At 56.9% G+C, this 114,058-nt stretch carries 106 protein-coding genes and 1 other annotated feature (2 of these 107 only partly in view); of the genes, 56 read left to right on the top strand and 50 right to left on the bottom strand.

What is annotated here, in order from left to right; translation table 11 throughout:
• From ACJ8HN_RS10010 to rfbD, 15 genes are all read left to right on the top strand, one after another.
• Positions 1-357, top strand: the 3' portion of a protein-coding gene (locus ACJ8HN_RS10010; RefSeq protein ID WP_442523357.1) for a glycosyltransferase. 762 nt of this gene lie to the left of the window's left edge; 357 of the gene's 1,119 nt are visible here — the last part of the coding sequence; its start codon lies off the left edge, out of view; it ends in the stop codon at positions 355-357.
• 55 nt (positions 358-412) lie between these two features.
• A complete protein-coding gene (locus ACJ8HN_RS10005; RefSeq protein ID WP_342181056.1) occupies positions 413-1,465 on the top strand; it encodes a glycosyltransferase family 4 protein in 1,053 nt (350 codons plus the stop codon).
• A 19-nt stretch (positions 1,466-1,484) separates the two neighbouring features.
• Positions 1,485-2,579 (top strand): glycosyltransferase, encoded by a 1,095-nt coding sequence (locus tag ACJ8HN_RS10000; RefSeq protein ID WP_442523356.1) that lies wholly within the window; start codon positions 1,485-1,487, stop codon positions 2,577-2,579.
• 156 nt (positions 2,580-2,735) lie between these two features.
• The gene (gene wcaJ / locus ACJ8HN_RS09995) at positions 2,736-4,130 is read left to right on the top strand and encodes an undecaprenyl-phosphate glucose phosphotransferase (protein ID WP_442523561.1); all 1,395 of its coding nucleotides are present in this window, start codon (positions 2,736-2,738) and stop codon (positions 4,128-4,130) included.
• A gap of 56 nt (positions 4,131-4,186) precedes the next feature.
• Complete coding sequence (locus ACJ8HN_RS09990) at positions 4,187-5,353, top strand: hypothetical protein (RefSeq protein WP_051917650.1); 1,167 nt, start codon at positions 4,187-4,189, stop codon at positions 5,351-5,353.
• Positions 5,354-5,420: 67 nt separating this feature from the next.
• Positions 5,421-7,250 carry a hypothetical protein gene (locus ACJ8HN_RS09985; protein WP_442523354.1) on the top strand — a complete coding sequence of 610 codons (1,830 nt, stop codon included), beginning with the start codon at positions 5,421-5,423 and terminating at the stop codon, positions 7,248-7,250.
• Positions 7,251-8,630: 1,380 nt separating this feature from the next.
• On the top strand, positions 8,631-11,636 hold the full coding sequence (locus ACJ8HN_RS09980; protein ID WP_442523352.1) for a beta strand repeat-containing protein: 3,006 nt from the start codon (positions 8,631-8,633) through the stop codon (positions 11,634-11,636).
• Between the two features lie 389 nt (positions 11,637-12,025).
• Positions 12,026-13,798, top strand: a complete 1,773-nt coding sequence (locus ACJ8HN_RS09975; protein ID WP_442523351.1) for a type I secretion system permease/ATPase — start codon at positions 12,026-12,028, stop codon at positions 13,796-13,798.
• Positions 13,799-13,850: 52 nt separating this feature from the next.
• Entirely contained in the window at positions 13,851-15,182 is a 1,332-nt protein-coding gene (locus tag ACJ8HN_RS09970) for an HlyD family type I secretion periplasmic adaptor subunit (RefSeq protein WP_060418365.1), read from the top strand.
• A gap of 2 nt (positions 15,183-15,184) precedes the next feature.
• A complete protein-coding gene (locus tag ACJ8HN_RS09965; protein WP_016928415.1) occupies positions 15,185-16,561 on the top strand; it encodes a TolC family outer membrane protein in 1,377 nt (458 codons plus the stop codon).
• A 274-nt stretch (positions 16,562-16,835) separates the two neighbouring features.
• Complete coding sequence (locus ACJ8HN_RS09960) at positions 16,836-18,260, top strand: mannose-1-phosphate guanylyltransferase/mannose-6-phosphate isomerase (protein WP_442523349.1); 1,425 nt, start codon at positions 16,836-16,838, stop codon at positions 18,258-18,260.
• 12 nt (positions 18,261-18,272) lie between these two features.
• The gene (gene cpsG, locus ACJ8HN_RS09955) at positions 18,273-19,646 is read left to right on the top strand and encodes a phosphomannomutase CpsG (protein ID WP_442523348.1); all 1,374 of its coding nucleotides are present in this window, start codon (positions 18,273-18,275) and stop codon (positions 19,644-19,646) included.
• A gap of 176 nt (positions 19,647-19,822) precedes the next feature.
• The gene (gene galE / locus ACJ8HN_RS09950) at positions 19,823-20,836 is read left to right on the top strand and encodes a UDP-glucose 4-epimerase GalE (RefSeq protein WP_033654601.1); all 1,014 of its coding nucleotides are present in this window, start codon (positions 19,823-19,825) and stop codon (positions 20,834-20,836) included.
• Between the two features lie 681 nt (positions 20,837-21,517).
• Positions 21,518-22,051, top strand: a complete 534-nt coding sequence (rfbC, locus tag ACJ8HN_RS09945; RefSeq protein WP_033642476.1) for a dTDP-4-dehydrorhamnose 3,5-epimerase — start codon at positions 21,518-21,520, stop codon at positions 22,049-22,051.
• A complete protein-coding gene (gene rfbD / locus ACJ8HN_RS09940) occupies positions 22,051-22,929 on the top strand; it encodes a dTDP-4-dehydrorhamnose reductase (protein ID WP_442523346.1) in 879 nt (292 codons plus the stop codon). Before rfbC ends, rfbD begins: the two co-directional genes overlap by 1 nt.
• Positions 22,930-23,017: 88 nt before the next feature.
• Here the strand turns inward: rfbD and ACJ8HN_RS09935 are convergent, their stop codons facing one another.
• The 7 genes from ACJ8HN_RS09935 to ACJ8HN_RS09905 form a co-directional block, all read right to left on the bottom strand.
• The gene (locus tag ACJ8HN_RS09935) at positions 23,018-23,842 is read right to left on the bottom strand and encodes a hypothetical protein (protein WP_442523344.1); all 825 of its coding nucleotides are present in this window, start codon (positions 23,840-23,842) and stop codon (positions 23,018-23,020) included.
• A complete protein-coding gene (locus tag ACJ8HN_RS09930; RefSeq protein ID WP_342176099.1) occupies positions 23,823-24,908 on the bottom strand; it encodes a glycosyltransferase in 1,086 nt (361 codons plus the stop codon). The genes ACJ8HN_RS09935 and ACJ8HN_RS09930 overlap by 20 nt, the downstream gene beginning before the upstream one ends.
• The gene (wecB, locus tag ACJ8HN_RS09925) at positions 24,905-26,017 is read right to left on the bottom strand and encodes a non-hydrolyzing UDP-N-acetylglucosamine 2-epimerase (protein WP_161764245.1); all 1,113 of its coding nucleotides are present in this window, start codon (positions 26,015-26,017) and stop codon (positions 24,905-24,907) included. Before wecB ends, ACJ8HN_RS09930 begins: the two co-directional genes overlap by 4 nt.
• A gap of 61 nt (positions 26,018-26,078) precedes the next feature.
• The gene (locus ACJ8HN_RS09920) at positions 26,079-27,128 is read right to left on the bottom strand and encodes a glycosyltransferase family 4 protein (protein ID WP_072265229.1); all 1,050 of its coding nucleotides are present in this window, start codon (positions 27,126-27,128) and stop codon (positions 26,079-26,081) included.
• Positions 27,118-29,886, bottom strand: a complete 2,769-nt coding sequence (locus ACJ8HN_RS09915; RefSeq protein WP_442523343.1) for a glycosyltransferase — start codon at positions 29,884-29,886, stop codon at positions 27,118-27,120. The genes ACJ8HN_RS09920 and ACJ8HN_RS09915 overlap by 11 nt, the downstream gene beginning before the upstream one ends.
• The gene (locus ACJ8HN_RS09910) at positions 29,879-31,201 is read right to left on the bottom strand and encodes an ABC transporter ATP-binding protein (protein ID WP_060421577.1); all 1,323 of its coding nucleotides are present in this window, start codon (positions 31,199-31,201) and stop codon (positions 29,879-29,881) included. The genes ACJ8HN_RS09915 and ACJ8HN_RS09910 overlap by 8 nt, the downstream gene beginning before the upstream one ends.
• Positions 31,191-32,018 carry an ABC transporter permease gene (locus ACJ8HN_RS09905; RefSeq protein ID WP_033654608.1) on the bottom strand — a complete coding sequence of 276 codons (828 nt, stop codon included), beginning with the start codon at positions 32,016-32,018 and terminating at the stop codon, positions 31,191-31,193. Before ACJ8HN_RS09905 ends, ACJ8HN_RS09910 begins: the two co-directional genes overlap by 11 nt.
• 1,027 nt (positions 32,019-33,045) lie before the next feature.
• Here ACJ8HN_RS09905 and gndA point away from each other — a divergent pair.
• Entirely contained in the window at positions 33,046-34,452 is a 1,407-nt protein-coding gene (gene gndA, locus ACJ8HN_RS09900; protein ID WP_004938815.1) for an NADP-dependent phosphogluconate dehydrogenase, read from the top strand.
• Positions 34,453-34,526: 74 nt separating this feature from the next.
• Here gndA and hisIE read toward each other — a convergent pair whose 3' ends face one another.
• The 9 genes from hisIE to hisL form a co-directional block, all read right to left on the bottom strand.
• On the bottom strand, positions 34,527-35,147 hold the full coding sequence (gene hisIE, locus ACJ8HN_RS09895; protein WP_103772473.1) for a bifunctional phosphoribosyl-AMP cyclohydrolase/phosphoribosyl-ATP diphosphatase HisIE: 621 nt from the start codon (positions 35,145-35,147) through the stop codon (positions 34,527-34,529).
• The gene (gene hisF, locus ACJ8HN_RS09890) at positions 35,141-35,917 is read right to left on the bottom strand and encodes an imidazole glycerol phosphate synthase subunit HisF (RefSeq protein WP_442523341.1); all 777 of its coding nucleotides are present in this window, start codon (positions 35,915-35,917) and stop codon (positions 35,141-35,143) included. The genes hisIE and hisF overlap by 7 nt, the downstream gene beginning before the upstream one ends.
• On the bottom strand, positions 35,899-36,636 hold the full coding sequence (gene hisA / locus ACJ8HN_RS09885) for a 1-(5-phosphoribosyl)-5-[(5-phosphoribosylamino)methylideneamino]imidazole-4-carboxamide isomerase (RefSeq protein ID WP_442523340.1): 738 nt from the start codon (positions 36,634-36,636) through the stop codon (positions 35,899-35,901). The genes hisF and hisA overlap by 19 nt, the downstream gene beginning before the upstream one ends.
• 5 nt (positions 36,637-36,641) lie before the next feature.
• Positions 36,642-37,232 (bottom strand): imidazole glycerol phosphate synthase subunit HisH, encoded by a 591-nt coding sequence (gene hisH, locus ACJ8HN_RS09880; protein ID WP_033637766.1) that lies wholly within the window; start codon positions 37,230-37,232, stop codon positions 36,642-36,644.
• Positions 37,232-38,299 carry a bifunctional histidinol-phosphatase/imidazoleglycerol-phosphate dehydratase HisB gene (gene hisB / locus ACJ8HN_RS09875; RefSeq protein ID WP_033637767.1) on the bottom strand — a complete coding sequence of 356 codons (1,068 nt, stop codon included), beginning with the start codon at positions 38,297-38,299 and terminating at the stop codon, positions 37,232-37,234. The genes hisH and hisB overlap by 1 nt, the downstream gene beginning before the upstream one ends.
• Positions 38,296-39,384 (bottom strand): histidinol-phosphate transaminase, encoded by a 1,089-nt coding sequence (hisC, locus tag ACJ8HN_RS09870; RefSeq protein WP_103772471.1) that lies wholly within the window; start codon positions 39,382-39,384, stop codon positions 38,296-38,298. The genes hisB and hisC overlap by 4 nt, the downstream gene beginning before the upstream one ends.
• Entirely contained in the window at positions 39,381-40,688 is a 1,308-nt protein-coding gene (hisD, locus tag ACJ8HN_RS09865; protein WP_039566788.1) for a histidinol dehydrogenase, read from the bottom strand. The genes hisC and hisD overlap by 4 nt, the downstream gene beginning before the upstream one ends.
• A 4-nt stretch (positions 40,689-40,692) precedes the next feature.
• Positions 40,693-41,592, bottom strand: a complete 900-nt coding sequence (hisG, locus tag ACJ8HN_RS09860) for an ATP phosphoribosyltransferase (RefSeq protein WP_049234311.1) — start codon at positions 41,590-41,592, stop codon at positions 40,693-40,695.
• Positions 41,593-41,661: 69 nt separating this feature from the next.
• Positions 41,662-41,788 (bottom strand) — a sequence feature (His leader region).
• On the bottom strand, positions 41,764-41,811 hold the full coding sequence (hisL, locus tag ACJ8HN_RS09855) for a his operon leader peptide (RefSeq protein ID WP_100396937.1): 48 nt from the start codon (positions 41,809-41,811) through the stop codon (positions 41,764-41,766). Its footprint overlaps the feature before it by 25 nt.
• A 229-nt stretch (positions 41,812-42,040) precedes the next feature.
• On the opposite strand from hisL, the gene ACJ8HN_RS09850 reads away from it, so the two are divergent.
• Positions 42,041-42,865 carry an SDR family oxidoreductase gene (locus ACJ8HN_RS09850; protein ID WP_442523339.1) on the top strand — a complete coding sequence of 275 codons (825 nt, stop codon included), beginning with the start codon at positions 42,041-42,043 and terminating at the stop codon, positions 42,863-42,865.
• A 15-nt stretch (positions 42,866-42,880) separates the two neighbouring features.
• Here the strand turns inward: ACJ8HN_RS09850 and ACJ8HN_RS09845 are convergent, their stop codons facing one another.
• On the bottom strand, positions 42,881-43,765 hold the full coding sequence (locus tag ACJ8HN_RS09845) for a LysR family transcriptional regulator (protein ID WP_442523337.1): 885 nt from the start codon (positions 43,763-43,765) through the stop codon (positions 42,881-42,883).
• Positions 43,766-43,902: 137 nt separating this feature from the next.
• Between ACJ8HN_RS09845 and ACJ8HN_RS09840 the strand changes: the two genes are divergently transcribed.
• Positions 43,903-45,093 (top strand): MFS transporter, encoded by a 1,191-nt coding sequence (locus ACJ8HN_RS09840; RefSeq protein ID WP_442523336.1) that lies wholly within the window; start codon positions 43,903-43,905, stop codon positions 45,091-45,093.
• Here the strand turns inward: ACJ8HN_RS09840 and ACJ8HN_RS09835 are convergent.
• A complete protein-coding gene (locus ACJ8HN_RS09835) occupies positions 45,084-45,989 on the bottom strand; it encodes a LysR family transcriptional regulator (protein ID WP_442523335.1) in 906 nt (301 codons plus the stop codon). The two genes, ACJ8HN_RS09840 and ACJ8HN_RS09835, sit on opposite strands and share 10 nt — an antisense overlap.
• Before the next feature lie 248 nt (positions 45,990-46,237).
• Here ACJ8HN_RS09835 and speB point away from each other — a divergent pair, with 248 nt between their 5' ends.
• The 4 genes from speB (at position 46,238) to ACJ8HN_RS09815 (ending at position 50,903) form a co-directional block, all read left to right on the top strand.
• Positions 46,238-47,170: an agmatinase gene (gene speB / locus ACJ8HN_RS09830; protein WP_442523333.1), complete on the top strand. Its 933-nt coding sequence runs from the start codon at positions 46,238-46,240 to the stop codon at positions 47,168-47,170.
• Positions 47,171-47,246: 76 nt separating this feature from the next.
• On the top strand, positions 47,247-48,632 hold the full coding sequence (locus ACJ8HN_RS09825; protein WP_197771994.1) for a sodium:solute symporter: 1,386 nt from the start codon (positions 47,247-47,249) through the stop codon (positions 48,630-48,632).
• Positions 48,633-48,666: 34 nt separating this feature from the next.
• On the top strand, positions 48,667-50,094 hold the full coding sequence (locus ACJ8HN_RS09820) for a purine-cytosine permease family protein (protein WP_442523331.1): 1,428 nt from the start codon (positions 48,667-48,669) through the stop codon (positions 50,092-50,094).
• On the top strand, positions 50,091-50,903 hold the full coding sequence (locus ACJ8HN_RS09815) for a nitrilase-related carbon-nitrogen hydrolase (protein WP_442523330.1): 813 nt from the start codon (positions 50,091-50,093) through the stop codon (positions 50,901-50,903). The genes ACJ8HN_RS09820 and ACJ8HN_RS09815 overlap by 4 nt, the downstream gene beginning before the upstream one ends.
• Positions 50,904-50,965: 62 nt before the next feature.
• On the opposite strand, the gene corA is transcribed toward ACJ8HN_RS09815, so the two are convergent.
• Complete coding sequence (gene corA / locus ACJ8HN_RS09810) at positions 50,966-51,949, bottom strand: magnesium/cobalt transporter CorA (protein ID WP_033637778.1); 984 nt, start codon at positions 51,947-51,949, stop codon at positions 50,966-50,968.
• A gap of 11 nt (positions 51,950-51,960) precedes the next feature.
• Positions 51,961-52,380, bottom strand: coding sequence for a GNAT family N-acetyltransferase (locus ACJ8HN_RS09805; RefSeq protein WP_060419837.1), 420 nt, complete (start codon positions 52,378-52,380; stop codon positions 51,961-51,963).
• Positions 52,381-52,511: 131 nt separating this feature from the next.
• Between ACJ8HN_RS09805 and ACJ8HN_RS09800 the strand changes: the two genes are divergently transcribed.
• Entirely contained in the window at positions 52,512-53,612 is a 1,101-nt protein-coding gene (locus ACJ8HN_RS09800; RefSeq protein WP_033654622.1) for a PQQ-dependent sugar dehydrogenase, read from the top strand.
• 13 nt (positions 53,613-53,625) lie between these two features.
• Here ACJ8HN_RS09800 and ACJ8HN_RS09795 read toward each other — a convergent pair whose 3' ends face one another.
• Both ACJ8HN_RS09795 and ACJ8HN_RS09790 read right to left on the bottom strand, forming a co-directional pair.
• Positions 53,626-54,246, bottom strand: a complete 621-nt coding sequence (locus ACJ8HN_RS09795; RefSeq protein WP_047568438.1) for a glutathione S-transferase family protein — start codon at positions 54,244-54,246, stop codon at positions 53,626-53,628.
• An 89-nt stretch (positions 54,247-54,335) separates the two neighbouring features.
• The gene (locus ACJ8HN_RS09790; protein ID WP_033654623.1) at positions 54,336-54,992 is read right to left on the bottom strand and encodes an HAD family hydrolase; all 657 of its coding nucleotides are present in this window, start codon (positions 54,990-54,992) and stop codon (positions 54,336-54,338) included.
• A 288-nt stretch (positions 54,993-55,280) separates the two neighbouring features.
• On the opposite strand from ACJ8HN_RS09790, the gene ACJ8HN_RS09785 reads away from it, so the two are divergent.
• Positions 55,281-56,303, top strand: coding sequence for an isopenicillin N synthase family dioxygenase (locus ACJ8HN_RS09785; protein WP_442523329.1), 1,023 nt, complete (start codon positions 55,281-55,283; stop codon positions 56,301-56,303).
• 59 nt (positions 56,304-56,362) lie between these two features.
• Here the strand turns inward: ACJ8HN_RS09785 and ACJ8HN_RS09780 are convergent, their stop codons facing one another.
• Positions 56,363-57,508 (bottom strand): trans-sulfuration enzyme family protein, encoded by a 1,146-nt coding sequence (locus tag ACJ8HN_RS09780; RefSeq protein ID WP_442523328.1) that lies wholly within the window; start codon positions 57,506-57,508, stop codon positions 56,363-56,365.
• A 12-nt stretch (positions 57,509-57,520) separates the two neighbouring features.
• Positions 57,521-58,888, bottom strand: coding sequence for a pyridoxal-phosphate dependent enzyme (locus ACJ8HN_RS09775; RefSeq protein ID WP_049194585.1), 1,368 nt, complete (start codon positions 58,886-58,888; stop codon positions 57,521-57,523).
• A gap of 466 nt (positions 58,889-59,354) precedes the next feature.
• Here ACJ8HN_RS09775 and ACJ8HN_RS09770 point away from each other — a divergent pair, with 466 nt between their 5' ends.
• Positions 59,355-60,560 carry a serine hydrolase gene (locus ACJ8HN_RS09770; protein ID WP_033637786.1) on the top strand — a complete coding sequence of 402 codons (1,206 nt, stop codon included), beginning with the start codon at positions 59,355-59,357 and terminating at the stop codon, positions 60,558-60,560.
• A 98-nt stretch (positions 60,561-60,658) separates the two neighbouring features.
• Here ACJ8HN_RS09770 and ACJ8HN_RS09765 read toward each other — a convergent pair whose 3' ends face one another.
• From ACJ8HN_RS09765 to ACJ8HN_RS09755, 3 genes are all read right to left on the bottom strand, one after another.
• Positions 60,659-61,150 carry a fimbrial protein gene (locus ACJ8HN_RS09765; RefSeq protein WP_346418639.1) on the bottom strand — a complete coding sequence of 164 codons (492 nt, stop codon included), beginning with the start codon at positions 61,148-61,150 and terminating at the stop codon, positions 60,659-60,661.
• Positions 61,151-61,169: 19 nt separating this feature from the next.
• Positions 61,170-62,087: a fimbrial protein gene (locus ACJ8HN_RS09760; RefSeq protein ID WP_072022384.1), complete on the bottom strand. Its 918-nt coding sequence runs from the start codon at positions 62,085-62,087 to the stop codon at positions 61,170-61,172.
• A 133-nt stretch (positions 62,088-62,220) separates the two neighbouring features.
• A complete protein-coding gene (locus ACJ8HN_RS09755) occupies positions 62,221-62,550 on the bottom strand; it encodes a hypothetical protein (protein WP_033646709.1) in 330 nt (109 codons plus the stop codon).
• Between the two features lie 665 nt (positions 62,551-63,215).
• Between ACJ8HN_RS09755 and ACJ8HN_RS09750 the strand changes: the two genes are divergently transcribed.
• From ACJ8HN_RS09750 to ACJ8HN_RS09710, 9 genes are all read left to right on the top strand, one after another.
• Positions 63,216-63,737 (top strand): fimbrial protein, encoded by a 522-nt coding sequence (locus tag ACJ8HN_RS09750; protein WP_025302212.1) that lies wholly within the window; start codon positions 63,216-63,218, stop codon positions 63,735-63,737.
• A gap of 78 nt (positions 63,738-63,815) precedes the next feature.
• Positions 63,816-64,352 (top strand): fimbrial protein, encoded by a 537-nt coding sequence (locus ACJ8HN_RS09745; RefSeq protein WP_033654626.1) that lies wholly within the window; start codon positions 63,816-63,818, stop codon positions 64,350-64,352.
• Between the two features lie 46 nt (positions 64,353-64,398).
• Positions 64,399-66,933 carry an outer membrane usher protein gene (locus tag ACJ8HN_RS09740; protein ID WP_442523327.1) on the top strand — a complete coding sequence of 845 codons (2,535 nt, stop codon included), beginning with the start codon at positions 64,399-64,401 and terminating at the stop codon, positions 66,931-66,933.
• A gap of 81 nt (positions 66,934-67,014) precedes the next feature.
• Positions 67,015-67,779, top strand: coding sequence for a fimbria/pilus periplasmic chaperone (locus ACJ8HN_RS09735; RefSeq protein ID WP_048321394.1), 765 nt, complete (start codon positions 67,015-67,017; stop codon positions 67,777-67,779).
• Between the two features lie 71 nt (positions 67,780-67,850).
• On the top strand, positions 67,851-68,489 hold the full coding sequence (locus tag ACJ8HN_RS09730) for a fimbrial protein (RefSeq protein WP_442523560.1): 639 nt from the start codon (positions 67,851-67,853) through the stop codon (positions 68,487-68,489).
• A 50-nt stretch (positions 68,490-68,539) separates the two neighbouring features.
• Positions 68,540-69,094: a fimbrial protein gene (locus ACJ8HN_RS09725; RefSeq protein ID WP_060443369.1), complete on the top strand. Its 555-nt coding sequence runs from the start codon at positions 68,540-68,542 to the stop codon at positions 69,092-69,094.
• 24 nt (positions 69,095-69,118) lie between these two features.
• Positions 69,119-69,541 carry a hypothetical protein gene (locus ACJ8HN_RS09720; RefSeq protein ID WP_033637793.1) on the top strand — a complete coding sequence of 141 codons (423 nt, stop codon included), beginning with the start codon at positions 69,119-69,121 and terminating at the stop codon, positions 69,539-69,541.
• Positions 69,538-70,926 (top strand): FKBP-type peptidyl-prolyl cis-trans isomerase N-terminal domain-containing protein, encoded by a 1,389-nt coding sequence (locus ACJ8HN_RS09715; protein WP_442523325.1) that lies wholly within the window; start codon positions 69,538-69,540, stop codon positions 70,924-70,926. Before ACJ8HN_RS09720 ends, ACJ8HN_RS09715 begins: the two co-directional genes overlap by 4 nt.
• On the top strand, positions 70,923-71,588 hold the full coding sequence (locus tag ACJ8HN_RS09710; protein WP_033654632.1) for a response regulator transcription factor: 666 nt from the start codon (positions 70,923-70,925) through the stop codon (positions 71,586-71,588). Before ACJ8HN_RS09715 ends, ACJ8HN_RS09710 begins: the two co-directional genes overlap by 4 nt.
• A gap of 54 nt (positions 71,589-71,642) precedes the next feature.
• Here ACJ8HN_RS09710 and ACJ8HN_RS09705 read toward each other — a convergent pair whose 3' ends face one another.
• From ACJ8HN_RS09705 to deoC, 4 genes are all read right to left on the bottom strand, one after another.
• On the bottom strand, positions 71,643-73,010 hold the full coding sequence (locus ACJ8HN_RS09705; protein WP_442523324.1) for an L-serine ammonia-lyase: 1,368 nt from the start codon (positions 73,008-73,010) through the stop codon (positions 71,643-71,645).
• 92 nt (positions 73,011-73,102) lie between these two features.
• On the bottom strand, positions 73,103-74,401 hold the full coding sequence (locus ACJ8HN_RS09700) for an HAAAP family serine/threonine permease (protein ID WP_004938697.1): 1,299 nt from the start codon (positions 74,399-74,401) through the stop codon (positions 73,103-73,105).
• 978 nt (positions 74,402-75,379) lie between these two features.
• Entirely contained in the window at positions 75,380-76,144 is a 765-nt protein-coding gene (gene deoR / locus ACJ8HN_RS09695) for a DNA-binding transcriptional repressor DeoR (protein ID WP_033637797.1), read from the bottom strand.
• Positions 76,145-76,296: 152 nt separating this feature from the next.
• Positions 76,297-76,977 carry a deoxyribose-phosphate aldolase gene (gene deoC, locus ACJ8HN_RS09690; protein WP_442523323.1) on the bottom strand — a complete coding sequence of 227 codons (681 nt, stop codon included), beginning with the start codon at positions 76,975-76,977 and terminating at the stop codon, positions 76,297-76,299.
• Between the two features lie 212 nt (positions 76,978-77,189).
• Here deoC and ACJ8HN_RS09685 point away from each other — a divergent pair, with 212 nt between their 5' ends.
• Positions 77,190-78,026 carry a hypothetical protein gene (locus ACJ8HN_RS09685; protein ID WP_442523322.1) on the top strand — a complete coding sequence of 279 codons (837 nt, stop codon included), beginning with the start codon at positions 77,190-77,192 and terminating at the stop codon, positions 78,024-78,026.
• 37 nt (positions 78,027-78,063) lie between these two features.
• On the opposite strand, the gene ybjG is transcribed toward ACJ8HN_RS09685, so the two are convergent.
• Both ybjG and ACJ8HN_RS09675 read right to left on the bottom strand, forming a co-directional pair.
• Positions 78,064-78,669 (bottom strand): undecaprenyl-diphosphate phosphatase, encoded by a 606-nt coding sequence (gene ybjG, locus ACJ8HN_RS09680; RefSeq protein WP_033637800.1) that lies wholly within the window; start codon positions 78,667-78,669, stop codon positions 78,064-78,066.
• Between the two features lie 5 nt (positions 78,670-78,674).
• Entirely contained in the window at positions 78,675-79,409 is a 735-nt protein-coding gene (locus ACJ8HN_RS09675) for a phosphatase PAP2 family protein (protein WP_442523320.1), read from the bottom strand.
• Between the two features lie 147 nt (positions 79,410-79,556).
• Here ACJ8HN_RS09675 and ACJ8HN_RS09670 point away from each other — a divergent pair, with 147 nt between their 5' ends.
• Both ACJ8HN_RS09670 and eco read left to right on the top strand, forming a co-directional pair.
• Positions 79,557-80,402: a 5'-methylthioadenosine/S-adenosylhomocysteine nucleosidase gene (locus tag ACJ8HN_RS09670; protein WP_442523559.1), complete on the top strand. Its 846-nt coding sequence runs from the start codon at positions 79,557-79,559 to the stop codon at positions 80,400-80,402.
• A gap of 142 nt (positions 80,403-80,544) precedes the next feature.
• Positions 80,545-81,057: a serine protease inhibitor ecotin gene (gene eco / locus ACJ8HN_RS09665; protein ID WP_033637803.1), complete on the top strand. Its 513-nt coding sequence runs from the start codon at positions 80,545-80,547 to the stop codon at positions 81,055-81,057.
• 55 nt (positions 81,058-81,112) lie between these two features.
• Here the strand turns inward: eco and ACJ8HN_RS09660 are convergent, their stop codons facing one another.
• Complete coding sequence (locus tag ACJ8HN_RS09660; protein ID WP_442523319.1) at positions 81,113-82,018, bottom strand: LysR family transcriptional regulator; 906 nt, start codon at positions 82,016-82,018, stop codon at positions 81,113-81,115.
• A 58-nt stretch (positions 82,019-82,076) separates the two neighbouring features.
• Here ACJ8HN_RS09660 and ACJ8HN_RS09655 point away from each other — a divergent pair, with 58 nt between their 5' ends.
• From ACJ8HN_RS09655 to ACJ8HN_RS09640, 4 genes are all read left to right on the top strand, one after another.
• A complete protein-coding gene (locus ACJ8HN_RS09655; protein WP_442523317.1) occupies positions 82,077-83,246 on the top strand; it encodes a four-carbon acid sugar kinase family protein in 1,170 nt (389 codons plus the stop codon).
• Positions 83,243-84,244, top strand: coding sequence for a 4-hydroxythreonine-4-phosphate dehydrogenase PdxA (gene pdxA, locus ACJ8HN_RS09650; RefSeq protein WP_442523315.1), 1,002 nt, complete (start codon positions 83,243-83,245; stop codon positions 84,242-84,244). Before ACJ8HN_RS09655 ends, pdxA begins: the two co-directional genes overlap by 4 nt.
• A 32-nt stretch (positions 84,245-84,276) precedes the next feature.
• Positions 84,277-84,969 carry a hypothetical protein gene (locus ACJ8HN_RS09645; RefSeq protein ID WP_442523314.1) on the top strand — a complete coding sequence of 231 codons (693 nt, stop codon included), beginning with the start codon at positions 84,277-84,279 and terminating at the stop codon, positions 84,967-84,969.
• Positions 84,970-85,153: 184 nt separating this feature from the next.
• The gene (locus ACJ8HN_RS09640) at positions 85,154-85,504 is read left to right on the top strand and encodes a hypothetical protein (protein ID WP_146224395.1); all 351 of its coding nucleotides are present in this window, start codon (positions 85,154-85,156) and stop codon (positions 85,502-85,504) included.
• A 508-nt stretch (positions 85,505-86,012) separates the two neighbouring features.
• Here the strand turns inward: ACJ8HN_RS09640 and ACJ8HN_RS09635 are convergent.
• Positions 86,013-87,701 carry an aspartate:alanine antiporter gene (locus ACJ8HN_RS09635; RefSeq protein WP_004938680.1) on the bottom strand — a complete coding sequence of 563 codons (1,689 nt, stop codon included), beginning with the start codon at positions 87,699-87,701 and terminating at the stop codon, positions 86,013-86,015.
• A gap of 294 nt (positions 87,702-87,995) precedes the next feature.
• Here ACJ8HN_RS09635 and ACJ8HN_RS09630 point away from each other — a divergent pair, with 294 nt between their 5' ends.
• On the top strand, positions 87,996-88,385 hold the full coding sequence (locus ACJ8HN_RS09630; protein ID WP_033637808.1) for an inner membrane protein YbjM: 390 nt from the start codon (positions 87,996-87,998) through the stop codon (positions 88,383-88,385).
• 45 nt (positions 88,386-88,430) lie between these two features.
• On the opposite strand, the gene ACJ8HN_RS09625 is transcribed toward ACJ8HN_RS09630, so the two are convergent.
• A complete protein-coding gene (locus ACJ8HN_RS09625) occupies positions 88,431-88,694 on the bottom strand; it encodes a GrxA family glutaredoxin (RefSeq protein WP_004938676.1) in 264 nt (87 codons plus the stop codon).
• Between the two features lie 230 nt (positions 88,695-88,924).
• Between ACJ8HN_RS09625 and ACJ8HN_RS09620 the strand changes: the two genes are divergently transcribed.
• From ACJ8HN_RS09620 to rlmC, 9 genes are all read left to right on the top strand, one after another.
• Positions 88,925-89,227, top strand: a complete 303-nt coding sequence (locus ACJ8HN_RS09620) for a YbjC family protein (RefSeq protein ID WP_033646672.1) — start codon at positions 88,925-88,927, stop codon at positions 89,225-89,227.
• A 54-nt stretch (positions 89,228-89,281) separates the two neighbouring features.
• Positions 89,282-90,184, top strand: coding sequence for a 30S ribosomal protein S6--L-glutamate ligase (gene rimK / locus ACJ8HN_RS09615; protein WP_033637810.1), 903 nt, complete (start codon positions 89,282-89,284; stop codon positions 90,182-90,184).
• Between the two features lie 135 nt (positions 90,185-90,319).
• Positions 90,320-90,799, top strand: coding sequence for a YbjN domain-containing protein (locus ACJ8HN_RS09610; protein WP_004938666.1), 480 nt, complete (start codon positions 90,320-90,322; stop codon positions 90,797-90,799).
• 406 nt (positions 90,800-91,205) lie between these two features.
• Complete coding sequence (gene potF / locus ACJ8HN_RS09605; protein ID WP_033637811.1) at positions 91,206-92,315, top strand: spermidine/putrescine ABC transporter substrate-binding protein PotF; 1,110 nt, start codon at positions 91,206-91,208, stop codon at positions 92,313-92,315.
• A 123-nt stretch (positions 92,316-92,438) separates the two neighbouring features.
• A complete protein-coding gene (gene potG / locus ACJ8HN_RS09600) occupies positions 92,439-93,575 on the top strand; it encodes a putrescine ABC transporter ATP-binding subunit PotG (RefSeq protein ID WP_442523313.1) in 1,137 nt (378 codons plus the stop codon).
• Between the two features lie 24 nt (positions 93,576-93,599).
• Positions 93,600-94,562 (top strand): putrescine ABC transporter permease PotH, encoded by a 963-nt coding sequence (gene potH, locus ACJ8HN_RS09595; protein WP_033646669.1) that lies wholly within the window; start codon positions 93,600-93,602, stop codon positions 94,560-94,562.
• Positions 94,559-95,404, top strand: coding sequence for a putrescine ABC transporter permease PotI (gene potI, locus ACJ8HN_RS09590; RefSeq protein WP_016928360.1), 846 nt, complete (start codon positions 94,559-94,561; stop codon positions 95,402-95,404). Before potH ends, potI begins: the two co-directional genes overlap by 4 nt.
• Before the next feature lie 104 nt (positions 95,405-95,508).
• Positions 95,509-95,988, top strand: a complete 480-nt coding sequence (locus tag ACJ8HN_RS09585; protein ID WP_048321404.1) for a YbjO family protein — start codon at positions 95,509-95,511, stop codon at positions 95,986-95,988.
• Positions 95,989-96,057: 69 nt separating this feature from the next.
• Positions 96,058-97,185, top strand: coding sequence for a 23S rRNA (uracil(747)-C(5))-methyltransferase RlmC (gene rlmC / locus ACJ8HN_RS09580; protein WP_060419788.1), 1,128 nt, complete (start codon positions 96,058-96,060; stop codon positions 97,183-97,185).
• Here the strand turns inward: rlmC and ACJ8HN_RS09575 are convergent.
• The 8 genes from ACJ8HN_RS09575 to ACJ8HN_RS09540 form a co-directional block, all read right to left on the bottom strand.
• Positions 97,182-97,466, bottom strand: a complete 285-nt coding sequence (locus ACJ8HN_RS09575; protein WP_442523312.1) for a type II toxin-antitoxin system RelE family toxin — start codon at positions 97,464-97,466, stop codon at positions 97,182-97,184. The two genes, rlmC and ACJ8HN_RS09575, sit on opposite strands and share 4 nt — an antisense overlap.
• Positions 97,456-97,707: a type II toxin-antitoxin system Phd/YefM family antitoxin gene (locus ACJ8HN_RS09570; protein WP_004928423.1), complete on the bottom strand. Its 252-nt coding sequence runs from the start codon at positions 97,705-97,707 to the stop codon at positions 97,456-97,458. The genes ACJ8HN_RS09575 and ACJ8HN_RS09570 overlap by 11 nt, the downstream gene beginning before the upstream one ends.
• Before the next feature lie 101 nt (positions 97,708-97,808).
• Positions 97,809-98,543, bottom strand: a complete 735-nt coding sequence (artJ, locus tag ACJ8HN_RS09565) for an arginine ABC transporter substrate-binding protein (protein ID WP_197806593.1) — start codon at positions 98,541-98,543, stop codon at positions 97,809-97,811.
• 199 nt (positions 98,544-98,742) lie between these two features.
• Positions 98,743-99,411 carry an arginine ABC transporter permease ArtM gene (artM, locus tag ACJ8HN_RS09560; RefSeq protein ID WP_033637817.1) on the bottom strand — a complete coding sequence of 223 codons (669 nt, stop codon included), beginning with the start codon at positions 99,409-99,411 and terminating at the stop codon, positions 98,743-98,745.
• The gene (gene artQ, locus ACJ8HN_RS09555) at positions 99,411-100,127 is read right to left on the bottom strand and encodes an arginine ABC transporter permease ArtQ (RefSeq protein WP_442523311.1); all 717 of its coding nucleotides are present in this window, start codon (positions 100,125-100,127) and stop codon (positions 99,411-99,413) included. Before artQ ends, artM begins: the two co-directional genes overlap by 1 nt.
• 9 nt (positions 100,128-100,136) lie before the next feature.
• Positions 100,137-100,868 (bottom strand): arginine ABC transporter substrate-binding protein, encoded by a 732-nt coding sequence (gene artJ, locus ACJ8HN_RS09550; RefSeq protein ID WP_039566746.1) that lies wholly within the window; start codon positions 100,866-100,868, stop codon positions 100,137-100,139.
• Between the two features lie 32 nt (positions 100,869-100,900).
• Complete coding sequence (gene artP / locus ACJ8HN_RS09545; protein ID WP_038884338.1) at positions 100,901-101,629, bottom strand: arginine ABC transporter ATP-binding protein ArtP; 729 nt, start codon at positions 101,627-101,629, stop codon at positions 100,901-100,903.
• 263 nt (positions 101,630-101,892) lie between these two features.
• Positions 101,893-102,435 carry a lipoprotein gene (locus tag ACJ8HN_RS09540; RefSeq protein ID WP_043147096.1) on the bottom strand — a complete coding sequence of 181 codons (543 nt, stop codon included), beginning with the start codon at positions 102,433-102,435 and terminating at the stop codon, positions 101,893-101,895.
• A 159-nt stretch (positions 102,436-102,594) separates the two neighbouring features.
• Here ACJ8HN_RS09540 and ACJ8HN_RS09535 point away from each other — a divergent pair, with 159 nt between their 5' ends.
• Entirely contained in the window at positions 102,595-102,918 is a 324-nt protein-coding gene (locus ACJ8HN_RS09535; RefSeq protein WP_033637822.1) for a heavy metal-binding domain-containing protein, read from the top strand.
• 119 nt (positions 102,919-103,037) lie between these two features.
• Positions 103,038-103,874, top strand: coding sequence for an N-acetylmuramoyl-L-alanine amidase (locus ACJ8HN_RS09530; RefSeq protein WP_033646661.1), 837 nt, complete (start codon positions 103,038-103,040; stop codon positions 103,872-103,874).
• Here the strand turns inward: ACJ8HN_RS09530 and ACJ8HN_RS09525 are convergent, their stop codons facing one another.
• Both ACJ8HN_RS09525 and ACJ8HN_RS09520 read right to left on the bottom strand, forming a co-directional pair.
• Positions 103,875-104,885, bottom strand: a complete 1,011-nt coding sequence (locus ACJ8HN_RS09525; protein ID WP_033646660.1) for an NAD-dependent epimerase/dehydratase family protein — start codon at positions 104,883-104,885, stop codon at positions 103,875-103,877.
• Positions 104,886-105,043: 158 nt separating this feature from the next.
• Positions 105,044-106,483, bottom strand: a complete 1,440-nt coding sequence (locus ACJ8HN_RS09520) for a DUF2867 domain-containing protein (RefSeq protein ID WP_442523310.1) — start codon at positions 106,481-106,483, stop codon at positions 105,044-105,046.
• Between the two features lie 153 nt (positions 106,484-106,636).
• Between ACJ8HN_RS09520 and ACJ8HN_RS09515 the strand changes: the two genes are divergently transcribed.
• Positions 106,637-106,984, top strand: coding sequence for a DUF1294 domain-containing protein (locus tag ACJ8HN_RS09515; protein ID WP_033654657.1), 348 nt, complete (start codon positions 106,637-106,639; stop codon positions 106,982-106,984).
• On the opposite strand, the gene ACJ8HN_RS09510 is transcribed toward ACJ8HN_RS09515, so the two are convergent.
• A complete protein-coding gene (locus ACJ8HN_RS09510; protein WP_049234280.1) occupies positions 106,985-107,812 on the bottom strand; it encodes a MurR/RpiR family transcriptional regulator in 828 nt (275 codons plus the stop codon).
• A gap of 167 nt (positions 107,813-107,979) precedes the next feature.
• Between ACJ8HN_RS09510 and ACJ8HN_RS09505 the strand changes: the two genes are divergently transcribed.
• Both ACJ8HN_RS09505 and ACJ8HN_RS09500 read left to right on the top strand, forming a co-directional pair.
• Positions 107,980-109,536: a PTS transporter subunit EIIC gene (locus ACJ8HN_RS09505; RefSeq protein ID WP_033646655.1), complete on the top strand. Its 1,557-nt coding sequence runs from the start codon at positions 107,980-107,982 to the stop codon at positions 109,534-109,536.
• Positions 109,533-110,228, top strand: coding sequence for an N-acetylmannosamine-6-phosphate 2-epimerase (locus ACJ8HN_RS09500; protein ID WP_033646654.1), 696 nt, complete (start codon positions 109,533-109,535; stop codon positions 110,226-110,228). Before ACJ8HN_RS09505 ends, ACJ8HN_RS09500 begins: the two co-directional genes overlap by 4 nt.
• A gap of 30 nt (positions 110,229-110,258) precedes the next feature.
• On the opposite strand, the gene ltaE is transcribed toward ACJ8HN_RS09500, so the two are convergent.
• The 3 genes from ltaE to hcr form a co-directional block, all read right to left on the bottom strand.
• Positions 110,259-111,275: a low-specificity L-threonine aldolase gene (gene ltaE, locus ACJ8HN_RS09495; protein WP_049232911.1), complete on the bottom strand. Its 1,017-nt coding sequence runs from the start codon at positions 111,273-111,275 to the stop codon at positions 110,259-110,261.
• A gap of 76 nt (positions 111,276-111,351) precedes the next feature.
• Positions 111,352-113,073 (bottom strand): ubiquinone-dependent pyruvate dehydrogenase, encoded by a 1,722-nt coding sequence (poxB, locus tag ACJ8HN_RS09490; RefSeq protein WP_033646648.1) that lies wholly within the window; start codon positions 113,071-113,073, stop codon positions 111,352-111,354.
• A 198-nt stretch (positions 113,074-113,271) separates the two neighbouring features.
• Positions 113,272-114,058 carry the 3' portion of an NADH oxidoreductase gene (gene hcr / locus ACJ8HN_RS09485; protein ID WP_048321405.1) on the bottom strand. The gene runs 215 nt beyond the window's last position, so the window shows 787 of its 1,002 coding nt (coding positions 216-1,002); its start codon lies beyond the right edge, outside the window; its stop codon occupies positions 113,272-113,274.

The raw sequence follows: 114,058 nt of genomic DNA, 5'->3' as shown, positions 1-114,058 counted from the left end.
CGCTTCGGTAATGATATGGAAGGTAACGAATTGGAGATGTTAGCATCTGCCAGCAATATAAAGACGATGGGTTTTATTAAGGTAGAAGATTTTATGGCATCGGTCGATGTTGTTGTTCTGCCTAACAAATGGAATGAGCCATTTGGGCGGGCAGTTGCTGAGTCTGCCAATGCAGGGAAAATTGTTTATACTAATTTTACTGCTGGGGTTGCGGAAATAGCTAAATTTTATCATAATATATACCCCATTCAAGACTTTAATATTGACTATCTTATGACGCATCCTACATTTGATATAAATCCGGTGCGGGACTTTGATATAAAACATATTGCAGAAAAATATACCGAGCTATATTGATGTTAGCTTTTATATTAAAATGTCTCCCTATAATGATTAATAATTGGTGCCGTTAATGATTTATATTAATGCAAGATTTCTTACGCAAGATATGACGGGCGTGCAACGTTTTGCAGAACAGATATCTCGAAGTTTGAATGGAATCAGAAACGATATTGTTTTCCTCGTTCCTGACGAGAAATTTAAGATTGAGATTGATCCGTCTTTTGAAATCAAGGTGATTGGAAAAAAACATGGTCATTTGTGGGAACAAATCGATCTCCCTAAATATCTCAAAAGTATTGGCTCTCCGCCGTTACTTAACCTGTGCAGTACTGCTCCCTTATTCTATAGGAATCAAATAGTCACACATCACGATATCACCTACAAAAGATATCCTGAGAGCTTTTCTAGACAGTTCCGTTATATTTACAACTTGATTATTCCAATCATGCTAAAAAATAGCAGAAAAATTATTACGGTCAGTGAGTTTTCTAAAGGTGAGATAGCCAAAGCTTTCAATGTTGAAAAAGAAAAAATATCAGTGGTTTATAATGCGTCATCTGCAAATTTTAAATCGATTGACTCAGGTAAACAAGAAAAATACCTTCTTGCCGTATCCTCCCCTAATTACCATAAAAATTTTCATGGCATGTTAAAAGCCTTTGCCATGTTAGACGATAAAATTGAAATTAAATTAAAGATTATTGGTCGTTCTGCTGATAACTTCAATAAGCAGATGTATGCGAATGCCGAGAATACTAATTCAAATATAGAATTTTTGGGGCGCGTCGATGATCTGGAACTTGTTAAATTATACCAGAATGCAACAGCATTTGTTTTCCCATCTTTCTATGAAGGGTTTGGGATCCCTCCTCTTGAGGCTCAATCTTGCGGGTGTCCAGTTATAGCGTCTTCCTCCGCGTCGATTCCTGAGGTTTTGGGGACGAGTGCTTTGTATTTTGATCCTTACAAAATTGATGAAATCGCTAAAGCAATGGAAACTATCATTGGCAATGATACAGTCCGCGAGGAGCTCATAAGACTGGGTTTTGAAAACACACGTCGCTTCTCATGGGAGAAATCGGCACAAGCAGTTAATAAAATAATATCACAATATTTAGAATAAATATTATTGGGGGGGGGTGATGAGAGTTCTTCATGCGGCAGAAACAATCAAAGGGGGAGTGGCTACGGTCCTTCGTCAGTTAGCCAAAAGTCAGATTGCTGATATAGGGCAGGACAAAATCTGTTGCTTAGTTCCTGCCGATCAGGTTTCAGAATTATATGGTGTCGACTCGAGGTCGATAAAACCTTTTCCTCGATTAGGGCGTGGGATTCGAGGTTTTCTACAGTTTTTCTTTATATTTACGGGGGTTGTATTAAAGCATCGACCAGAGGTGGTTCATTTACATAGTAGTTTTGCTGGTGCTTTAGGGCGATTGTCATTAATTTTATTATGGCCAATTTATCGGCCAAAAGTAATATATTGCCCGCATGCTTTCGCATTTATGATGACTGTATCTCGTTTTAAATCACGTATATATACCGTCATCGAAAAAGCATTGCTTCCTATAACTGATGTTGTTATTTGTGTCAGCCATTGTGAAAAAAAAATGGCTGTTGATGCAGGGCTTAATGAAAATAAATTGGTCGTCGTTCATAATGGCGTTCCGAGTAATAAAAATTACGTCAAAAAAGTCAATTCCCCTGAGGGTAATGAGCTTATTCAGCTGCTTTTTGTTGGCCGCTTCGACTACCAAAAAGGTTTTGATATTTTATCCAAAGCTATGCACCAATTAGAAGGTAAAGCATTCCATTTGACAGTTGTCGGCGACTTTGTGCTTGAAAATGAGAATGATAATATTCAAGATCTACCGCAGACGACGTATGCCGGCTGGTTATCCGCTGAACAATTGGCACCACATTTCTGTCGTGCTGATGTATTGCTAATACCAAGTCGATGGGAAGGTTTTGCAATGGTTCCGTTAGAAGCAATGAGCTATGGATTACCTATTTTAGCGAGTAACTGTAGTTCTTTCCCGGAGGTTGTTGAAGATCACATAAATGGCCGGCTATTTTCTCCTGAGCAAACGGAGGAGCTATGTCATATACTCGAAAGTACATCAAGAGAGGAGTGGCAGAGAATGGGGAATGCCGCAATAGAGACGTTCAGTAAGAAATTTACCGCGGACAAGATGATTGAGGCAACTAAAAAAGTATACCTTGATCTTGGTGCATGATATTTAAAGTGCAACAAAGATATTTTTCCTGGAATAGGAAAGTTGAACGCGATTCTCCTGATATATAATGTATTCTTCTGTTTTATAAAAATTATATTTTTAATCTGGCAGGTACTGGGCAGGAGTTATACTATGTTGGTTAATAGGCAAACAGCTATGAATGGTTTTCGTCGTGGTGCTCTACAGTCTAATGCTTCGCTAACTTCAATGATACAGCGGTTTTCAGACATTGCTATTATAAGTTTCTGTCTTTATTGGGCATGCAAGCTGTCAGGCAATGTATTTACCATGGAGTACTGGGTTGTAGTATTGATATCAATCGTCATATTTCAAATGGTAGGTGGGATAACCGAGTTTTACCGCTCGTGGCGTGGAGTCCGTGTTACCTTAGAGATCCAACTCATCATAAAAAACTGGTCTTTAAGTGTTTTATTAACTGTTGGTCTTATATCTTTTATCGATGGTTTTTATAGTGATTTAACGCTATATGCTGAGTGGTACCTCTTGGCATGTTGTGGTTTGATAGTTTCTCGCTCGATTATTCGTTTATTGCTTGGTTATATGCGAAATCTCGGGTTTAACACCCGCAATGTTGCGATCATGGGATCGCTCCCTGTTGGTATCAAGTTAGCCGAAACTTTAAATGATGCTCATTGGATGGGCTTCAAAGTCCTTGGAATATATGATGACGCATGTAACTCTATCGACACGAAAGTCGGAAAATGTGGTGATTTAGAGCAACTTATCAGAGACGCAAAAGATGGACGGATTGATAGAATTTATATTGCGATGCCAATGGAGCAAGAACGTTTAATCAAGGATACTGTAGCTGAATTATCTGATACAACTTGCTCGGTAATGCTTATACCAGATGTTTTTACTTTTAATATTCTACAGTCGCGTAGCGAAGAAATAAATGGTGTTTCTGTAGTTTCTCTTTTTGATACACCAATCAGCGGTGTCAATAAAATAATAAAGCGTGTAGAGGATATTATACTTTCGCTTGCAATATTAATATTTATTTCCCCTGTTCTTTTATTGATTGCGATGTCTGTTAAGTTCACGTCTCCAGGCCCGATTATTTTCAAGCAGAGACGTTATGGCATGGATGGGAAATCTATAATGGTTTGGAAGTTTAGATCCATGAGCGTTATGGAAAATGGAGATAAAGTTGTTCAGGCAAAAAAAGGTGATGCTCGGGTTACTGCCGTTGGTGCTTTCTTACGTCGGACATCGCTTGATGAACTTCCGCAATTTATAAATGTGTTGATGGGGGACATGTCGATTGTTGGACCTCGCCCACATGCTGTCGCGCATAATGAGCAATACAGAAAGCTAATTAAAGGCTATATGCTTCGTCATAAAGTTAAACCAGGAATCACTGGCTGGGCCCAGATAAATGGATGGCGAGGTGAAACGGACACTCTAGACAAGATGCAAAGTCGAGTTGAATATGATCTCGATTATATTAGGAATTGGAGCGTTTGGTTCGATATCCGAATTATATTTCTTACGGTCTTTAAAGGGTTTATAAATAAATCGGCTTATTGATTGTGATTAATGGTTAGTATATTATAAGAAAATTTTCTTCATGAGAGCAAAAATCAATGAGTATTACAACACACACTATCGTTGATAGTAGCGAAAAGGAAAGACTCTTCCTAAATATTCTGAGATGGGGGATTGCATTTTTTTTCATCGCTACACCTTTCAATCCTTACGTCGGTGATGTGACTTTATATCTTTGGATTCCTCTGGTTTTCATGGATTATGAATTTATAAGAAAGTTGTCTACAGTATCTTTAAAAATATTACTGTGTTTTTGTGTGTGGACTGTCTTGTGCCTAGCATTTTGGCGGTATGATTTAGTCGTTAAGACATTTGCTCTAGTATTGGGTGTTGCATATATTCACAAAATAGGAAAGCCAGTTTTTAGTAAAATATATGTCTGTATGCTTATTTCTGTTATTTGGTGTATTTTACAGTTTTCATTATATGAGTTCGCTGGTACAAACTATTCTGCTGCAATAGGGCCAAAGGCAATATCGATTGCAATATGGGGCGACTATGCAACCAAAACTTTTACTAACCAATATGAAGTTTTTCTGTTGCCAAGAATGTCTGGGTTATCTCGAGAGGCTGGTTTTTTTGTTTCCCTATTAATCATCTCGTTTATGATAAGACTAAGAGATTTTAAGCTAAAGGCTTGGGAGATTGTATTATTTGCATTAGGTTATATTTTCAGTTTGTCTAAGGCCTCAGTTATACTGTTCCTTATAGCAGCTGTTTATCCTTTTCGGCGTATATTAGCTAAAATCCCTGTTGTGCTCACTTTTTCACTCTTTATTGTCGTTTTCGTTTCGATCGCAAACTATCTTAATGTCGGGATTCCTGCCTTTTTCTACGAAAATCAATCTATAGCACATCGCTTTTCTGCATCATATTTAGTTTTAAATATGAACGTACCGAGTTTCTTAATTGGGTGTGGAAAAGAATACGAATGTTTTACCAATTATCAGCCTATTGTTGATTATTTAGGTGGATTTGGTTTCAAGCCAAATGTGGGGCTTCTAGGTGTTACTATGGAGATGGGGGTTATTGGTCTCATCGCAATAGTATTTTTCTGTATGTATTTGAAATTAGATAGTTATGATGTTGTTATTTTGGTGCTTTTTACTGCCACTGTAACATTTTTCACTGTTGATAGTTTTATAATACTTACTTATTATTACATATACTCAAATCACACTAAGAATAAGAGTGATCTCATTTAAAGCTGCTTGTTAATATGGTGGTTTCTCTCTGGGAACAAGATCAATAAATTTATTCTGGAGGCAGAAAATGAAGAAAATTAGTCCTGATTTTTCTAAGCGAGAATCACTAAAGAACGGTATCGTTATGGCATTGGCTTCCATTGCTGCTATCGCAAGGACAGAAAATGCCTTTGCTGATAATTCGATAAAAAATGCAAGTACCGAATCCTTAGCTAGTAATTGTCCTGATATTGGTAGCTTAAAGAAACTTTCTCCAATCAGTCCTGGTCAACGGGTAAATGTACTCAGCTATTATCCATCACAAGGTACTACTGCAGTTAATTCCGTGATGAGAAGCGTAGTTGCTAACCATAAGCCGTCCGTGCAATCTCAACATTCTGGAGGTGGGGAGTTCTATTATGATGCTGATGACAATACTTCTCCTGATGATGGGGGAATGGTAATTGTTACAGATGATGGTAAGCGTTGGAAAAGAGTGTTTTCAAACGATGAACCTATTTTAGGCAGTTATTTTGGGATCAGCGACACACAAGATGATAATGGACCGGCGATTACTCGTGCTATTAATTTTTCCAGCAATCGTAAAATCGTTTTGCCGAGAGGAAAGCTAGTAGTTAAAACACCTATTATCTTTCCTTTAGACTCTGGGGCTAAAATAGATGGCTTTGGCAAGAAAGGGGGGACCGTCATTGATGTTCGCATGAATGAAGGCTACGAAAATTTCGGTGTCTTTCATTTTCCTGGGAAATCTAATAAATCTGCTAAAAGTCCTGGCTTCCGTGCTGTATCCATTAGCAATATTCAACTCATTGGAAACTTGAGCAAGTGTCATGGTTTTTTTCTGCAATATCAATATGCAATGCGTCTAGAACAGGTTACTCTGGAGGGGTTTGATGGTGCGGGGCTGTTTATCGACAAATGCCAAGACTCTGTTTTTGAACAAGTTGATGTTTTCAATTGCGGAAGAACATCTGGCGATCGAGCCAATTTAAAAGATGGCTTTGATGAGTCTAAAACGCTGGTTAGCCCAATAGTTATAATGTCATCTCTAAGAGATGATTGCAATTATCTTCGTTTTAATGATTGCCAATGGGAAGATAACCCTGTTTCGCCAATTTGTGATTTTGCCGGTGGCATAGAAAACTATTTCGTCAATTTGCATGCTGAATATAATGCGCATTGGGATGTCTCTGGAACTGAAGGCTGTACTCTTTTTATGCAGAGAAAAGGGACGATCAAAGTCAGTGGCGGAGGAAGCGATGAAATTAAATATCTTTTGAAGCATGTTTATGGTGAGTTTTATATTGATTCGCACCGGTGCAGCCCCGCGAAAAATATAAAGATAAAAACAGGCACGAACAGCAAGTTCACTTTCAAAGATGTAACTATTGATACAGTTGATGCAATATCCACCTCAGGGTTTAAAATTTTTAAAGACTGCATCTTTAATTCAATTGACTGGTCGAACCTTGATGGTGACGTTATTTTTGAAAACTGCCGAATCAAAAAGTCATTTTTTGCCAGGTCTGGTTCAAAGAAATTGAGGATAAGAGTTATTTCTTCTATTATCGACGGAGATGTTTTTATTGACCCAAAAGTACCGAATGTGCTAATTGATGATTGCATGGTTGCAGGTGATGTCCAATTTGGTTCAAAAAATGGGATGTGGCTAAATAATAATGTCGTCGGTAGATTTACCGTTCTTGGCGTAGAGTCACGCGTAATTATCCCTTCGATAAGACGCTTATTACTGCCAGGACCTCCAACGAACGGCCGCTTTTCTGTTGGTGATGTTATCGATAACTCCTTACCACAGAGTGGTAGTTTCATGGGGTGGGTATGTGTTGAAGCTGGCAGCCCGGGGATTTGGAAGGGTTTTGGTAAAATAGACGAGTAAATATTTTCATTTTTAGTGATATTAAATGTTCAGCTAATTTCTCTATATATCTGTGTATCTTTATGATCTTTTTATTTGTTGAGCAGCGTGTAATGCAATTTATTACGAAGGAGTGCGTTGACGATTGATTTCTGCTTGTTTAAGTGTATGCTGAATTAATGGACTTATTACCTTTTATTATCGCTAAAGAGTGTCCGATGTTAATTTGACGAGAGAATGTTCCTGCTAACGCATTGTTCTCTCGTGTACCCCTATATCGAAATTGATAGGCGCTATTCCTCCCCCTCCCTCCCTCCCTCGTAAGAAATAACATCTTTCCTGTTACTTATCTATCCCCAATGATAACGTTTTTCCCTTGATGCTGATGATGTATTTCCTCTCTGCGGTGTTCTTTTTTTGAGCTGCTCGTAAATTTCTCAATGTTTATTTTGTATGCGAAGCGAATCGTCGGTTACCGTTTGCGACTTATTTCTTTTACTCCCTCCATTGTGCATCTTAATAAAGATCTTATTCCCCGTCCATTCTTTGCTGTTTCCCCATTTCTATTTAAAATCTGCTCATGATTTAATACCATATATCGCGTGCTTTTAGAGAGAAGCGACAATTCATCGTAATTAAGCTGATGACAAAATTCATTCATAAATTATTTATATAACTCTTTAGGTTTGCTCTCCTCTATCAGGGAAAGGGGGGCTCTTTGGTAACAGGCGGAGACCGGAATTTTTTATTTTTAAATAGTTGCGAGAGTGATTATGTCATCGAGAAAATATATTCTCGGCACAGTTTGACCCCTTGTAACGACATGGGGGAGGTCAAATTTATTTTTCATTGAGTTCTGTGTTTACACCTCGAGATTATAATATTGTATTTTTTGGTTATAGCTAATTATTTCCCTGCTACCTATTTTCAGTTGAAGTTATGACTTATCTCTATTCTATATCCAGAATATAACTTGTGTGAAAGTCTTTTAGAGGTAATGCATTGTGCTGACTTCAGGATGTTGATGCTCAGTTTTTTTGGTGTATTTGTAGTGTTGCTACAGTTTTAATTGCTTATTAAAAGCATTATAATTTATTTTATTTATAACTATTTTGTTTTTTTATGTGATCTCAGTGTTTTTATAGATTTTTCTTGTTTAGGAATTTTGTGAGAAAAACATTATCCATGTTAACTATATGGTTTTTGTTTGCTAAAACCTTTCGCCGTCTGCCTTGACATAACCTGAATCTTATCCTTTCTTTTAATTCAGACAGCTTTGCTGTCTTTGTTTGGGTATAACCAGTCGGAATGCATTTTTAGCTGCATTATTAATGAGTTATATCTCTTTTATGCTTCCGATTTTTTTATGGCTTCTCAAGTTAGTCCTCTAAGGGGGGAATCATGGCTTCATTAGCGTATCAGAAAGAAGCAGCAGCTATTTTATACGCTGTTTTAGGGAAAAGCGCGTCACACGCTACGTTCGACTCAATAGGTGCGCAATTGCAGCGAGGTGAACTATCTGCCTCAGCATATGTTACTACTTTATTGACTTCTGCGGATGGTGTAGCCCTCTTTAACGGTTTATCAGATTTAAATGCTTTACAAATTGTTTATACAAAAATTTTTGGCTCTGCTGCACCCACCTCAACTTTGCAAGATTACCTGACGGGTAGTACTCTTGCCGAGGCAATGGCTAAAGTTGTAAATCAGGTTCTTGATTATTCGGGATTTGACTCTACTCTATCCGCTGCGCAGGCTAGTCTTGATCAGCAAGTAAATGCTGTTCTGTTCCCGTCGGTAAGCGCCGCTGCCCTTGGGCAAGGCGCCTCAGACGTGCAGGCTATCTATTATGTTACTGGGGCGGCTCAATCTGCACTTGGCATAAACAACTATGGAGCGGCCATTAATGCCGGTACGAAAACCTTCGTCCAGGTAGCGCAAGAAATAATTTTCTCTGCAAATCTGACTTCTCTTAGCAATACCGATTATGTGATTCGTTTATTTAAATGGGGTTACGAAAGGTCTCCCTCTGCGACCGAATTATCTAACTATGTCACTGAACTGACTGGAGGGACTTCTCGTGCAGAAGTTCTGATTCAAGTGATTGATTCTCTTCGTGGTACTGTTGCTTCAGGCGATACTACCGCGCAGCAACATTTCAATAGCGCGACTATCAGCTATCAGCCAGGGCAACTGCCTTCATTAAGTTATCAAGAGCAGGTTTCTGCAGTTTATCTTGCAGTTCCGCAGCGTGATATTGATGCTCGTGGATTAGATGATTGGAGTAAGTATTTATCGAAAGGAGCGATGACTTATAAAGGATTTATTGGGACCATATTGAAATCAAGCGAGTTTCAGAAGAAAGGTGCCCAACTAACGGGTGATGACTTTATACAACATGTTTACACTGGGGTACATGGTGTAGCTGCTACAGCCGCGCAGCTTTTGGTGTATAGCTCGTTAGGATCTGATAAGGCACTTATTACTCAGGCTATTATCAACGATCTGCGTAACTCGACGGCTACAGATAATATTACTGTAACCCAGCAACATGGTTTCGAGTTCGACATCGGTACCAGCCTGCTGTACAAAACCGCGGCGTCTCTGACGGCAACGGCCGCCGGCGGCAACGCGACGGGCACCGTCAACACAGGCGCATCTCACCAAATTAGCAATGCCGAAACGGCAGTGTTGACGGATGTGCAACTGAACGCCAATGCCGCCAGCATCGTGAACCTGAAGTTCGCCGACCACCTGGCGAATCTGACCATCAACGGCACCAGTGCAGCAACGGTCAACCTGTCTGACAACGGGGTTAACCCTGGTGTCGATATTACCGTTAACAATGGCAACGTGATTCTGAACGCCAGTTCCGGGAATGATGATGTCATCGTAACGTCGACGGCCAATATCGCCACGGGCACCGGCGACTTTAACCTTGGCAACGGCAACGACTCGCTGAAATGGGCGGGGAATGCGGCAACCGGCGCAGCCAACACCGTCGGCGCCGGCATCTCCGCTAATGGCGGCGCGGGTACGGACTCCATCTCCGCCAACTTCATCACCAAAACCGTGGTGACCAACCAAAACGCCTTGGGCGTTCGTACCAGCACCGTGACCAGCAACGCCAACAACTTCTCGAACTTCGAGCAGATCGACCTGACCGGCTATATCGGCAAGTCTGTCGGCACGCTGATTACGACGCCGCTGATCGGTTCACCGACTACCACCAGCGTGACCACGCCAAACAACACCTTTGACTTTGGCCTGACCAACGGCACGTCCACGGTCGAAGGCACCACCGGCGGCACGGTTACGCAGAACGCAGCGGCCACCAATCTGGGCACACAGGGGTTTGTGGTCTCCGGTCTGGCTAACGTCAACGTCATCAACGCCGCCGGCGGCAACGCCGCGCAGTTGGCAGTGAAAGGGGACGCGACCGCTGCCAGTACGCTGAACTTCACCTTTGTCCAGAACGCCACCGATCACTTCAATATCAACTTCGATGCGGTGAGTTCTGCCAACGTGAATGCCGGCGCCATCACTCTCAACAGCAGCAGCAGCGCCTTGTTGGGCACCGCTCTGACCACGGTTAACGTGGCCTCGGGCGGTACCGGCAGCTTTGACAATATTCTGTCATTGGCCGGCACCAATGCGCAGGTTCAGACCATCAACGTGACCGGTGATCACGCGCTGGATCTGACGGTGGGCAGCGGTTTCAGCAACGTGCGTGATATCAATGCGTCCACCAATACCGCGGGGCTGAATCTCGACTCCAGCCATGGCGGTACCGGTGACGGTATCATCATTCAGTTGCTGAACATTCTGCCGCTGAGCGTTGTCACCACCAACCTGTTGGCACCGGTGTTGACGGCGTTGGGCCTGAACGGTTACCAAATGACCGTAGAAGGTACCAGTGCTGCCGATACTCTGGGCGTGATTGGCAACACCACGCTGACCGGCGGCGCAGGTGCCAACACCTACGACATCAAGGCCAGTAACACGCAGGCGGGTGTGACCATCAAGGACTTTAATAGCCTCAAGGACTCGATTGTCGACGTGAACCATGGCGGCCTGACTATCTCCGATGACGCCAGCGGCACCGCGGTAGCGAACTACGGTACACGTTCTGCCGACACGTTGGATGCATTGTTGGGGACACTGGTGGGCGGTTTGACCAATGGCGTTATCGGCCTGCTGGGCGGTATTCTTGGCCTGGATAGCAGCAACTCGCTGACGTCGAAAGTGGGTGTGGCATCCGTTGTATTCAGCGGTGGCGGTAACACTGCCAGCTCTTACGTGATTATCGACAACAACGATAACCACTCGCTGGACCTCAACGATACCGTGGTATACCTGACTGGGCAAAACCACCAGCAATTGGTGGATACGCTGCACTACGCGTAAGTATGAATTCCAGTGGGTTATAATTCCCATTGAAACTGTTAGTCAATAAATAATACGGGGTGTATAAACACCCCGTATTCTTTGAAATTTGTGAACTACGTCATTATCTCTAATTTATTCCCTTTCGTACTAAACCCGCTTTGCCCCGCCTATTATTTACCCCACTGTTTTCATTTGTTTTTTTCTGTGGTTTGTGATGCGATTTTTTTTGCTTACGGCCTTGCTGGTATCCGCTTTCTCTACCTATAGTTAGGAAAAGTATCTGCAGTCTCGAGCATGTCTGGGGTGGGGTTCTTTAGGATTTATTTTATTTTTCCCTTTTTAGGATTTTCCTTATAAGAGTCCAATGCGGATTTTGACTGACAGTGCACATGATGTAAGGGCAGAAAGTGAATCAATTTATACCGCGCAATGAAATTGCGGATGTTATACGGACTCGCAGCAAGGTTTTCTGGACCGTTGGCATATTTACCGCATTTATTAATTTATTAATGCTAGTTCCTTCTATCTATATGCTCCAGGTTTATGACCGGGTGCTTCCTTCTCGCAATGAAATCACGCTGTTGATGCTGACGCTGATCATGCTGGGCATGTTCGGCATGATGTCGCTGTTGGAATACGTGCGCAGCATGGTGGTGATCCGCATCGGCAGCCAGCTGGATATGCGGCTCAACACGCGAGTCTATACCGCGGCCTACGAGGCGAATCTGAAAAACGGCTCGTCTGATGCCGGCCAGATGCTGAGCGATTTGACCAATCTGCGCCAATTCCTCACCGGCAGCGCGCTGTTCGCCTTCTTTGATGCGCCGTGGTTTCCAATCTATCTGTTGGTGATATTCCTCTTTAACCCTTGGTTGGGGCTTTTCGCTCTGGTCGGTGCGCTGTTGCTGATCGCATTGGCGGTGATCAACGAAATGGTGTCGAAAAAGCCGCTGGCGGAAGCCAGCAAGCTGTCGATTATGTCCGGGACGCTGGCCAGCACCAATCTGCGCAATGCCGAAGTGATCGAAGCTTTGGGGATGTTGCCCAACCTGAAACGCCGGTGGTTCGGTCTGCACCAGCGGTTCTTGAACAGTCAGCGCATCGCCAGCGAACGCGCATCGCGGGTCACGTCGATCACCAAGTTTGTGCGCATGTCGCTGCAATCATTGGTGCTGGGGCTGGGGGGCTGGCTGGCGATCGATGGGCACATCACGCCCGGTATGATGATCGCCGGTTCCATTCTGATGGGGCGAACCCTGGCGCCGATTGAGCAGGTTATTAACGTCTGGAAGAGCTACAGCGCGGCGAAGCTTTCTTATGGCCGGTTGGTCAAGCTGCTGGAAACGCATCCGCAACGGGGTACCGGCATGTCCTTGCCGCGCCCGGAAGGGGTGCTGGCCGTAGAAGGCGTCACCGCCACGCCGCCGGGATCCCAAGGCGATGCGGTATTGCATAACGTGAGTTTTTCCATCCAGCCCGGTGACGTGCTGGGGATCATTGGCCCGAGCGCGTCGGGGAAATCGACGCTGGCGCGTTTGCTGGTCGGCATTTGGCCGGTCAGTGAAGGGATTGTTCGGTTGGATAATGCCGACATCTATCAGTGGAACAAGGATGAGTTGGGGCCGTATATCGGCTATCTGCCACAGGACATTGAGCTGTTTGCCGGGACTATCGCCGAGAATATCGCCCGCTTTAACGATATTGACTCAGAGAAAGTCATTGAAGCCGCCAAGCTGGCCGGCGTGCACGAACTGATCCTGCGTTTCCCTAACGGCTACGATTCGGTGCTCGGCAACGGTGGCGCTGGGCTGTCCGGCGGACAGAAACAGCGTATCGGCCTGGCGCGCGCATTGTATGGCGACCCTTCGCTGGTGGTTTTGGATGAGCCTAACTCCAACCTGGATGATGCGGGCGAGAAAGCGTTGAACCAGGCCATTATGTTCCTCAAGCAACGTAATAAAACGGTGGTTCTGATTACCCATCGCACCAATTTGCTGTCGATGACCAGCAAGCTGTTGCTCCTGGTAAATGGCAACGTCAACGCATTCGGCCCGACTCAACAAGTGCTTCAGGCGTTAGCCAATGCGCAAAAAGCGCAGGCGCAACCGCCTCAGCAAGCGGTGAGGGCGGTAAATTCCGAGCCGGATGAAGGCAATATCCCGAAAACGCAAATTAATTAAGCCGTGAATTGCCTGGCGGCTTTATTGCCGTCCGCAGTTTAAAGGAGTTGGTATGTCGACGCACATTGGCGAGCCGCAAGACTCGTATATTGAAGAGATCCCGCAGGATGAACGGCGGTTTACCCGGATGGGCTGGTTGGTGGTGGGAATTGGTCTGTTCGGATTTTTGGCCTGGGCAGCGTTCGCGCCTCTGGATAAAGGGGTGGCATCGCCGGGATCGGTAACCGTTTCCGGCAACCGCAAAACGGTGCAGGCCCCGGCCAGCGGCATCATCAAGAATATCGCGGTGAAAGACGGCGACAAGGTGAAAGCCGGAGAAGTCCTGGTGCAGTTGAGCCAGGTGCAGGCACAGGCGCAGGTCGATTCCCTGCGCGACCAGTACTACACCACGCTGGCCACCGAAGGGCGTTTACTCGCCGAGCGCGACGGTCTGAGCAACGTCACTTTTTCCCCTATTTTTGCCCAGATCAAAACTCAGCCGCGCGTGGCTGAAATCATCGCGTTGCAAACGCAGCTGTTCGCCTCCCGCCGCCAGGGGCTGCAAAGTGAAATTGACGGTTATAAGCAGTCGATGGACGGGGTTCGTTTCCAATTGAAAGGCCTGCAGGATTCGCGCGCCAACAAGCAGATTCAACTTTCCAGCCTGCGTGAGCAGATGAACAGCATGAAGCAACTGGCGGCGGACGGTTACCTGCCGCGCAACCGCTACCTGGAAGTGCAGCGTCAGTTTGCCGAGGTGAACAGCAGCATCGATGAAACCGTCGGGCGGATTGGCCAGCTGCAAAAGCAGCTGCAGGAATCTCAGCAGCGTATCGATCAGCGTTTCGCCGACTATCAGCGCGAGGTCAGAACGCAACTGGCGCAAACCCAAATGGACGCCAGCGAGTTTCGCAATAAGCTGCAAATGGCCGATTTCGATCTGGGCAACACTGCCATCACCTCACCGGTGGACGGCACCGTGGTCGGATTGAATATCTTCACTCAGGGGGGCGTCGTGGGAGCGGGTGACCACCTGATGGACGTTGTACCCAGCCAGGCGACATTGGTGGTGGATTCTCGCCTCAAAGTCGACCTGATCGACAAGGTGTACAACGGGTTGCCGGTGGATCTGATGTTTACCGCCTTCAACCAAAACAAAACCCCGAAAATTCCGGGAACGGTCACGTTGGTTTCCGCCGATCGCCTGGTCGACAAAGCCAACGGTGAGCCTTACTACCAGATGCAGGTCACGGTCTCGCCGGAGGGCATGAAGATGCTCAGTGGCGAGGACATCAAGCCGGGGATGCCGGTGGAGGTGTTCGTGAAAACGGGGTCGCGCTCGCTGCTGAGCTATCTGTTTAAACCTATTTTGGATCGCGCTCATACTTCATTAACCGAGGAATAATTTTGATTCAATCAAAACGACAGGCTGCCGGTCTGGTTATCGGCACCCTTTTGTTTGCGATATCTGCGCCGGTTTATTCGATAGGGATTTTAGACGCATATTCGCTGGCATTAGAAAAGGACCCGACTTTCCGGGCGGCTATAAAAGAGAAAGAAGCGGGAGATGAGAACGAAAACATCGGCAGGGCGGGGCTGCTGCCGAAAGTGTCGCTGAACTATCAGAATTCGCCGCGCAACTGGCAGACGCAAAAATATCCGCAGAGCGACTTTTTCGGCAATGTTTCGGAGGTCACCCGGCGGCAGCAATATCGCAGTTATTCCAGTTCGATCACGCTGACGCAGCCGCTGTTCGATTATGAAGCGTACGCGCGCTACAAAGCCGGCGTCGCGCAGACGATGATGTCGGACGAGCGCTATCGCGGTAAGTTGCTGGATCTTGCGGTTAGGGTGATTAACGCCTATGTCGAAGTGGCCTATTCCAAGGATCAAATCGCGTTGGCCGAAGCGCAAAAGGCGGCTTACAAGGAACAGCTGACCTTGAACGATCGCCTGATGAGCGCCGGTGAAGGCACCATTACCGACGTATCGGAAACCCAGGCGCGCTACAGCCTGGCCGAAGCGCAGGTCATCGAAGCGCGCGATGCGCTGGATGCCGCGCAGCGCGAATTGGAAGTGATTATCGGCATGCCGCTGAACCAGCTGGATGAATTGCAGGTGTTGCGGCCGGGCAAGTTCAAGGTGGCGCCGCTGATCCCGTCCAAGTTCGAAGAGTGGCAAAAGATCGCGCTGGAGAATAACCCGGTGCTGGCCGCCTCGCGTCATGGCGTGGATGCCGCCAAGTATGACGTTGAAAGGAATCGGGCGGGCTTTATGCCGCAGGTTCAGCTGTATGCTTCGCATTCGGAAAACGACTCCAGCAGCGATAACACGGTTAACCAGAAATACCGCACCGACAGCATCGGCGTGCAGGTCAGCATGCCTATTTATTCCGGCGGCGGCGTTTCGGCGTCGACCCGGCAGGCGGCGGCGCGCTATGGCCAGGCGATGTATGAGATGGATGCGCAGACGGGCACCACGCTCAACGATCTGCGCAAGCAGTACAATCTGTGCATCAGCAGCCGCGCCAAGGTGGCGGCCTATGAGCTGGCGGTACAATCGGCCACCACACAGGTGACGGCGACCCGGCAAAGCGTGCTGGCCGGGCAACGTGTCAACGTTGACGTGCTCAACGCCGAACAGCAGCTCTATAGCGCCCAGCGCGATCTGGCCTCCGCCAAGTACGCCTACATCAAGTCGTGGATTACCTTGCTGAGCGACTCCGGTACGTTGGATGAAAAAGATGTTATGCGGGTAGCGCAGTATTTTGCCCGCAGTCGCTAGCAGCATATTCACTATGAGCATTAATCTGAAAGAGCAGCACTATGCTGCTCTTTTTTGCGTTAATACGTTATGTTATTGGCTGGTAGTTCCTTCTGTATTTATACTTGCCTGGTTTATTTTTATACATAATTTTCTGTTAAGGAACGGTAGGTTAGAAGGATGCATGCTTTTCGCAAAGTGTAACAATTGGTTAATTTCCGTACGAATTTTAGAGTGATGCTGCTGACGTGCGGCGGCGTCCTTGTAAGAACGATGGCTGAGTAAAGGGTAGATAATGTCCAAACTAATTCCTGTGGTTATGGCCGGTGGTACTGGGAGTCGTCTGTGGCCGATGTCGCGAGAATCGTTTCCTAAACAGTTTTTATCTATTGATGACAGCGGGGTGAGCCTGCTGCAACAAACGTTACAGCGTTTGTCGGGTCTGACCGGTATCGAAGTTGCTGCTCCTCTGGTCATCTGCAATGAGGAACACCGTTTTTTAGTTGCCGAACAATTACGTGAAATTGGACAATTAGCGACCAATATTATTTTAGAGCCCGTAGGGCGTAATACTGCCCCAGCAGTGGCGTTAGCCGCTCATCTTGCTGCTGAGGAAGACGAAGAGAGTATGCTTTTGGTGCTGGCAGCGGACCATCTGATCACCAAAGTGGATAATTTTCACGCGGCTATTCAGACGGCTATTTCGTTTGCAGAAAACAACCAATTGGTCACGTTTGGCATTATCCCTGAGCACCCTGAAACGGGCTATGGCTATATTAAGCGTGGCGAGCACCTTTCCAATGCATGTTTCAAAGTTGATTCGTTCGTTGAGAAGCCGCGTTTGGAGAAAGCGGTCGAATACCTCGCCAGCGGTGATTACAGCTGGAATAGCGGTATGTTTATGTTCAAGACGGCCAAATTCCTGCAGGAACTGCGGCAGTTCAGTCCTGAAATTTTCAGCACAACCCAGCAGTCTGTGAGCAACAGTCAACGCGACATGAATTTTATCCGGGTTGAGCAAGACATCTTCAAGCACTGCCCTAGTGACTCCATCGACTATGCGGTGATGGAAAAGACACATGACGCGGTGGTGATTCCTATTGATGCGGGCTGGAGTGACGTCGGTTCCTGGTCCTCATTGTGGGAAGTGTCAAAGAAGGATCATTTGGGTAATGTCAACGTGGGTGAAATTATCTCAATCGATTCCAATGATAACTACATTTCCTCTGAGTCCGCGTTGGTGGCGACCATCGGGTTGGAAAACCTGGTTGTGGTCAACACCAGTGATGCCTTGCTGATCGCTCACAAGGACAAGGTGCAGGATGTGAAGAAAGTGGTTGATGAGCTTAAAAAACGCAATCTTCATCATTTTCGCCAGCATTCCACCGCCTATCGTCCCTGGGGCAAGATTTGCGATATCGACAGCGGCACGCACTTCCAGGTGAAGAAAATCATTGTGCGGCCAGGGGAGGGGCTGTCGGTACAACGCCATCTCCACCGTGCCGAACATTGGGTCGTCGTGAGTGGGGCAGCAAGAGTTAACGTTGATGATCAAGAGTTCTTCTTGTCGGAAAATCAGTCTACCTTCATTCCTCCGGGCAGTGTCCATACGTTAGAAAACCCGGGAAAAATCGATTTGGAAATGATCGAGGTCAGGTCGGGGCACTATCTGGAAGAAGATGATATTGAGCGTTTGCAAGATCGCTATGGCAGAGTTTAATAGGGTTTGGTAATGCAAAAATTGACGTGTTTTAAAGCTTATGACATTCGGGGAAAGCTGGGCGAAGAGCTGAATGAGGACATCGCGTATCGTATTGGACGCGCCTACGGCGAGTTTTTGAAGCCCAAAAATATCGTGTTGGGCAGCGATGTTCGGTTAACCAGTGAAAGCCTGAAACTGGCGCTGGCGAAGGGTTTGCAGGATGCGGGCACTGATGTGATAGACATCGGCTTAACCGGTACCGAAGAAATCTATTTCGCCACAACCTATTTAAAAACGGATGGTGGCGTGGAAGTCACCGCCAGCCACAACCCGATCGATTACAACGGCATGAAGTTGGTGCGTGAGGGCTCTCGGCCGATTAGCGGCGATACCGGGTTACGGGCGATCCAAGAACTGGCGGAGAAAAACCAATTTCAGGCCCCGCCTGCAATGCGCGGTAGCTATGTTCGCCAGGACGTATTAGGGGCTTATGTAGAACACATTCTGTCCTACGTCGACGTGAAAAATTTCAAACCATTGAAGCTGGTGATCAACTCGGGCAACGGTGCGGCGGGGCATGTGATCGATGCTATTGAAGCGCAACTGAAGGCGCGGGGCGTGCCGCTGGAGTTTATCAAGGTGCATCACCAGCCGGACGGCACTTTCCCTAACGGTATTCCCAACCCATTGCTGCCTGAGTGTCGCGCGGATACCGCCGATGCGGTGCGTGAGCATAGCGCTGATATGGGCATCGCGTTCGACGGCGATTTCGACCGCTGCTTTCTGTTCGATGAAAAAGGCGATTTTATTGAGGGTTATTATATCGTCGGCTTGCTGGCGGAGGCCTTCTTGCAGAAACAGCCGGGCGCGAAGATCATCCACGATCCACGTCTGAGTTGGAACACCGTCGATGTAGTCACCGATGCCGGGGGCGTACCCGTGATGTCGAAAACCGGCCATGCTTTCATTAAGGAACGCATGCGTGCGGAAGATGCCATTTATGGCGGAGAGATGAGCGCTCACCACTATTTCCGTGATTTTGCTTATTGCGACAGCGGCATGATCCCGTGGCTTCTGGTCGCTGAACTGGTCAGTGTGAAGGGACAAACTCTGGGGCAACTGGTACAGGATCGCATTGCCGCCTATCCGTCTTCCGGTGAGATCAATATCAAACTGGCTCAGCCAGCCATATCCATTGAAAGCGTTAAACAACACTATTTACCGCATGCCGATGAGGTAGACTACACAGATGGCATCAGCATGGCGTTCGCAGGCTGGCGTTTCAATCTGCGTTCCTCCAATACGGAACCTGTGGTACGTCTTAATGTCGAATCACGTGCCGATGTTGCGCTGATGCAAGAGAAAACAGACGAGATTTTGGCGCTGTTGGCCGCAGGGTCGTAATGTTTGTTTGAGGTTTTGCGATAAGTCAGTGATGAGGGCGGTTTTTACCGCTCTCGCTTAGAGGTTGTTGTGATACCTTTGAGTTGCGATCCAGGCCTGTTTAGGCGACTTGGCAGGTAGCTTTCTTAAAATACGAAGAGATATCTTTCGGTACAACCGAGGTATAAGAGGTTGAAATGACAATATTAGTTACCGGTGGTGCCGGTTACATTGGATCTCACACCGTTTTATCTCTGCTGGAACGTGGCGACGACGTGGTGGTGTTGGACAACCTGTCGAACTCGTCAGCGGAATCTTTACACCGCGTAGAGAAACTGACGGGAAAAGCCGCCGTGTTTTACCAAGGCGATGTTCAGGATGCTGAATGCCTGCATCGCATCTTTGAAGCGCACACGATTACCGCTGTGATCCACTTCGCCGGCCTTAAGGCCGTTGGGGAATCTACGCGTAAACCGCTGGAATACTACCAGAATAATGTTACCGGAACGCTGGTGTTACTGGACGCCATGCGCCGTGCCGGCGTGCATGATTTCATCTTCAGTTCCTCCGCCACTGTCTATGGCGCCAATTCGCCGGTGCCCTATGTGGAGACGACACCGATCGGCGGGACAACCAGCCCTTATGGCACGTCCAAGTTGATGGTGGAGCAGATCCTGCAAGATTTCGCTAAGGCTGAACCGCAATTTTCGATTATTGCCTTGCGTTACTTCAATCCGGTGGGGGCTCACGAGTCCGGACTCATTGGCGAAGATCCTAACGGTATCCCCAACAACTTGCTGCCTTACATCTCACAGGTGGCTATCGGCAAGTTGGAAAAGCTGGGCATTTTCGGCGGAGATTATCCGACGAAGGACGGCACGGGAGAGCGCGATTACATCCATGTCATGGATTTGGCTGAAGGCCACCTGAAAGCCATGGATCATTTGCCGAAGATCAACGGATTCAAGGCTTATAACCTGGGGGCTGGCGTAGGGCACTCGGTGCTGGCGATGGTTCAGGCGTTTGAAAAAGCGTCCGGCGTAACGATCCCTTACCAAATATTACCTCGCCGCGACGGCGATTTGCCTGCTTTCTGGGCGAACGCCGATCTGGCTTATCAGGAGTTGGGTTGGAAAGTCAGTCGGGGTATCGATGACATGATGCGCGATACCTGGAACTGGCAGAAGAAAAATCCGCAAGGATACCGTTAAACAGCGCTGATTAAAAATATCGATTGTTGGTAGTCTGGGCGGTGCTCCGACAGCCACAAGGCTATCGGAATCTAATAAACAAGAAGAGCACCGATCAGCGAGGGTTTATCACCCTCGCTTTTTTATGGGCTTTATCTGATAATAATCAGCACTTCCTTATGAAAAATCCGCGCTATCAGATTATACTGGTGCCATTGAAGATACTTTGTTGGGACGATATGTCGTTATGGCATAAAACCGCAGGGTATTGCTGGTCACGGTATCTGGTGTGTGAATATGAGATGTTCCCTCCTGGAAATGCCTTGTTGAAGATCTGTTGAGAGAGACAAGAGCAGCGAGTATGTTAGCCTATCAGGCTTGTGAAGCTTTAAACTCCACCATTTCACTTACTTTGCATCAGTAAGGTACACTGAAGTTTTGCGCTAATGGTAGTGAGTATCAAGGCGTTGAGAGGAAGACGCTGTGGTTGGTCACGGATTTTATCAATCGTTTACCTCAAAATGATGCTTCCTGGCTCCCTTGTTTGCCTCTGTTCTCATGTTGTTAACAGGTAGCGGTAAGGAGGATTAGGCTTTGTTTACGTTTTTTGCCATCACGCCAATAAAGCTAAGATGTTGTAATTGACTGTATTTTGCGAGAATTTTTTGAGCACAAATTCTCGCGTCTTATGAGGTACGCAGAATGCAGGTTATCGATACTAAAATCGATGGAGTCAAAGTCATTCAACCAACGGTATTCAGTGATACTCGCGGTTTTTTTATGGAAACGTTCGAGAAGCGTCGCTTTCAAGACATGCTGGATATCGATTTGGACTTCGTCCAAGACAATTATTCACGCTCTTCTCGGGGGGTTTTGCGCGGATTGCACTATCAAGATATCAAGCCGCAAGGCAAGTTGGTTCGTGTGGTGCGGGGCGAAGTTTATGATGTTGCAGTAGATATTCGCCCAGACTCACCCACATTTGGCAAGTGGGAAGGCATTGTGCTATCGGAAGAGAACAAAACTCAGCTTTGGATCCCGCCAGGTTTGGCCCACGGTTTTGTCGTGCTTTCTGAGATCGCGGATTTTGAATATAAGTGCACGGATTACTATTCGCCAGAACATGAAAGGTGCCTGATGTGGAATGATCCCGATGTCGGCGTGGCCTGGCCTGTTCGGCACCCTGTTTTGTCGGAAAAGGACAAGAACGGCAAATTTCTCAGAGAACTGATTTAATGAGAGTTCTTTTAACCGGGGCTAAAGGACAGGTCGGGCGCTGTTTTATCGATCGAGTACCCGCCGATTGGGTTATTTTAGCGGCCGACCGCAATACGATGGACATTTCCAAACTGGAGCAGGTTAAGGCTGTCGTCCAGGAGTTTAAACCGACGGCGATCATCAATGCTGCAGCCTATACCGCCGTTGATAAAGCGGAACAAGATTGCGAGGCTGCGTTGTTAGCCAACGTTGTCGGCCCAGCCAATTTGGCCATGGTTGCAAACGCAATGGAGTGCCGACTGCTTCATATTTCTACAGATTATGTTTTCGATGGCCTGGGCAGGCTTCCATACAATGAGTTGGCTGGAACTCGCCCACTGTGCATTTACGGGAAAACCAAGCGTGATGGCGAATTGGCGATCGTCTCAGAAATGCAAGATGCGATAATTCTTCGCACTTCCTGGGTTTTCAGTGAATATGGCGAAAATTTCGTTAAAACCATGCTGAGGTTGGCAAAGCAACGTGAATCTCTTGATATCGTAGCCGATCAACGCGGTTGCCCGACATATGCAGGGGACATCGCAGACGCGATGATAAAAATGTTGCTTTGTGAGGCTCAGGGAGGGATCTATCACTTCTGCGGGGATGAAGAGGTCTGCTGGAGTGAGTTTGCGGAGCACATATTTAAAGTTGCCGCGGAGGTGGGGGCGATTTCTCGCATGCCAAAGGTCAGTAAAATAACATCAGAACAATATGTGACTTTGGCCAAACGTCCTAAATATTCAACCTTGAGTTGCAATAAAATCAATGGGATAGGTATTCCTGCTTCTAACTGGCAGTCAGCCCTGGAATACGTGATTTCTCGATTGAGAAAAATAGGTTACTTACAAGAGTAATGTCGGCACTGCGAGGGTGAGCATGATGTATTTTGTTCTTTTCATGCTCACCCGGCAGTAATTGGCGCATAGCTTATTCGCTATGGAGCTACCAAATTTTCCAGCCGTGAATATTAAAGAAAGTAATCATTGAACGTGAAAATAGCTTAATATGTACCCAGCCTTTGCGTGCGGCATGGCCACCGTAATGTACTACTTTGACATCAGGGACATAGGCGATTCTGGTAATTTTTCCCGTACGGATGCTGAGATCGAAATCCTCGAAGTAGAGAAAAAATTTGGGATTGAATCCGGATACTTCTTTCAGGACGGAGTAGCGGAAAAACATAAAGCAACCGCTCACAATCGGTGGGTCGAAATAAACATCGTGCGGTGTCAGCGTATCAGCCATTTCATAGCTACGGAGATAATTTTTGAAAAAGCGCTTTCCTTTAACCGAGGCAAAGAAACGTAATAGATATACAAACACAGAAGGATATCGTTTACATAAATACTGTGTTTCGCCGTTCCCCCAAGTTGCATAAGGCGTAATTAAACCACATTCAGGATGCTTATCCATAAAGGAAAATGCATTCTCTAATGCATTCTTATCCATCTCTAAATCAGGGTTTAATATAAGGGTGTATTTTGACTTAATAGCTAAGCTTAAATTATGTGACACTCCAAAGCCAGGATTGTCTGGTCGCGATATGTAATTTCCGGGAATGACGTCAAGGAACTCTTTAATTAGCGAAGTGACTGCAGGCTCAGTAGTTGGTGAGTTATCAACAACCAATAAATAACAGTCGTGTGCTTTAAAAACGTTTGTCTCAACAAGTGTGGCAAGGGTTTTTCTTAAATCTACAAGATTCGGTTTGAAAATTACTAATGAGATTGTAAGAAATTTTTCATCTTCAATAGCCGGTAAAGACATGAGAGAATCGTCCACTCCATCTTGGGATGTCGTTTGGTTTTTTAGGTGAAGGAAAAACTAGCGTGTTGTCAGGTATAGTAATGCTTAGCGTTGCGTCAGAATTGTAGGCTTCTTCTTTGTGATGCCATAGCATCTCGCCAAATGGAGTCGATAGTATGGCTTTCCCTGCCAACCTGTATTCGTAGAATTTAACAGGGTCGACATATTTAGTAATGTCGTTCTGCAAAAAAGGAATAATCACATAATCAAATGTGGATATCTTATTCATTACCTGGGGGTGTGGAATGGGCGGCTCCAGGATGATATTTTGAGGTAAGCTTTCCGGAATTCCTGTTTTTCTTGGCCCTACCAGGTTTATGATTGCTTCCGGATTTTTAGTGGCTAACTCGAACACCCACTTCCAGTCAAACCAGCTTGCGATTGTGCCGATATAGCCAAATGTGATTTTTTCATGCGATGCTTTCGGGATATGAATTTTCTGCAAGTCATCTGAACACGCATTCAACACCAACTCAGTTTTGCTGGGGGCGATAGACGAAAATTTCTCAATTAAGGCATGGCTTGAACAGAATATGCGGTCAACTTGTCGGGCGATTTCTTTTTCAAGATTAGCCGTATTTTTCTTTGATAGGCCAGAATAAAACGAAGGGAAATCATCCATGGCGTCATACCACACTTGCCGCCATTTAAATTGCTTGATAAGCATGTTGGCCAGCAGACAGGGTTTGCCGATAACCAGGGTGGTATCTTCAGATATAAAATTCTTTATATCGTCAATGATTTTCTTTATTTTCCCTTGGTTGAACAGCTTAAACAACGCAGGTAGCGGCTCCACGGGGGCTACAAAACCCAACCGAGCCAGTTGCAGACCCTCTATCAAATCCAATCCTGCAGGTTCAGGGGCATGACGGCCGGGGGTCAGATCGGCGAGGGTAGGAAAACGACTAGGATAAGGCTCAATCCACAAAAGTTCCTGGGTGGCATGGGTCAGCGCGTATTTGGCGAAAAAATGAGGGCGCTGACTTATGCTCAACCAGGGAACCGCTGAAAGATAGACGATTTTCATTGGCATTGTTTAGTAAAGAAATTGCGGACGATACGGACGATACGCTGGCTGGACTCACCATCACCGTAAGGAGAGCTTCCTTTTGCCATTTCTTGATAGGCCTGAGGGCTATCAAGCAGCAAAGACGCTTCTCTTACGATGTCCGCTTGTTCCGTTCCGATTAATTTCACCACTCCTTCCGAGACGGCTTCTGGGCGCTCAGTATCGCGACGTAAGACCAAGACGGGTTTGCCCAAGGCCGGAGCTTCTTCTTGCACGCCGCCAGAGTCGGAAAGAATCAGGTAGGCATTCTTCATGGCGGCAACGAAAGGGCCATAGTCAAATGGGCTGACCAGCTTAATTCTTTCGTGGTCTTTTAACAGACGGTCCGTGACTTCGCGCACGTTTGGGTTGGGATGAACGGGGAAAAGAATATAGATATCACTATATTTTTCAATAAGTTCAAGAGCCGCGTTGCAGATATTGACAATGGGTTGGCCGAAGTTCTCTCTGCGATGAGAAGTGATAAGAAGCATCCGGGCGTCTTGGGGGATATCGATGCCGATATCAAACGTCTTTTGTGCGGTCGTCAGCAAGGCATCAATCACGGTGTTTCCTGTAACGTGAATATGCTCTGCAGGAATGCCTTCGTGCAAGAGGTTGCTTTTAGATACTTCGGTCGGAGCAAAATGCAAGCGTGCTAAATGTCCGGCAAGAATACGGTTTGCTTCTTCAGGAAAAGGTGAATAGAGGTCGTGTGTGCGCAGCCCCGCCTCGAGATGAGCGAAAGGCACTTTCTTGTAGAAACAGGCCAGGGATGTCACGAAGACGGTCGTCGTATCGCCTTGTGCGATAACCAAATCCGGTGCTGCCTCTTCGAGAGTTCGGTCGATGCTGGTCATCAGGCGCGCGGTCAACTCTGGCAATGTTTGCCCTGGCGTCATGACATTAAGATCATAATCGGCTTCAATTTCGAAAAGTTGGAAAGCCTGATCCAACAGGTCTCGGTGTTGGGCCGTCGCCAATACGCTAACGTCGAATTCGCCGGAGATCTGAAGAGCCTTGATCACCGGCGCCATTTTTATCGCTTCCGGCCGAGTGCCCACAACGCACATAATTTTCTTTAGCATAACTTCCTCAAAAAATTAACATCCCCATTCTGAAAGCAAAGTCAGCATAGGATGGTCGAAATTAGTGTCTACGTAGCAATTCATCCCAATCGCTCATAAAGGCATGAGCTGAAAACTTATCTTTAAGTTCGGACAGTGATACTTTGGAATTTGCATAGTTTTCAGAAATAAACTCTATTTTTTCTGACAATTGACGTGCACCATGCAGAGGATAGGTGAACTCTTTCTCACGGGGGGCCACTAAATACCGGTGTGCTTCGATATCGGATAAAACGACAGGTATATCGGAACAAATGGCTTCTGAAGCTGATAGCCCAAAGGACTCCCCTGTTGATGGCGAAATAAATATGCCATTTGCTTTGGAGACTGCGATGAGAAGCTTATCAACTTTTAAAAATGGCACTGGCGGCAAGACAACGGCATCGCCAATCAGGCCTCGGCTTGCTAACTCGGTATTGATGTCGATCTCAGAGGATTGTGGGCCGCACAGAAGAAGCATATATTTTTCAGGATGGCGCGCTTTCAGTGAAACAAATGCATCTAATAGTTCGAGTGGATTTTTTAACTTATCCATACGTCCCAAAAATAGGATAGGCCTTCTCGACCAACGCGGTAACGTTGGAATACTATCTGCATCATGAGATACATGATCCCAAGGAACAAAATTGCGCAGCAGTGATAGTTGACAGGGCACTTTCTTCAACTCAGGCTCAAGTTGTTCCATGAACAGGTTTGAAGGACAAAGTATTGCCGAACAACTTTCCGGGATATTGCTCAGATAGGCTCTGTTATCCTTATAAGGCGTATGGCATTCTGCAAAGTATTTGAGTTTTTTAGTATGGCAAAATTCAAGTGCGGCAGGAAAATCGATACAGAATATATAGTGGTAATTCTGCTCCTGCAGATAATTCAGGCTGACTATTTTTACATTGACGTTTTTACAATCAGACAGAGCGGAATTAATCGCTTTAGCTGCACCAGAGTCGTGAGTAAAGAGAACGTCAATCTGATAAATCCCCGTGTCATTTAGCAGTTTTGCACGAGTAAGCATGACCTTTTCAACACCCCCGTGGGTTGCCCAAGGGTAGATAAATGCTATTTTACGAAGCATAAAGTTCTCCGATTCCATTTTGACTCAAAATGTCTGACTCCATTTTTTTGAACCTGGCTGCCCAGGTTGTTTCTTTCAGGAATGTTTCAAGTTCGGATGAATTTCGCTCGCAATTTAATGTTTTATTAAACAACTCAAGGATATCACTTCCGTCGGAAAAATAAGTCATCGGATAGCGTTTAATATGTTCGATACCTGTTACCAACGTTGGCAAACCAAAATAAAGGTACTCATATATTTTAATAGGATCTACCGCTTGGGCAAGCTCACCACTTTTGAAGGGGATTAACCCGATCGACCATTCTTTAACATATCGATGGAGATCTTTCGGCATCACTTTACCAACTAGCATGATATTGGTAAAGTGCTTCACTTTTTCGACAACCCATTCGGGCTCGCCATAACCAATAATTTCAAAATGATACTGAGGGTTATGTTCGGCTAGTTTAAAAATGATATCCCAGTCAAACCAGGAATCCGTAAGGTGGCCGAAGTAACCCACTTTATTTGAGGTGCTCTGCGCGATATTTCGTGTATCGCCCAATACGTTCTCTGAGTAACCGTTGCCAATAACCTCAATATCACTTCGGAGCGAGGAGAATTTATCGCGCAGTGATGGAGCAACGCCACATACATAATCACTTTGTAATATGATAGTTTCTTCCGCTTCTCGCAGATACCAAGGTGCTTGACCCACTTGATTGAAGCACTCCCACTCATCCATGATATCGTAAGCAATGTGACAGCCTTGCGCTCTGAAATCGTAGATGGCTGGTATAAATACCTGTGCTGGCAGAGTAATGATGAATAGCGCCGTTTTACCATTCAATTTGCATTGTTTGGTAAAGTTGACGAATTCATACAAAGGCACTTGGTAAACGTTTTGCCACACCTGAGAGCAACCTTTCGACAGGGGCTCCTGCGGTGTCCATTGCCAGGCGATGAAAATAACCTTATACCCTTTTTCAGCAAAATATTTTGCCGCATTAATCGGACGTTGGTTGACCAGTTCGTCAAATTCAAAGCTACAAGGAATAAAGATGATTTTTTCCGCGTTGTTCACCTCTAAGAGCCATGTCGGCAAGTTTTCCGACGCTGTAATTTCAGTTGCAGCGGCATTGCAGCGATACTGGAAATATTTTTGCACGTAGCGATGACGTTGTGAGTGTAGCTTCACTCTTAGAGGCTCGGGAAGCTTCCAGTAAAGGGTTTTAGCTAATTCATAACGTTTGTCTGGTCTGGTGACAGACTGGCTGGTGAGCTGGAACCAATATCTGAGCTTTTGCAGTGAGGTTGCCCCCAAGGCTTGTGCTTGAGTTTGCATATGCTGGTTTTGCTGTTCCGCCATAGAGGTCAATAGTTGAACCAGAGATTTAACGTCTTGTTGCAACGATTGATTTTGCTGCTCTAGTTCACTTAATTTTGCCATCACAGACTGCTCGGCACTCGGAGGGATGATCGTACTACTTTGAAAATCCCCCATTTCCTTATCGAGTTTATTTTTCATTCCGACGTTCTCGGTTAAACATTCATCGTGCATGGTTATTATAGCGCGGCTTTCTAATAAACGATTTGCTACCGTTTTGAAAATAGCGGTAATAAATTCGTTAGCGTATAAATAATTTTCGTCGTGCTGCAACTCAGGGGGTTCTGCTAAATTTTGGTAAAGGCTTAAAGAATCGCTGTTGTCATATCTTTCTTTATCAGGAGCCGTGAAACCTTCGAAAATTTGGCTCCATCGACCTTCACTTTGATATTGGTTGAGCAGTGATGGAGAAAGAGGACGAGCGCTGGAAAATGCAGCTATGAGTTGTTCTTCATCGACATTGCTCAAGTTCCTGCCTGAAAAATTACAATAGGCGGCTTGCTTAAAGAGTTCGTCATCAAGTATTCCTTTGATGCCGTCATATCCTACCAGGCAGATAGGAAGCTGACTAAAACCCGCCTCAAGTACGCCACGTCCCATGCCTGCGAACCCAGCATAGTTTTTCATCACTGCGGGAATATCGCTCACGATACCTTTAAAATGAACCCACTCATTGTAACCGTTATCACTTACATAAGTTCTAATTAGGTGTGCATTATCACCGTCCCCATAAATATCTAAGCCGCTTATGGATTCGCAGCGGCTTGCGAAATCGATGAAGCTTATAATACCATCGGATTTGTCACTATCTAATCTGCTGGCGATCAGCCAGCTTTTATTCTCAGGGCACTCTATCTCTGTGTTGTGAATTTGGTTATTATCGATCAGATTAGGGACGATCATGACCGACGGATGGTCGATAATTTCCGCCAGTTGGTCTGCTATTTCTTGAGACACGCAGAATATTGTTTGCAGTGTCTTTAGAAAGTAGATGGCCAGCGTTTGATTATAAATGTTCTTGGTGAAATGTTGCAGCGACAGTGGTCCATGCAGCGTCAATAGCGAGGGGATTTTCTCACAATCTGCAGCAATCACTGCGGGGAAAATGCAATCAAAGGGGTGAACATGAACGAGATCAATATCCTTTTCTTTGATTACTTGACGTATCGTGTCGATCGCCTGAATGAGCTGGCTGATTGAGCCTATATTCAAATCGGAATTTTCATGATATGAGCTCAGTTCTTCGGGCAATAATGTCGAGTCTGCTACAGCGGCAGACATAAGATGTACCTGATAACCGTGGGCAACCAGATCCTTTACCTGGGTGTCTATATAGGTCTCTAACCCGCCGATAGAGTAATACTGAGTTATGATAAGTATTGATTTATTCATGTTCTCCTGACCACTTTTCGAGTGATAACGAAACAGGCAAGGCAGCAATACCTGACATAGTTGTACGGGGCTCTATGACCTTAAGAACGATCACGTCAGTTTTCTTATCAAGGTAGGACATATCAGCGTGGCTGATGGCGTTGGCGATAGCTAATGAAACAAAATAGCTGCCTTCGCACAGAGCCAGGTCAAGTTCAAACGTTGCCCTAAGAATATCGCCGCCCTTAGCATCATGTATATTCTTTTTATGGTATAAAGTGCTGGTGCCAAATACCGTGATGCCTTCAACGGTCTTGATGACTAAACCGGCTTGCAGTTCTGCTATTGGTCCAAACACGCTAATATCAAAGCTGATAACAGCCTTTTCGCCTACGCGGAAAAGATCGCATGGCTGATTGTGGATATCTTTGATGATCCAACTTTCAATCAGTGCTCCGCTTGTCAGGTCGCTTTCGGCTTGTTCCGCGATTGAGCCCTCATGGGCAGCGACGGCGTCCTGGCTTTCTTTTACCGGCGCGTCGGCTGATTTATTGGTGTTTTTAGCGATGTTATTCAGATAACGAAGGTAGGTCTTTTCGTCCGAATAAAGCAGGGCATGGTATTGATCGATGATTTCCTTAGCGCTACCGATGGCTTCAACCCGACCTTTACGCAATAAAATAGCGCGCTGGCAAAACTTCTCTACGGTCGATGTTGAATGTGTCACTAGGATGATCGAACATCCCTGCGCGCGCAGGGATTCGATATAGTCGAAGCATTTGCGTTGGAATTTCTCATCACCGACCGACAGTGCTTCGTCAACGATGAGTACTTCAGGTTTTATGCAAGCCTGAACGGCAAAAGCCAAACGTACATACATTCCGCTGGAGTAGGTTTTGACCGGTTGGTCGATATGTTCGCCGATGTCGGCAAAGGCTTCGATCTCAGGGAACTTCTGATCCATTTCACTGCGCGTCATGCCAAGAATTATGCCGCTCAGATAAACGTTTTCACGGCCGGTAAACTCAGGGTTGAAACCGGCGCCGAGTTCCAGGAGCGCAGCCAGTTTGCCATTGACTTCGACGCTCCCTGAGGTTGCTGTCAGCGTACCGGCGATAATCTGCAACAAGGTGCTTTTCCCTTCGCCGTTACGCCCCAAAATACCGAGTGTTTCACCGCGCTTAACGTCAAAGGTAACGCCGTTTAATGCCCAGAACTCTTTGAAAAACGTACGGTGACCAAACGAGAGCATCTGATATAAGCGATGCTTCGGGTTTGCGTACATTTCAAATCGTTTCGAAATATTTTTGACTGAAATTGCGAATTCAGATGACATCGGCAAACCCTTTACGCGTGAACATAAACCAACCATAACCTAGCAGCATGATGACGAAAGAGGTGAGGGTATAAACGCCCCAACTGCCCCAGGCGATATTTTTACCCAGCATCATGCAATCTCTTGCCTGCTCAATCACGTAAGTCAACGGGCTGAGTTGCATGAAGATATGATAGGCGTCAGGCAGCATGGATATCGGATAGAATATCGGCGAGAGGTACATCAAAATCATGGTGAGCACGCCAACGACTTGGGCGATGTCCTTTAAGTAAACACCTAGAGATGAAAGGAACCAGGATACGCCCAGGACCATCATGAGGAATGGCGCAATGATCACTGGTAACCACAGGATGTGCCAGGTAGGAAGTCCTACAATTGCCACATAAAATAACGACCAGACGATCAAATTTATCACCATTTGAAACAGCGCGGTCAGCAAAGACACGAGCGGCAGCGTTTCAACTGGGAAAACAACTTTCTTAACATAGTTAACGTTATTAACAATTAATGAGGGAGCGCGGTTAATGCATTCAGAAAAAAGCCCGAAAAAAATCAAACCAATAAATAGTGCTAACGCAAATTCTCCTTTGGAGTCTACCCCTGCGCTCCAGCGAATTTTAAATACGACGCTGAAAACGAAGGTATAAATCACCATCATCAATACTGGATTAATAAACGACCAAAGAAGCCCGATGAATGACCCTTTGTATTTACTGCCGATATCCCGTTTTGAAAGTGAAATAACAAGATTCTTATTGGTGGTAAGTGTATGAAGACACCGATAAAAAGTCTTAACAAGAATAGAGAAAATATTCATTTAACACCTAGGCTATTGATTAACTTTTTTGACTTTATGGTTTAACTTTCTGCGTAACATAATCATGTGTAACGGATGCGTTATTGATATGGCGGAGGATGAGAAAATAGCTATAGGGCTAAACACACTGTTCCGCGAGCATTCCATGGAAAATACGTCAAAATTTTCTCTCGGAGATTTTCATATCGTGAACATAATCTGTTTTGTCCGTGCGCACCCGCATCGCATTACCACTGGCTATTGTCAAACGCGTTTCGGTCCTACGGTAATGTCGCGGAACACATCAATGATACATGAGATTTTCTTTTATTTTTCGATGCCTTCACTTCAGCAAAAAACATCACATTTCTTGATGAAGCGGAAGTGAACACTGAGTTTTTCGCGTACAGATTGCCTGATTTTTAGGCAGGGCGTTGCTCTGCGCAAGCGTGTTTAGTCTAAAAAAGCACGCTACCGCCCTTGGTAAGCGAGAACCAATAGAGGGGGGCGCGTGTTAGTTTTCATTCATATGCTGAAACTATTTTCAGCATAAATAGGCTAGAAAACCTTTAATATCCTACCACTAAATCACTTGTAATGCCTCTGGATTTTCAGGGTTTCAGTCTGTTCCTAGTAACCAGTGATGACATATTCAAATGAGATATGTGCAATTGCTAGGAATTGTAGGATTACAGACCAGAATGCAAGCGTGGTGCGTAATGGGATGACTTCTTTCGAAGGTGTGGAGCAGGTTTGCCAATGCGATATCCTCATCTTGAACCACATGTTCTGGTTGATTTTTGGCCGTTGACACGAGTGCGGCAAACCGCACATCCGAACCTTTTCTTTTCCGCAATGTTACCGGTAATGTAACAATGCGCTCAGGGCGTATATAAAACCGCCAACTGTGCGTGATTTTGTAAAGATTGTTATGGCTGCGATAGGTACATGCTTAGGAATAATCATGTACAATAAAGCAATGCAACCCTACTATGTTGTATAACCATTTGATTACAATGTAGTAATTATCTCAGACAGGAGTTCCTAAATGTCCAAGCAACAAATCGGCGTTGTCGGCATGGCGGTAATGGGCCGCAACCTCGCGCTGAACATCGAGAGCCGTGGTTACACCGTTTCCATTTTCAACCGTTCTGGCGACAAAACTGACGAAGTGATCGCTGAGAACCCGGGCAAGAATCTGGCGCCGTATTATACCGTTGAAGAGTTTGTCGAATCGCTGGAAAAACCGCGCCGCATCCTGCTGATGGTGAAAGCGGGCGAAGCAACGGATAAAACCATTGCCTCGCTGACTCCGCACCTGGACAAGGGCGATATCCTGATCGACGGCGGCAACACCTACTATCAGGACACCATCCGTCGTAACCGCGAACTGTCCGACCAGGGCTTCAACTTCATCGGTACCGGCGTTTCCGGCGGTGAAGAGGGCGCGCTGAAAGGGCCTTCCATCATGCCTGGCGGCCAGAAAGAAGCTTACGAGCTGGTGGCGCCGATCCTGGAGAAAATCGCTGCGGTTGCGGAAGGCGAGCCTTGCGTGACCTACATCGGCGCAGACGGTGCCGGCCACTATGTGAAGATGGTGCACAACGGCATCGAATACGGCGACATGCAGCTGATTGCCGAAGCCTATTCTCTGCTGAAGCAGGCGCTGAACCTGAGCAACGAGCAACTGGCCGAAACCTTCGCCGAGTGGAACAAGGGCGAACTGAACAGCTACCTGATCGACATCACCAAAGACATCTTCACCAAGAAAGACGAAGAGGGTAAATACCTGGTCGATGTGATCCTGGACGAAGCCGCCAACAAAGGCACCGGCAAGTGGACCAGCCAGAGCTCGCTGGATCTGGGCGAACCGCTGTCGCTGATCACCGAGTCGGTGTTTGCGCGCTACCTGTCCTCGCTGAAAGACCAGCGCGTTGCCGCGTCTAAAGTGCTGACCGGCCCGAAAGTGGCGCCGTTCACCGGCGACAAAGCCGAGTTCATCGAGAAAGTGCGTCGCGCGCTGTATCTGGGCAAGATCGTATCCTACGCGCAGGGCTTCTCTCAGCTGAAAGCCGCGTCTAAAGAAAACAACTGGGATCTGCACTACGGCGAAATCGCCAAGATCTTCCGCGCCGGCTGCATCATCCGCGCCCAGTTCCTGCAGAAGATCACCGACGCTTACGCGGCGGATGCCGATATCGCCAACCTGCTGCTGGCGCCATACTTCAAGCAAATCGCCGACGAGTACCAGCAGGCGCTGCGTGACGTGGTGGCCTATGCCGTGCAGAACGGTATTCCTACGCCGACCTTCTCCGCTGCGATCGCCTACTACGACAGCTACCGCTCCGCGGTGCTGCCGGCGAACCTGATCCAGGCGCAGCGCGACTACTTCGGTGCGCACACCTATAAACGCATCGACAAGGAAGGCGTGTTCCATACCGAATGGATGGAATAAGCCCGCCCGTTGAGCGATAAAAAAAGCCGCCGAGGTTAACGCCCGGCGGCTTTTTTATTGGGCGCGAGTTAGCGTCACGCTTTTTTCTGATGCCGTTCGCGCAGCCGGCCGATCACCGCGCTCAGGTCCAGATCCTGGTCCTGCAGCAGCACCAGCAGGTGATAGATCAGATCCGAGGCCTCGTTGGTCAGCTCTTCGCGATCGTTGACCGTGGCGGCCAGCGCGGTTTCCACGCCTTCCTCCCCGACCTTCTGCGCAATGCGCTTGGTGCCGCTGGCATACAGGCTGGCGGTGTACGAGCTGTTCGGGCTGGCGTGCTTGCGCTCCGCCAACAGCTGCTCCAGCTGATAGAGGAACGTCCAGTCGCTGGCGGCCGGGTGGAAGCAACTGCTGTTGCCGAGGTGGCAGGTCGGGCCGATCGGGTTGGCCAATACCAGCAGCGTGTCGTTATCGCAGTCCGGCGTGATGCTGACCACCTTGAGGAAGTGGCCGGAGCTTTCACCCTTGGTCCACAGGCGCTGCTTGGTGCGCGAGAAGAAGGTGACGTTGCCGCTCTGCTCGGTGGCTGTCAGCGCTTCCGGCGTCATGTAACCCAGCATCAGCACTTCGCCGGAAACGGCGTGCTGCACGATGGCCGGCATCAGGCCGTCGGTTTTTTCCCAGTCCAACTGGTTGTTCTGTTGTTCTGTCAGCACACGCGAATCTCCACGCCTTGTTCAACCAGGAACCTTTTCAGCTCGCCGATATTGATGATTTGTTTGTGGAACACCGACGCCGCCAGCGCGCCGTCGACGTCCGCATCGCGGAACGCTTCCAGGAAGTGCTCCATGGTGCCCGCGCCGCCCGAGGCGATCAGTGGCACCTTGCAGGCCTCGCGCACCCGGCGCAGCTGCTGCAGATCGTAACCGTTGCGCACGCCGTCCTGGTTCATCATGTTCAGCACGATCTCACCGGCGCCGCGGCGCTGCACTTCCTGTACCCAGTCGAGGGTTTCCCACTGGGTGATGCGGGTGCGGCTCTCGTCGCCGGTATATTGGTTGACGTGATACTTGCCGGTTTCACTGTCGAACCAGGTGTCGATGCCCACGACGATGCACTGCACGCCGAAGCGTTCCGCCAGGCAGCTAATCAGCTCGGGATCGGCCAGCGCCGGCGAGTTGATCGAAATCTTGTCGGCGCCGAAAGACAGGATCTGGCTGGCGTCCTCGGCGCTTTTAATGCCGCCGGCGACGCAGAACGGAATATCAATCACCTCCGCCACGCGCGATACCCAGCTTTTGTCCACCACCCGGCCATCGCTCGAGGCGGTGATATCGTAAAACACCAGCTCGTCCGCGCCTTCCTGCGCATAGCGCTGCGCCAGCGGCACGATGTCGCCGATGATTTCGTGGTTGCGGAACTGCACGCCTTTCACCACTTGCCCGTCTTTAACATCCAGGCACGGGATTATCCGTTTTGCCAGCATGCGATCGCCTCCTCAACGCTAAATTTACCTTCCAGCAGGGCGCGCCCCACGATCACGCCGGCAACGCCGCTGCCGCGCAGCTGGGCGATGTCGTCCAGATTACCGATGCCGCCTGAGGCTTGGAAGGCCACCTGCGGATAACGGCGGCTGATCGCCTGATACAGCGCCACGTTGGAACCGGCCAGCGTACCATCGCGCGAAATGTCGGTGCACAGCACGTGCTTGAGCCCGTAGGGCAGGAACTGCTCCACCACCTGTTCCAGCGTGGCGTCGGAATCCTCCTGCCAGCCGCTGATGGCCACGCGTTTCACGCCCTGCGCGTCGATGCGCACGTCCAGCGCCAGCACCAGCGCGTCGGCGCCGTAGCGCTCGAACCAGCTCTGCACCAACTGCGGCTGTTTCACCGCGGTGGAGCCGATCACCACGCGCGTGGCGCCGGCCTCCAGCAGGGCGCTGACGTCCTGCTCGTTGCGGATGCCGCCGCCGACCTGCACCGGCACGTCAACCCCCGCCAGCAGCTTGCGCAGCAGCGGGATCTGGCGCGCCGCCGGATCCTTGGCGCCGGTCAGATCGACCAGGTGCAGCACCTGCGCGCCCTGTTGTTGATAGTACTGCAGGCGTAACAGCGGATCGTTGCCGTAGTCGCGCTGTTGGCCGTAATCGCCCTGATGCAAACGCACCACCTTGCCGTCGATCAAATCCAAAGCCGGAATAATCATGCTGCCTACATCTCCAGAAAGTTTTTCAACAGTTGTGCGCCGGCCGCTCCAGAACGTTCTGGATGAAACTGCACGCCGAAGAAGTTGTCTTTTTGCACGGCGGCGGTGAAGGGCTCGCCGTAGTTCGCCTGGGCGATGGTGCTGGGGCATATCGGCATCGCATAGCTGTGAACGAAATAGAAGTAGGCGCCGTCATCGATGCCGCGGAACAGATGGTGGCCCGCCTGTGCGGACACCTGGTTCCAGCCCATGTGCGGCAGCGGCAGGCCGAAGTCGGTCATCTGCTTCACCGGCGTATCGATGAGGCCGAGTGTCGTCACGCCGCCGTTCTCTTCGCTGCTGGCCGCCAGCAGCTGCATGCCGAGGCAGATGCCCAGCACTGGCTGCGTACAGGCCTTGATCAGCTCGATCAGATCCCGTTCGCGCAGTTGATCCATCGCCGCCTGCGCGGTGCCGACGCCCGGCAGGAACAGCTTGTCGGCGCGCAGCACGATCTCCGGATCGCGGCTCACCTCCGGCTGGTAACCCAGGCGCCGCACCGCGTAGGTGACGGAGGCCAGGTTGGCGCAGCCGGTATCCAAAATCACCACGTTCATCACAGCACTCCTTTCGAGCTCGGCAGGGTATTGCCCTCAACGCGGATCGCCTGGCGCAGCGTGCGGCCAAACACTTTGAACAGGCTCTCGACCCGGTGGTGGTCGTTTTTGCCCTTGGTCTTCAGGTGCAGCGTGCAGCCCATGGTGTAAGAGAGCGAACGGAAGAAGTGCTCGACCATTTCGGTGCTGAGATCGCCGACGCGCTGATAGTTGAACTCGGCCTTGTACTCCAGGTGCGGGCGGCCGGAAATATCCAGCGCGCAGCGCGCCAGGCACTCGTCCATCGGCAGCACGAAGCCGAAGCGGGCGATGCCGCGCTTGTCGCCAAGCGCCTTGTTCAGCGCTTCACCCAGCGCCAGACCGGTGTCTTCCACCGTGTGGTGATCGTCGATATACAGATCGCCTTTGACGTCGATCTCCATGCGGAAGCCGCCGTGGGTGGCGATCTGATCCAGCATGTGATCGAAGAAGCCGACGCCGGTTTTGATCTTGCTGCCGCCTTCGCGATCCAGCCAGACGTTGACGTCGATCTGCGTCTCTTTGGTCACGCGGTTAACCCGCGCGTGGCGGTCGCGCAGGGTCAGCTGGCGCACGATCTCTTTCCAGCCCAGCACGCCGCGCTGGTAGCGCAGCCCCTGGATGCCCATGTTTTCCGCCAGCTGCACGTCGGTCGGCCGATCGCCGATCACGTAGCTGTGGGCGGCATTCAGCACGCCGGGTTCGAGGTAGCCCTTCACCAGCGCGGTTTTCGGTTTGCGGCAGTCGCAGTTGTCCGCCGGCAGGTGCGGGCAGATCAGCACATCGGCGAACTGAATGCCCTGCGAGCTGAGGATCTGCATCATCAGGTTGTGCGGCGGATCGAAGGTTTCCTGCGGGAAACTGGCGGTGCCGAGCCCATCCTGATTGGTGATCATCACCAGCTGATACCCCGCCTGTTGCAGTGCCAGCAGGGAAGGGATCACGTCCGGCTCGAGCGCCAGCTTGTCCAGGCGGTCAACCTGGAAATCTTCCGGTGGCTCGGCGATCAGCGTGCCGTCACGATCGATAAAGAGGATTTTTTGGCTCACATTGGCTCCTGGCGAGTCTGGTTGGCGCCGGGCAGGGCGGACAAGGCGTCCACCACGCGTTGACATTCGTCGCGGGTGCCTATGGTGATGCGCAGGCAGCCGGACAACCCGGGCTGTTTGTTTTGGTCTCGTAAGATAATGCCCTGATCCCACAAGCTTTTAAACACATTACTTGAGGCGGTGAAGCGGGCCAGCAGGTAATTGCTGTCGCTGGCGAAAACCTGCTCGACGCAGGCGCATTTTTCCAGCTGTTGCTGCAGCCAGCTGCGGGTGGCGGCTATGTCGGTGACGCGCTGACGCATGGTGCGGATACCTTCTTCGCTCAGCGCCTGCGCGGCGATATCCGCCACCGGCGTCGAGAGCGGGTAAGGCGCGATCACCTTCAGTAGCAGGGCGATCAGATCTTCGTTGGCGAGCGTAAAGCCGCAGCGCAGGCCGGCCAGCGCAAAGGCCTTCGACAGCGTGCGCAGGATAGCCAGGTGCGGATAGTCGCTCAGCCACCCGGCCACCGAGGCCTGCGGGCAAAACTCGATATAGGCTTCGTCCACCGCGACGATCGCCTTGCCTTTGGCCAGCTCCAGCAGGCTGCGCAGCGAGTCCGGATCGATCAGGTTGCCGGTCGGGTTGTTCGGGCTGCAGACGTAGATCAGCTTCACGTTGTCCATGCTGTCTGCGATGGCCGGCAGATCCAGCTGCCAGTCCTCTTTGGCGGCCACGGTGCGGCGCTCCACGCCGAAAGTTTCGGCGCTGACGGCGTACATGCCGTAGGTCGGCGGGCAGAACAGAATGGCGTCTTTGCCCGGCTCGCAGAAGGCGCGGATCAGCAGTTCGATGCCTTCATCGGCGCCGCGGCTGACCAGCACCTGCTCTTTCTTCACCCCGGCGTAGGCGGCGTAGCGTTCGATTACCTGCGCCGGCTGGCACTCCGGATAGCGGTTGAAGGTTTGCGCGGTCAGCTGGAACTCGGGCGCGATCGGGTATTCGTTGGCGTTCAGCCACACGTCGCCCTTACCGCCGAGGCGGCGCGCCGATTGATAAGGGGTCAGCTCGCGAACGTTGGCGCGCGCCAGTTTTTCGATGCTCATGCTTGCTCCTTCAGGGCGGCGACGCGCAGGGTCACGGCGTTCTTGTGGGCGATCAGCTGCTCGGCGGCGGCCAGCGTCTCGATGGTGGCGGCCAGGTTGCTGAAGCCCTGCGGCGTCAGCTCCTGCACCGTCATGCGTTTTTGAAAATCGGCCAGCCCCAGGCTGGAGCAGGTGGCGGTGTAGCCGTAGGTCGGCAGCACGTGGTTGGTGCCGGAGGCGTAATCGCCGGCGGACTCCGGCGACCAGTCGCCGAGGAACACTGAGCCGGCGCTGGTGATGCCGTCCACCAGCTCGCGCGCATTGCGGGTCTGAATGATCAGGTGCTCCGGGCCGTAGCGGTTGCTGATGGCCACGCACTCTGGCAGATCGCGCGCCACGATCAGGCGGCTGCTCGCCAGCGCCTGGCGGGCGGTCTCGGCGCGCGGCAGCTCGGCCAGCTGGCTTTCCACCGCTTCGGCCACCGCCTGCGCCATCGCCGCGTCCGGCGTCAGCAGGATCACCTGCGAATCCGGGCCGTGTTCGGCCTGCGACAGCAGATCGGAAGCGACGAATGCCGGGGTGGCGCCGGCATCGGCGATCACCAGCACCTCCGAAGGCCCGGCCGGCATGTCAATGGCCGCGCCGTCGAGGCGCTGGCTGACCTGCCGCTTGGCTTCGGTCACGAAGGCGTTGCCCGGCCCGAAGATTTTCGCCACGCGCGGCACGCTTTCGGTGCCGAACGCCAGGGCGGCGATCGCCTGTGCGCCCCCGACCTGAAACACTTCCTGCACGCCGCACAGCTGCGCCGCATACAGGATCTCATCGGCGATCGGCGGCGGCGAGCACAGCACCACCCGGCGGCAGCCGGCGATGCGCGCCGGCGTCGCCAGCATCAGCACGGTGGAGAACAGCGGCGCCGACCCGCCGGGAATATACAGGCCCACCGAGTCGATTGGGCGGGTCACCTGCTGGCAGCGCACGCCCGGCTGCGTTTCGACGTCCACCGGCGGCAGTCGCTGCGCGTTGTGGAAGGTGTCCACGTTGGCGACGGCCACCGCCATCGCCTGTTTGATGTCATCGCCCAGTCGCGCGCAGGCGGCGGCGATCTGCTCGGCGCTGACGCGCAGCGCGGCGACTTCCGCCTTGTCGAAGCGGGCGCTATAGTCGCGCAGCGCCCGATCGCCGTTGGCCTTCACGTTGTCGAGGATCTCGCTCACCGTGCGGGTGATGCTGTCGGAAGCGGCGATTGCCGGGCGCATCAGCAGCTCGGCCTGGCGTTCGGCGCTGCACGTTGCCCAGTCGATCGGCGTGTTGAAGGTCGACATGGCGTTACTCCATCATCTTTTCAATCGGCAGCACCAGAATCGAGCTGGCGCCGAGCGCTTTCAGTTTTTCCATGGTTTCCCAGAACAGGGTTTCGCTGCTCACCATGTGCATCGCCACGCGGTTCTGCGCGCCGGCCAGCGGCAGAATGGTCGGGCGTTCGGCGCCCGGCAGCAGCGCGACGATCTCGTCCAGCTTCTCGCTCGGCGCGTGCAGCATGATGTATTTGGATTCGCGCGCCTGGATCACGCCCTGAATGCGGGTCATCAGGCGGTCGATCAGCTGCTGTTTGGCTTCCGGCATTTCGCCGTCGCGCTGGATCAGGCAGGCCTTGGAGCGGTAGATCACTTCCACTTCGCGCAGGCCGTTGGCCTCCAGCGTGGCGCCGGTAGAGACCAGATCGCAGATGGCGTCGGCCAGGCCGGCGCGCGGCGCCACTTCCACCGAGCCGTTCAGCAGGCAAGATTTAAAGCGCACGCCCTGCTTGTCGAGGTATTGCTTCAGCAGGTGCGGGTAAGAGGTGGCGATGCGGGCGTCCTGCAGGTTTTGCGGGCCGGTATATTCGGCGTCGAGCGGGGTGGCCAGCGACAGGCGGCAGCCGCCGAAATCGAGGCGGCGCAGGGTGAAGTAACGCGGGTCTTCGCCCTGAGCGCGGCGGCTGAGCAGCTCTTCTTCCAGCACGTTTTCGCCGATGATGCCCAGATCGACCACGCCGTCCATCACCAGGCCCGGAATGTCGTCATCGCGCACGCGCAGGATATCGATCGGCATGTTTTCCGCGAAGGCGATCAGACGCTGCTGCTGCAGGTTGATCTTGATGCCGCAGCGCGCCAGCAGTTCCTGGGATTCCTCGCTCAGGCGGCCCGACTTCTGCATTGCGATCCGTAAACGTGTCTTGTCCAGCATGGTAACCTCTGTTTAATCTGTAATTTTATGAATTTGTTGTAAAAATATTCTTTCTGTCTGTCCGAAGCCAAAAAAAAACCCTCGGAAGAAATCTTCCGAGGGCTCTCTCTTGCGTTCTGCGCGCCACTGGAAGATTAACAAACCGTCTTCCAGCACACATCGCCTGAAAGACTAGTCAGGGTGATGGTGATGATGGTGGTTGAACTGAACGCGTGTCATGGTGTTTTTCTCTAATCAAAAGCCGGTAAAAACCGTATGCCGATTAAGCTAAACTATCCGCTGTCCACCGCGCAACCCTTTTTTAACGTCATAAATTTAATTTATTGAAACAGGTTAGGTTATTAGCCACACACGGCTTTACCTAACCTTAAGCCGGGCAGATTGTATCGCCGTGCACAGTGGCGTAGCCTTAGGGGCAGGGCGCTGCGATCTTCAGGAGAGGAAGAGGATGAAAAAGGTAGCCATTATTGGTTTGGGTTGGCTGGGCATGCCGTTGGCGCTGTCGCTGATGGGCCGCGGGTATGACGTGGTCGGCAGCAAAACCACGCCGGACGGCGTCGAGGCCGCGCGGATGAGCGGCATCGAATGCTATCAACTGGAGCTGACGCCGGAGCTGGAGTGCGATCCGGACGATCTGGAATCGCTGCTGCGCGTGGATGCGCTGGTGGTGACGCTGCCCGCGCGCCGCACCGTCGAAGGCAGCGAGAACTATTTCAATGCGGTGCGCATGCTGGTGGACAGCGCGATGGCCTTCGGCGTGCCGCGCGTGATCTTCACCAGTTCCACCTCGGTGTACGGCGAAACCGCCGGCACGCTGCGCGAAGAGTCGCCGCTGCGGCCGGTCTCGCCGTCGGGCCGGGTGCTGGCCGAGCTGGAGCGCTGGCTGCATGAATTGCCGAATACCTCGGTGGACATTCTGCGCCTGGCGGGGCTGGTGGGCGCCGATCGTCACCCCGGCCGCTTCCTGGCGGGAAAACTCGACGTGAAGGGCGGTTCGCAGGGGGTAAATCTGGTGCACCAGGACGACGTCATCGCCGCCATCCAACTGTTGCTGAAGCTGCCGAAGGGAGGCCACGTGTACAACCTGTGCGCGCCGCGTCATCCGGCCAAACGCGAATTTTATCCGGCGCTGGCCGAGCAGTTGCACCTGGAGCCGCCGCAGTTCGCCGACGAGGCGGAGCAGGATGAGCGACTGGTGGACGGCAACCGCATCTGCAACGAGTTGGGTTTCGAGTACCAGCATCCCGATCCGGCGCGCATGCCGGTCAGTTAAGACGGTATATGTCGTTTAAAGCGGGAACAGATGGCTCGTCACAAAGTCGACGAACAGCCTGATTTTGACTGACAGGTGGCGGCCCGACGGCCAGAGGACATGAAAGACCATGTTCTCGCGGTGGTATTCATCCAAAACCGTCACCAGGCTGCCCTGTTCCAGCTGTCTGCGCACGGCGATCTCCGGCAAATAAGCAATGCCCAGCCCTTGTTCCGCGAAACACACCTGCGGATCGAGGGTATTTGTCACCATGCTGGCCGGCCGTTCGGGGAGCATCTCCGTCTTGTCCCCCAGCGGCCAGATATCCAGTTTGCCGGTGCTGGGAAAGCGATAATGCAAACGGGCATGGCTTGTCAGATCTTCTGGCTTGCGCGGCATACCCGCTTTGCTGAAATAACCCGGCGCGCCAACGAAAACCTTGCGGCAGGTACCCAGCCGGCGGGCAACCAGCCGTGAGTCACTCGGGGTTCCGCTGCGGATAACGGCATCGAAACCTTCCTCAATCACGTCAACTAACCGATCCGAATAATCAATATCCAGCTCGATCTCAGGGTAGCGGCGCTTGAAGTCCCCCAGTTTTGGCATGAAAAGCGTGCCCAGCGACGGCAGACTGATGCGCAGCTTGCCCTGGGGCGTTCCCCGCGTTTGCAGGAGCTCGGTTTCCGCCTCTTTCACCTCGCTCAAAATGCGTCGGCACCTTTCCAGGAACAAGGCCCCTTCAGGCGTCAGGTTGACCGTGCGGGTGGAGCGGTGAAACAGCCGCACGCTGAGCCGCTCCTCCAGCCGGGCGATGGTTTTGCTGACCGCTGACGCGGAGATCCCCAGCTGTTGCCCGGCCGCCGTGAAACTGCGGCTTTCACTGACCCGCACGAAAACGTCGAGAGAACCCAAACTTTCCATAGGCTTCCATTCTATTAATGACTTTTTTGTCATGAGTGTTATTCACTTTAGCCTGTTTTTCTTTTATCAGCGAGTGGGCAGCATGATGCAAACGTCATCCGCAATGGGCGGAAACATCTTTGAATGGGGAGTGATTGATGAATCAAACGACGATATCTGCGCCTGCCGGGAGCATCGAGCGGCTGCCGCTGGGGGGCCTGCTGGCATTGGCGATGGCCGCTTTTATCACGCTGCTGACCGAGATCATGCCGGCGGGCGTGCTTTCTTCGATCGCGGGCGATTTGAATGTGTCTGAAAGCCTGGCGGGGCAATTCATCACCGCCTATGCGGTGGGCGCGTTGGTCGCCGCTATTCCGTTCACCGCATTGACGCAAGGCATGCGGCGCCGCCCCTTGCTCTTGAGTGCGATCGGCGGTTTTGCCATCGTTAACCTCGTCACGGCGCTGTCGCATGATTACCACGTCTCATTGGCGACGCGTTTCTTCGCCGGCGTTTTCGGCGGCATCGTTTGGTCCTTGCTGGCCGGTTACGCCGTGCGCATGTCACCGGCCCATCTTGGCGGCCGCGCTATTGCGATCTCCGGCGCCGGCGCCACCCTGGCGCTGGTGCTCGGCGTACCGCTCGGCACGTTGCTTGGCCGAGCCATCGGCTGGCAAGGCGCCTTTGGCCTGATGACGTTGATGGCGCTGATGCTTGTGGTGTGGATCATCGCCATCGTGCCGGATTTCCCCGGCCAGGCTAAGGCGCATCGCCCGTCTCTGAGCGGCCTATTCTTGCAATGCGGGATCCGCGCCGTGCTGTTCGTGGTGTTCACCTTCATCGTTGCCCACAACATTCTGTATATCTACCTGGAGCCTTTCCTCACGCCGTCGGGGTTATCCGAGCGGGTCGATATCGTGCTGTTTATCTTCGGGCTGGGCGCGATTGCAGGATTGGGCGTCGCCGGGATGCTGGTCGATCGACGAGTCCTATCTCTTACGGTGATGAGCATCGTCATCTTTGCCCTCGCCGCCGTGCTGCTGGGAAGTGGGGGGCGGATAGCCCCGATGGTGTATCTCGCGGTCGCATTGTGGGGCGCGGCTTTCGGCGGTTTTGCCACCCTCACGCAGACGGCATTGTCACGCCTTTCCGGTCGTGCGGCCGACGTGGCACAGTCCATGTATACCACGGGCTGGAATACCGCCGTGGCCGCCGGTGGCGCGATCGGCGGCATGCTGCTCGACAGGGGCGGGGCGGCCTCTTTTGCCTGGGCCATTATCGGGCTCCTCATCCTGTCTTTAACCTGCACGCTGTTTGCCATGAATCGGGCGCTGGCCTCTCAGCGATGAGGCGATTGGCGTGCGGCGCGCGCCAAATCCTCCAGCAGCGCGTTCAACGCCTCGTCGGGCTGAACGGGGCGGCTGACCAGGCTGAGCGTGGCGCGGTATGAGAGCGCCGCGCCGCCCAGTTGCCGCAGCAGCCCCTGTTCCACCCAGCGTGCCGCGTAGTGGGTGGGCAGATAGCCGAGACAGGTGCCGCTCAGCACCAGATGGGCGACGCTTTCCATATGGTGGGCCACCGCCGCCAGGTGAGGCGGCGCGATCGGGCACAGCTGCTGCGCCAGCAGGTAGCCGCGCTTGACCCAGCGCGCGTTTTCAATCTGCTCGCGCTCCGGTTCTTCCACCGCGAACAGCGGGTGATCCGCGCTGCAGTAGATAGCCTGCGTCTCCTCCAGCCACGGCTGATAACGCAACGCCTCCAACTGCTGGCCAAAGTAGCCGATGCCCAGATCGAGCTGCCGGTGCAGCAGCCCTTGCTCAATCTCGTTCGGCGAACAGATGCGGCACTGCAACTGCACGTCCTGGTGGCGGCGCTGGAAGTGTTTGATGGCCTGGCTGAACGGATTGCCCGGCAGCGAAACCAGATTATCCACCAGACCGATCTGCAGATCGCCGGTCAGCAGGCCGTTCAGCGACTGGCTGACCCGGGTGAAGTCGCGGGCGGCGTTGAACAGCGAGCGGCAGGCGATCAGCATGCGTTCGCCCTTGGGCGTCAGCCGGAAGCCGGAGCGTCCGCGCTGGCACAGGCGAAAGCCCAGCCGGGTTTCCAGCGAGGCCAAGTGAGTGCTGATGGTGGATTGGTTCATCAGCAGCGTTTCCTGCGCGGCGCTGACGCCCTGGGCTTCCGCCACCGCGACGAACACCCGCAGCAGTTTCAGATCGATATCGCTTAGGTTGGTGAGCATTCCCCCTCCGCAGAACGTCGGCCGGTTAACCCATTTTTAACATCGAGAAAATAGGTGCGGCGCTGAAGATATGGCCTCCCTTATGGCATGAAGTGGAAATAAAAATCAATACTTCAATAGGTTAGTTACATCGCATTTTTCGATGTTTACATGCAAAAGCGGGAATGGTAGCCGGGGTGGCCAGCGGGGTAGTCTGCGAATGTTGCTCAAATGTTTCAATTCATCGCAGATCAAGACAAGGAAACGCCATGCTGAACCAACCCCAAAGCGGTAACGATATGCCGCGCTTTGCCGGTATCCCCACCATGATGCGCCTGCCCGCCGCCGAACAGGCGCGCGGTCTGGACGCCGCCTTTGTCGGCATTCCGCTGGATATCGGCACCTCCAACCGCAGCGGCACCCGCTATGGCCCGCGCCAGATCCGTCAGGAATCGGTGATGATCCGCCCCTACAACATGGGCACCGGCTCCGCCCCGTTCGAACGGCTGCAGGTGGCCGATCTGGGGGATGTCGCCATCAACCCTTACAGCCTGGCGGACAGCGTGCAGCGCATCGAGGCGGCTTACCTCGAGATCCTGGCGCACGGCTGCATACCGTTGACGCTCGGCGGCGACCACACGCTGACGTTGCCGGTGCTGCGCGCCGTCGCCCGTCGGCATGGCCCGGTCGGGCTGATCCACGTCGATGCGCATTCCGACACCAACGAAGAGATGTTCGGCGAACAGCTGGCGCACGGCACCACCTTCCGCCGCGCGTTCGAGGAAGGGTTGCTGGCGCCGGAAAAGGTGGTGCAGATCGGCCTGCGCGGCAGCGGCTATGCGGCGGACGACTTCGACTGGTCGCGCCGTCAGGGCTTTCGCGTGGTGCCGGCCGAGGCCTGCTGGCACCGATCGCTGACGCCGCTGATGGCGGAGATCCGCGAACAGATGGGCGATGCGCCGGTTTACCTCAGCTTCGATATCGACGGGCTGGATCCGGCCTTCGCGCCGGGCACCGGCACGCCGGAGGTCGGCGGGCTGTCGGTTTGGCAGGGGCTGGAGATCGTGCGCGGCTGCCGCGGGCTGAACCTGGTGGGCGGCGATGTGGTGGAAGTGTCGCCGCCTTACGATCGCTCCGGCAACACGGCGCTGCTGGCGGCCAACCTGCTGTTTGAAATGTTGTGCGTGCTGCCGGCCCGCTGAGGCGGCGCACTGACCCTACCGGCGGAGCGGTTGCGTCGGGGCCCCTGATAACAATAACAACGGAGTGGAGGTACCCATGAATCTCGATCTGCTGGTCGTGGTGTTTTACTTTCTGGTGATAGGCGCGGTGGGGTGGATGGGCATTCGCCGCGCCAACTCCAAAGAGGCGTATCTGGTCGCCGGGCGCAACCTGGGGCCGGGGCTGTATCTGGGCACGCTGTCGGCGGTGGTGCTCGGCGGCGCGTCGACCATCGGCAGCGTCAAGCTCGGCTACACCTACGGCATCTCCGGCGTCTGGCTGTGCGGCGCGCTGGGGCTGGGCATCGTGGTGTTGAGCCTGGTGCTGGCCAAGCCGCTGCTCAAGCTGAAGCTGTATACCGTCAGCCAGGTGTTGTCGCGGCGCTATCATCCGGCGGCGCGGGTTACCAGCGGCGCGATCATGCTGGCGTATGATCTGATGGTGGCGGTGACTTCTATCATCGCCATCGGCAGCGTGATGCAGGTGATGTTCGGCCTGTCGTTCAGCGCGTCTATCCTGCTCGGCGGCGGGCTGGTGGTGCTGTATTCGACGCTGGGGGGCATGTGGTCGCTGACGCTGACCGACATCATTCAGTTCATCATCATGACCGTCGGCATGATGCTGGTGCTGATGCCGATGAGCATCGTCAAGGCCGGCGGCTGGGAGGCGTTCACCAGCCTGCTGCCCGCCGGTTACTACCAGCTGTCGTCGCTCGGGCTGGACACCATTCTGGTATTTTTCCTGATCTATTTCTTCGGCATTCTGATCGGCCAGGACATCTGGCAGCGGGTATTTACCGCCCGCAGCGCCAACGTGGCGCGCTTCGCCGGGCTGGGGGCGGGCGTCTACTGCGTGCTGTACGGCGTGACCGGCGCGCTGATCGGCATGGCCGGCAAGATCGTGCTGCCGTCGCTCAGCAACACCGACGGCGCCTTCGCCGCTATCGCGCAGGCGGTGTTGCCGGTCGGCGTCAGCGGGCTGGTGGCCGCCGCGGCGTTGGCGGCGCTGATGTCCACCGCCAGCGCCTGCCTGCTGGCCTCTTCCACCATCGCGCTGGAGGACGTATTGCCGGCCATCCGGCGCAAACCTTCCGGCGGGTTGGCCGCCGGGCGCTTCACCACGCTCCTCATGGGCGCGGTCATGCTGGGGCTGGCATTCGTGGTGCGCGACGTGCTGGCGGCGCTGACCCTGGCTTACAACCTGTTGGTGGGCGGCATGCTGATCCCGCTGGTGGGGGCGATCTTCTGGCCGCGCGCCACCAGCGCCGGCGCCATCGCCAGCATGCTGACCGGCAGCCTGTGCGTGGTGGGGCTGATGGTCTGGCACGGCATCGACGCCAACAGCCCAATCTACGGCGGCCTGCTGGGCGGCGGCGTTGCCTTCGTGCTGGGCAGCCTGTTGAGCCGCCCGGCAGCGCAGCTGCAGACCCAAACCGAGCGCTGAAAAGACGAGGCTAATGACCGCGACGAGGTGGGACATGGACAATCGCAATGTGGCGTCACGCCCAAAAATTGAAGTGCGCTCGATAGACTATGTGCCCCGTCACGAGCGGCATGGCAAGGTTTGGCATCAGGCGCCGTTTTGGTTCACCGGTAATTTTGTTTTGACGACGATGGTGGTCGGTTTCACCGGCCCGGCGCTGGGGCTGGGTGCGCTTTATTCGATGCTGGCCATTGCCGCCGGCGTAGGGTTCGGCACGTTCTTCATGGCGTGTCATGCCAACCAGGGGCCGCGGATGGGGCTGCCGCAGATGATCCAGTCGCGGGCCCAATTCGGCCTGCGTGGCGCCATCGTTCCCTTTGCCGCCGTGGTGTTTGTCTACATCGGTTTCAACGTGTTCAACGTTATTCTCGCGACCGATGCGATCAACACGGTGTTGCCGGGCCACCGTCTGCCCTGGTATGCGTTGCTGATCGCGGTGGCCGTGCTGTTGGCAATCGTCGGCCACGATATGCTGCATGCGGTGCAGCGCTGGCTGACCTATGTGATGATGGCGGTGTTTGGCGTGCTGACGGTCGGCGCCGTGTTGTCGCTGCGGATGGACGCCGCCGTCGACGCCGGGCATTTCTCGTGGGCGGCCTTTTTGATTCAGCTGTCGGCCGCCGCCGGCTACCAGATCAGCTACGCGGTGTACGTTTCCGACTACTCGCGTTATTTACCGCATGAAACGCCGTCTGCCAACGTGATCTTTTGGACTTATCTGGGGGCGGCCGGATCGGCGCTTTGGCTGATGTCGCTGGGCGCGTTTCTGGCTTCAGCCCTACCGGCCCCCGATGCGATCGGCAGCGTACAGGCGGTGGGAAATGCCGTCTATCCTGGGTTTGGCACGTTGGCCGTGCTGATCGCCGTGCCCTCACTGGTCGGTATCATGGCGGTCAACTGTTATGGCGCGATGCTGACCAGCCTCAGCGCGATTGACGCGTTCCGTAAAGTGACGCCAACGTTGAAATTACGCATGACCGGCATTGGCGTCGTCGCTCTGACGGTGTTTGCAGTGGCGTTGGCCATCCCGGCGAGCTACCTCGCCAGCTTCAATACCTTTGTGCTGCTGATGCTGTATTTCCTGGTGCCCTGGACGGCGGTAAATCTGATGGACTTTTACGTGGTGCGCGACGGGCATTACGCGATTGGTGAAATCTTCAACCCGGCGGGGATCTACGGCCGCTGGGGGCGCCCCGGCCTGACGGCCTACGCGATCGGCCTGCTGGCGATGGTGCCGTTCATGACGTTGGGCTTTTACACCGGCCCCTTTGCTGTTTTACTGGGCGGTGCGGATATCGCTTTTCTGATCGGCCTGCTGGTGGCCGGGAGCGTTTATGTCGTGATGTGCCGGAAGCTCGATCTTGAAGCCGAACGGCGGGTGGCGTTGTGCAGCGAGGGTTTATTGGAAGGAGAGCCGGAGTGAAGGAAAAAATCAAAGTCGCATGCTGCCAGTTAGCGTTGCGGGTCGGGGAAGCGGAACATAATCGGGCGCTGTCCGCCCAGGCTATCCGCCGGGCGGCGCAGCGCGGTGCCAACGTTATCGTGCTGCCGGAGCTGGTGAACAGCGGCTACGTGCTGCGCGATAAGGCGGAGGCGAGGGCGTTGGCCGAGGCTGAAGACGGGCCGAGCCTCAGCCTGTGGGGAGCCCTGGCGCGCGAGTTGGATGTGGCGATCGTCGCCGGTTTCTGCGAGCGCCTGCCCGATGGCGAGGTGGCCAACAGCGCGGCATTGATCGATGCGCAGGGGGTGAGGGCGATTTATCGCAAAGCGCACCTGTGGCACGAAGAGAGCACCATCTTTACCGCCGGCGATCGGCCGCCGCCGGTCGTCGAGACCCGCTTTGGCCGGTTGGCGGTGATGATCTGTTACGATCTCGAATTCCCTGAGTGGGTACGGCTGCCGGCGCTGGCCGGCGCTCAGCTGCTGTGCGCGCCGGTCAACTGGCCGCTGGCGCCGCGCCCGCAGGGCGAACGGCCGGCGGAGATGGTGAAGGCGCAGGCCAACGCCGGCGTCAATCGGCTGTTCATCGCGGTGTGCGATCGTTGCGAAACGGAGCGCGGCGTTGCGTGGATCGGCGGCTCGGTGATCGTCGACGCCGACGGCTATCCATTGACGCAGAGCCTGGCAGGCGAAGGCATGGTGCTGGCATCGATGGATATCTGCGCGGCCGATGATAAGCATATCGGCCGCCACAATCACGTGCATCGCGATCGGCGGCCGATGCTGTATTGAAGCGGCGTGGCGGGCCGCTCCGCAGATCGTTTCTCCGGCGGGAAAACCCGCCGTTTTGGCGCTTACAGCCAGCCCGATTTCTTCAGCTTCTGATACAGGAAAATGCAGCCGACGGCGGTCACCCCCAGCGTGGCGTGATAGGCCCACGGGAACTTCAGCTCCGGCATGTCGGCGAAGTTCATGCCGTACAGGCTGAAGATCACCGTCGGGATGGCCAAAATCGCCCCCCAGCCCGCCAGGCGTTTCACCACTTCGTTCTGTTTGACCGTCACCAACGCCAGGTTGACGTGCATGGCGTTGGTCAGCATTTCGCGCATGTCGTCGATATTGCTGACCACCTGATGCGCGTGATCCTGCACATCACGCACATAGGCGCGCAGCTCTTTCGGGATCACCTCTTCGTGCAGGCGGATCAGCTGGTTGCAGATTTCATCCATCGGCAACGCGGCGTTGCGCAGCGCCAACAGGTGGCGGCGCAGGGTATAGACGTTCTCGATCGCCGCCTGATCGAACTCCGACTGAAACATGTTGGCTTCGATATTCTCGATGGTGCTCTCGAAGCGCGTCACCACGCTGCGGTAGTTGTCCACCACGAAGTCCAACACCGAATAGAGGGCGAAGCCCGGCCCGCGGCACATCTGCTTGCGGTTCTCTTCCGCCTTGGCGCGGATCGGCGCGTAGCTGGGCGAGGCGCCGTGGCGCACCGTCACCAGAAAGTTTTTGCCGACGAAGAAATGGGTTTCGCCGTATTCGATTTCGTCGTTCTCGCCCCACTGCGCGGTTTTCACCACGATGAACAGCGAATCGCCGTAGGTTTCCAGCTTCGGCCGCTGGTGCGCGCACAGCGCGTCTTCGATCGCCAGATCGTGCAGGCCGAACTCTTCCTGCACCTTGCGCATAAACGCCGGCTCCGGCTGCCGCAGCCCCAGCCAGATGAAGGTATCCGGCTGTTTGACCACCTCGCTGATATCGTCGATGGTCACTTCGCCCAGCCGTTGGCCGGCTTTATACGCCACACAGTTCACCACCATGCTTTTGCTGTCCATCCGTCCATCCATTAATCAGTCAGGGTTTTGGTGAGAAAATAACACTCATGTTCCACCGGATACTCTTTCAGCGTCATTTGCAGCTGATAGCCGAGTTTTTCGTAGAACGGCCGCGCCTGGAAGCTGAAGGTATCCAGGCGAGCGTAGCGGCAGCCGCGCGCCTGCGCCTCGCGTTCGGCGGCGCGCATCAACCGGCCGCCGAGGCCGCTGCCGCGTTGGGAGTCCGCCACCCACAGCCACTCGACGCTCAGCCAGTTGCCCCAGGTTTCGGCGGTCAGCCCGCCGATCACCGTGCCGGCCTCGTCGCGCGCATAGACGCTGAGCGGCTTGCGATGACGGGCGTCGATATGCGGCAGGTTGTAAGCGCGCAGGCCTTGCCTGATCGCATCGAGGGTGTCTTCGTCAATCGCGTCGGTAACGGTAATGTCCATTTTTCCTCCTGGGTGATGGGTTAACTTAAGCACACTGCGGCCAAAAGGCAACCTGTTGAAATGTAATGCAAACGACCGCGCCCGCTGAGTGGGCTACACTAAACGGGTCATTTCACCCTCAGGAGGACGCCATGCCCCGATTGACTTTGCTGGCCGGTTTGCTGCTGTGCAGCGGCCTGCTGCACGCCGCGCCGACGGTCAGCCAACTGCAGGACGGCCTGGAACACCCGTGGTCGCTGGCCTTTTTGCCGGCGGAACAAGGCTTGCTTATCACCGAGCGGCCCGGCCGGCTGCGGCTGTGGCAGCAGGGCAAAGGCCTGTCGCCGCCGATCGCCGGCGTGCCGCAGGTTTACGCCGAGGGGCAGGGCGGCCTGCTGGAAGTGTTGCCGGCGCCCGACTTCGCCGCCAGCCGCCGGGTGTACCTCAGCTTCGCCGAACCGGGTGACGGCGGCAAAGCCGGCACGGCGGTCGGCTACGGCCGTTTGAGCGACGACGGCGCGCGGCTGGAAAACTTCAAGGTGATCTTCCGCCAGCTGCCCAAGCTGTCGGTCGGCAATCACTTCGGCGGCAAGCTGGCGTTCGACAGTCAGGGCTACCTGTTTATCGCGCTGGGCGAAAACAACCAGCGGCCGACGGCGCAGGAGACCGACAAGCTGCAGGGCAAGCTGGTGCGGCTGACCGCCGAAGGCGCGGTGCCGCCGGACAACCCCTGGGTCGGCCAGGCCGGCAAACGGCCGGAGGTTTGGTCCTACGGCCACCGCAATCCGCAAGGGCTGGCGCTGAACCCGTGGAGCGGCGCGATCTGGGAACACGAGCACGGCCCGCGCGGCGGCGATGAGCTCAACCTCCCGCTGCCGGGTAAAAACTACGGCTGGCCGCTGGCCACCTACGGCATCAACTATTCCGGCCAGCCGATCCCCGAGGCCAAAGGGGAACGGGTGCCCGGCACCGAACAGCCGCTGCACTATTGGCGGGTATCGCCCGGCCTCAGCGGCATGGCGTTTTATGACGGGCAGCGCTTCCCCGCCTGGCGGCACTCGCTGTTCATCGGCGCGCTGGCGCAAAAGGAACTGATTCGCCTGACGCTGGAAGGCGACAAGGTGGTGGCGGAAGAGCGGCTGCTGGGCGATCGCGGCGAGCGCATTCGCGAGGTGCGCAGCGGGCCGGATGGCTATCTGTATCTGCTGACGGACGAGCGGAACGGCAAGCTGCTGAAGGTCGGGGCGTCGTAACGCCCCGCAGCGATCAGGTGAGTTCGCTCATCACGCCGCGCTGATAGGCCGGGCGGGCGCGCAGCTGCTGATACCAGCGCTCTATGTTCGGCCGCGGGCGGCGGGCGATCGGCATTTCGAACCAGGCGTAGGCGAAGCTGCCGAGCGGGATATCGCCGAAGCCGAACGCCTCGCCGGAGAGGTAAGGCTGGCGCGCCAGCGTCTGTTCGATGACGTCGAAGTGCTTTTCCAGCGTGGCGATCGCCGCTTCGATTTTCGCCATGTCGCGCAATTCCGGCGCGGTGCGGATCAGGCCCCAAAAGACGATGGTGAAGGCCGGGACGATGGTTGAGGTGGTCCAGTCCATCCACTTCTCGGCGGCGGCGCGCGCCTGCAGATCTTGCGGATAGAACGTCGCGTCGCCAAATTTCGCCGCCAGGTAGCGCACGATGGTGTTGGATTCCCACAGCACGAAGTCATCGTCCTGCAGCAGCGGCACCAGGCCGTTCGGGTTCAGCGCGCGGTAACTCTCTTCGTTCACCTTGCCGAACGCGCCGCCGGCGTTGATGTGGGTGTAGCTCAGCCCCAGTTCGGCGGCGCACCACAGCACCTTCCTGACGTTGTTCGAATTCTCACGGCCCCAAATGGTCAGCATTGCGCAACTCCGTTAGTGGATTAAGGACCCTCTATACCTACGCCACAAAACGCTATTTGTCACACCGCAGGGCACTTTTTGCCTGCCGCTCAGCGTTCCCAGCGGCACACTTCCCAGCCGTGCTCCGCCGCCAGCGCGCTCAGTTCGCTGTCGGGGTTGATCACCGTGGCGCTGTCGACGAATTGCAGCATCGCCTTATCGTTGAGGGAGTCGCTGTAGCCGTGGCTGTGTTCGAATTGCAGGTGCGGATGCTGCGCCAGCCAGCGTTGCAGGCGGATCACCTTGCCCTGTTGATAGGTCATGGTGCCGTAGGTGTTGCCGGTGAAGCGGCCGTCGCTGATTTCCACGCCGATCGCCAGCGCATCATCGGCGCCGAGCTGTTCGGCGATCGGCGCCACCAGATGCTCGCCGGTGGCGGAGATCACCAGAATGCAGTCGCCGCGCTCGCGGTGCCACTGCAGGCGTTCACGGGCGGCGGGATAGACGCGCGGCAGGATATCGCGCCGGATGTAACGCTGTACCCAGCCGGCCACGGTTTGCACGCTCAGGCCGGCCAGCGGCGCCAGCGTGGCCTGCATGTAGTCCTCCATCGACAGCTTGCCCTGATAATAAAGCTGCATCAGCTGCTGCTCCTGCAGCTCCAGCTCCGCCGGCGCGAAGCCCTGGCCGACCAGCCAGCGGATCCACAGGCTGGCGCTGTCATCGTCAATCAGGGTTTCATCCAGGTCGAATAAGGCTAAATCCATCAGTATTTCTCCGGCAGGCAGGGTATGAGGTCGTTTACAGGATAGCGGATAGCGCCCGTCGCCAGCCAGCGGCGTCGGCGAAATTGCGCAGAGCATAAGAAACATTGATGACGGTTTTGCGACAGTTTGTTGAACGTTTGCATAACTTAGAACGCAACAATATTGGCCGCCCCGGCGAGCGCGGTGATAACTATGGAGCAAATGCAGCTACCCGGTAGAGAGTGACAATGTTGATTATTCGCCTGTATGGCAGCCCGATTGTGATTGGGGAAGAAGAGGAACCACACGATGACGCATCTGACGACGCTGAAGACGCTGCCGCTGCTGGATCTTTCGCTGCTTGACGGCGATGCGCGCCAGCGGCGCGCCTTTCTTGACGATCTGCGCGCGGCGGCCCGCGACGTCGGCTTTTTCTATCTGCGCGGGCACGGCGTGGACAGTGCGCTGAATGCGCGGCTGCAACAGAGCGCGCGGCAATTTTTCGCGCTGCCGGAAGCCGACAAGCTGGCGGTGCAGATGGTGCATTCGCCGCACTTTCGCGGTTACAACCGGGCGGCGGCGGAGCTCACGCGCGGCCAGCCGGACTGGCGCGAGCAGTTCGATATCGGTGCCGAACGCCCGGCGCTGACGCTATCTGACGACACCCCACGCTGGGCACTCCTGCAGGGGCCAAACCAGTGGCCGGCGGCGCTGCCGACGCTGAAACCGCTGCTGCTGCAGTGGCAACAGGCGATGACCGCCATGTCGCTGCGGCTGTTGCGCGCTTTCGCTTTGGCGCTGTCGTTGCCGGAGCAGGCTTTCGATCGCTTGTATGGCGATAAGCCCAACGAGCACATCAAACTGATTCGCTATCCGGGGCGGGACGCTACCGCCAGCGCACAGGGCGTCGGCGCGCACAAGGATTCCGGTTTTCTCAGCTTCCTGCTGCAGGACGAGCAAAAAGGGTTGCAGGTGGAGGTGAGCGAAGGGCAGTGGCTCGATGCCCAGCCGCGTGAAGACACCTTCGTGGTGAACATCGGCGAGCTGCTGGAACTGGCGACCAACGGCTATCTGCGCGCCACGGTGCACCGGGTGGAAACGCCGCCGGCGGGGCGCGACAGGCTGTCGATCGCTTTTTTCCTCGGCGCGCGCTTGGACGCGGTGGTGCCGTTGTATCAACTGCCGCCGCCGCTGGCGGCGCAGGCGCGCGGCCCGGCCAGCGATCCGCTCAACCCGCTGCTGCGCGACGTGGGGTATAACTACCTGAAAGGCCGCATCCGTTCCCACCCCGATGTGGCGCAGCGCTTTTATCGGGACGTCATCGGCGTCTGAATAGCGGGCACAAAAAAGCCCGGCGCGCCGGCCGGGCTGATGGCGCTTGATGCGGGCGATTATTCCGCCAGCGCCTGCTGCAGATCGGCGATCAGATCTTCCACATCCTCAATCCCCACCGACAGGCGCACCAGCTGCGGCGTGATGCCGGTTGCCAGGCGCTGTTCCAGCGGAATGGAGGCGTGCGTCATGCTGAACGGCTGGCTGATCAGGCTTTCCACGCCGCCCAGGCTTTCCGCCAGGGTGAACAGGCGCGAGCGCTTGATGACCCGGCGCGCATAGGCGTCGTCGCCTTTCAGCCGCACCGAGATCATGCCGCCGAAGCGCGTCATCTGGCGCGCCGCCAGCGCGTGCTGCGGATGGCTAGGCAGGCCGGGATAGTAGACGTTTTCCACCTGCGGCTGGCTCTCCAGCCACTGGGCGATGCGCAGCGCGCTGTCGCTGTGGCGCTGCATGCGCAGTGCCAGGGTGCGAATGCCGCGCAGCGTCAGGAAGTTGCTGAACGGATCGAGAATGCCGCCGACCGCGTTTTGCAGAAAACCGAGCTGTTCCGCCAGCGCCGGGTTATCCCCCACCGCCGCGACGCCGGCCACCACGTCGGAGTGGCCGTTGAGGTATTTGGTGGCGGAGTGCACCACCACGTCAAAGCCCAGATCCAGCGGGCGCTGCAGATACGGCGAGGCGAAGGTATTGTCCGCCACGCTGATAAGCCCATGCTTTTTGGCGATCGCGGCAATGGCGCTCAGATCCGCCAGCTTCAGCAGCGGGTTGGTCGGGGTTTCTACCCAGATCATTTTGGTGTCCGGCTCGATCGCCTGCTCCAGCCCGGCGAGATCCGCCGGCGACACGTAAGTGACGCGCAGGCCGGCGGTGCGGCTGCGCACTTTTTCCAGCAGGCGATAGGTGCCGCCGTACAGATCGTCTACTGCGATCAGGTGGCTGTCCTTATCGAGCAGCTCCAGCACCGTGGAGCAGGCCGCCAGGCCGGAGGCGAAGGCGTAGCCGCGGCTGCCGCCCTCCAGTTCGGCGATGGCGCTTTCCAGCGCGGTGCGCGTCGGGTTGGCGCTGCGGGAGTATTCGTAGCCGGTATGCTCGCCCGGCGCCGGTTGGGCGTAGGTGGAGGTGGCGTAAATTGCCGGCATCACGGCGCCGGTGGCGTCCGGGGTGTAACCGGCGTGAACGGTCAACGTATCAAACTTGGCCATAAAGGGTCCTTATTAACGTAATTTTTGGCGCCAGGCGTTAAGCACGTCTGTGCGGGTAATCAGGCCGAGGAAGCGCTCGCCGTCGAGCACCACCGCGACGTGGCCATGGTTGAAGGTGGCCTGCAATTCGTCGTAGCCGGCTTCCTTTTGCAGCGTATGGACTTGCTTGGTCATCGCGCTGCCGGCCGGCAGGCTGAAGTGGGCGGCGTCGGCCTGGACGGCGTTCAGCAGATCCCACTCATCGATCAGGCCGACCACCCGATCGCCTTCCAGCACCGGCAGCTGCGAGATGTCGTACAGCCGCATGCGGGCGTGCACGATCGCCAGCGTGTCGTCCGGCGCGGCGGAGACGGCGGCGCCTTCGTCGTGGCGGTAGGCGATCAGATCGCGCAGATCGCCGTGCTGCGGCTTGCTCAGCAGGCCCTGTTCCAGCATCCAGTGGTCGTTATACATTTTAGACAGGTATTTGTTGCCGCTGTCGCAGACGAAGGTCACCACCCGCTTGGGTTCGGTCTGTGCGCGGCAGTAACGCAGCGCGGCGGCCAGCAGGGTGCCGGTGGACGATCCCGCCAGCACGCCTTCCTTGCGCAGCAGATCGCGCGCGGTGGCGAAGGCTTCGGCGTCGCCGATGCGGTAAGCGTTGCGGACCTGGTCAAAGTCGCTGAGCGGCGGGACGAAGTCTTCGCCGATGCCTTCCACCAGCCAACTGCCCGCTTCGCCGATGTGACCGCTGTCGAGGTAGTCCGCCAAGATAGAGCCGGCAGGGTCGGCCAGCACGAATTCCGTCTGCGGCGAAACCTCGGCGAAATAGCGGCTCAACCCGCCCAGCGTGCCGCCGGAGCCGACGCCAACCACGATAGCGTCCACGTCATGCTCCATCTGTCGCCACAGTTCGGGCGCGGTAGTGGTGGTATGGGCCGCCGGATTGGCCGGGTTGTTGAACTGATCGATATAAAAGGCGCCGGGGATCTCCCCGGCCAGGCGTTTGGCGTAATCCTGATAGTAAGCCGGATGCCCCTTGCCGACGTCCGAGCGGGTCAGCAGCACTTCCACGCCCAGCGCGCGCAGGTGGAAGATCTTCTCGCGGCTCATCTTGTCCGGCACCACCAGCAGCAGCTTATAGCCTTTCAGCGCCGCCACCAGCGCCAGCCCCAGGCCGGTATTGCCGGCGGTGGCTTCGATGATGGTGCCGCCCGGCTGCAGCTTGCCGTCGCGCTCGGCCTGTTCGATCATCGACAGCGCCACGCGGTCTTTGATCGAACCGCCGGGGTTTTGATTCTCCAGCTTGACGAACAGCCGGCACGGGCCGGTATCGAACCGGGTCAGTTCCAGCATCGGGGTATTGCCAATCATCTCGATGACGGAATGGGGGATCGCCATGACTCATCTCCAGGATTATTCGGTATAAAAGTCGTTATGTGGATGATAGCGCTGAGAATAAGCGCTTTAAAAAGAACAAATAACGGTTATATATGCCATTATGGAATATATTAATCTTTTTTAGACGTATGGATGCGCAGATGTTTAGCAGTGCAGATGCTTGGCCGTGTAGCCGTGGGTGGGTGCAAAAATGCGCGTCGCGATGCTTTTTTGAACGATAAGCGGGGGGCTGCGTACAGTTATGTAAAAATGCTGAAAATTCACGCTAAACCCTGCAAAAATAAGATAAATCACATAAACTCACAGCAAGGGCATTTACGGTGCGCTGCGTTACCCGCTACGGGCGCCGCAGGGGGTTGCGGCCGGCACGCGCGCACCGGGCCACTCTCGCTGGTTGGCTTAAAACGTGAACATGTTTGAAAGTTAACGCTATTTCAATGATTTGAATGGACACTCTGGCGACGTCATGATGAAAAAAAACTTATCCACTTCCCTGAAAAAACTGACCTTCAGCGTAGGCATCCTGTTGCTGGCCGCCCCGGCCGTGCATGCGGCCGAGCCGCCGGCGCCGCCGCAGGTAGACGCCAAGGCCTTCATTCTGATGGATTACAACAGCGGCAAGGTGTTGACCGAAGGCAATGCCGACACCCGCCTCGATCCCGCCAGCCTGACCAAGATCATGTCCAGCTACGTGATAGGCCAGGCGATCAAGGCCGGCAAGATCAAGCCGGAAGACATGGTCACCGTCGGCAAAGACGCCTGGGCGCCCGGCAACCCGGCGCTGCGCGGTTCTTCGCTGATGTTCATCAAGCCGGGCGATCAGGTGCCGGTGCTGGAGCTGAATAAAGGCATCGTGATCCAGTCGGGCAACGACGCCAGCATCGCGCTGGCGGATTACGTGGCGGGCAGCCAGGATTCGTTCGTCGGCCTGATGAACAATTACGCCAAATCTTTGGGGCTGCAGAACACCCACTTCCTGACGGTGCACGGCCTGGATGCGGAAGGGCAGTACAGCACCGCGCGCGACATGGCGCTGCTGAGCCAGGCGCTGATCCGCGACGTGCCGGACGAATACGCGCTGCATAAAGAGAAAGAGTTCACCTTTAACAAGATCCGCCAGGTTAACCGCAACCGCCTGCTGTGGAGCAGCAACCTGAACGTCGACGGCATCAAGACCGGTTACACCAGCGGCGCCGGCCACAACCTGGTGGCGTCGGCCACCGACGGCCCGATGCGTCTGATCTCGGTGGTGCTGGGCGCGCCGAGCGATCGCGTGCGCTTTAGCGAAAGCGAAAAGCTGCTGACCTGGGGCTTCCGCTTCTATGAAACCGCGACGCCGATCAAGGCCGATAAGCCGTTCGTCACCCAGAAAGTGTGGTTCGGCGACGTCAGCGAAGTGCCGCTCGGCGTGGCGAAAGACGCCTCGGTCACCATTCCGAAAGGGCAGATGAAAAACCTGAAGGCCAGCTACAAGCTGACCCAGCCGACGCTGGAAGCGCCGCTGGCGAAAAACCAGGTGGTCGGCACCATCGATTTCCAGCTGGACGGCAAGACCATCGAGCAACACCCGCTGGTGGTGATGCAAGAGGTGAAAGAGGGCAACTTCTTCAGCCGCATCTGGGATATGGTGATGATGAAGCTGAGCCAGTGGTTCGGCGGGATCTTCGGCTGAATACCCTGATGTGAGGAGCGCGCCCCGGGCGCACGATCCTCGACCTGGCCGCAACTGCGAGGTTGCGGCTTTTTTTTCGCGATTTTTTGGGGCGGTGATTAAAAGTAGTCCACCAGCATGGTGGCGCCGCTGGTGAAATCGCCTTCCGCCAGGGTGACGGCGCTGTTTTTCACCGGCACCGCATCAAGCGTCGGCGGATTGGCGTAGTCGATGTTCAGCGGCGTATTGATGGCGAAGGCCTTACCGTTGGCCAACAGTTTGATGCCCAATCCATTGACGCTGCTGGTTAACACGCTGCCGTCGAAGGCCGCCGCGCTGCCCATGATCTTCATTTTCAGCTGGCGGCTGTTATCCAGAAACTCGCATTTGATGCTGTAATCGATGCGTTGCATATAGCGATTGCCGTCGATGCGCTTGATGCCGACCTTGCCGAAGTCGATATCGATGGTGCGCCCGTCGTTGATCACGCAAGGCGGAGGCGCCACCACGGTGGCGGTGATGTTGACCTTGGTACCCTGGTCGGCGGCCTGAGCCGCGGCGCTAATCAGGCTCAGCGCCCACAGCAAAGCGCAGCACGTTTTACTCGTCATGTTCATTCTGGCTCCCGTCTCAAGGTGCGCTGAAGATCAGCGTGGCCGAACCCGACAGCGGGCCGGTGGCGATGCTGGTGTAAGGGACATTGTTCTTTACCGGTACAAAGGTCACGGTATCGTTGCCCTGGCCGTTGACGATGCGCGTTCTGAAGGCATTGTTCGGCTTCACCACCGCGCCGTTGTACATCATCGCCACGCCGACGTTAGGATTGGTGGTCTTGATAAAATCGCTGGAGAAGCCGCTGGCATCGCTGACCATGCGGATCAGAATATCCTGCGTCGCGCTCTGGTCGTCGCATTGGTAGCTGAGCGCTTTGTCCTGTTTTATCTGGGCATCATTGGCGCTCTGGGTCAGAAAGTCCTGACGGATCTGGCCGAAGTCGACGTTAATCTGCTGGCCGTTGTTGATGGTGCAGCTGGTGGTGACGAAGTAAGCGTCGTTGTCGGCGATCAGGCGCCAGCGATAAACGCCGCACTGTGGGCAACCCGGCTGATCGTTGGTCTGAATAAAGTTGATTTGGCCGATGACGTCGCCCTTGTTCACCTTGATGTCCGGCGTTGGGAAACGGTTCAACACGATATAAACCCGGATGGCGACCGACTGGGTTTGCAGGCCGGTAAGGCTGAGTACGCTGATGCCTGATGGCACCGGGGAGTTGTAATCGCTGCCGTTGATGGTGGTGCCGCTGCCGATGGCGCCAAAAATCGCACTGTTCATCGACAGCGCCGGGCTGTCGGTTTTGAGATAGTCATACCAGCTCGCGACGTCGTTTTTACAGGTGACCTGGCTGACGTTGACGATTTCGTTTTTGCCATAAGAAAGCTGTGGCCCGATGCGTACCCGGACGTCAACCGGCGTGGTCGAGCCCCCGGGTGGAATCAGTCCGCCATCGGACGTGCGGCAGGTAAACGCGTTGGCGTTGCCAAACAGCATGAAGAAAGATAATGCCAGGCAGCAACGTAAAAATAGCAGGGCTGTTTTTCTCACGATAATATCCCAATATATATAAATAGTGTGCGGCGTTACTCCGCAATGAAATATTGCCAATCAGGCCGGCTGGCCATATTTATTCCGTTAAAGGGGAGTGAGGGGCATCGCTGTTGGAGATGCCGTCGTTATCACCGTTCAGCAACGCGGTGGGATACCACCTCAATGAGTTGTTGATAGAGCCGTCCGTCACAATCACTTTTTTCCGGGAGACAAGATCCAACAATAGCCGCCGCGCCCGGTAAACACCGACGTTGACGGCATTGGCCAGTTGCCGCGTCGATAGCCATTGCTGCTGTGGCGGCAACCCGCCGATAGGGCACTTACGGGGCGACTGCGCGAATAATGTTTGCAGCAGATCGTGCTGCAATTGCCGTATTTCCTTTTGTTTCGGAGATAACGCTTCCATAGCACTTCCTCTGTATTCCGATTGCCGTATTCCTAAGAAAAAACAAACTTTCGCTGCCTACCAACAACGAGGTAAAACGCGAACAAAGAAAATTCCTATCTATTTATCAGGATTGAAAAAAAAGGCGTTGCCCGCCCCGTTTTTACCTGTGCTTAGGCAGGGGTGGCGTCACGCTGAAACCTAAAATTTTGGTTTATTATATTCACAAAGCGCCACTTTGCGATCTGATTACGTGGGAATCAAAGAAAAACAGGATATTGCTCTATAAAAGCATCTTTTACGATCTATGAGGCTAAAAATAACAGTAAATTAACTTCAATTAGGAAATAAATTGCGAATGTTCGCCTTGATCAAAAAAAGCCTTTTTTTGCTGAGAGGCATTTGCCAGAATATTCATCGCCGGACAAGAAGGACGGATTAGAAAGTATTGGCCTCTGCTTGTTGTGATTTCGTTTATTTTTATATGACGAATTCATTAATGGGTGGGCCGCTGCAGACTTGCCGTTATCGACGTATTTATTGTCGATGCCTTTGGGTTTTGGCAGTTAACCAACCAGCAAGATGCTAAAGAATCAGGGCTGCGCACATATAAGCGCGAGCAGGTTTCCTGTTGCTCTTTTTCTTGATTGGAATATGCATTTTTTCTTATAAGGAATATAGGTTCTATGAAACTTAACAAAATCATGATGGCTGCAGTGATTGCATTTGGCGCAAGTTCTTTTGCACAGGCAGCCGATCAGGGACACGGTAAGGTCACCTTCACGGGCTCTATTATTGATGCGCCATGCTCTATTGCGCCCGAGTCGATCGATCAGACCGTAGATCTGGGCCAGGTTTCCAACGTGGCGTTGAAAAACGGCGGCAAATCCAACCCGCGTCCGTTTGAAATCAAACTGGAGCAGTGCGACATCACCACGCTGAAAACCGTTAAAACCACCTTCAGCGGCGTCGCATCGTCCACCGACAAGGATCTGTTGGGTATCGCGGGCACCGCCAGCGGCGCCGGCGTAGCCATCTCTTACAATGGCCAGCCGATCAAACTGGGTGAAGCGACTACCGCGCAGACCCTGAATACCGGCAACAACACCCTGCATTTCGCCGCCTACCTGCAGGGCGAAGGCGCTTCCGCCGCCATCGTTCCGGGCGATTTCACTGCCGTAGCCGATTTCACCCTGGCTTATCAGTAAGTGAGCCCGAAGGCTTAATCAACCAGGCATGGGGTTCGCCGCATGCCTGGTGAATCTCCCTGTCAAAGGAATGTCGCGATGTTTTTACCAAGGAATCGAGCGGGTGCCGTTCTTTTGGCGTCGTTGGCGTTTGCGCCCGGCCATGCAACTTCCGCCGCGCAGGGGTGGGGCAAAGTCAACATGCACGGCGCCATTATCGACACCGCCTGCGCCATTGCCGCCGGCAGCCGCGATCAGACGATCGATATGGACACTATTCCTCTCGGGCAGATCATTCGTGACGGCCAGGGGATGACCAAACCTTTCAGTATCGAATTGGTCAATTGCATTTTGGAACGGCCGGAAAACAAGCCTGACTGGAAATTCTTTCAGGTCACGTTTGATGGTTATGCGGAAGGCGCTCTGTTTGGCGTACAGGGCGATGCGCGCGGCGTTGCATTGGAGATAAAAGACAGCAGCGGCACGGCGGTTATTCCAGGGAAACCTTTGCCGATGGAGGGAATAATACCGGGGAACCGAGTGCTGAATTATTCCATGACGTTGATGCCGAATCACCAGCCGTTGAAGGTGGGAGCGTATTTTTCCACAGTGCGTTTTAAGCTGGATTATTTTTGATTTTTTCTCGTACTGACGGTTAATTCGTTATTGAAAGGACTTTATTATGCTTTCACCGGCAGGGAAGTTATTTCGTCTTCAGGCCTTGGGGCTTTGCGTTGCCCTTTCTCTGGGAAATCCAATCGCGTTGGTCTATGCCACCGACGTGATTCAATTCAATACCGACGTATTGGACATCAACGATCGCAAAAATATCGATCTGAGCCAATTCACGCGCAGCGGCTACATCATGCCGGGCGTTTATACCATGGTGGTGCACGTCAATAAGAACGATCTGCCGGAACAACCGGTGACGTTTATGGCGCCCGAGAACGATCCTAAAGGCAGCGAAGCCTGTCTTTCGCCGGAGTTGGTCAACCAACTGGGGCTGAAAGAAAAACTGTTAAGCACGCTGAACTGGACGCACGGCGGCCGTTGCCTTGACGCCTCCAGCCTGGCGGGGATGGAAGCCCGCGGCGATCTTGCCAGCTCTTCGCTGTATCTCAACATTCCTCAGGCCTATCTGGAATACAGCTCGGAAAACTGGGACCCGCCTTCGCGCTGGGATGACGGTATTCCTGGGCTGCTGTTTGACTATAACGTCAACGCCCAAACGCAAAAACATCAGAAGGGCGGCAGCAGTTACAGCCTGAGCGGCAACGGCACCGGCGGCGCCAACCTGGGCGCCTGGCGTCTGCGCGCCGACTGGCAGGCCAACCTCAACCATCAGACCGGTTCTTCTCAGCCGACCGACAAACAGTTCGACTGGAGCCGCTATTACGCCTACCGGGCGATCCCGGCGCTGCGTTCGCGGCTGACGATGGGTGAGGATTACCTGAACTCCGACATTTTCGACAGCCTGCGCTTTACCGGTGTCAGTCTGCGATCCGACGACAGCATGTTGCCGCCCAACCTGCGCGGCTATGCGCCGGAAGTGACCGGCGTGGCGAAAACCAACGCCAAGGTGGTGGTCAGCCAGCAGGGGCGCGTGCTGTATGAAACGCAGGTGGCGGCGGGGCCGTTCCGCATTCAGGACATCAACGATGCGGTTTCCGGCGAGCTGGACGTGCGCGTCGAAGAGCAGGACGGCAGCGTGCAGGAGTTCAAGATGAACACCGCCAACATCCCTTATCTGACGCGGCCGGGTACGGTGCGTTACAAGCTGGCGACGGGCAAGCCGTCGGAGTGGGGGCACCATCTGCGCGGGCCGATGTTCGGCACCGGCGAGTTCTCCTGGGGGATCAGCAACGGCTGGTCGCTGTACGGCGGGGGCATCGCCGGCGGCGATTACAACGCGCTGTCGCTGGGGATCGGGCGCGATCTGATGGCGCTGGGGGCGCTGTCGTTCGATGCCACGCAGTCGCGTGCGCGTCTGCCGCAGGATGGCACGTTGACCGGCGGTTCGTACCGGCTGAGCTATTCGAAGAACTTCGATGAATACGACAGCCAGATCACCTTCGCCGGTTACCGCTTCTCTCAGGAAGACTTCATGAGCATGGGGGACTACCTGGATGCGCGTTACGAAGGGGGGCGCAGCGGCAAGAGCAAGGAGATGTACACCATCACCTTCAACAAACAGTTCCGCGATCTGGGGCTGAGCACCTATCTCAACTACAGCCACCAAACCTACTGGGATCGGGCACCGAACGATCGTTACAACCTGATGGTGTCGCGCTACTTCGACATCGGCGATTTCAAGAACGTCAGCGTGTCGCTGTCGGCCTATCGCAACCGTTACAACGAGCGCAACGACGACGGGATGTATCTGTCGCTGTCGCTGCCCTGGGGCAGCGCGGGCACGCTCAGTTACAACATGACGCTCGATCGCGAAGAGAACGCCCACCGGGTCGGGTACTACAACCGGGTCGATGAACACAACAACTATCAGATCAGCGCCGGCGCCGCACGCAGCGGAGCGACGGCCAGCGGTTATTACAGCCATCAGGGCGATATGGCGCAGATCAACGCCAACGCCAGCTACCAGGCCGGCCGCTACAGCGCCGTCGGCATTGGCGCGCAGGGTGGCCTGACAATGGCGACGGAAGGGGCGGTGCTGCACCGCGTCAATACGCCGGGCGGCACGCGTTTGCTGCTCGATACCGAAGGCGTCGCCGGTGTGCCGGTGCGTGGCTACGGCAGTACGGTGCTGACCAACCGTTACGGCAAGGCGGTGGTGGCGGATGTAAACAGTTACTACCGCAACAAGGCCAGTATCGATCTCAACAGCCTGAGCGACAACGTCGAGGCGACGCGTTCGGTGGTGCAGGCCACGTTGACCGAGGGGGCCATCGGCTACCGCAAGTTTGAGGTGATTGCCGGCGAGAAGGCGATGGCGATCGTCAAGCTGGCGGACGGCAGCGAGCCGCCGTTCGGCGCCACGGTGCTGAATGCCCGCAAACAGGAGACCGGCATCATCAATGACGGCGGCAGCGTTTACCTGTCCGGCCTCAATCCCGGCGAGCGCATGAGCGTGCACTGGAACGGCGCGGCGCAGTGTGAAATCCAGCTGCCGGCGCCGCTGCCGGCCGAAATGTTGATGAACACGTTGCTGCTGCCTTGCCGTCCTCTTGCCGGCGACAAGCAGGCGGCCGACGCCAACTGACATACACCCGGCGGAGTGCGCTCCGCCGCTAAACCGCCGGGGCGGGCTCGTCCGCTTCCGGCCGACTGGAACCGTGAAGACATGATGAATCTGACTATGACCAGAAAGACCGTTTTCCTTGTGGGCCCGCTCGCCGCCGCGTTGACGATCGGCGCGGTCAGCCTGCCCGCTCATGCGGCCATCGCGCTGGATCGCACGCGCGTGATTTTCGACGGCGACCTGAAAACGGTCAGTCTCAACATCAGTAACCAGAACAAACAGTTGCCGTATCTGGCGCAGGGATGGATCGAAGACGATCGCGGCAACAAGATCCAAAGCCCTTTCACCGTGCTGCCGCCGGTGCAGCGGGTGGAACCGGGCAAACCGAGCCAGGTGAAGATCCAGTCGCTGCCGGCGGCGCGTCAGCTGCCGCAGGACAGGGAGACGCTGTATTACTTCAACCTGCGCGAGATCCCGCCGCGCAGCAATAAGCCGAACACGCTGCAGATAGCGCTGCAGACGCGCATCAAAATGTTTTATCGCCCGGCGGCGCTCGCTCCGAAAAAGAATGCCGCACCGTGGCAGGAGCAGCTGACGCTGACCCGGCAGGGCGACAAGTACGTGGTGAACAACCCGACCCCGTATTACGTGACGATCGTTGAGGCGAGCGCCGGCAAGGGCGGGAAAGGGGCGGCGGGCTTTGAACCGTTGATGGTGGCGCCGAAGGCCAGCGCCCCGCTGAACGTCTCCGCCGCGAGCCTCGGCAACGGGCCGTCGCTGGCGTACATCAACGATTACGGTGGGCGGCCGCAGTTGAACTTCCGCTGCGCCGGCAATGCCTGCCAGGTCGTGCCGGTCGCCAAATGACGATCCGCACGCCAGCGGGGAAGACAGAGTGAACACAGCGGAGTGAACGAATCATGCAACGAAAGATCCCCATGCTGTTGGGAAAAGCCTATGAACGTCATCAGCGACGCACTATCGGCCTGACGGTGTTGGCCGCGCTGATGGTGCCGCTGACGGCGGGCACGATGCTGGTGCTGATGCCACCGGCCCGCGCGGTGGACAACTGGGAGGTGGAGGGCGCGAACGGCACGCTCCACGTCTACGGCGCGTTGACGGAAAGCGCCTGCAGTCTGGAAATGACCACTGCGCGTCAGGAAGTGTGGCTGGGGGAGACGGGAACGGCGCACTTCCAGCGCCCGGGCGATCGCGGCACGCCGGTGGCGTTCGAGCTGACGCTGAAAGACTGCCTGCGGGCGCCGGCGAGCAACCGCGACGCCTGGACCGGGGTGCTGGCCTGGAGCGGCAGCCAGCCTGCGGTGTCCGTGGCGTTTGCCGCGCCGGCGGATGACGACGCGCCGGGTTTGGTCAGGGTCGCCGGCGTTACCGGCTTGGGGCTGCAGTTGGCGGATGCCAGCGGCCTGCCGGTGCGCCTCGGCGCGCGTAACAAACCGATCTTGCTGACGCCGGGGCAAAACACCCTGACGTATACGGTGACGCCGGTGCGCACCCCGGCGACGCTGAGCGTCGGCGCCTACCGTGCGGCGATCGATTTCCGCCTTTATTACGACTAATACGCCGCTTGCGCCGAGCCGGCGCAAGCCTAACCAAAGGGAGTGGCGTCATGCGCACGACAGAGACGAACCGGCGCCGGAGCGCGCTGTTGGGGGCAGGCATGGTCATGGTGGCCGGCATGATGGCGCAGCCGGCGGACGCGGCGGAAAACATGCGCTTTCATGGGACGCTGGTGGCCGAGCCGTGCGTCATTCAGCCGGGAGATGAGGATATCCAACTGGATTTCGGCACCATCGTCGACAAATACCTGTATCTGAACACCCGCACCCATAGCCAAACCTTCGCGTTGCACCTGACCGAGTGCGATCTCAGCCTGGGCAATACGGTGGCCATTACGTTTACCGGCACCGAGAACGCCAAACTGCCCGGCCTGCTGGCGCTGGATGCCGGCAGCATGGCTTCGGGGATCGGCATCGGGCTGGAGGACAGCAGCGGCAAGGCGCTGCCGCTCAATCGCGCCAGCGATAAATTCCGCCTGAATGCCGGCAACACCACGCTCACGCTGCAGGCCTATGTGCAGGGGGAGCCGGAGGCTATCCAAACGAAGACCATCGGCCGCGGCACCTTCAGCGCGGTGGCCACTTTTACGCTGGAATACGAATAAGCGTCTACAAGGACAAAAAACGCAATGATGATAAAGCCCCTCAATCGCACCCTGCGCATGGGCCTGCTGTGCCTGTTGGCGTTGAGCGCCGCCGCCTGTCAAAACCAAAAATCGGGCAAACCCGCCGTGAACACCCAAAATCAGGCTGTGCAAGCGCCGTCAGAAGAGGCTTTGCGCAAGCAGCGTGAGGCCGAGCAACTGCAGCAGTGCCAGCAGCAACTGGGCGCATTGCGCACCATCAACGAGAAGCAGTATCAGCGCTATAAACAGGCCTTCGACAGCCTGATGAGCGGCGCTTCGCAGTACGCCAATCTGCGCGCGCGGGTAAACGGCGACACGCAGGAGACGGTGGATGCGCTGTATCGCTACAAGGTCAACTATCTGTGCGCCGGGGTGAATCAGGCGGTGTTGACCGGGCTGGCGGATCGCGGAGAGCAGATTAAATGAGGCTGCGTCTGCTCGGCTGTGTCGCTCTGTTGTTCACCGGCGTCGCGCAGGCGGACGACGGCGTGCCGGCGCTGCTGCAGTTTGCCGAGCAGTATCAACGGCAGAGCACCGGGCCGAAGAGCGAAAACGCGGCGCCCGCCGACCGTGCGTCGGGGCAAAAAAAGCGTGAGCCGGCGAAGCGCCCGTCGGACACCCACCAGCCGGCTTCACCGGCCAAAGCTTTTACGCTGAGCCAGGCATTATTGGCGCGTGACCAACAGCTGGCGCGCCAGCGAATGGAACTGACGATGTTGCGCCAGGAACTTGCCGCGCTGCGGGCGGAGAAAGCGGCGCCACCCGTCGCGACGTTGCCTGATTCGTCAACGCTGCAGCAGTGGATCGCCGGGCTGGGCGCCGCCTGGCGCGGTTCGCCCGATGCCCAGCGCGCCGAGGCGCTGCTGCGTCAGGCGACGCAGGAAACCGCCAAAACCAAAGCGGCGGCGATGCAGGCCGAACGGCGCGCCAGCGAGCTGGAGTCCGCCGCACAGGCCTCGGCACAGACGCTTGCACAACGCCAGCGCGAGCACCAGGAGGCGCTACACGCTCTGCGCGCCGCGTTGGAAGCGAGTGAGCAGAAGCGAGCCGCTGAGCAGAAGGCGACCCAGCAGGCGCGCGAGGCGCTGTTGGCGCTGCATCAGCGGCTGCAATGGGAGGTGACGCCGGAGCAGTTGAAGGATGAACGCAAGCGTTTGTCCTACGCGGCGGGCAGTGCGCTGGGGCGCGACATTCAGGGGGTAGTGGCGGAGCGTCAAAGCTGGGGCGTACCGGTGGATCGCGACAGCCTGTTGGCGGGCGTCATCGATAGCGTGTCGGGGCGTTTGCAGCTGCCGCCGGATGAACTGAATGCGCTGACGGCGCAGGCGGATGCCGCCGCCGTGGCCGCGCGTGAGAAACGCGTTAACGAACAGCGGCGGCGTGACGAAGATTACCTGGCGCAGTTCCGTCAACAAAAGGGCGTTAAGCCGTCGGCGATGGGCTTCTGGTATCGGGTGGATTACGCCGGGGAGGGGGCGTTGGCGCCAACGGCGGTGGTCGATGTGGTGGTGAAGGAGAAACTGACCGACGGCACGGTGATCCAGGATATGGAACTGAGCGGCAAGGTGCTGTCGCAACCGCTGTCCGAATATCCGCCGCTGTTTCGGGAGGCGATAAGCCATCTGCATAACCACGGTTCGCTGACGATGGTCGTGCCGCCGGCGCTGGCCTACGGCGAAACCGGCTATCCGCCGAAGGTGCCGCCCAACGCCACCATGGTTTATGAATTACGCATCGACAACAGCCAGGCACCGGCAAAGGGTGCCAAGGCGGTTAAACGGGAAGCCGACACGGCGGGAGGGCAGGGATGAACACCATGATAAAAATCGCGCTATTTGATGAAAACCGTTACTTCAGCGCCGGTTGGCAGGAGGCCCTGGCGCTGCACTTCAGCACTTACGGCAAGCGCACGCTGTTACTGGATGCGCAGCAGGTTCACGAAGCCGATCTGGTGTTCTGCTATTTTCCTCCCGGCGTGCAAAGCTGTTTTTGTCACTTCTTTGAGGCGCAGGCTGCGGGGCGCCAAACGCTGTATTTCTCGTTGCGAACGCCGGAGGGGCGGCATAAACGCACCGCCGGCACCCGCTGCGCGCTGGAGGCCGGCGTCATCTACCACGATACGCCGCTAGTATCGGCGCTGTATCAGGTGAACGCCGAGTTGGAGCGGCGCAGCAAATGGCCGGGCAGGCCGAGTTGTGGCATGAACTGCGTATGCCAGCACCGAGGCCTGACGCTGCGCGAACAGGAGATCATGCGCTGCATGACGCGGGAGATGGGAGTGACGCAAATCGCACGGATGCTGGACATCAGCGTGAAAACCGTCAGCAATCACAAGATGAGCGTTATGCGCAAGATGGGGTTCCGGCGTAATGCCGAACTTTACGGCTGGCTGCGGCACAGCGCCCGTCCCGGCGCCGTGGGGGCGCGAGCCGGCATTCAGCCTGGCGTTGCGGCAGGGAAGGTGCAGCACTGAGACAGCGCCGGCCCAATCGGAGCGGCCGGCGCCTTAAGTGCCTCGCCGTGGCGGTCAGTTGCAGGCTACGACCTTGATCGCCAGCCCGCCCTGTGAGGTTTCGCGGTATTTGGCGTTCATGTCTTTGCCGGTTTCGTACATGGTTTCGATCACCTTATCCAGACAAACTCGCGGTTCGCTGGTGCGGCGCATCGCCATGCGCGCGGCGTTGACCGCCTTGACGGCGGAAATGGCGTTACGCTCGATGCAGGGCACCTGAACCTGGCCGGCGAGCGGATCGCAGGTCTGCCCCAAATGGTGCTCCATGGCGATCTCCGCCGCGATGCACACCTGCGCCGGGCTGCCGCCCAGCAGCTCGGTCAACCCGGCCGCCGCCATCGAACAGGCCACGCCCACTTCCCCCTGGCAGCCCACTTCGGCGCCGGAGATCGAGGCGTTCATCTTGTACAGCGCGCCAATCACACCGGACGCCAGGAAGTAACGGGTGTAGGAGTTGGCGTTTACCGGACGGATGAACTTGTCGTAGTAAGCCAGCACCGCAGGAATGATGCCGCAGGCGCCGTTGGTCGGCGCGGTGACCACGCGGCCACCGGCGGCGTTCTCTTCGTTGACCGCCAGCGCGAACATGTTGATCCAATCGACCACGTTCATCGGGTCGATATTGTTCTTGTCTCCGGTCACCAGAATGCGGCGCAGCGCGGCGGCGCGGCGCGGCACCTTCATCGGGCCTGGCAGCAAGCCTTCGGTGTTGATGCCGCGCTCGATACCGGCGCTCATCACCTGCCAGACGTCGGCGAAGTGCGCGTCGATATCGGCCTTGCTGCGCAGCGCCAGCTCGTTCTGCATCACCAGGCCGGACAGCGACAACCCGGTGTCTTTGCAATGCTGCTGCAGATCGTGCGCCGATTTGAACGGGTAGGGCACCGGCGTGGCGCCCTCGGCAGACTGGCCGAAGTGCTCTTCGTCGACGATGAAACCGCCGCCGATCGAGTAATAGGTTTTGCTGTGCAGCAGGCGCTCACCGGCGAAGGCGCGGATGCGCATGCCGTTTTCGTGCAGCGGCAGGTTGTCGCTGTGGAAATTCATGCCGCCGTGCTGCGGGAAATCTACCTCGTGATGGCCGTTGGCCAGCGGCAGGCGGCCGCGCTGTTCGACGTCGCGGATAAAGCCGGGAATGCTGTCGATGTCCACGTCGTGCGGCAGGTTGCCGGCCAGGCCCATGATGATGGCGATATCGGTGTGGTGGCCTTTACCGGTTAACGACAGCGAACCGTACACGTCGACCACCACGCGGGTGGTGTCCTGCAACTGCTGGTGGGCGATCAGATCGTCGACGAACTGTTTGCCGGCTTTCATCGGGCCAACGGTGTGGGAACTGGATGGGCCGATGCCAATTTTGAAAATATCGAAAACGCTGACCATGGTCTCGCCTCCTTCTTCAGGTTTCAGGCGGTGAATACGGGAAATGGGGGAGTGCGGGAGGGCCGGCGCGCAGCGGCGCCGGCCAGACGTGATTAGCCGAGCAGGCTGAACACGATAGCAGAGATGGCGATCAGACCCATCACAACCACGAACACGTTGCTGATGTGGCCGCTGTACTTGCGCATGGCAGGCACTTTACGGATGGCATACATCGGCATCAGGAACAGCAGCATGGCGATGATTGGGCCGCCCAGGGTTTCGATCATGCCCAGGATGCTTGGGTTCAGGGTGGCGACGATCCAGGTGGTCACCAGCATGAAGATAGCGGTCATGCGGTTCAGCTTGGCGGTGCTGACGGTTTTGCCGCGGCTCTTCATCGACTTGGCAACCAGGCCGTTGAAGCCTTCACGCGCGCCCAGGTAGTGGCCCAGGAACGATTTGGTGATGGCGACGAAGGCGATAACCGGCGCGATGTACTCGATCATCGGGTTATTAAAGTGGTTAGCCAGGTAAGACAGAATCGAGATGTTCTGCGCCTTGGCTTCCGCCAGGTTTTCCGGCGTCAGGCTCAGCACGCAGCTGAACACGAAGAACATCACGGTCAGCACCATCATGATGTGTGCGTAGGCCAGAATGCGGGAGCATTTCTTCTCGGCGTCTGCGCCGTACTCTTCACGTTTGGCGACGGCGAAGGCGGAGATGATCGGCGAGTGGTTGAAGGAGAACACCATTACCGGGATCGCCAGCCACAGGGTCATGATCAGGCCGTGGCCCATGCCGGTACCGCTGCCGGACAGCGACACGTTTTCGAAGATGGCGCCGGTCCAGTTAGGGATCAGATACACCGCCAGCAGCATCAGCACCGCGACAAACGGGAAGACCAGGATGCTCATGGTTTTCACGATGGCCTGCTCACCGAAGCGCACGATGGTCATCAGGCCGACGATCAGGATCAGCGACAGGATGGCACGCGGTGGCGACGTCATACCCAACTGGTGGGTGATGAAGCTGTCGACGGTGTTGGTGATCGCCACGCTGTAAACCAGCAGAATCGGGTAGATGGCGAAGAAGTACAGCAGGGTGATCAGTTTACCGGCGGTGATGCCGAAGTGCTCTTCTACCACGGCGGTGATGTCTTCACCGGGATTCTTGCCGGACAGAACGAAACGGCACAGGCCGCGGTGGGCAAAGAAGGTCATCGGAAAAGCGATGATGGCCATGATGATCAGAGGAATCAAACCGCCGATGCCGGCGTTGATTGGCAAGAACAGGACGCCTGCGCCGATGGCGGTGCCGTACAGGCCCAACATCCACATGGTATCCGTTTTACGCCAGGTACTGCTGGAGCCCGAGGCCGCAGAGGCAATTGTGCCGGTCTGTGTAGTGTCCATAAATATCTCCGAAGTGAACACGAATTTAAAATTAAAAGGCAAAACTTAAGGTTAAACCGTCAAACGTCCTATTCAGGCAACGCTTGCGGTAAGAATCAGGTGTTGCTTGCGGGGATGTTTTGGCGTCCCCCTGGTTGTTTATTGTGTTCATTACCAAGGCACAGCGCCGGGTAATTCACTAAAGACTTTTCACCGTCACGGGCGATAAAAGTCGTTACCGCTGCCGACAGGTCTTTGCCTGTCGATTTTTGTTGGCGGCAAGATAACGATTTACAGTAGAAACAACCGTGATCCTGCTCTCAAATGCGCAATATGTGCATTTATCTGCTTTTTTATCGATTTTTCGCGCATTTGTTGCACATTTGTGTAAGATTTTGTGCTGAGAACGCTCTCATAATAATTTCTGCGATTATGCGGTTTGTACAATAATTAGCCGGATAAAGCGCTGTGCTCAGCAGCAAGCCGAGCAATATATTTTATGCGTGGTTTTGGATCTAGCGAAAAACCCGGATTAAGCAGTTTTAGTGATGTGGATCACATTGTATTTTTAAGTAAAATTTCATTCATCGATTTGTTTTTAAATGGTTTTTAATGAAAATCGCCGTTAATAACGAAGGGAAATTACTTACGTGGTTAGCGGATAGAAATGCGTAACCATTCATCATATAAATAACAGATGCCTAACAGGTATTGGCGATATTTGCTGCAACCGCTTAAACCGCCGTTTATTTAAACATCGCGGCCTTTGGCGCGATTTATCATATAAAAGCCATAAATAGTCGTTAATTTACCCAGCCGGCAGCGGGTTTAGCCTGCGAGAAAATAATCACCCGGGTGACCTGTTGCATTTTATTAACCTGATGTTGCGTGCGGATAAGCGAAAAACGCGAATCGATTGCGCATTATTTGTTCATTTCGGGTGGGAAAAGAAGGGGATTGCAGCGGTGCGCCGTCGGTTTCGACGGCGCAGAAGGCGAATTAATAGCGGGTAGCGATGGCGTTGTCGTTGAAGAACGCCATGAAGTCGGCGTCCGGTTGGCGGTCGCTGATCACCCGATCGAACTGCGTCAGCGGGCCGATGCAGGCCGGTTTGGTTTTGCCGAACTTGCTGTGATCCGCCACCAGGATCTTTTGCTGCGCCATCGCCATGGCGCGATGCTTCATCTCCAGCTCGTCGAAGTTGAAGCAGGTGGCGCCATGCTGCAGGCTGAGGCCGGCGGCGGAGATAAAGGCGATGTTCGGGCAGATGTGATCGAGCTCGTTGCGGCCGCCGACGCTGGAAAAGATGTAGTTGTTCGGCTTGAACTCACCGCCGCACAGGACCACTTTGCAGTTCGGTTTGTCCTGCAGCGCCAGGAAGGTGTTCAGCGAATGACACACGGCGGTGAAGATCAGCTCGTCGGCGATGGCGTCGATGATCGCCGGGGTGGTGGTGCCGCAGTCGAAAAACACCGTGTCGTTTTCATTGATCAACGGCGCCGCCAGCAGGCCGATGCGCCGTTTCTCCGTCACCTGCTTGGCTTTTTGATCGGAAACGAAGTAGTTGGTGACGCCGTTGCTGCGCGGATCGGTCACCACGTAGCCGCCGAGCAGCACCACCGCCGCCGGTTCGGCGCTCAGATCGCGGCGAATGGTCATCTCCGAGACCCCCAGCAGCACGGCGGCTTCTTTCAGGTGGATCTTGTCAGCGCGTTTTAACGCCTGAACTAACCGGTTGATACGTTCTTCGCGCCGCGTTTCCATAGATCCGTCTTCCCACAGGTAGTAGAGGTAAAGGGCGTGCCGGCGTTTCCGGCGTTAAACACAACGATGCGGGGCAATATCGGGCCGCATTGGCCGCCCGTATTGTCCCGCATCGTTGTGTATTGGCTATGCCCGTCAGGGCATGCCGACGATCAGTAGCTGCCCGCCGCCGGCTGGGCGCCGGATACGATGGCGACGCCGGAGCTGGTGCCGATACGCGTGGCGCCGGCGTTGATCATCTTCTCGGCGGTGGCACGATCGCGCACGGCGCCGGAAGCTTTCACGCCCATTTCGCTGCCCACGGTCTCGCGCATCAGTTTGACGTGCTCTTCCCGAGCGCCGCCGGTGCTGAAGCCGGTAGAGGTTTTCACGAAGGCGACATCGAGTTCGCGACACATTTCACAAACCTGGACGATCTGCGCATCGCTGAGCAGGCAGGTTTCCAATATTACCTTCAACGGGATCGCCGCGCAAACCTCGCGCACGGCGGCGATGTCGGCTTTCACTTCGTCCCGCAGGCCGCTTTTCAGCCAGCCGACGTTGATCACCATATCGATCTCTTGCGCGCCGGCGGCGATCGCCGCTTTGGCTTCAAAGGCTTTGGCGACGGTCAGGCCGGCGCCCAGCGGGAAGCCGATCACCGAGCAGACTTTCACGGTGCTTTCCTGCAGCAGCTGGGCCGCCAGCGGCACGTAGCCGGAGTTGACGCATACCGCATAGAAGTTGTGCTGCTGCGCTTCTTCGCACAGTTTGGCGATCTGCAGTTCGGTGGCGTCCATCGCCAGCAGGGTGTGGTCAACGTAGCTGGCGTAATCGATGTTTTCGGTGGTCATCGCGATTCCTTAGTGAAGTTAAGACAGTAAGCCGGATGGGTAATGTGAAAATAATAACATTCAGATGCCGATAAACCTAGCGATGTTTAAAAAGTGTCGACGAGATCGTCGCGAACAGGCCGTTATACGTATAACTTAAAGGCGGAGTTTTGTTATTTAAATAACATTTAACGGCTCGCGGCCTGCGCGGGCGCAACGTCGAGGGAAAAAAGATGAAGATCAACATCGAACTGGATCCTGAAGCTTTCGGGGCGCATCGGCAGGAACTGTTCCGCAATGCGGATTTCGCGGTGAGCGCGCATCGCTGCGCAGAACGCGGGCCGATGCTGACGCTGGCGAACTGCCGCGGCGCGCTGACGGTCTTGCCGTATGAGGGCCTGGCGATTTGGGACGCCGAGTTTGACGGTTATTCATTGAAATCGGGCCGCCGCAGCGCCCGCGGTCTCGGGAGAAAGCGCGCAGACGACGCGGCGTTCTGCCCCGCCTGGCCGAGCCACGACGGCGCGCCGCTGCAGATGCAGCGCGTGTGGCTGCAGCTGACGGGCGATGAGCTGACGTTGCATGGCGAAGGCGAGCGGTTGGGCGGGCGTTGGCGCATCGGCCCGGCGCTGCGTTTGGCAGCCGAGAGCGCGCAGTTCGCCATAGAGATGAAGGTCATTAACCTGGCCGAGCGGCCGCAGCCGCTGCGCTATGTGTGTCGCCTCAACTATGATTGCATTCCCGACGCGGTATTCCGCCAGAATCTGCCGACGCCGGCTTTGTTAGGGGATGCGATCGGGCAAGAACTGCTGTGCTCCGACGATCTGACGCGCTATGTGGATCAGGCCGAGTTCTTTATGCTGACGCCGCAAGGCCGGCGCTATGTGACGCGCTTCGCTACCGGGCAGTTCAACTATGGCCTGCGGCGCATCGCCGTTCAGGGCAACCGGCGGCTGCTGGCCTTTGTTCAGCCGGCGAACTGCCGCCCGAATGCGCCAGAGGGTGAGGCGGGGGTGATGCTGGGAGCGGGAAAAACGCGTGCGTTCTGCGTGACCACCGGCGCGGTGTGAAATCACGGGGCGGTAATGCCCCGGTCATGTTGTACGGTTACTCTTTCACCCAGCCGCGGCGAATGGCGAAGGCGAACAGGAAACGATACAGGCGCGACAGCTTGTCGGCGAGGGCATCGCCGAACAGATTCCACACCAGCTGGGCGAACAGGCAGCCGACCAGGCCGAGCAGGAAACCGCCGACCATATCCAGCGGCCAGTGTACGCCGAGGTAAACGCGTGACCAGGCGATGCCGACGGCGACAATCATCAGCAGCGCACCGGACCAGACCCGGTGCCAGAACAGGAACGCCAGCGCAAAGGTAAAGATGGCGGTGCCGTGATCGCTCGGGAACGAGCTGTCCGGCGCGTGCGCCAGGAAGGTATACCCCACGCCGGCGACAAATGGGCGCTCATGCGGCAGCAACGCGCCGATAGCGGAGGCGGCAAGCATGGCGAACAGCAGCGCGATCGTGGTTTTCGCCACCACTTCGCGCTGCGAAACCAGCTGGCTTTGCGGCCCCCACAGCCACAGGCCGACGATCAGCAGCGGCACGATAATGATCAGATCGCGCGCCAAAAAGGTGGCGAAATCAATCATCCACTCGGGAGACGCCGGGGTCGCATTGATCCAGGCGAAAAGAACATGGTTTAACTGCTCCATAACCGTTACCTCATCTTGCGGCACCAATAGCCGCTAACCATCCAATAAATAACCAACTGGCTTAACCAAACCCACCAACCCGCCCACAGGTTATGGGTAAGAAAATGTGCGCCGCGCATGATCTGACCAAAGCCCATCAGCATGCCGAGCGCAATGCCGCCGCACCAGCACCACCAGGCCAGGCGCGGGCGCTGCGGATAAAACAGGAAAAACAACGCCATGACCGCGAAACCGCTCGAGGCGTGCCCGCCGGGGAAACAGCGGCCGGGGCCCGGCAGCGCCGGCACCGCATCGAATAACGGGAAGGACATCGCCTTGCCGCCGTACTCGATCAGATCCCACGGACAGGAGTGCGCGCTGGTGGCCTTGAGAATGCCCACCACCAGCGGGCCGATGCCGAGAAGCAACATGCTGACGATCAGGCGTGCGCTGCGGCGATAGATGCCCCAAAACAGCGCCAGTACCGCCCCGACGATCACAATTTGCTTCAGCAGGCGGTGGTTGATCAGATCCAGCCAATAATTGTTTTGCCACGGGAAATGCCCGCTGGCGGGATCGTACCAAAAGTTGCCGATCGCCCAGTCCAGCTGTTCGCTGCGGGAAAGCCACAGGAACAGCAGGCCGCTGATCAGTAGGCCAAAAACCTGCCAACGGTAAAAGGATGCCGGCAAGGAGTAAAGGGCGGTTGTCTTAATTTGCGGTGCCGTTGAGGATTGATTTAATGACGATTCTGGATTCACGCGCAGGCTCGGTGGCAGGATTGAATAACGCCACTGTAATCATTCCGTCTTAAGAAAACCTTAGTCCACCGGTAAGAAAACCCTATCCGAGGCCACCGCCTTCGGCTAAGGTAATCGTTTGCTTTTTTTCGGGATGAGAATGTGGTGATGCAGAATAACGCGCGTGTCTTACTGTTGGCGGCTGCCGGTGCGGCCTTTTCTCCGCTGAGCTTTGGCCAGCCTGCGGCGGCCGGGCCGATCGTGGTGCAGGGCGCCATGCCGGTGGAGGCGGAACGTTTCGCCCAGCGGTTGGAAAACCCGCGCGAGGAGCAGATTGGCGGCTGGCGCTTTTGGCACGGCACCGTAGACGGCTACCCGGTGGTGGTGTCGGAGACGCTGAAGGGCATGTCCAACGCCGCGGCGGCCACGGCGATCGCCGCCACGCAGTTCCGCCCGGTGGCGATCATCAACCAGGGCACCGCCGGCGGCCATGATCCTGCGCTCAAGGTGTATGACATCGTGCTGGGCAAATATTCGGTCAATCTCGGGGCGTTCAAAACGCCGGCCAAGGCGTTGGGGGCAGGCAGCGACTCGCGGCAGTGGCAGCCGATGGATCTGTTGGCTTCCAAAGGCAGCGCCGGCGAGGACAAAAAGGCGCACAGCCTGCGCCAGTTTCCCGCCGACCCCAACCTGCTGGCGATTGCGCAAAGCGTTAAGGGCGATTACCGACAGGGCAAGGTCGTGGAAGGGGTGATCGGCTCGGCCGACGTGTGGAACAGCGAGCTGGACCGCATTCGCTATTTCCACGACCGCTATCAAACTTCGGTCGAAGAGATGGAGACCGCCTCCGCCGCGCAGATCGCCGCCGAATTCAAGGTGCCGTTCGTCGGCATTCGCGTGTTGTCCAACAACATCACCAATCAGGGCAAATACGATCCGCAAACCGGGCTGGCATGCCAGGATTATGTTTATCAGGTGGTGAAGGCCTATATCGCCAACCTGAAGAAACACTGAGCCATTGCTTCGGTTAATCGACGATATCAGGCGATTGTCACTATTTATCGCCTATTGTAAAGAAGATTAAACCTATGGCGGGCTTGGCGGTAGTGTATTAGTTTATAGGCGGATTATTTGACAAAAAGTGTAGGGATAAAACATGAACAAGGCATCCGTTGTATTTTCCGGCCTGCTGATGGCCGTTTCCGCCGGCGCTATGGCGGCTACCTCTGGCGATGACGCGGATATCAGCAAACAGCCGCTGGAAAAGGTCGCGCCTTACCCGAAAGCCGAGAAGGGCATGAACCGCCAGGTGATCTACCTGCCGAAGCAAGAGCACGAAGAGAACTACAAGGTGGAGCTGCTGATCGGCAAGACGCTGGAGGTGGACTGCAACCGCCACATGATCGGCGGCACGCTGGAAACCAAAACCCTGTCCGGCTGGGGCTACGATTATCTGGTGCTGGAGAAGCTCTCTGAACCGGCCTCGACCATGATGGGCTGCCCGGACAACACCAAGACCAAGCAATTCATCGCCGCTAACCTGGGCGACGCCGCGATGCAGCGCTACAACAGCCGCCTGCCGATCGTGGTGTATGCGCCGAAAGACGCGGAAGTGAAATACCGCATCTGGAAAGCCGAAGATACCGTAAGCCAGGCCGAGCAGAAGTAATCGCCGCCTGACGCCGCTCCGCTTGCCCTGCGCGGCAGGCGGAGACTTTTCCCCGTTACGCTTTCTTTCCGCCCGCCAATACCGCCCGTTCGGTTTCTTCCCCCATGGCGATCAGCCAATCCAACACCGTTGAGAATATCGCATCCTCCTGGCCGTCGGCCTGGGTCATCAGCACGTAATCCGTCCCGTCAGGCGCAAAGCCATATGGCGCCACCAGCGCGCCGTTGACGATGTCATCCGCCACCAGCGCCAAAGGGCCGATGCCGATACCGGCGCCGGCGACCGCCGCCTGCAGGCTGAGATAGAAATGTTCGAAACGCAGCTCGTTGCCCGGCTGGATCTCGAAGCCGCTGTGGACGCACCAGTCGCGCCAGGCGAACGGTCGCGTCTCGGTGTGGAGCAGGGTGCCGCGCAGTTCACGCCCCGCCGCGGCATGCTCCCGGCGGCATACCGGGCCGACCCGTTCTTTGAGGAACGGGCGGGCGACCACGTCGTCGGCGATCGGGAAATCGTTGCGGCGAATCGCCAGATCGATGCCTTCACGCGAGAAGGCGACGGCGCCGCCGGCGGAGACCAGCTGCAGATCGCGCTCTTTCCCCACCGCCTGCTGCAAACCGGCCAGGCGCGGGATCAGCCAGCGGATCAGAAAGGTCGGCTCGCAGGAGATCACCAACGGGCGATTCTGATGATGCCGACAGGCGCGGTCGATCGCCGACTGCAGGTTGTCCAGCCCCCGGCCGATCTCGCTCGCCAGCTCTTGCGCCTGCGGCGTCGGGTGCACCATGCGGCTGGTGCGCTGAAACAGCGCGAATCCCAGGGTCTGCTCGAATTCGCGCACCGCACGGCTGACGGCGCCGTCGGTGACGTTGAGTGATTTGGCGGCTTTCGACACGCTGCCGTACCGCACCGTAGCTTCGAAAGCCCGTAATACCGCCAGGTTAGGCAATCTTCGTTGACGCACTGCGCCCCCTTTTGATTGAGTTTTTGTCAATCATCGATACTACGCAAATCGTTTTTTATTGCCAGCCAAATCCGCCAAAGTGTGCATCACTTTCCACTTACGGGTAACTGCGATGATTGCCATTCTCGCCGATGATCTTACCAGCGCGCTCGACGGCGCGGCCCCGTTCGCCGCGCGCGGACTGAGCGCCTGCGTCATGCTGCGCCTGCCCGATACTGCGTTGCAGGGCGCGGAGATCGTCGCCTTCGATTTAGATTCCCGCTTCGTTTCGCCGGAGCAGGCGGAGCGGCGTTTTCGCCATGCCGCCGCCAGTGTGAAACCGGCGCGCCTCATATACAAAACGATCGATTCCACGTTGCGCGGCAATCTGGGGCCGGAAACGCGCGGGGCGCTGACGGGCAGCGGGCGCCGTCTCGCCATCGTTGCGCCGGCCTTCCCGGATGCCGGCCGCACCACGGTGGGCGGCCGACAATACGTCGACGGCGTCGCGCTGGAGCAGACCGCCTTTGCATGCGATCCGAAGAACCCGATCGTCACCGGCTACGTCATGGAGCGCATGGCGGGGCTGGAGCCGACGCGTTTTCAGGTATTCGACGCCGCAGACAACGGCGAGTTGGATGAGGTCGTGAGGCGGATCGGCATTGCTGAACCGGTGGTGTGGGTGGGATCGCCGGGCCTGGCGGCGGCGCTGTCGCGTGCGTTGCCCCCTGAGGAGAACGCGGCGCCCGCTCAACCGCCGCTGAGAGCCAGCAAAGTGCTGGTGGCGATTGGCAGCTTGCATCCGGCGAATGACGCCCAGCTGGCAAGCCTGCGGCAGGCGGGCGCGGTGCTGGTTACGCTGCCTGAAGCGGCCGATCCCGAGGCGGTAGCGCAAGAGGTGCGAGCGGCGTTTGCGCGTGCCGATGTGGTTTGCCTGATGTCGCCCCGGGCGCGAGCGGGTGCTGCGGACCATGCCGCTGTGCTGGGCGCGGTCGTCAGCCGTTGCACGCCAGCCTTCGACGGGCTGGTGGCGACCGGCGGCGATACCGCGCGGCGCATCGTCGACGCTATGGCGGCCGGCTCATTGACGCTGTTCGGTGAGGTGGAACCCGGCGTGCCTTTCGGTTTGTTGAATCTGCCGGGCCGCAGGCTGCCGTTCGCCACCAAGGCGGGCGGTTTTGGCCGGGCCGGTACGTTGTTGAACTGCGTAACCCGGTTGCGCGCTGACCGAGAAGGAGAAGAACAATGACCCTTTCCACCTTGCCGCTGGCGATAACGATGGGCGATCCCGCCGGCATCGGGCCGGAGATCATCGCTAAACTGGCGGCCACAGAGCGGTTGAGCATGCCTTATGTGGTGATTGGCGATGCCGGCGCACTGGCGCGCGCGGCGGCCAGTCTGGGGCTGACGCTGCCTATCCGCGAACTGCCCGCCTCGCTGGCGGGATGGGACGAAGCCTGGCGGCGGGGGGAGACCGCCGTCTATTCCGCCGGCGTTGTGCTGCCGGCGGACTTGCCCCTCGGCAGGCTCGATCAGCGCGCGGGGGCGGCGTCTTATGCCTGGGTGGTTGCCGCCATTGATCTGGCGCTGGCGGGGCGCATCGCCGGCATCGTCACTGCGCCGCTGAACAAGGAAGCGATGCGCCTGGCGGGGATCGATTATCCGGGGCACACCGAGATCCTGGCGGCGCGATCGGGCACCCAGGACTTCGCCATGATGCTGGCCAATGACGAGCTGCGGGTGATCCTGGTTTCCATTCACGTTTCGCTGCGGGACGCCATCGACGCGGCGACCGTGGAAAACGAGCTGCGCGCGTTTCATCTGGCGCAAACGGCCTGCCGGGCGTTGGGCATAGCGAAACCGCGCATTGCGGTGGCCGGCCTGAATCCGCACGCCGGGGAGAACGGCCTGTTCGGCCGCGAAGATCTTGACGTCATCGTGCCCGCCATCACCCTGGCGCGGGAACAGGGGTTGGACGTCAGCGGCCCCTGGCCCGGCGATACCGTTTTTATGCGCGCCCGGCGCGGGGAGTTCGACATTGTGGTCGCCCAATATCACGACCAGGGCCTGATCCCGGTGAAATATCTCGGGGTGGATCACGGCGTTAACGTCACCGTTGGCCTGCCGTTTATCCGCACCTCGGTCGACCACGGTACGGCGTTCGATATTGCGGGCAGCGGACGGGCGGAACACGCCAGCCTGCTGTACGCCTTCCGGCAGGCGGAAAAAATGCTGCGCGCCCAATAACTCATATCACCTGAAGACAATAAGGAAACACCATGCACACACCCGAGTTTATTTTCATGCTGACGCGCAACGACAGCACGGTGCCCGATGCGCAAGCGCGGCTGCCAGAAGTGCTGGCTGCCGGCGTGAAGCATATCGGCTTTAAGGATATCGGCCTGCCGCTGGATCAACTCAAACAGTTGGCGCAGGCGATCCACGCCGGCGGCGCCACCGCGTACCTGGAAGTGGTCAGCCTGGATGAGGAAAGCGAGATGAATTCGGCGCGCGCGGCGCTGGGATTGGGCGTTGATGTATTGATGGGGGGAACGCGCCCGGAAAGCGTGCTGCCGATCATTCGTCAGTCTGGCCTGCGCTACTATCCGTTCGCCGGCCGCATCAGCGGCCACCCCAGCGTGCTGGAAGGTGACATTGACGATATTGTCGCCAGCGCCCGCCAGCGCGCTGCTTTACCGGGCGTGACAGGGCTGGATCTGCTGGCCTACCGCTTTGCCGGCGACGTGCCGACGTTGATTCGGCGGGTGTGCGATGCGGTCGACAAACCGGTTTATATCGCCGGGTCTATCGACCGGGAAGATCGCATCGCCGCCGTGGTGACGGGCAATGCGGTTGGTTTCACCGTCGGTACCGCGGCGCTGGACGGCGTGTTTCCCGCCGATAAGCCGGGGCTGACGGCGCAAATCAACGCGGTGAAATGCCTGATTGGCAATGTGATCCGCAAACTGTAACGCGTCTCCATTCGGTTCTTTCCAGGGCGATGGGGCAGTTATCTCATTCGTTGAATCATTAATTTGCATGGCTTCTCTTTTTTAATGCTCTTGCGAGCAGGCACGCCCTTGGGCGCTCGCCGACGTTTACCCGGCAACACAGCGTGATTGCCGCCAGGCTCAATATATATAGAGGGAGTGAAAAATGATTAAAGGGTTAGGGAGTGCCGTTGTGGCGGTGAGCCTGTTGTTAACCGGCTGCGATACCTTCAGCCTGCTGCGCGATCAAAAGATCGCCGACGCTTTTCACGTCGGCGCCGACAAGCGTTCGATAAGCCGGGATTTCGGCGCGCCGATCGCCACCCTGCCGACGCTGAACGGCCAGGGCGTATGCCACGACTACCACCACCGCTTGCCGAACGGCACCGTGACGCCGTTCTACGTCGGCTTCAGAAACAGCGACGGCAAAGTGGTGGCCTTTGGCCCCACCACCTGCGGGGAAGCGCAGGCCAACGGCAATCTGAACAGTGATGAACCTATCAAACAGCGGTTCTAAACAGGCGTTGCTGCGCCAGCCTGGGGTTTAAAGAACGTCACTTTAGGGAAACCGAACGCTTCGTGAGTGTTGTGCAGGCGTTAATCATTAACTGGCTCAAATTCTTTCTTGTGACGTTAATTAAATTTGTCTTGTCGGCCGACAAACGGCCGAGGCGGCTGAATCAGGCGTGGTGGACCTTTTTTTGCGGCGTTATTCGCCTTTTTGGGGGTGACGAGAGGGAAAATTATTCGCTGTTGCGGCTGCGGCCTCGGTCACCGATTTTCTGGCGAGTTTGGCTATGAACTGGCTTCGTACAAAGCGATAACGGGCAACAGACGGCTTTTTTAAGGCAACAAAAAACCCGATAATCTTGAACCTAAAAGGCGGGATTATCGGGCTCCACAAAATGGGGACATCAAAGAAAAGCAGTGGCACTAATTCAGACTGCGGCCCCCAACGAAAGTTCTGGCCGGCGACAAAAAAATCAAAATATTTTTATCGCCGATCCATCTCTCCCGCTAATCGATCAGCCGAGTATCCCTGGCCATAGCACCACGATAAGTGAACCCGCCAGCGTTAACAGCACGTTAGCGATGGCGTAGGTGCCGGCATAGCCCAGCGCCGGGATATTGCTGCGTGCGGTGTCGCTGATGATCTCCATTGCCGGCGCGCAGGTACGGGCGCCCATAATCGCACCAAACAGCAGGGCGCGGTTCATGCGCAGCACGTAGGCGCCGAACAGGAAGCAGATAATCACCGGCACCAGGCTGACGATCAGCCCGGCGATCAGCATCTGGCCGCCGACCGCGCCCAGGCTGTGGCCGATGCCGGCGCCGGCGCTCAGGCCCACGCCCGCCATAAACACCATCAGGCCGAATTCTTTCACCATGTTCAGCGCGCCCTGCGGAATGTAGCCGAAGGTCGGGTGGTTGGCGCGCAGGAAGCCGAGCATGATGCCGGACATCAGCAGGCCGGCGGCGTTGCCGATGCCGAACGAGAAGTTACTGAACTGAATGGTGATCTGGCCGATTAGCAGGCCGATGATGAAGAAGGCGCAGAATGCCAGCAGGTCGGTCACCTGGCTGTGGATGGAGATAAAGCCAATCTTCTCCGCCACGCTCTTCACCCGGCGCGCGTCGCCGCTCACCTGCAGCACGTCGCCTTTGTTGAGCACGATGCTGTCGTCGATCGGCATTTCGATCTGGCTGCGGATCACGCGGTTGAGGAAGCAGCCGTGGTCGGTCAGCTTCAGTTGGCTCAGGCGCTTGTTCACCGCGTTGCTGTTCTTCACCACGATCTCTTCGGTGACGATGCGCATGTCGAGCAGATCGCGATCGAACACTTCCTTGCCGTTGCGGAAGCTCGGGTCCAGCCGCGCGTGGGCGTCCGGGTAGCCGACCAGCGAGATCTCGTCGCCCACCTGCAGCACCGCGTCACCGTCCGGGTTGGCCAGAATGCCGTTGCGGCGGATGCGTTCGATGTAACAGCCGGTCTGGCGGTAGATGCCCAGTTCGCGCAGGTTCTTGCCGTCGGCCCAGGCCACCAGTTCGGGGCCGACGCGGTAGGCGCGGATCACCGGCAGGTAGACCTTGCGCTGGCTGTCGGTGTCCAGGCCGCGTTCGCGGGCGATCTGCTGGGCAGAGGTGGACAGGTCCTGGTGCTGCAGCTTCGGCAGGTAGCGCGCGCCGAAGATCAGGCTGACCAGACCGATCAGGTAGGTGAGGGCGTAGCCAAGGCTCAGATGATCCTGCGCCGCCAGCAGCGCCGGGCCGTTGACGATGGTGTTGCGCAGCGTGTCGCCGGCGCCCACCAGCACCGGCGTCGAGGTCATCGAGCCGGCCAGCATGCCGGCGGTCAGGCCGATGTCCCAGTGGAACAGTTTGCCGAGACCGATGGCGATAACCATCGCCGAGCCGACCATCACCAGCGCCAGCATCAGGTAGTTTTTGCCGTCGCGGAAGAAAATCGAGAAAAAGTTGGGTCCGGCTTCCACGCCGACGCAGAAAATAAACAGCATGAAGCCGAGATTCAGCGCCTCGGTGTTAATGGCGAAGTGTTGCTGGCCGAGCAGCAGCGAAACCACCAAAACGCCAATGGAATTACCGAGTTGGACGGAGCCCAGACGGAGTTTACCGAGGCACAGCCCCAGTGCGAGTACCACGAACAGTAACAGAATGTAGTTACCGTTTAACAAACTAGCGACGTTTATGTTCACGGAGGATAACTTATTGTTTACCAGTAAGTGCTTGATATAGATAACTATAAGAGATAGATTCAGCCTTAAAACGACGTTATAAATCACCACCAGCGGAAGGCAAAGCGAACCATCGTTCGGCGGCGTTCATTCTAGACGCTATGACCGATGACAGCCAGCACAGAAAGCTGATTTCCTGCGCCGCCGTGCGCATTTAACTCTCTTTTGACCAAGGAAAAAATTCGGTTCAGCGTCACCGCGCGGGTGAGCGGGCCGATTTCTATTGATGCGGTAATTGGGCGGGGGAGAATTCGCATGACGAGTTATAGATATTGGCTGGGCATTCTCAGCTGTTTTCTGTTGTTCAGCCTGGTGTTTCTCGGCCAGCAAACCGGCCTGTTCGGCAGCACGGATCATGAGCACCACGGCGAAACCGGCCTGCTGCTGTTTGTGATCCCCGGTGCGATCGCCAGCTATCTGTCGAGCCGCAAGCGGCTGCTTTGCCCGCTGCTCGGCGCGCTGTATGCGCTGCCGCTGTGCCTGTTGATCCGCCACTTCTGGCTGACGCCGTCCTCTTCGTTCTGGCAGGAGCTGGCTTACGCCACCAGCGCGGTGTTCTGGTGCGTGTTCGGCGCGATGCTGATGCTGTTCGCCCTCGGCCTGTTGCAGACGCTGCAGCAGCTGCACCGGCGGCAGCGGCAATAAAAAAAGGCGCGTTAAGCGCCTTTTTTGTCTTTGTCGTTCAAAAACTTACTGGAACAGGTTCAGGTGTTCTTTGGCGTAAGCTTCGAAATCGGTGCAACCGCCGATGTGCTTCTCATCCAGGAAGATCTGCGGCACGGTTTCGACCGGTTTGCCGACGGTTTTTTCCAGATCGGCCTTGGTGATGCCTTCCGCGTGGATGTCAACGTAACGGAAGTTGAAATCGTCGCGTTCTTCAGTCAGTTTTTCCGCCAGTTCTTTAGCGCGGACACAATAAGGACAGCCAGGACGCCCGAAGATTACTGCAAACATGCAACGCTCCTTAATTGGATTTTCAATAAATTGTTCGCTACCGCAACGACATCCCGTCACCGAAAAAGTCATTACCTGCGTCAGATGGCGCCTACTATGCCCGTTGAGACGGCGAAAAAAAAGCAGGAATTACCTGTTAGTTTGATTCATGTAACCAATTAGTCGGCCGGGGCTGTCGCCGCCGACGGGAATTCACTACACTGGAGGCAGACCTTCTGGAGAAGAAAAATATGCGTTCATTCGGTGACTTACCGCGCCCGGTGCTGGTGTTGGAAGGGCTGGGCATCGTGATGCTGGTGCTGGCCTACCTCAGCATTCACGGGCACCTGCAGCTGCCGGGCTGGCTGGCTTCGCAGCAGGCGGCGGTCGGCATGATTTTCCTCGGCGTGGCGCTGATGGTGCCGGCGGCGGCGTTTCTGGTGTGGCGCGTGGTGCAGGGCTTTGGGCCGCTGATGCGCGGCGGGTTGCCGCCGGAAAACGATCGCCGCAAACCGCAATCGAAAGATAATCAGGACAGCGATCCGCGCGCCTGAGCGCCGCGGCCGCTAACCCGCCTGCCGGGCAGGCGTTGGCCTTTGGGGTGACGAGTGAAAATTGCCATTCTTTCTCGCGACGGAACGCTCTACTCATGCAAGCGGCTGCGTGAAGCGGCGGAAGATCGCGGGCACAGCATCGATATCATCGATCCGCTCTCCTGCTACATGAACATCAATCCGGCGGCGCCGACCATTCATTATCGCGGCCGCCAACTGGAGCGTTACGATGCGGTGATCCCGCGCATCGGCTCCGCCATCACCTTTTATGGCACGGCGGTGCTGCGCCAGTTCGAGCTGCTCGGCAGCTACCCGCTAAACGAATCCGTGGCCATTACCCGCGCCCGCGACAAGCTGCGTTCGCTGCAGCTGCTGGCGCGGCAGGGCATCGATCTGCCGATTACCGGCTTTGCCCATTCGCCGGACGATACCGGCGACCTGATCGAACTGGTCGGCGGCGCGCCGTTGGTGGTCAAGCTGGTGGAAGGCACGCAGGGCATCGGCGTGGTGCTGGCGGAAACCCGCCAGGCGGCGGAAAGCGTGATCGACGCCTTTCGCGGGCTGAACGCCCACATCCTGGTGCAGGAATACGTGCGTGAAGCGCAGGGGCGCGACGTGCGCTGTTTGGTGGTCGGCGGCCGGGTGGTGGCCGCCATCGAACGGCAGGCCAAGCCCGGCGAGTTTCGCTCCAACCTGCACCGCGGCGGCACCGCCCGCAAGGTGACCATCACCGCCAGGGAGCGGGCGATCGCGGTGAAAGCGGCCAGCACGCTGGGGCTGGACGTCGCCGGGGTGGATATCCTGCGCGCCGAGCGCGGCCCGCTGGTGATGGAGGTCAACGCGTCGCCGGGGCTGGAAGGGGTGGAAACCACCACCGGGCTGGACATCGCCGGCATGATGATCGAATACATCGAGCAGCGCGGCCGGCCAGGCTTTCGCCTGAAATCCGGCGGTTGACGGGCGGGCGGCGCGCTTTTCCCGCCGTGCAATATCTGAATTAGTGAATTAAGCCGCATTGATCGTGGCGTATCGGGTGAATATTCCGTAAGCTATGCGCCTTTTCGCGTATTGAATATTGTGAGGCTGGTTATTATGGATTCACTCATTGTCCCCGATTTGGCGCTGTTGCGGCGCTGGCTGGATCAGTCGGGCATCTCTTTCTTTGAGTGCGATTCCTGCCAGGCGCTGCACCTGCCGCACATGCAGAACTTCGACGGCGTGTTCGACGCCAAGATAGATCTGGTGGACAACGTCATTCTGTTTTCCGCGCTGGCCGAGGTGAAGCCGACCGCGCTGATCCCGTTGGTGGCGGACCTGAGCCAGATCAACGCCAGTTCGCTGACCATCAAGGCGTTCGTCGACATTCAGGACGACAACCTGCCGAAGCTGATCGTCTGCCAGTCGTTGAGCGTGGCGGTCGGCATCACCTACGAGCAGTTCACCCACTTCATGCAGCAGGGCGAAGAGCAGGTCTCGATGGTGATCCTCGAGGCGCGGGCGAACGATCTGCTGTTTATGGGTGATGAAGAAGAGATCCCCGCTGGCGCCGTGCGTCAGCCGATGCTGCACTGATCCTCGCCGTACCTTAAGCATGCCGTCGCTCCGGCGGCATGCTGCCGTTATTCCCCTCCGCAATAAAATATTCTGCACTTTGGCCTTTGCCGCCCGATCTTTCTCGCCTTTTGTGCCGTTAATGGCGTATCACATAGAGAAAAACTGCATAAAAAATCGATAAAAGGCGTTTTTTACCCTGGGGGCTGGCGGGTTGCGATGGCAGCGGCTATGCTGCTGATTCTGCAAAGGGCTTGCGATTTCCCTTGTGGCCACGCGAGCAGGGCAGTGAAAAAAGGCGCATGCAATCATATGCATAGCCATTCAGTTCGCGGTTGCAACGATTGCGCTCGATCAGGAAAGGTTTTGTATCGCTGCAGATACAAGTTCAATTCTATGATTCACCCTGTTTTGGAGGAAGTTACGGATGGTCACCCAACGTAAAAAGTGGTTATCGGGTGTGGTTGCCGGCCTGTTGATGGCCGCGTCCGTCACGGCGTCAGCCGAAGAGAAAACGCTGCACGTGTATAACTGGTCCGACTATATCGCGCCGGATACCCTGGCCAAATTCCAGAAAGAAACCGGCATCAAGGTGGTGTACGACGTCTTTGACTCCAACGAAGTGTTGGAAGGCAAACTGATGGCGGGCAGCACCGGTTATGATCTGGTGGTTCCTTCATCCAACTTCCTCGAGCGCCAGTCGCAGGCTGGCATCTTCGAGCCGCTCGACAAGAGCAAAATGCCCAACTACAAGAATCTCGATCCCGAGATGCTGAAGCTGGTGGCGCACAATGACAAGGACAACAAATACGGCATCCCTTACCTGATGGTGACCACCGGCATCGGCTACAATGTCGACAAGGTGAAGGCGGCATTGGGCAAAGACGCGCCGGTCGACAGCTGGGATCTGATCCTCAAGCCGGAAAACCTCGAGAAGCTGAAAAGCTGCGGCGTCTCCTTCCTCGATGCGCCGAGCGAGGTCTACGCCACCGTGCTGCACTACCTGGGCAAAGATCCCAACAGCACCAACGCGGCGGACTATACCGGCGCGGCTAACGATCTGCTGCTGAAGCTGCGGCCGAACATTCGTTACTTCCACTCGTCTCAATACATCAACGATCTGGCGAACGGTGATATCTGCGTGGCGATCGGCTGGTCCGGCGACGTGATGCAGGCGGCCAATCGCGCCAAAGAGGCGAAGAACGGCGTGAACGTGGCCTACGCGATCCCGAAAGAAGGGGCGCTGACCTACTTTGACATGTTCGCCATGCCGGCGGACGCCAAGAACAAAGACGCCGCCTACCAGTTCCTGAACTTCCTGATGAAACCTGACGTGATGGCCGGCATCAGCAACTATGTCTATTACGCCAATGCGGTGAAGGACTCCACGCCGTTGGTGAACGCTGAGGTGCGCAATAACCCGAACGTCTATCCGCCGGCCGATCTGCGCGCCAAGCTGTTCACGCTTAACGTACAGTCGCCGAAGCTGGACCGTGTCATTACCCGCGCATGGACTAAAGTTAAAAGCGGGAAGTGATGATGGGGGGATATCCCCCGATCGTCGGTAAACCGGCAGGCGGGCGCTCCCCGCCTGCATTGCCGTTTTGGGCCACGGCGCTCGCCGTGGTTTTGTGCCGCTTTACGCCGGAGAGCACCCCGATTGAACGACGCCATCCCTCGTCCTCAAGCCAAGTCGCAGAAGGTTTTCACCCCTCTGCTGGAAATCCGTAACCTCACCAAAACCTTCGACGGGCAGAACGCGGTCGAAGACGTCAGCCTTACCATCTACAAGGGCGAGATCTTTGCGCTGCTCGGCCCGTCCGGCTGCGGTAAGTCCACCTTGCTGCGCATGCTGGCCGGTTTCGAGCAGCCCTCGGAAGGGCAGATCGTGCTCGATGGGCAGGATATGTCGCACGTGCCGCCGTACCAGCGGCCGATCAACATGATGTTTCAGTCCTACGCGCTGTTCCCGCACATGACGGTGGAGCAGAACATCGCCTTCGGCCTGAAACAGGACAAAATGCCACGGGCGGCGATCGCCGAACGGGTGGCGGAAATGCTGGCGCTGGTGCACATGCAAGAGTACGCCAAACGCAAGCCGCACCAGCTTTCCGGCGGCCAGCGGCAGCGGGTGGCGCTGGCGCGCAGCCTGGCCAAGCGGCCCAAGCTGCTGCTGCTGGATGAGCCGATGGGCGCGCTGGACAAGAAACTGCGCGATCGCATGCAGTTGGAAGTGACCGACATTCTCGAGCGCGTCGGCGTCACCTGCGTGATGGTGACGCACGATCAGGAAGAGGCGATGACCATGGCGGGGCGCATCGCCATCATGAACCGCGGCAAGTTCGTGCAGATCGGCGAGCCGGAAGAGATCTACGAACATCCGAACAGCCGCTTCAGCGCCGAATTTATCGGCTCGGTCAACGTCTTCGACTGCGTATTGCAAGAGCGCCACGACGATGCGCTGATCCTGCAAAGCCCAGGGTTGCGCCATGCGATCAAAGTCGATCCGGACGCCTCGGTGGTGGACGGCGTGCCGATCCAGGTGGCGCTGCGGCCGGAAAAGATCCTGCTGTGCGAACAGGTGGTGCCGGAAGACGGCTGCAACTTCGCGGTGGGAGAAGTGGCGCATATTTCCTACCTGGGCGATCTGTCCATTTATCACGTGAAGCTGCACAGCGGGCAGATTATCAGCGCCCAGCTGCAAAACGGCCACCGTTTCCGCAAGGGGATGCCGACCTGGGGCGATGAAGTGCGTCTGTGCTGGGAAACCGACAGCTGCGTAGTGTTGACGGTGTAGTGGAGCCGGTGAGGAGTAACCCGTATGACCCTGCTTTCTGAACGCACGCCGGAACCGCCGGCCAAAACGCCCGGCACCCTCAAGGCGCTGTTCCACCGCCTGCTGATGGCTCACGGCCGCAAGCTGGTGATCGCGCTGCCGTATTTATGGCTGACGCTGCTGTTCATGCTGCCGTTCCTGATCGTGTTCAAGATCAGCCTGGCGGAGCTGGCGCTGGCGGTGCCGCCTTACACCGAGCTGATGAGCTGGGTGGACGGCAAGCTGAACATCGCGCTCAACTTCGCCAACTACCTGCAGCTGACCGACGATCCGCTGTATATCGACGCCTACCTGCAGTCGCTGCGCGTGGCGGCGGTCTCGACGCTGTGCTGCCTGATCATCGGTTATCCGCTGGCCTGGGCGGTGGCTCACAGCAAGGCGTCAACCCGCAACATTCTGCTGCTGCTGGTGATCCTGCCTTCCTGGACCTCGTTCCTGATCCGCGTCTATGCCTGGATGGGCATTCTGAAAAACAATGGCATTCTTAATAACTTCCTGATGTGGCTGGGTGTCATCGATCAGCCGCTGGTGATCCTGCACACCAACCTGGCGGTGTATATCGGCATCGTTTATTCCTATCTGCCGTTTATGGTGCTGCCGATCTACACGGCGCTGATCCGGCTGGATTACTCGCTGGTGGAGGCGTCGCTGGATCTGGGTGCCCGGCCGCTGAAAACCTTCTTCAGCGTGATCGTGCCGCTGACGCGCGGCGGCATCATCGCCGGTTCGATGCTGGTGTTCATCCCGGCGGTGGGGGAGTTCGTGATCCCGGAACTGCTCGGTGGGCCGGACAGCATCATGATCGGCCGCGTGCTGTGGCAGGAGTTCTTCAATAACCGCGACTGGCCGGTGGCCTCGGCGGTCGCCACCATCATGCTGCTGCTGTTGATCGTGCCAATTTTGTGGTTCCACAAACACCAGAACAAGGAAATGGGGGGGCAGGCATGAACAACTTGCCGGTAGTGCGTTCACCGTGGCGCATCGCCATCCTGACGATTGGCTTTACCTTCCTGTATGCGCCGATGCTGATGCTGGTGATCTACTCCTTCAACAGCTCCAAGCTGGTGACGGTGTGGGCCGGCTGGTCCACGCGCTGGTATACCGAACTGTTCCACGACTCGGCGATGATCAGCGCGGTGGGGCTCAGCCTGACCATCGCCGCCGCCTCCGCCACCGCCGCGGTGGTACTGGGGGCCATCGCCGCCGTGGTGATGGTGCGCTTCGGCCGCTTTCGCGGTTCGACCGGCTTCGCGTTTATGCTGACTGCGCCGCTGGTGATGCCGGACGTGATCACCGGCCTGTCGCTGCTGCTGCTGTTCGTGGCGATGGGGCACGCCTTCGGCTGGCCGTCGGAGCGCGGCATGTTCACCATCTGGCTGGCGCATGTCACCTTCTGTACCGCTTACGTGGCGGTGGTGATCAGCTCGCGCCTGCGCGAGGTGGATCGCTCAATTGAAGAGGCGGCGATGGATCTGGGGGCGCCGCCGCTGAAGGTGTTCTTCGTCATCACCTTGCCGATGATCGCGCCGGCGCTGATCTCCGGCTGGATGCTGGCGTTCACCCTGTCGCTGGACGACCTGGTGATCGCCAGCTTCGTCTCCGGCCCGGGCGCCACCACGCTGCCGATGCTGGTGTTCTCCAGCGTGCGCATGGGGGTGAATCCGGAAATTAACGCGTTGGCCAGCCTGATCCTGCTGGTGGTGGGCATTCTCGGCCTGATCGCCTGGTGGTTTATGGCGCGCTCGGAAAAACAACGATCGCGCGAATTGCAGCGGGCGGCCCGTAGCTGAATCGTAACAAACCTGCTATTTTTGCAATCAATAAGTATTGCAACTAACTACCTGACTTTACATGCGCCACCTGTATAGGTGGCGCGTCGTAGCGGAATACGGATATGTCAGACATGCTGAAAAGCGGGCAGGGAATGGGATCGACTTCGGATGCGCCGGTGCCGGTGATGGTGGCGGGTACCGCCATGGTCGCGATCAAGTGTATCAGCGTGGTGCTGCTGCTGGGCGAGCTGGGCGTCGACGGCGCGCAGGAGTTCGTCAACACCAGCGCGCAGGCGTGGGATTCTACCTTTATCTTTCTGGCCGGCCTGCTGCTGCTGTGCCTGCAAATCAGCTGCGGTTTTGCCGTGATGCGCGGCCGCAACTGGGGGCGCTGGGGGTATGTAGCCTGCCAGTGCATCGTGGTGCTTTACCTGCTGTTGGCCACCATCGGCAGCGTCTTTCCCGAGGTGTTCACCGTGGAAGGGGAAACCAGCGGCCAAATCCTGCACGTTCTGATCCTGCAAAAGATCCCCGACGCGGTGATCCTGGCGTTGCTGTTTGTTCCCACCGCCAGCCGCCGCTTCTTCGCCGCGCGCAAGTGAGATTTTAGGCGCGCGGAGTGGTAAACTCTGCGCCCTTGATTCGTCATCCTGAACTTCACGGTAATCTTCATGCATTGCGCTTTGTATACGGCGGGCACCTGCCGTTCCTGTCAGTGGCTGGAAAAGCCCTATCCGCAGCAACTGGCCGACAAACAGCACCACCTGCACTCGCTGCTGGCCGGGCGCGACGTCGCGCAGTGGCTGCAGCCGGTGGCGGGGGAACTGAGCGCATTTCGCAATAAAGCCAAGATGGTGGTCAGCGGCAGCGTGGAGCGCCCGCTGCTCGGCATGCTGCACCGCGACGGCACACCGGCCGATCTGAGCGACTGCCCGCTGTACCCTGCCGGTTTTGCGCCGATGTTCGCGGTGCTGAAAAGCTTTATCGCCCGCGCGGGCCTGACGCCATACAACGTGGCGCGCAAACGCGGCGAGCTGAAGTACCTGCTGCTGACCGAAAGCACGCTCGACGGCGGCGTGATGCTGCGCTTCGTGCTGCGCTCGGAAACCAAGCTGGCGCAGCTGCGCGCCGCGCTGCCGTGGCTGCAGCAGCAGTTGCCGCAGCTCAAGGTGATCTCCGCCAATATTCAGCCGGTGCACATGGCGATCATGGAAGGGGAGCGCGAGATTGCGCTGACCGAACAGCAGGCGCTCGAGGAACAGTTCAATCAGGTGCCGCTGTTCATCCGCCCGCAAAGCTTCTTCCAGACCAACCCGCAGGTGGCCGCCGATCTGTATGCCACCGCCCGCGACTGGGTGCGCGCGCTGGGTATCGACAGCATGTGGGATCTGTTCTGCGGCGTCGGCGGTTTCGGCCTGCACTGCGCGCAGCCGCAAACGCGGCTGACCGGCATCGAAATCAGCGCGGAAGCGATCGCCTGCGCGCGCCAGTCGGCGCAGCGGTTAGGGTTGTTGCACGTAGATTTTCAGGCGCTCGATTCCACCCGTTTCGCCACCGCCGAAGGCCAGGTGCCGCAACTGGTGCTGGTCAACCCGCCGCGGCGCGGCATCGGCCAGGCGCTGTGCGACTATTTGAGCCGGATGGCGCCGGACTATATTCTCTATTCCAGCTGCAACGCCGAGAGCATGGCGAAAGATATCGAGATGTTGCCGGGGTACCACATCGAACGGGTGCAGCTGTTCGACATGTTCCCGCATACCGCGCACTACGAAGTGCTGACGCTGTTGGTGCGGCGTTAAATGCGCTTTTTGGCAGCCGTATAAGCCGCTGAACGTTCGCGTTTGCCCACAGACAGGACCAGAACCACGATCTCCGTTTCCATGACGCGATACACCAAACGAAAGCCTGATGCTCTGAGTTTGATTTTGTAGCAATCGGGCAAACCGGCGAGTTTGTTGGCGGGGACGTGGGGATTAACCAATACCGATACCAGCTTTTTTTTGAACTGTTCCCGGATCACCGGGGACAGTTTTTTAAATTCCTTCAGCGCATGTTCTTCGAATTCAAGCTTATAAGTCATCCAAATTGACCTTAATGCGTTTGCCGTTCATCCGTGAACGAACGATTTCAGCGAGTTCGATATCTTCCAGGTACTCCGCGATAGCCTCCCAGGTTTCCGGTGAGACGTAATATCCCGAAATCTTACCGTTGGTCAGGACGGCGACCGGCTGCCCTTGTGCCTCTTTAAGGGCGGCGTTGGGCGATTTCTTAAAATCGCTGATGCTGACTGCGGAATCGGCAAGAATGGGTTGAACCGTCATGATGTTATCCTTGATGCTAAATTCAGTATCAAATTTAGCACTAATCGGATGGGGTGGCAATCGGATGGAGCCGCCAAAGGATGGCGGCTCCACATGCGGACTTACTGTGGGAACCACTTGTCGTTGATGGCCTTGTAGGTGCCGTCGGCCTTGATGGCGTCCAGCGCGGCGTTCAGCTTGGCCAGCAGCGCCTGGTTGTCCGGGCGCACAGCGATGCCGAGGCCGGTGCCGAAGTATTGCGCGTCGGTAACGTGTTCACCGACCGGCGCCAGCTGCGGGTTGGTTTTCAGCCACTCGTTCACCACGGCGGTGTCGCCGAACACGCCGTCGATACGGCCGTTTTTCAGCTCCAGAATGGCGTTTTGGTAGCTGTCGTAAGAGACGGTGTTAATCTCCGGGTGCTTGTCCTGCATGTATTTCTGGTGGGTGGTGCCGTTTTCCATGCCGAGTTTTTTGCCTTTCAGATCCGCCAGCGAGCTGAACTTGCCTTTTTGCGCAATCACGATCGCCGAGTTGGCGTAGTAAGGCTGGGTGAAGGCGACCTGTTTGCTGCGCTCCGGCGTGATATCCATCCCGGAAATCACCGCATCGTATTTCTTGAATTTCAGCGCGGCGATCAGGCTGTCGAACGCCTGGTTGGTGAAGGTGCACTGCGCCTGCATCTGCTTGCACAGCGCGTTGGCCAGATCGATATCGAAGCCGACGATCTGGTTATTGGCGTCGAGCGATTCGAACGGCGGGTAGGTGGCGGAAGCGGCGAAGCGGATGGTCTCGGCCGCGGTGGCGTTAAAGGTGATTCCGGCCAACATCGTCGCGGCAAGCAGCAGTTTTTTCATGCGTAGAGCTCCTGTCTGGATCCTGAAAGTGATTTTTCGCTATCGTTTGTTTTTACTGGTAATCGCCAGAGGTTTTTGCGAGGACACCTGCTGATAACCCTGCCATCGAGTGAATTAAAATGCAATGAAAATGATTAAATATTGCCTCGAGAATAAAAAAAGCCCCGCACGACGGCGGGGCTCATGAGGGGAGGCGGCCTCAGTTGCGGCGCTCAAACGCCAGCGCGCGGCGCTCCACCAGCCGCATCAGCAGCGTCAACAGGCCGTTGACGCACAGGTACACCAGGCCTGCGGCGCCAAACACCATGACGTCGTAAGTGCGGCCGTACATCAGCTGGCTGTAGCCCATCACTTCCATCAGCGTGATGGTGTAAGCCAGCGAGGTGCTTTTGAACACCAGCACCACTTCGTTGGAGTAAGACGACAGCGCGCGCTTGAAGGCGAACGGCAGCAGGATGCGCAGCGTCTGCCGGCGCGACATGCCCAGCGCTTCGCACGACTGCCATTGCCCGGCGGGAATGGCGCGCACCGCGCCGTAGAACAGTTGCGTGGTGTAGGCCGCGCTGTTCAGCGCCAGCGCTATCATCGCGCACAACCAAGGCTGCGACAGCAGATTCCACAGCCACGGGTAGTCGCGGATCGCCGGGAACTGGCCGGGGCCGTAGTAGATCAGGAAGATCTGCACCAGCAACGGCGTGCCGGTGAACAGCGTCACGTAGATCTTGACCAGCGGCGTCAGGATTGGCGTTTTCAGCGTCAGGATCACCGTCAGCAGCAGCGACAGCACCAGCGCGACGATCAGCGCGGCGACGGTCAGCGTCAGGCTGGTGTGCAACCCTTTGAGGATTTCCGGCAAATACTCAATCATCAGACCGGCCCCCGCTCAAAGCGCGTGGCGCGCAGCTCAATGCGTTTGATGACGTATTGGCTGAACAGCGTCACCAGCAGGTAGATGGCCGCCGCGATCACATACCAGGTAAAGGGTTCTTGTGTGCGGGTGGCGATGCTCTTGGTTTGCAGCATCAGATCGTTCACGCTGATCAGCGACACCAGCGCGGTGTCTTTCAGCAGCACCAGCCACTGGTTGCCGAGGCCGGGCAGGGCGTGGCGCCACATCTGCGGCATGATCAGGCGAAAGAAGATCGCCGCCTTGCCGAGCCCCAGCGCCTGGCCGGACTCCCACTGCCCCGGCGGCACCGCTTTCAGCGCGCCGCGCAGCGTCTGCGAGGCGTAGGCGGAATAGAGCAGGGCCAGAGCGATCACCCCGCACAGGAACGGGCTGACTTCGAAATTGTCGATCGCCAGCTGAATCGGCAGCTGGAACAGACCGAGGTTGAGGGTAAAGCCGTCGGAGAGCATCAGCAGCAGCTGCGACGAACCGAAATAGATAAACAGCACCACCAGGATTTCCGGCAGGCCGCGCAGCACGGTCACCCAGGCGGTGCCGAGCCAGCTGACCGCTTTCCAGCGGGACGATTCCCATACGGCGAACAGCATCGCCAGAATCAGCCCGAGGATCAGGGCGCAAACGGCAAGGCCGACGGTCATGCCGGCGGCGCTTGCTAAAGGTTGAAATTCATTCATCGGGGCGTATTACTGCTGGAACCATTTTTTGTAGATGGTTTCATAGGTCCCATCCTGCTTGATCTTGTCCAGAGCGGCGTTGAACTTGCCCTGCAGCTCGGTGTTCTTCTGGCGTACCGCGATGCCGAGGCCGGTGCCGAAGTAGTCTTTATCCGTGACTTTGGTGCCCACTGCCGCCAGCGCGTCATTCTGCTTCAGCCACTCGTTGACCACCGCGGTATCGCCGAACACCGCATCAACGCGGCCGTTCTTCAGATCCAAAATGGCGTTCTGGTAGCTGTCGTAAGGCACGGTGGTGATTTCCGGGTGCTTGTCGGTCAGGTATTTCTGGTGGGTGGTGCCGTTTTGCACGCCCACTTTCTTGCCTTTCAGCGCCGCCACGTCGGCGATTTTGCCTTTCTGCGCAATGAACAGCGCCGAGTTATCGTAGTACGGCTTGGTGAACAGCACCTGCTTTTCACGTTCGGGCGTAATGTCCATGCCGGCCATCACCGCATCGAAACGCTTGAATTTAAGGCTTGGGATCAGGCTGTCGAACGCCTGGTTGGTGAAGGTGCACTCGGCCTGCATCTCTTTGCACAGCGCGTTGGCCAGATCGACATCAAAACCCTGAATCTTGTTGCCGGCGTCAATAAATTCAAATGGAGGATAGGAGGCTTCGGTAGCGAAACGGATGGTTTCGGCTGCGGAGGCGGAAACGCTGATGCCGGCCAGAACGGCGGCGATTATTAGTTTTTTCATCGCAAACTCCCCAAATTACAGCAAGTTAATTGTTAGTGTGATAAGTAGTTGGCAAACTCGGTGGTCCGCGGCTGCGTGAAGTGGCTGCTGTCGCCTTGCTCCACCACGTGGCCGTTTTCCATGTACACCACGCGGCTGGCGGTCTTGCGCGCCACTTCCACTTCGTGGGTGACGATCACCTGCGTGATGCCGGTGCCGGCCAGTTCGCGAATGATGCTGACGATCTGAGCGGTGATTTCCGGATCCAGCGCCGCGGTCGGTTCATCGAACAGCAGCACCTGCGGTTCCATCATCAGGGCGCGGGCGATTGCCACGCGCTGCTGCTGGCCGCCGGAAAGGTGCAGCGGGAAGCGATCGGCGAAGTCGGTCAGGCGCAGACGCTTGAGCAGCTTGTCGGCGCGCTCCATCGCCTGAGCCTTGGTCAGACCCAGCACGCGGCAAGGCGCTTCGATCAGGTTCTGAACCACGGTGAGGTGAGGCCACAGGTTGTATTGCTGGAAGACCATGCCGACATTTTGACGCAGTTCGCGAATGGCTTTCTCGCCCGGCGCCTGCTTGAAGTCGAATTGGTTGCCGGCGATCTGCAGTTGGCCCGAACGCGGCATTTCCAGCAGGTTCAGCACCCGCAGCAATGAACTTTTCCCGGCGCCGCTTGGGCCAAGCAGCACCAGGGTTTCCCCGGCTGGACAATCCAGCGTGATGTCAAACAGCGCCTGGTGAGCGCCGTAATAGCAATTGATACCGTTAAGTTGAATACTCATGCGCCAGAATTGAATAGACATTGATGCCGCAAATGTTAACTTCCACAGAATACTTATGCAATCTTTGTGCGTTAAAATTTATGAGTGTGCGGCGGGACAGTAAAAGATTAGCACAAGATACCGCGACTCAAGCCGAGGGAGGGGATTTGTGGTGCAGGCTGTGAGATCGGTAGCGAAATTTTTTCTATTGGACGAAATCTGAGCGGCAGGCGGGAGGCGGGGATGGCCGACGCGGCAAACCCGCGTCGGCCTGGGAGCGCGGGTTACTGGTTTTCCAACACCTGGCGCACGCTGCCGTTGGTGGCATGTGCTGGAACATTCAGGTAGCGAATATCATCAACCACCCAGCAGGTGCCTTCGCGCACCATCAGCACTTCGTCCTGCCAGTTCACGGTGCTGTTGGCGTCTTTTTGGTAGCTCAAGTCGACGCGCAGCGGGATGTTTTTCGCATCGGTGTTAGGAATGGTCGAGGCGCTGGCGACGGACGCGCTGCTTGGTCCCTGCGCATTGCCGGAGAACAAGTCGCCGGTGATCCGATGCTTGCCCGGGTTCTGGGCGGCGCTGACCAGATCCTGATACAGCACTTTGCTCAGGTAAGGCTGCAGCTGCGCCAGGCGGTTACTGTCCGGCAGGCCGGCGCCCTGCTGGATGCGCAGGTCATAGAACTTTTGCGCGACCGTATCCGGGCCGCCTTCCACACAGCTGCCGCTGCGGGTGCCGATATCCTTGTATGCCGGCTCCACCGTGGTACAGGCACTCAGCAACAGCGCTAAGGGTAAAACAGCCGCAATCGTTTTTGTTTTCATCTTATTACCTTATGTGAAAGTCTCTACCATGAAGACCGATAGCTTACAGTATAAATGCGTTTTTTGGCCTTGCATTCGTACTGCGTGCCATTGATTAAGCGAACATAACGCTAATCTTCTGGTCATAGATACGTTGAATTAATCAAACAAGGAATTCTGATGCAGCTTTCAACTACCCCGACCCTGGAAGGGTTCACCATCACCGAATACTGCGGCGTGGTCACCGGCGAAGCGATCCTCGGCGCCAACATCTTTCGTGATTTCTTCGCCGGCGTGCGCGATATCGTCGGCGGCCGCTCGGGCGCTTATGAGAAAGAGCTGCGCAAGGCGCGCTTGATCGCGTTCGAAGAGCTGGAAGATCAGGCGAAAGAGCTGGGCGCCAACGCGGTGGTCGGCATCGATATCGATTATGAAACCGTTGGCAAAGACGGCAGCATGCTGATGGTGACCGTCAGCGGCACCGCGGTGAAAGCCAGCCGCTAATCCCACTCCCCAACGCCCTGGCGCGTCCGGGGCGTTTTACTTTGTCCGACGGTGGCTTCCGTGGCGATTATTGATTAACGTTAACGCTATATCAGGTCATCACATCACAGGGAGGATAAGTGAAAATTTGGCCAGGGATCATCGCCGCCGCGCTGCTGGCGGGATGCCAAAACCCGCAGCAGGACACGCTCGTCGATCGCGGCGCTTACCAGCTCGAAACCCTGCATCAGGCGCAGGGTGCGGATCAACGCATCCGCTTTCTGGTGATGCACTACACGGCGGAAGACTTCCACTCATCGCTGAAAACGCTGACCGACGAACACGTCAGCGCGCATTATCTGCTGCCGGCGCATCCGCAGCGCGAACACGGCAAACCGACGGTGTTCCGCCTGGTGCCGGAAGCGATGCGCGCCTGGCATGCCGGCGCCAGCGCCTGGCGCGGCCGCAGCAACCTCAACGACACCTCGATCGGCATCGAAATCGTCAACAAGGGCTTCACCCGCAGCATGCTGTTCACCCACTGGCAGCCCTATACGGCGGAGCAGATCGCCGTGCTGATCCCGTTGAGCCGCGACATCATCCAACGCTATGGCATACAGCCGCAGGACGTGGTGGGGCACAGCGACATCGCGCCGCAGCGCAAACAGGATCCCGGCCCGCTGTTCCCCTGGCGGCAGCTGGCGCAGGCCGGCATCGGCGCCTGGCCGGACGAACGCGACGTGCAGCGTTTGCTGGCGGGGCGCGATCGCCATGCGCCGGTAGCGATGGCGCCGCTGCTCGAAAAGCTGGCGCGTTACGGCTACGCGATCGACCCGTCGTGGAATGCGCGGCAGCAGCGCAATGTGCTGGCGGCGTTTCAGATGCACTTCCGGCCCGACGATGTGCGCGGCGAACCGGATGCGGAGAGTGAAGCGATTGTCGATGCACTGCTGGTGAAGTACGGTGCGGCGCGTTGATTACAGGCCGTGCAGCTTGCCGTGATCTTTCAGCCAGCGGGCGGTGCGCGCGATGCCTTCTTCCAGCGAGACGATCGGCTGATAGCCCAGTTCTTGCTGCGCGCGGGTGGTATCGAGCGTGAGGTCGAAATTGAGTTTGGCGACGCCGTAGTGGGTCAGCACCGGCTCCTTTTCGCTTTTGCTGCCGAGGCGCTCCATGCCGCGCGCCATCATGTCGAGCATCGGATAGGGGACGGAGCGGATATGGCACTTCATGCCCAAATCGTCGATCAGCTGCTGCACCACGGTGCGAAGCGGGCGCGGCTGCTGGTTGGTGATGTTGTAGGCGCGGCCGGACGGCGTATCTTCTTTTAGCGTCGCCAGCCACATGGCGTGCACCGCATTCTCCAGGTAGGTCATGTCCACCATCGCCGCGCCGCCGCGCGGCAGCAGCAGGTTGCCGTAGCGTTTGATCATCTGCAGCAGCCGCGGCAGCATCACCTTGTCGTGCGGCCCGAACAATCCCTGCGGGCGCAGAATGGTGAAATGGGTCTGCGGATTGGACAGCGCCAGCTGCTGGATCACCTGCTCGCCGGCGGCCTTGCTGCGCGCGAACTCGTTGGCGTAGCGCTGCGGGCGAAAGTCTTCGGTCACGTTGCGGTGATGGTGGTAATCGAAATAGATCGCCGGGGAAGAGATGTGAATGAACTGCGCCACGCCGTAGGCCGCCGCCCATTCGCCGAGGCGGCGGGTGGCGCGGACGTTGGCCAGTTCGAAGGCCTCTTCGGTGCCCCAGGGCGAGGTGAAGCTGGAGCAGTGCCACAGCACGTCGACGTCCGTCAGCATCGCCTTGGCCTGCGAAGAGATCAGATTGGTGAGATCGGCATGAATGAACTCCGCGCCCATTTTTTCCAGCAGGCCGCCCATCGCCTGGTTGCGGCCGGTGGCGCGCACTTTGATGCCCTGACGGCGCAGATATTCGACGGCGTTACGGCCTAACCCACTGGTGGCACCGGTGACCAATACCTTCATAACGGACTCTATTCTCACCCAAAATCGGAATACCGGCGGGCGCTTGCGGCGCTCCCAGCAAATAAGATGCCATTCTTCCGTGATTTCGTGCGCTATGCAATCGGAAAGCCCCGAAGCACAGCGGCAAACTGTGCGGTTGATCGACAAATGAACGGCGTTCAGCGCCGTTGGCGGTCCAGGCCCTCGGCAAGTTCGGCGATGCGCTTCGCCATGCCGCGGAAAATGAACAGATGCGCGGGCATCATGGCGAACCAATACAGCAGCCCGCTAAAGCCGGCCGGATGCCACCAGGCGCGCACGTCCAGCGTGCGGCGATCGCCGTGATCGGTAATGGTGAAGCTCAGCCGCCCCAGCCCCGGCGCTTTCATGCCGAACAGCAGCGCCAGTTGCCGCAGCGGTTTCAGCGTGATGACTTTCCAGCCGTCGATCTCGTCGCCCAGCGCCAGGCTCGCGCGCGCCGGGCGGCCATAGACTACGCCGTTGCCGATCATGTCGTCCATGCGGGCGCGGATCCGCCACAGAATATTGGCGTAGAAATAGCCTTCTTCGCCCCCCAGCTGCTGCACCGTTTGCCATAGGGCCTCGCGGGTGGCGGCGGTGTCCAGCGAACAACCGGCCTGTTTCGGATAGTAACCGTAGCCGGGGCGCCAGCGGGCCCGCGCCGCCGGATCGTAGCCCCAGTCGGCGGAATCGACCACCTCCTGTTCGCGCTGCAGCGTGGTGGCGACCGCCTGATCGAAGGTGTGCAGCCGCTGCGGGATCAGCGCCTGCAGCGGCCGGCCGTCGGCGGGCAGATCGTGCTTCAGCCCCTGGATCAGCGCGCGGGCGATCGGCGTCGGCACCGAGGTGATCAGGCTGATGAACCACACCGAAATCAGCCGCGTCGGCAAAGGGATCGGGATCAGCCAGCGCCGCTTGCCGCTGAGGGCGATAAAGCGTTGGAACATATCCTGATAGCTGAGGTACTCCGGCCCGGCAACGTCGAAGATGCGGTGCTCCTGCGCCGGGTGCGCCAGCAGATCGGCCAGATAAACCAGCAGGTTCTCCAGCGCCACCGGCGACGACTTCGAGCGCACCCAGCGCGGCGGCGTCAGCACCGGCAGGTTATAGACCATGTCGCGCATCACTTCGAACGCCGCCGATCCGGGGCCGACGATGATGCCGGCGCGCAGTTCGGTCACCGGCACGCCGCTCTGGCGCAAAATCTCGCCGGTCAGGCGGCGGGCCGCCAGGTGCGGCGAACTGTCGTCGTTCGGCTGCAGCGCGCCGAGAAAGATCACCTGTTTGACGCCGGCATTGCGCAGCGCGTCGCGCAGGTTTTCCGCTGCCTGGCGCTCCTTCTCGATAAAATCGTCGCCGTCGCCCATCGCGTGCACCAGATAGTAAAGCGTATCTGTCTCCCACAGCGCCGCGCTCAGGGTCTCCGGGCGGTACAGATCGGCATACAGGCAGTTGACCTGCGGCCAGTTCCGCTCCTGCAGCCACTCGATGCGCCGCGCGGCGGCGGTAATCTGGTGCCCCTGTTCGATCAGGTGCGGGATCAGGTTCTGGCCTATATAGCCGCTGGCTCCAAGAACCAGTACGCGTTGGGGTGTCATCGGGCCGCCTTGTGCGGTAGTAGAGGATTGGCAGAACGACAGGATGCCAAATTCAGGGTTTAAATGCACTTTTTGTATGGGTATAAGCCGGTTGCATCCATCGTGGCGCAGGTTCACACTACGCGCCCTTTATCGAACGAAAAACCGGATGCCATGAAGCTCAATGTGATTTGTTACGCCCTGCTGGGCCTGGCGCTGGTCGCCAGCCTGTTCTCGCTGCATCCGGTGTGGATGTGGTTGCTGCTGGCCAACCTGCTGACGTTTCTGATCTACGGCGGCGATAAGCTGGCGGCGCGCAAGGGGTGGCGGCGGGTGCCGGAGGCGACGCTGTTGCTGTTCGGCGCGCTGGGCGGGTGGTTGGGCGCACTGGCGGCACAGCAGCTGTTTCGCCACAAAACCCAGAAGCAGCCGTTTAAAACCTGGTTCATCCTCAGCGTGGCGCTCAACCTGGTGGCGGTGCTGGGGTTGTGGTACTGGGTTTATGGCCGCTGGATCTTCTGATTACAGCAGCAGCGGCAGGGTGGCGCTGGCGGTGGCCTGCATCGCCTGAGCGTAGGCGGGATCGCGCCGAGCCAGTTCGGCGATCATCAACTCCACCAGCAGCATGGCGCCGACCTTGGCCGGCAGGGCGCCGGCGGTCAGCGGCCCTTCCGGTTTGGCCGCCACCAGCAGCGTATCCGCCAGCTTGGCCAGCGGGCTGCGTTGGGTATTGCTGACGGCGATCACGCGTGCGCCGCGCCCTTTGGCCAATGCCACCGCATGCAGCACGTCCTTGGTGGAGCCGGAGCTGGAGATGACGATCAGCAGATCCCGCTCACTCAGCGAGGCGGCGTTCATCGCCGCCCGGTGCATGTCGCTGAACAGCTGCGCCGGTTTGCCGAGGCGCAACAGTTTGTAGTGCAGGAAATCGCCGATGATGGCGCTGGCGGCGACGCCGTAAATCTGCACCGAAGCGCAACGCTGCAGGCTGTCCGCCGCCTGTTGCAGCGCCTGCGGATCCAACAGTGCGCCGGTATCCCGCAGCGCCTGAACGCTCTCTTCCACCAAATTTTCCGCCGCGCTTTGCCGCGTCGCCGCCTCCGGCTGGCTTTGTTGCAGGCTGAGGGCCAGCGCCATTTTAAATTCGGTATAGCCTTTGCAGCCCAGATGGCGGCACAGCCGCGTGACGCTGGCTTCGCTGGTGGCGCTTTCACGCGCCAGTTCGGTGATGGTCAGGTAAACGGCGCGGGAGGGCTGCGCAAGAAGATAGTTGCCGAGCTTTTGCAGCGTGGGGCTGTACCCCGCCAAATCCTGCCGCAGCCGCAATAACAAGTTGCCTGTATTCATCACGTTACCTTTCTGAGTATTCCCGTTTCTATTGTGGCGGAAAGACGCCGCCGCTCGCCAGCGAAATCGACGGATTGTGAAGCCGATCATCGTTATGAATAAAATTTTCATTAAATTAATTTTAATGTGGTAAAAATTTTCATCATCAAAATGATAGCGGGGAAAAATTTATGTCAACACCAGAATTGTCGCGCTCCGGCGGCTGGTTCGAAAAAGCCCAGCTGTTCGGCAAATCGTTCATGCTGCCGATCGCCGTGCTGCCGGCGGCCGGCCTGCTGCTGGGGATCGGCGGTGCGCTGTCCAACCCCAATACCGTCGAGGCGTATCCCTGGCTCGACGTCGGCTGGCTGCAAAGCGTATTTACCGTGATGGCCAGCGCCGGCGCCATCGTGTTCGCCAACCTGGCGGTCCTGTTCGCGGTCGGCGTGGCGGTGGGGTTGGCCAAAAGCGACAAGGGCACGGCGGGGCTGGCCTCGCTGATCGCCTACCTGGTGATGAACGCCACCATCAATGCGCTGTTGAAAATCAACGGCACGCTGGCCGCGCAGAACGCCGGCGCGGTGGGGCAGGGAACGATTCTCGGGATCCAGACGCTGGAGACCGGGGTGTTCGGCGGGGTAGTCATCGGTCTGGTGACCTGGTATCTGCACGGCCGCTACAACAAGATAGCGCTGCCGCCGTTCCTGGGCTTTTTCGGCGGCTCGCGCTTTGTGCCGATCGTCAGCTCGCTGGCGGCGATGGCGGTCGGCGCCCTGATGACCGTGGTGTGGCCGCCTTTCCAACGGCTGATCTTCGGCATGGGCGGCCTGGTGGACGCCAGCGGCTATCTCGGCACCTTTATCTACGGCTTCGTATTGCGCATGCTCGGGCCGTTCGGCCTGCATCACATCTTCTACCTGCCGTTCTGGACCACCGCGCTCGGCGGCAGCGAAGTGATCAACGGACAGCTGGTGGAAGGCACGCAGCGCATTTTCTTCGCCCAGTTGGCCGACCCGAATACGCAGCAGTTCTACATCGGCACGGCGCGCTTCATGTCCGGCCGCTTTATCACCATGATGTTCGGCCTGGTCGGCGCCTGCCTGGCGATGTACCAAAGCGCGCGCCCGGAGAACCGCAAACGCGTCGGCGGGCTGCTGCTGTCGGCGGCGCTGACCTCTTTCCTGACCGGCATCACCGAACCTATCGAATTCTCGTTCCTGTTCATCGCGCCGGCGCTGTACGTGGTGCACGCGCTGTTCGACGGCCTGGCGTTCGCGATCGCGCACATTCTGCATATCACCATCGGCCAGACGTTCTCCGGCGGTTTTATCGATTTCATGCTGTTCGGCGTGCTGCAGGGCGAAGCGAAAACCCACTGGATGTATGTGCCGCTGGTCGGGGTGCCCTGGTTCTTCCTGTACTACTTCACGTTCCGTTTCCTGATCCTGCGCTTCAATTTCAAAACGCCGGGGCGCGAGGTGGAAACCGCGCCGGAAGCGGTGACGACCGGCACCGAACGCTCGCAGCAGGTGCTGGCGGCGCTGGGCGGCAAAGAGAATATCGTCGAACTGGATTGTTGCGCCACGCGGCTGCGCGTGACGGTAAAACAGAGCCGGTTGCTGGACGAAAGCGGGCTGAAGGCCAGCGGCGCGCGGGCGGTGATCGTTCGCGGCAACGGCGTTCAGGTGATCTATGGCCCGCACGTGACCATTATTAAAAACGAAGTCGAGGAGTTGTTGGATTTATGACGCTTTCCATTTTGCAGCAGATTAAGGGCCGGCTGGTGGTGTCTTGCCAGGCGCTGGACGACGAGCCGCTGCACAGCGATTTTATCATGGCGCGCATGGCGCTGGCGGCCGAGCAAGGCGGTGCGGCGGCGATCCGCGCCAACGGCGTCGAAGACGTTAAAGCCATCCTGCGCACGGTGGCGCTGCCGGTGATCGGCATTATCAAGCGCGATTATGCCGGCAGCGATGTCTATATCACGCCGACCCTGCGTGAAATCGATGAGCTGATGACTGCGGCGCCGCAGATGATTGCATTGGACGCTACCGGCCACCGGCGGCCAGGGGAGCTGCAGCTGGCGGCACTGGTTGCCGCGATCCGCGCCAGGTATCCCCGGCTGCTGCTGATGGCGGACATCGCCACCGTGGAAGAAGCGCAAGAGGCTGCCAGGTTGGGGTTCGACTGCGTGGGCACCACGCTGCACGGCTATACCGCCGAAAGCCGGGGCGCCCGACTGGCGGAGGACGATTTCGGCTTTCTGCGTGCGGTGCTGGCGGCGGTGCCGGTGCCGGTCATCGCCGAGGGCAATGTCGAAACGCCGGCGATGGCCGCGCGCTGCCTGGCGCTGGGGGCGCATGCTGTGGTGGTGGGCGGCGCCATTACGCGCCCGCAGCAGATCACCCGCCGCTTTGTCGAGGCCATCGGCGGGCGGTGAAGGGCTCCCCGGCGCGCCGGGGAGGGGAAATCAGGCGTGCTGCTGGAGGAACTCCCGCCACAGCTCGACCACCCGCTGCAGATCCTGACGGCTGACGTCGAGGTGGGTCAGAATGCGCGTCAGCGGGCCGCTGCTGATCAGCACGCCGCGTTCGCGCATCCACGGGCCGAATTTGGCCGCCAGCGCCGGCGGTTGGCGCAGGTACAGCACGTTGGTCTGTGCGCCGGGTTCGACGACCTCCACGCCGATCTGCCGCAGCTGTTGCTCCAGCCAGACCGCGTTGTCATGGTCTTCGCGCAGCCGCGCGACGTTATGCTCCAGCGCGTAGAGGCCGGCCGCCGCCAGGATGCCGGCCTGACGCAGCCCGCCGCCGGTCATCTTGCGCCAGCGCAGCGCGCGCTGAATGAAGGCCTCGCTGCCGCACAGCAGCGACCCGACCGGCGCGCCCAGCCCTTTCGACAGGCAAATGGTGAAGGTGTCGCAGTATTGCACGATCTCTTTCAGCGGCAGGTTCAGCGCCACGGCGGCGTTGAAGATGCGCGCGCCGTCGATATGCAGCGCCAGCTGCCGCTCGCGGGTAAACTGCCACGCCTGCTGCAGGTAGGCCTGCGGCAGGACTCGGCCGCCGATGGTGTTTTCCAGGCTCAGCAGCCGGGTGCGGGCGAAGTGGATATCGTCGGGTTTGATGGCGGCGGCGAGCTTGTCCAGCGGCAGCGTGCCGTCCGCGTCGGCCTCGATCGGCTGCGGCTGGATGCTGCCCAGCACCGCTGCGCCGCCGGCCTCGTATTTATAGTTGTGCGCCTGTTGGCCGACCAGATACTCGTCGCCGCGCTGGCAGTGGCTTAGCAGCGCCACCAGGTTGGCCTGGGTGCCGCTGGGCAAAAACAGCGCCGCCTCTTTGCCCGACAGGCGCACCGCCTCGGCCTCCAGCGCGTTGACCGTCGGGTCATCGCCGTAGACGTCGTCGCCGACCTCTGCCTGAGCCATCGCCTGGCGCATGGCGGCGCTGGGGCGGGTGACGGTGTCGCTGCGTAGATCGATAAGCATAGGGTTCCTGGAATGTAAGGGAGAGGAAAAGGGTACATGGCATCATATACCCTTATTTCACCGGGGGGCAGCTTGCTTAGCGCAGCCAGTTGGTTTTCGCCAGCTCGACCACTTCGTCGCCGCGGCCGTTGATGATGGCGCGCAGCATGTACAGGCTGAAGCCTTTCGCCTGTTCGAACTTGATCTGCGGCGGCATCGCCAGCTCTTGCTTGGCGGTGACCACGTCCAGCAGCGCCGGGCCGGGGTGCGCCAACATCTCCTGCAGCGCGCCGTCCAGATCCGAGGCTTTTTCCACGCGGATGCCCTTGATGCCGGCGGCGTTGGCGATCGCCGCGAAGTCCGGGTTATGCAGATCGGTGCCGTCGGTCAGGTAGCCGCCGGCCTTCATCTCCATCGCCACGAACCCCAGCACGCTGTTGTTGAACACCACGATTTTCACCGGCAGCTTGAGCTGCGCCAGCGACAGGAAATCCCCCATCAGCATGGTGAAGCCGCCGTCGCCGCACATGGCGATCACCTGTTTATCCGGCGCGGTGGCCTGGGCGCCGATCGCCTGCGGCATGGCGTTGGCCATCGAACCGTGGTTGAACGAACCGAGCAGGCGGCGCTTGCCGTTCATTTTCACGTAGCGGGCGGCCCACACCGTCGGCGTGCCGACGTCGCAGGTGAAGATGGCGTCGTCGCTGGCGTACCGGCTGAGCTGCTGCGCCAGATACTGCGGGTGGATCGGCTGGTCGTCGTTGGCGGTCGCCAGCCCGTCGAGATCCTTGCGCGCGTTGCGGTAATGCTCCAGCGCCTTGTCGAGGAACGCCCGGTCGCGCTTGGGCTCCAGCTGCGGCAGCAGAGCGGTGAGGGTGGTGTGGATATCGCCCACCAGCGCCATATTGACCGGGCAGTGCGCGCCGATGCTGCCGGGGTTGATGTCGATCTGAATGATGTTGGCGTTGGTGGGGTAGAACGCGCGGTAGGGGAACTGGGTGCCGAGCAGCACCAGCGTGTCGGCGTTCATCATCGCGTGGTAGCCGGAGGAGAAGCCGATCAGCCCGGTCATGCCGACGCTGTAAGGGTTATCCCATTCGATATGCTCTTTGCCGCGCAGCGCGTGTACCACCGGCGCCTGCAGCAGCTCGGCCAGCTTGACCACCTCATCGTGCGCGCCGGCGCAGCCGCTGCCGCACATTAGGGTGATGTTCTTCGCCTTGTTCAGCGTCTCCGCCAGCTTGTTCAGCTCGCTCATCGGCGGCTGCACCAGCGGCAGCGCCGGGGTATGCCAGGTCAGGGTCGCGTCTTCCGGTGCCATGCGCAGCGCCACATCGCCCGGCAAGACCACCACCGAGACGCCGCGGTTGAGGATCGCCTTGCGCATGGCGATCTCCAGCACGCGCGGCAGCTGTTCCGGGTTGGAAACCAGCTCGCAATAGTGGCTGCATTCGCGGAACAGCTCCTGCGGATGCGTTTCCTGGAAGTAGCCGCTGCCGATTTCGCTGGAAGGAATGTGCGCGGCGATCGCCAGCACCGGCACATGGTTGCGGTGGCAGTCGAACAGCCCGTTGATCAGGTGCAGGTTGCCGGGGCCGCAGGAACCGGCGCACACCGCCAGCTGGCCGGTGAGCTGGGCTTCGGCGCCGGCGGCGAAGGCGGCCACCTCTTCATGGCGGGTGCCCAGCCATTCGATGGTGCCCATGCGGTGCAGGCTGTCGCTAAGGCCGTTGAGCGAATCGCCGGTCACGCCCCAAATGCGTTTTACGCCGGCTTGATCCAGCGTTTTGGCGATCAGTGTGGCTACGGTTTGCTTCATGGTTCCCCCAAACATGGTTTAAAAAACGATGTGTACTCGATCCGGTGAGCGGCAGCAGAACAACTGCAAGCATAGCTTACCGGCGGTGGACGAGATGCGGTCAGGAAGGGTAAAGAGCGTAGGACGGGGGAAGTGTAACCGGGCGGGGAGGGGGGAACTTGCCGATAAATGCCCCATCGCGGCGATGGGGCCAGGGGATCACGCCAGCGTGACGTCGCCCCGCAGCTGGCAACTGCAGGCCAGCACGTAGCCCTGAGCTACCTCTTCTGCGCTCAGCGTCATGGTGCTGGTGGTGGTGTAGTCGCCCTCGAGGATGCGGGTTTTGCACGAGCCGCACACCCCGGCGCGGCAGGCGGCGTTGACCGGCAGGGCATTGGCCTCCATCGCCGCCAGCAGCGTGCTGCCGACCGGCACGCGGAATTCGCGCAGCGGGCGGGCGGCGCGCAGCGTCAGCCCTTCGGTGGCATCGGCCTGCGCCGCCGGCGTGTGGAACTGCTCTTTATGGAAACGCTCGGCCGGCACGCCGAGCCGGCGGCACAACTGCTCCACGTGGTCCATGTAGGGCGCAGGGCCGCAGGTCATCACCGTGCGTTCGGCGATATCCGGCGCCGCCTGCCGCAGCGTCTGTTCATCGATGCGGCCGCTGAGGTAACCGGGTTGCAGATCCCGCTCGGCCATCAGCGTCAGGCGCAGCTGCGGATGGGCGGCGCACAGCGCGCGCCATTGATCGGCGAAAATCGTGTCGGCGGGGGTGCGCACGTTAAAGATCACGGCGATATCGCAGGCCGGACGGTTGGCGGTCAGCCAGCGGCACATCGAGACGATCGGCGTCACGCCGCAGCCGGCGGCCAGCATCAGATAGCGATCGGCCGGGTGGCGCTCGCAGCTGAACTCGCCCTGCGCGTCGGACAGCCACAGCGTGTTGCCGGGCTTGACCTCTTGCGTCAGCCAGCGCGATCCGACGCCGTCCGGCAGGCAGCGCACG

Source organism: Serratia sp. CY29653, from assembly GCF_052169255.1.
Lineage (GTDB): Bacteria > Pseudomonadota > Gammaproteobacteria > Enterobacterales > Enterobacteriaceae > Serratia > Serratia sarumanii.
Note: the sequence above shows the minus strand (reverse complement) of the source record. Positions and strands in the feature narration are given on the sequence as shown.

What these genes read in the sequence shown, in the direction of transcription:
- ACJ8HN_RS10005 (WP_342181056.1), top strand. Translation starts at nt 413, where the DNA reads ATGATTTATATTAATGCAAGATTTCTTACGCAAGATATGACGGGCGTG.
- ACJ8HN_RS10000 (WP_442523356.1), top strand. Translation starts at nt 1,485, where the DNA reads ATGAGAGTTCTTCATGCGGCAGAAACAATCAAAGGGGGAGTGGCTACG.
- wcaJ (WP_442523561.1), top strand. Translation starts at nt 2,736, where the DNA reads ATGAATGGTTTTCGTCGTGGTGCTCTACAGTCTAATGCTTCGCTAACT.
- ACJ8HN_RS09990 (WP_051917650.1), top strand. Translation starts at nt 4,187, where the DNA reads ATGAGTATTACAACACACACTATCGTTGATAGTAGCGAAAAGGAAAGA.
- ACJ8HN_RS09985 (WP_442523354.1), top strand. Translation starts at nt 5,421, where the DNA reads ATGAAGAAAATTAGTCCTGATTTTTCTAAGCGAGAATCACTAAAGAAC.
- ACJ8HN_RS09980 (WP_442523352.1), top strand. Translation starts at nt 8,631, where the DNA reads ATGGCTTCATTAGCGTATCAGAAAGAAGCAGCAGCTATTTTATACGCT.
- ACJ8HN_RS09970 (WP_060418365.1), top strand. Translation starts at nt 13,851, where the DNA reads ATGTCGACGCACATTGGCGAGCCGCAAGACTCGTATATTGAAGAGATC.
- ACJ8HN_RS09960 (WP_442523349.1), top strand. Translation starts at nt 16,836, where the DNA reads ATGTCCAAACTAATTCCTGTGGTTATGGCCGGTGGTACTGGGAGTCGT.
- cpsG (WP_442523348.1), top strand. Translation starts at nt 18,273, where the DNA reads ATGCAAAAATTGACGTGTTTTAAAGCTTATGACATTCGGGGAAAGCTG.
- galE (WP_033654601.1), top strand. Translation starts at nt 19,823, where the DNA reads ATGACAATATTAGTTACCGGTGGTGCCGGTTACATTGGATCTCACACC.
- rfbC (WP_033642476.1), top strand. Translation starts at nt 21,518, where the DNA reads ATGCAGGTTATCGATACTAAAATCGATGGAGTCAAAGTCATTCAACCA.
- rfbD (WP_442523346.1), top strand. Translation starts at nt 22,051, where the DNA reads ATGAGAGTTCTTTTAACCGGGGCTAAAGGACAGGTCGGGCGCTGTTTT.
- ACJ8HN_RS09935 (WP_442523344.1), bottom strand. Translation starts at nt 23,842, where the DNA reads ATGTCTTTACCGGCTATTGAAGATGAAAAATTTCTTACAATCTCATTA.
- ACJ8HN_RS09930 (WP_342176099.1), bottom strand. Translation starts at nt 24,908, where the DNA reads ATGAAAATCGTCTATCTTTCAGCGGTTCCCTGGTTGAGCATAAGTCAG.
- wecB (WP_161764245.1), bottom strand. Translation starts at nt 26,017, where the DNA reads ATGCTAAAGAAAATTATGTGCGTTGTGGGCACTCGGCCGGAAGCGATA.
- ACJ8HN_RS09920 (WP_072265229.1), bottom strand. Translation starts at nt 27,128, where the DNA reads ATGCTTCGTAAAATAGCATTTATCTACCCTTGGGCAACCCACGGGGGT.
- ACJ8HN_RS09915 (WP_442523343.1), bottom strand. Translation starts at nt 29,886, where the DNA reads ATGAATAAATCAATACTTATCATAACTCAGTATTACTCTATCGGCGGG.
- ACJ8HN_RS09910 (WP_060421577.1), bottom strand. Translation starts at nt 31,201, where the DNA reads ATGTCATCTGAATTCGCAATTTCAGTCAAAAATATTTCGAAACGATTT.
- ACJ8HN_RS09905 (WP_033654608.1), bottom strand. Translation starts at nt 32,018, where the DNA reads ATGAATATTTTCTCTATTCTTGTTAAGACTTTTTATCGGTGTCTTCAT.
- gndA (WP_004938815.1), top strand. Translation starts at nt 33,046, where the DNA reads ATGTCCAAGCAACAAATCGGCGTTGTCGGCATGGCGGTAATGGGCCGC.
- hisF (WP_442523341.1), bottom strand. Translation starts at nt 35,917, where the DNA reads ATGCTGGCAAAACGGATAATCCCGTGCCTGGATGTTAAAGACGGGCAA.
- hisA (WP_442523340.1), bottom strand. Translation starts at nt 36,636, where the DNA reads ATGATTATTCCGGCTTTGGATTTGATCGACGGCAAGGTGGTGCGTTTG.
- hisH (WP_033637766.1), bottom strand. Translation starts at nt 37,232, where the DNA reads ATGAACGTGGTGATTTTGGATACCGGCTGCGCCAACCTGGCCTCCGTC.
- hisC (WP_103772471.1), bottom strand. Translation starts at nt 39,384, where the DNA reads ATGAGCATCGAAAAACTGGCGCGCGCCAACGTTCGCGAGCTGACCCCT.
- hisD (WP_039566788.1), bottom strand. Translation starts at nt 40,688, where the DNA reads ATGTCGACCTTCAACACGCCGATCGACTGGGCAACGTGCAGCGCCGAA.
- hisG (WP_049234311.1), bottom strand. Translation starts at nt 41,592, where the DNA reads ATGCTGGACAAGACACGTTTACGGATCGCAATGCAGAAGTCGGGCCGC.
- ACJ8HN_RS09850 (WP_442523339.1), top strand. Translation starts at nt 42,041, where the DNA reads ATGAAAAAGGTAGCCATTATTGGTTTGGGTTGGCTGGGCATGCCGTTG.
- ACJ8HN_RS09845 (WP_442523337.1), bottom strand. Translation starts at nt 43,765, where the DNA reads ATGGAAAGTTTGGGTTCTCTCGACGTTTTCGTGCGGGTCAGTGAAAGC.
- ACJ8HN_RS09840 (WP_442523336.1), top strand. Translation starts at nt 43,903, where the DNA reads ATGAATCAAACGACGATATCTGCGCCTGCCGGGAGCATCGAGCGGCTG.
- ACJ8HN_RS09835 (WP_442523335.1), bottom strand. Translation starts at nt 45,989, where the DNA reads ATGCTCACCAACCTAAGCGATATCGATCTGAAACTGCTGCGGGTGTTC.
- speB (WP_442523333.1), top strand. Translation starts at nt 46,238, where the DNA reads ATGCTGAACCAACCCCAAAGCGGTAACGATATGCCGCGCTTTGCCGGT.
- ACJ8HN_RS09825 (WP_197771994.1), top strand. Translation starts at nt 47,247, where the DNA reads ATGAATCTCGATCTGCTGGTCGTGGTGTTTTACTTTCTGGTGATAGGC.
- ACJ8HN_RS09820 (WP_442523331.1), top strand. Translation starts at nt 48,667, where the DNA reads ATGGACAATCGCAATGTGGCGTCACGCCCAAAAATTGAAGTGCGCTCG.
- corA (WP_033637778.1), bottom strand. Translation starts at nt 51,949, where the DNA reads ATGGACAGCAAAAGCATGGTGGTGAACTGTGTGGCGTATAAAGCCGGC.
- ACJ8HN_RS09805 (WP_060419837.1), bottom strand. Translation starts at nt 52,380, where the DNA reads ATGGACATTACCGTTACCGACGCGATTGACGAAGACACCCTCGATGCG.
- ACJ8HN_RS09800 (WP_033654622.1), top strand. Translation starts at nt 52,512, where the DNA reads ATGCCCCGATTGACTTTGCTGGCCGGTTTGCTGCTGTGCAGCGGCCTG.
- ACJ8HN_RS09795 (WP_047568438.1), bottom strand. Translation starts at nt 54,246, where the DNA reads ATGCTGACCATTTGGGGCCGTGAGAATTCGAACAACGTCAGGAAGGTG.
- ACJ8HN_RS09790 (WP_033654623.1), bottom strand. Translation starts at nt 54,992, where the DNA reads ATGGATTTAGCCTTATTCGACCTGGATGAAACCCTGATTGACGATGAC.
- ACJ8HN_RS09785 (WP_442523329.1), top strand. Translation starts at nt 55,281, where the DNA reads ATGACGCATCTGACGACGCTGAAGACGCTGCCGCTGCTGGATCTTTCG.
- ACJ8HN_RS09780 (WP_442523328.1), bottom strand. Translation starts at nt 57,508, where the DNA reads ATGGCCAAGTTTGATACGTTGACCGTTCACGCCGGTTACACCCCGGAC.
- ACJ8HN_RS09775 (WP_049194585.1), bottom strand. Translation starts at nt 58,888, where the DNA reads ATGGCGATCCCCCATTCCGTCATCGAGATGATTGGCAATACCCCGATG.
- ACJ8HN_RS09770 (WP_033637786.1), top strand. Translation starts at nt 59,355, where the DNA reads ATGATGAAAAAAAACTTATCCACTTCCCTGAAAAAACTGACCTTCAGC.
- ACJ8HN_RS09765 (WP_346418639.1), bottom strand. Translation starts at nt 61,150, where the DNA reads ATGACGAGTAAAACGTGCTGCGCTTTGCTGTGGGCGCTGAGCCTGATT.
- ACJ8HN_RS09760 (WP_072022384.1), bottom strand. Translation starts at nt 62,087, where the DNA reads ATGCTGTTTGGCAACGCCAACGCGTTTACCTGCCGCACGTCCGATGGC.
- ACJ8HN_RS09755 (WP_033646709.1), bottom strand. Translation starts at nt 62,550, where the DNA reads ATGGAAGCGTTATCTCCGAAACAAAAGGAAATACGGCAATTGCAGCAC.
- ACJ8HN_RS09750 (WP_025302212.1), top strand. Translation starts at nt 63,216, where the DNA reads ATGAAACTTAACAAAATCATGATGGCTGCAGTGATTGCATTTGGCGCA.
- ACJ8HN_RS09745 (WP_033654626.1), top strand. Translation starts at nt 63,816, where the DNA reads ATGTTTTTACCAAGGAATCGAGCGGGTGCCGTTCTTTTGGCGTCGTTG.
- ACJ8HN_RS09740 (WP_442523327.1), top strand. Translation starts at nt 64,399, where the DNA reads ATGCTTTCACCGGCAGGGAAGTTATTTCGTCTTCAGGCCTTGGGGCTT.
- ACJ8HN_RS09735 (WP_048321394.1), top strand. Translation starts at nt 67,015, where the DNA reads ATGATGAATCTGACTATGACCAGAAAGACCGTTTTCCTTGTGGGCCCG.
- ACJ8HN_RS09730 (WP_442523560.1), top strand. Translation starts at nt 67,851, where the DNA reads ATGCTGTTGGGAAAAGCCTATGAACGTCATCAGCGACGCACTATCGGC.
- ACJ8HN_RS09725 (WP_060443369.1), top strand. Translation starts at nt 68,540, where the DNA reads ATGCGCACGACAGAGACGAACCGGCGCCGGAGCGCGCTGTTGGGGGCA.
- ACJ8HN_RS09720 (WP_033637793.1), top strand. Translation starts at nt 69,119, where the DNA reads ATGATGATAAAGCCCCTCAATCGCACCCTGCGCATGGGCCTGCTGTGC.
- ACJ8HN_RS09715 (WP_442523325.1), top strand. Translation starts at nt 69,538, where the DNA reads ATGAGGCTGCGTCTGCTCGGCTGTGTCGCTCTGTTGTTCACCGGCGTC.
- ACJ8HN_RS09710 (WP_033654632.1), top strand. Translation starts at nt 70,923, where the DNA reads ATGAACACCATGATAAAAATCGCGCTATTTGATGAAAACCGTTACTTC.
- ACJ8HN_RS09705 (WP_442523324.1), bottom strand. Translation starts at nt 73,010, where the DNA reads ATGGTCAGCGTTTTCGATATTTTCAAAATTGGCATCGGCCCATCCAGT.
- ACJ8HN_RS09700 (WP_004938697.1), bottom strand. Translation starts at nt 74,401, where the DNA reads ATGGACACTACACAGACCGGCACAATTGCCTCTGCGGCCTCGGGCTCC.
- deoR (WP_033637797.1), bottom strand. Translation starts at nt 76,144, where the DNA reads ATGGAAACGCGGCGCGAAGAACGTATCAACCGGTTAGTTCAGGCGTTA.
- deoC (WP_442523323.1), bottom strand. Translation starts at nt 76,977, where the DNA reads ATGACCACCGAAAACATCGATTACGCCAGCTACGTTGACCACACCCTG.
- ACJ8HN_RS09685 (WP_442523322.1), top strand. Translation starts at nt 77,190, where the DNA reads ATGAAGATCAACATCGAACTGGATCCTGAAGCTTTCGGGGCGCATCGG.
- ybjG (WP_033637800.1), bottom strand. Translation starts at nt 78,669, where the DNA reads ATGGAGCAGTTAAACCATGTTCTTTTCGCCTGGATCAATGCGACCCCG.
- ACJ8HN_RS09670 (WP_442523559.1), top strand. Translation starts at nt 79,557, where the DNA reads ATGCAGAATAACGCGCGTGTCTTACTGTTGGCGGCTGCCGGTGCGGCC.
- eco (WP_033637803.1), top strand. Translation starts at nt 80,545, where the DNA reads ATGAACAAGGCATCCGTTGTATTTTCCGGCCTGCTGATGGCCGTTTCC.
- pdxA (WP_442523315.1), top strand. Translation starts at nt 83,243, where the DNA reads ATGACCCTTTCCACCTTGCCGCTGGCGATAACGATGGGCGATCCCGCC.
- ACJ8HN_RS09645 (WP_442523314.1), top strand. Translation starts at nt 84,277, where the DNA reads ATGCACACACCCGAGTTTATTTTCATGCTGACGCGCAACGACAGCACG.
- ACJ8HN_RS09640 (WP_146224395.1), top strand. Translation starts at nt 85,154, where the DNA reads ATGATTAAAGGGTTAGGGAGTGCCGTTGTGGCGGTGAGCCTGTTGTTA.
- ACJ8HN_RS09630 (WP_033637808.1), top strand. Translation starts at nt 87,996, where the DNA reads ATGACGAGTTATAGATATTGGCTGGGCATTCTCAGCTGTTTTCTGTTG.
- ACJ8HN_RS09625 (WP_004938676.1), bottom strand. Translation starts at nt 88,694, where the DNA reads ATGTTTGCAGTAATCTTCGGGCGTCCTGGCTGTCCTTATTGTGTCCGC.
- ACJ8HN_RS09620 (WP_033646672.1), top strand. Translation starts at nt 88,925, where the DNA reads ATGCGTTCATTCGGTGACTTACCGCGCCCGGTGCTGGTGTTGGAAGGG.
- ACJ8HN_RS09610 (WP_004938666.1), top strand. Translation starts at nt 90,320, where the DNA reads ATGGATTCACTCATTGTCCCCGATTTGGCGCTGTTGCGGCGCTGGCTG.
- potF (WP_033637811.1), top strand. Translation starts at nt 91,206, where the DNA reads ATGGTCACCCAACGTAAAAAGTGGTTATCGGGTGTGGTTGCCGGCCTG.
- potH (WP_033646669.1), top strand. Translation starts at nt 93,600, where the DNA reads ATGACCCTGCTTTCTGAACGCACGCCGGAACCGCCGGCCAAAACGCCC.
- potI (WP_016928360.1), top strand. Translation starts at nt 94,559, where the DNA reads ATGAACAACTTGCCGGTAGTGCGTTCACCGTGGCGCATCGCCATCCTG.
- ACJ8HN_RS09585 (WP_048321404.1), top strand. Translation starts at nt 95,509, where the DNA reads ATGTCAGACATGCTGAAAAGCGGGCAGGGAATGGGATCGACTTCGGAT.
- rlmC (WP_060419788.1), top strand. Translation starts at nt 96,058, where the DNA reads ATGCATTGCGCTTTGTATACGGCGGGCACCTGCCGTTCCTGTCAGTGG.
- ACJ8HN_RS09575 (WP_442523312.1), bottom strand. Translation starts at nt 97,466, where the DNA reads ATGACTTATAAGCTTGAATTCGAAGAACATGCGCTGAAGGAATTTAAA.
- ACJ8HN_RS09570 (WP_004928423.1), bottom strand. Translation starts at nt 97,707, where the DNA reads ATGACGGTTCAACCCATTCTTGCCGATTCCGCAGTCAGCATCAGCGAT.
- artJ (WP_197806593.1), bottom strand. Translation starts at nt 98,543, where the DNA reads ATGAAAAAACTGCTGCTTGCCGCGACGATGTTGGCCGGAATCACCTTT.
- artM (WP_033637817.1), bottom strand. Translation starts at nt 99,411, where the DNA reads ATGATTGAGTATTTGCCGGAAATCCTCAAAGGGTTGCACACCAGCCTG.
- artQ (WP_442523311.1), bottom strand. Translation starts at nt 100,127, where the DNA reads ATGAATGAATTTCAACCTTTAGCAAGCGCCGCCGGCATGACCGTCGGC.
- artJ (WP_039566746.1), bottom strand. Translation starts at nt 100,868, where the DNA reads ATGAAAAAACTAATAATCGCCGCCGTTCTGGCCGGCATCAGCGTTTCC.
- artP (WP_038884338.1), bottom strand. Translation starts at nt 101,629, where the DNA reads ATGAGTATTCAACTTAACGGTATCAATTGCTATTACGGCGCTCACCAG.
- ACJ8HN_RS09540 (WP_043147096.1), bottom strand. Translation starts at nt 102,435, where the DNA reads ATGAAAACAAAAACGATTGCGGCTGTTTTACCCTTAGCGCTGTTGCTG.
- ACJ8HN_RS09535 (WP_033637822.1), top strand. Translation starts at nt 102,595, where the DNA reads ATGCAGCTTTCAACTACCCCGACCCTGGAAGGGTTCACCATCACCGAA.
- ACJ8HN_RS09525 (WP_033646660.1), bottom strand. Translation starts at nt 104,885, where the DNA reads ATGAAGGTATTGGTCACCGGTGCCACCAGTGGGTTAGGCCGTAACGCC.
- ACJ8HN_RS09520 (WP_442523310.1), bottom strand. Translation starts at nt 106,483, where the DNA reads ATGACACCCCAACGCGTACTGGTTCTTGGAGCCAGCGGCTATATAGGC.
- ACJ8HN_RS09515 (WP_033654657.1), top strand. Translation starts at nt 106,637, where the DNA reads ATGAAGCTCAATGTGATTTGTTACGCCCTGCTGGGCCTGGCGCTGGTC.
- ACJ8HN_RS09505 (WP_033646655.1), top strand. Translation starts at nt 107,980, where the DNA reads ATGTCAACACCAGAATTGTCGCGCTCCGGCGGCTGGTTCGAAAAAGCC.
- ACJ8HN_RS09500 (WP_033646654.1), top strand. Translation starts at nt 109,533, where the DNA reads ATGACGCTTTCCATTTTGCAGCAGATTAAGGGCCGGCTGGTGGTGTCT.
- ltaE (WP_049232911.1), bottom strand. Translation starts at nt 111,275, where the DNA reads ATGCTTATCGATCTACGCAGCGACACCGTCACCCGCCCCAGCGCCGCC.
- poxB (WP_033646648.1), bottom strand. Translation starts at nt 113,073, where the DNA reads ATGAAGCAAACCGTAGCCACACTGATCGCCAAAACGCTGGATCAAGCC.